Genomic DNA, 112,839 nt, shown 5'->3' with positions numbered 1-112,839 from the left:
ACGTCGAACGTGCTGGCGTAGCTGGGGATGAAGGTGTCGCTGCCGGGCAATCCGTCGATATACCTGACCAGCGCGCTCGGACTCTGCCGTGGCCAGTGGCGCATGTCGTCGCTGACCGACAGCCCGTCCAGGTAGTCGCTTGGCGTAGTGCCGCCGTACAGAGCGCTCAGCGTGGTCGCGGGGTCGGCGGGGAAACTGTCGTAGTAGGAGGTCTGCGCGGTGCGGTGCCGCGTTGCTTTCACTCCGGTACGTAGTTTGGTGATCGGTCCCCAATCCACGTCGTGGTCGAAGTCCAGCTGTGCGTAGCGTTCTTTGTCCAGGTTCGGATAGCGGTTGACCGTGCCGCCGATCACCGACATTGCCTGAAGGTCCGAGGGCGGCACCGCATAGTTGACGCTGACGTGGCGGTGGTCGATGGCATAGTCGTAGCCGCCTTTGCCGCGCAAGGTCAGCCCATAGATGCGGTCCGCGCCGCCGGTCGAGCGCGTCGCGCCGGCCTGGCTCGACAGATTCCAGCCGTCGCCGTGCCAGTCGCCGCGCAAGGTGTTGCTGCTGGTCTTGACCGAGGTATTGCGCACATACGAGTCCAGGATGGTGTCGGTGTTGTCGCCGTAGGCGCCCGAGGTGGCCACGCCATCGACCACGTTCAGGGCGGTGGCGCTGGACGGAACGACATTGGCGAAGCGGCTTTGGTTGATGTTGTTGAAAACTTCATCGACGTACAGGCCGGTGTAGCTCAGTTCGAACCTGTCGCTGGGCTTCCATTGCACGGCGCCGGTGACGCCATCGCGCTTGCGCGTCTGCGTGAACAATGCGCTGTTGATCGCACTCGGATACACGCCTTGCTTGCCGTTGGCGACCGCATCGGGAAAACCGGCGCCTTGAATGTTGCTGTAGCCGAAGATCTCCACGCCATCGCGACGCAGCATGCGCTCGGAATGCATCACCGAACCGAGCACGCCGAATGTGTCATCGGCGCTCTTCCAGTTGTACAGCAACGAAGCGTTCGGTTTGCCCTTTTCGGAGCGGTCGTTGTAGCCGTAGCTGACGTTGCCGGTCAGCAGGTTCCGTTCTAGTTCCAGCGGCTTGCGTGTGTGCACGATCACGGTGCCGCCGAGGCTGCCCTCGTCGATGCTGGCTTGCGGGCTCTTGTACACCTCGGCGTTGCCGATGACTTCCGGCGCCAGCAGCGAGTAGTTGAACGAGCGGCTGTCGGGGTTGTTCGGGTCGCCGCCCCAACTGGTGGAGGCGATGCTCTGGCCGTTGAGCAGGATACGGTTCAGGGCCGGATCTGTGCCGAGGATCGAGACCTTCTCGCCTTCGCCGAACTGGCGGTCGACGCTGACGCCGGGTAGATGCGATAACGATTCGGCGACGTTGGCCGCGGGGAACTTGCCGACGTCCTCGGCCGAGATCGCGTCCACGATCGCATCGGCGTTGCGCTTGATGTTGAGCGATTTTTGCAAGCTGGCGCGATAGCCGGTCACCTTGATCGCATCCAGTTCCTTGGTTGGTGGCGCGGCGGTGGCGTCGCCGCTGTTGGCCGGTGGTGCAGAGACATCCTGGGCGAGCGCAGCGGGAACGGCGAGCAGGGTGGCAAGGGCAAGGGCCAAGGGAGCGGGGTGAACATGGTTCAAAGCGGCGTTCTCCGAATAGTGCAATAGGACGCATGAGATGCGCCGGGACGGCGGACGAATCGACAGCGCGGGCAGCGTCATGTGCAGGGGCGTGACCGACGGTGGCGGCCGCGATGCGGTCAGCGGCGAGTCGCGTGTGCGACCGCTGCATGATGATGTGCAGCAGCGCGTACGTCGGTGTGCAGCGAGGCGCCGTTGTTGCGGTCGATTCCTTGGCCTGTTCCACCCGCGTGAACCGGATGCATCCCGCGTGTTGGTTCAGATGGCAGTGACTGTGTCGCGCCTGTTCTTGGTTGTCAACGCATGCGCGGCGCAGTGGGGCGAAATGAAAAATCGTTGATTCCACCAGTGAATCTGCGGTTTTTCTCCGTCGTGCGGGATATGTCGATGGTGCGCCGGATTAGCGATGTCTACAAGATTGCATGCGCCGCCTCACAAATCGCCGCCGTGTGCTTGCAAGGCCGCGATCGCCGCCAGGCTGGCGGTTTCGGTGCGCAGGATGCGCGGGCCCAGGCGCAGGCCGAGGAAACCGGCGCTTTCCAGCGTGGTGCGATCGCGTGGCGACCAACCGCCTTCCGGGCCGATCGCGATGGTGATCGCGTTGCCGATGAAATCCAGTGTGCGCAGGCGCTGTTCGCCCTGTGGATCCAAGATAAGGCGACATGGACTGTCCGCTGCGGCGCGCGCGGCATCGGCCAGCGCCAGCGGTGCGCTGAGCGATGGCACTCGGGCGCGGCCGGATTGTTCGCAGGCCGACACCACCACGCTGCGCCAGTGCGCGACGCGTTTGTCCGTCCGCTGCGCATCCAACTTCACTTCGGTGCGTTCGGCCCAGATTGGCACGATCGCGGACACGCCGAGTTCGGTTGCCTTTTGCAGGATCAGATCCATCTTCTCACCACGTGCCACGCCTTGCAGTAGCGTGATCGCCAGTGACGATTCGTTGTCGACCGGACGTGCCACGCCGATGCGTGCGCTGGCGCCACGCTTGCCGGTCGGCAGCAGTTCGGCGTCGTAGTCGCAGCCATTGCCGTTGAACAGCACGCAGCGGTCACCTTCTCGTAGCCGCAGTACTCGCAGCAGATGCCCCGCGACCTCTTCCGGCAGGGCCACTTCGGCCCCGGTGTGCAGTGGCAGATCCACATGGCAGCGGGTCAGGCGCATGCCACGGCCTCCTCGATCGCCGCCAGCGTGGTTTCGGCCAGAAGCGCTAGTTGCGTCGCGTCCACACAATACGGCGGCATCCAGTACAGCACGTCGCCCAGCGGGCGCAGCACCACGCCACGCCGCAACGCGGCGCGGTAGGCGTGCAGGCCCACGCGCGCGGATGGGTCGAATGGGCTGTGCTTGTTGCCGTTGCGGGTGAGTTCGAACGCGACCACCATCCCCGCCTGGCGCACATCGGCCACATGCGGGTGCTCGGCGAACGGCGCCGACAATACGCGCATGGTGTCGGCGGTGCTGCGATTGCGCGCGATCACATCGTCCTCGTGCAGGATTCGCAGCGACGCCAGCGCCGCTGCGCAGGCCAGCGGGTTGCCGGTGTAGCTGTGCGAATGCAGGAAGGCGCGTTCGCGGCTGTCGTCGAGGAACGCATCGTATAGATGCTGGGTCGCCAGGACCGCCGACAACGGCAGGAAGCCGCCGGTCAGGCCCTTGGAGAGGCACAGCAGATCCGGCATCACGCCGGCCTGTTCGCAGGCGAACAGGGTGCCGGTGCGGCCGAAGCCGGTGGCGATTTCGTCGGCGATCAGGAACGCGCCATGCGCATCGCACAGCGCGCGCGCGCGGCGCAGGTACGCCGGGTCGTGCATGCGCATGCCACCGGCGCATTGCAGTCGCGGTTCCAGAATCACCGCGCAGATTTCGCCTGGATGGCGCTCGAATAGATCGGCCAGTGCATCGGCGGCGACATCGGCGCGTTCGCGCGCGGTCTGTCCCGGCGTGGCGAGGTAGGCATCGGGCGAGGGGGCGAACAGCGCTTCGACGAGTAGCGGGGCGTACACCCGCCGGTATAGCGGGATGTCGCCGACCGCCAGGGCCCCGATGGTCTCGCCGTGGTAGCCGTTCTCCAGGGCGACGAAGCGGGTGCGCTTGGGTTCGCCGCGGTTCTGGAAATAGTGAAACGCCATCTTCAGCGCCACTTCCACGCCGGCCGAGCCATTGTCGGCATAGAACACCTTGGCCAGCGGTGCGCGGCCATCCTGGCGCGGGGCCATCGCCAGCAGTTGTTCGGCCAGCAGCACCGCCGGTTCATGGCTGAAACCGGCCAGCATCACGTGTTCCAACTGCGTGGCCTGGGCGGCGATCGCGGCGGCGATACGTGGTTCGCTGTGGCCGAACAGGTTGGTCCACCAACTGCTCACCGCATCCAGGTAGTGGCGGCCGCCGTGGTCGATCAACCAGGCGCCTTCGCCGCGTGCGATCGGGAGCAGCGGTAACGTGTCGGGATGCTCGCGCATCTGTGTGCATGGGTGCCAGAGGACCGACAGGTCGCGCTTGCGCCACGCGTCGGTCGTCTGTGCTGCGGTCAGGTCTGTTAGCATCTCGCGCTCATGAACAGGTTCTTCGCTCTGCGCATTCTATCGATCGACGCCCTGGTACGTCGCAGGGTGCCGGCATGACCCGGCCGTTGCCGATCATTCACGCGCGCCGCGAACGCAGCGCGTCCGACGTGGAGCGTCGGGTCGAGGAACTGGATCTGGAGTTCAGTAACGGCGAACGCCGGGTGTTCCACCGGCTCCAGGCTCCCGGCCATGGTGCGGTGGTGGTGGTGCCGATGCTGGACCCGCAGACCGTGTTGCTCGTGCGCGAATATGCCGCTGGCGTGCACCGTTACGAACTTGGCTTGGTCAAGGGCCGCATTGATGCCGGCGAAACGCCGTTGCAGGCGGCCGACCGCGAGCTCAAGGAAGAAGCCGGCTACGGCGCGCGGCAGTTGCGCGTGTTGCGCGCGATGACGCTTGCGCCGACCTACATGACTCACCAATCGTGGTTGGTGCTGGCCCAAGAGCTCTATCCCGAGAAATTGGCTGGCGACGAGCCGGAAGAATTGGAAGTGGTGCCGTGGAAGCTGGCTGAACTGGATCGTTTGATGCTGCGCGAGGATTTTTCCGAAGGGCGTTCGCTGGCGGCGTTGTTCATCGCCCGCGAGTGGCTGGGGCGTGCCGAATGATCCCTCTGACCAGCAATCTGCGCGAGAGCGTCATTGCCATCGCCCGTGATGCCGCCGCGGCAATCATGCAAATCTACGTCACCGGTTTCGAGGTCGAGCACAAGGCCGACGCCAGTCCCCTGACCCAGGCCGATCTGACGGCGCATCAACTCATTGTCCAAGGCCTGGAGCGGTTGACCCCGGACTTGCCGGTGCTATCGGAGGAATCGGCGCAGATCCCGTGGGACGTGCGCCAGCAATGGACGACATATTGGTTGGTGGATCCGCTCGATGGCACCCGCGAATTCGTCAAGCGCAACGGCGAGTTCAGCGTCAACATCGCCCTGATCCATCGGGGGGTGCCGGTGTTCGGTGTGATCCAGGCGCCGGTGGATGGTCGCCTCTGGCATGCGGTGCATGGTGAGCAGGCGTACCGCCGCGATGGCCTGCGCGACACCGCACTGAACACGCGGCGGCCGGCGGCAGCTCCGCTGCGGGTGGCGGCGAGCCGTTCGCACCGCGATCCGCGCACCGACGCGCTGCTGCAACGGATGGGCGAGATCGAACTGGTCGGGCAGGGTTCCTCGCTGAAATTCTGCCGCCTTGCCGATGGCGAATTGGATGTGTACCCGCGTTTCGGGCCGACCTCGGAATGGGATACCGCAGCCGGTCAATGTGTGCTGCAAGCTGCCGGCGGAGTGCTGTTGGCTGCCGACACCGGCAAACCGTTCCGTTACAACCGGCGCGATTGCCTGCTCAATGGCGACTTTATTGCGCTTGGCGATCCCGCCCTGTCTTGGCGCGAATGGCAGGGCTGAGCGGGACGCGATGCGACGCGAGGCCATAAAACATCCGCCACACGCCGGATATGGCGCTCTGCCATATCTGCCAAACTAGACGCTAGACGGCAGCGGTGCCGTCGCATCGGATTCCACCCGTGCCCCCTGCCCGTGACGACCTTTCCGCTCTGCTCGACATCATGGCGCGCCTGCGCGATCCGGCGCAGGGCTGTCCGTGGGATCTGCAGCAGGATTTCGCCAGTATCGCTGCCTACACCATCGAAGAGGCCTACGAAGTTGCCGACGCGATCGATCGCCAGGACCTGGCGGGGCTGAAGGACGAACTCGGCGACCTCTTATTGCAGGTGGTCTTCCATGCACAGATGGCGCACGAGCAGGGAGCGTTCGGCTTCGACGCGGTGGTCGCGGCGATCTGCGACAAGATGGTGCGCCGTCACCCGCATGTGTTCGGCGACAGTCCGGTGGCCAATGCGGCGGAGCAGACGCGACGTTGGGAGCAGATCAAGCGCGCCGAGCGCGCGGCCGCCGGCGAACCCGACACCTCGGCGCTGGCCGGGATCGCCCGTGGCCTGCCCGAATGGCAGCGCGCGTTGAAACTGCAGACGCGTGCGGCACGCATCGGTTTCGATTGGCCGGGGCCGGAGGCGGTTCTGGACAAGGTGCGCGAGGAAATGGAAGAAGTACGTGCGGAACTGGCGCACGCCGCGACCGAGGATCATCAGGCGCGCCTGCAGGACGAGATCGGCGACTTGCTGTTCGTCTGTGTCCACCTGGCGCGGCACGCGCAGATCGATCCCGGTGCGGCGCTGCGTCATGCCAACCTCAAGTTCGAGCGCCGTTTTCGCGCGATGGAGCGGTTGGCGCAGCAGGATGGCACCGTGCTCGACGGCCTGTCCCCGCAGCGACAGGAGGCGTATTGGCAGGCGGCAAAGCGCGAGGAGCGCGACGCGGCGCAATAGCACGATTGCGCTGCGCCGCGGCGAATGCAGTTGACCTGCGGCGCTTGCCGAGCAGAGCGTATGCATTGCTTCGGTGGTGTTCGCGGGTTCTACCGGTGGTCGGTGTGCGGACACGGCGGCCGGTGGTTGCCGCGCTTGCATGGCGCGGGCGGTCTGGCGGTGTCGCTGACAGTCCTGCCGTGGATCTGCGCTGGTCAGTCGGGTTGATTGTGCGCGGGGGCTGCTATGCGTCGATGGCGATGCCCGGGTCGATCACGGCATTCTTTAACCCGTCGGTGACATGGCCTCATCCGCTGGGCTCGCTCGCCAGCGACGCCGGGATGTGCGAGTACATCCCGGCGAAGCGTTGCGCTGCGCGGCCGGCGGGCATGCGCTCTGGCGCTCGCTATACTGAGGCATCGATCCTCTCTGGTTAATGGAGCAACCGATGTCGTCCACGTATTTTTTTGCCTTTCTCCTTCTGTTCGTCGGTGTGATCGCGGTGTTCAAGACCGTGCGTATGGTGCCGCAGGGGTTTCAATGGACGGTGGAGCGCTTCGGTCGCTATACCCACACTCTGTCGCCGGGTCTGCATTTTCTGTTTCCGTTGGTCTATGGCGTGGGGCGCAAGGTCAACATGATGGAGCAAGTGCTGGACGTGCCCAGCCAGGACGTCATCACCAAGGACAACGCAGTCGTGTGCGTGGACGGTGTGGTGTTCTTCCAAGTGCTGGACGCCGCCAAGGCCGCCTATGAGGTGGCCAATCTGGAAATCGCCACCATCGCGCTGGTGCAGACCAATATCCGCACGGTGATCGGCTCGATGGACCTGGACGAGTCGCTGAGTCAGCGCGAGACGATCAACGCGCAACTGTTGAACGTGGTCGATCACGCCACCAACCCGTGGGGGATCAAGGTCACCCGTATCGAGATCCGCGATATCCAGCCGCCGCGCGATCTGGTCGATGCGATGGCGCGGCAGATGAAGGCCGAGCGCGAGAAGCGCGCGCAGATTTTGGAGGCCGAGGGCTCGCGGCAGTCGGAGATCCTGCGTGCCGATGGACAAAAGCAGGCCGCGGTACTGGAGGCCGAAGGTCGCAAGGAGTCGGCGTTCCGCGACGCGGAGGCGCGCGAACGGCTGGCCGAGGCCGAGGCGCGCGCGACCGAAATGGTGTCCAAGGCGATCGCCGAGGGCGACGTGCAGGCGATCAACTACTTCATCGCGCAGAAATATGTGGAAGCATTCAAGGAACTGGCCACCGCTCCGAACCAGAAGTTCGTGCTGATGCCGATGGAGTCCAGTGGCATCATCGGCTCCATTGCGGGCATCGCCGAACTGGCGCGCGAGGCGTTGAACAAGCAGGTGGCCTCGCCAACAACGGTACCGCATGCGCCACCGCGCAGCGGAGGCTGAGTCATGCGTCTGGAGTGCATGGCCTGGGGAGCGTTGACCTTGCTGCTGTTCGGAGTCGAGGCGTTGGTGCCCGGCGCCTTCATGTTGTGGATGGGGTTGGCCGCGGCCGTCGTGTTCCTTGCCGTACTGGTCGTGCCCGGCATGCCGTTGCTGCTGCAGATCGGTGCGTTCGTGGTGCTGAGCTTTGCCGCGATGCAGGTGTACCGCACCTGGTTTCGTGCGCGTGGTCGCGGCAGCGACCGGCCGCTGCTCAATCGTCGCGCCGAGCAATTGATCGGCCGGTGGGTGACGTTGGATCAGCCGATCCAGGGCGGTCGCGGTCGTGCCAAGGTCGACGATGCCTTCTGGGTCGTCGGCGGTCCCGACCTGCCGGCGGGCAGTGCGGTGCGCATCGTCGGCGTGGATGGGATGACGTTGCTGGTGCGGGCGGAGTGAGGTCTGCGACCGGCGATTTTCGTAAAGGCGTGATGCGTCCACTTTCACTTTTGTTGGAGGAGCGAGCGGCGTTCGCGCTGACGCATTACTAATAAGGAGTCATGGTGGAATCGCTCCTGTGCGCAGTGCCATGTCAGGCCGAGGCACGGCAGCTCCGAACGGTTGCCACGTTCACTGTCGCATCGCTTCTGCTTCGGTCACCGGTGGCGCGTCCCGCGCCCCTCCCCATTTCGCGATAATGGGGCACTTTTCTCACGGACCCATGCCATGACCCAGAAGACCATCCTCAACGACAGCCATCGCGCCCTCGGCGCCAAGATGGTCGACTTCGGCGGCTGGGACATGCCGATCCATTACGGTTCGCAGATCGACGAGCACCATCAGGTCCGCCGCGACGCCGGCATGTTTGACGTCAGCCACATGACGGTGGTCGATTTGCATGGTGAGCAGGTCCGCGCGTTCTTGCGCCATCTGCTGGCCAACTCGGTGGACAAGCTGAAGGTGCCGGGCAAGGCGCTGTACACCTGCATGCTCAATCCACAGGGGGGGGTGATCGACGACTTGATCGTGTATTACATGTCCGATGCCTTCTTCCGCCTTGTGGTCAACGCGGCCACGCGGGTCAATGACCTGGCCTGGATCGGCGCTCAGGCGCAGGCGTTCGGGGTACAGGTGCGCGAGCGCGACGACTTTGCGATGGTCGCGGTGCAGGGGCCGAACGCACGTGCCAAGGTGATCGGCCTGTTGCGCGAAGGCGACCGCGCCGCGGCCGAGAAATTGACCCGTTTCGCTGCGGTCGAGGTGGTCTCGCGCGAAGGTGTGCCGTTGTTCGTGGCGCGCACCGGCTACACCGGCGAGGATGGTTTCGAGATCGTGTTGCCGCAGCAACAGGCGCCGGCGTTCTGGGCGGCGCTGCTCAGTGCAGGTGTCGCACCGGCGGGCCTGGGCGCGCGCGACACGCTGCGTCTGGAAGCCGGAATGAATCTGTATGGTCAGGACATGGACGAGCGCGTCTCGCCATACGAAGCGGGATTAGCCTGGACCGTTGCGCTCGACGAGGGCCGCGCTTTCGTCGGTCGCGAGGTGCTGGAGGCGCAGAAGGCCGGCGGTGCGCCGCGACAGATGATCGGCGTGGTGATGGACGAAAAGGGCGTGTTGCGCCACGGGCAGAAAGTGCTGACCGCGCAGGGCGAGGGCGAAATCCTGTCTGGTACCTTCTCGCCCACGCTGGGCAAGGCGATCGCATTCGCGCGGGTGCCGGCGGGCGAGCCGGGTGCGGTGCGGGTGGATATCCGTGGCAAGGGCGTGCCGGTGCGGGTGGTTAAGTTCCCGTTCGTGCGGGAAGGCCAGGTCCAGCCCGGCGTACTGGGTTGAGGTGCGCTTGCCGCCGTGTGTTGTACGACTTCTTCCCAACCTGCGCGGTTCGCTACACTAGCCTTCCACCCTTGATACCGTCTTCTTCCGGAGCAGCTTTATGAGCGAGATCCCTGGCGACCTCAAATTCCTCAAGTCCCATGAATGGGCGCGCGTCGAAGGTAATGGTCGCGTCACCATCGGCATCTCCGACCATGCGCAGAGCCTGCTCGGCGATTTGGTCTACGTCGAACTGCCTAACGTCGGCGATCAGATTGAGGCCGGTAACGGCGTGGCCGTGGTCGAGTCGGTCAAGGCCGCCTCGGATGTTTACAGTCCGTTGAGCGGTCGGGTGGTCGAGGTCAACACTGCACTTAGCGACAAGCCGGAGACGATCAACGAGGATGCTTATGGCGAGGGCTGGATCTTGGTGTTGGAGTTGGACGACGCGGAGCAGTTGAACGACCTGCTGTCACCGGACGAATACGCCGAGCTGCTTGAGGAAGACGGCCACTGAGCTTTCCGCTGTCTCGCGACACCCGAACCGGCCGCCCAGTGCGGCCGGTTTTTTTTTGGTGTTGGCCTGCTTGCATCCTGCCTGTGCCCTGTCCATTCATCGTCGCAGCCGTAGTGCGAAGCGTGCATCCGGGCGATGTCGTTCTCAGGATGGCGCGTGCGATTGAACGGTGTGCCGGTTTCGGTGTGCGCATAGTGTCGGTGGCGTCAGTTTATTGGCGTTAGTTCCGTCGCCCACGACGATGTCAGGTAGATGGCTTGCGCGTGTGATCGCCGATATCGGTCGAGACTGGATGTGGACTGTTGAACGTGCGGAACATTGCTCGATTGGCGCGCTGCAGACAGCGGCGATGCGTTCGACGTCAGTGCATGGCGTGCGTTGTTCTGGCCAATTGAGTGGTGACGGATGGTGTCGTCGTGACCTAATGCGTGCATGCCATCGGTCTTGCCGGATACCACCACGACCGACCTCGTCGATGTCTGCAGGAGACCGACAGACGGCAAGAAAGTTCGCGCAATTTTGCGCATTTGGGCGTGTTGGATCCAAAAATTGCATGTGGCGTCGAAATTTTTTTCAGCTGGCGGACAGGCTCGGGTGTGCGCATCGCATCCTCGCTTCCGGGTCTCGCATGCGTGCCGATGATCAGCCTGCGATGATGCGATTTTGCAAAAAACCTCGGAAATTTTCGGGTTTTTCTTCAGGCCTAGAGTCGAGTGGATGCGCCGCCCATGGCGCCGACGGCGATGTCATCGCGATCGATGTGGCGTGCCTCCGCGCCGCACGGCACATCTTTTTGAAAAAAATTTGCGCGGAAGTGTTGACAGTAAAAAAAACCGTGATTAGGTTTCGCTCAGCAGACGTTGCTGTGTAACCGAGTGAATCGGATCGACATCAAAGCGCAAAGCACAACTTGGACATCCGCCACAGAACCGACGATGGTGGAGTTGGGGTCGCTTCCCCCCGAGAAATGCAACGTCTTCCCTGGCAAAGCACCCGTATCGACATTCGGTACGGGTGTTTCTGTATCCGGTCCGGCTCGTAGCGCGAGCCGGTGGGTCATGCAGGCAGATCATCGCCGCGTGTTTGCTTTAACTGGGCGTTTTCAATCCATAGTTCACTGACGAGGAGCCATCTCATGGCCACGAAGAAAGCTGCGAAAAAACCGGCCGCCAAGAAAGCGGTCAAAAAGACTGCTGCCAAGAAACCGGCAGCGAAGAAGGTTGCGGTAAAGAAGGCGGTCAAGAAGGCCGCCAAAAAGGTGGCAAAGAAGGTCGCCAAGGTAAAGAAGGCAGTCAAGAAGGTTGCCGCCAAGAAGACGGTGAAGAAGGCCGCCAAGAAGAAGACCGCTCCTAAGAAGGCAGTGAAGAAGGCCGCAAAGAAGGCAGTCAAGAAGACCGCCAAGAAGGGTGCTGCCAAGAAGACGGTGAAGAAGGCCGCGAAGAAGGTTGGCGCCAAGAAGACCGCTGCCAAGAAGACGGTGAAGAAGTCGGCAGCCAAGAAGCCGGCCGCGAAGAAGGCCACCGCCAAGAAGACTGTGGCGAAGAAGAAGCCGGTCGTCCGCAAGAAGAAGGCCGCTCCGGTCGCGCTGCCGGCGACGCCTGCACCGCTGATCTGATTTATCCCGATAGCCGTTCCTAAGCTCTCTCCCCGGTGCCCAGCGGGGAGGGAGCTTTTTTATTGTGGTAACCCTCTGTTCTGTTGCGATCGGCTCAACGTACTGCGCCCATGGCGTGGCATCGGCTGTCGGCGCAACGATGCTCTCGCCTGCGAAGGGAATGTCGGTTGGCGAATGCGCTCAGTGCGCGGTTGTTAGCTGCTGATCGCAGCGCAATGTTTCCATCGGATCCCGCCTCTTGTGCCCACAGCCTCTTGCCCATCGGTCACGGCGTTTGTTGTAGCGTGTCCACGCATCAGTAATCTTTTCCAAGCCAGTGGCTCGGTGTCATGCCGGCGCCCTCGCATGCGTGGCGCGAGCGGTTGGCGCGCGCGCGAATGGCGGGTGTCCCGCTTCGGGATCTTGCGGGGCAATGTGTGGCCGCCGCCATTGGGTGTATAGGCGTTGGATAGCAAGAAGGCGGCTTGCGCCGCCTTCCGCGATAACTCAATCGTGTTTTCGGTCAGTGCGGCGAAGCAACCGAGGTGGACGAAGACACGCCCTTCTTCTCCTTCGGGTCTGCATGCTCGGTCAGCAGATTGTCGCTGCCGAAGTCGGTGTCTATATCCAACCAGCGCTGCGCCGGTAGCCCGATTGCCCGATCAATGACGGTCGGCAGCAGGCCCGAGGGGAGGCCGCTTTCGCCGTTCCATAGGATCACGACGCCCAGGTCGCGTTCCGGCAACAGCGCGATCAGGCCGCGATAACCCTGCACCGCACCGGCATGGAACATCACCTGGTGTCCGGAATAATCCAGCACGCGCCAGCCCAGCGCATAGCTGGCCGAGTTGACACGGGCGTGGCGCCAACCCGAGCGCATTTCGCCGGGGGTGGGGATGAGCGGGGCATGCAGCGTTGCCAGGAGCGGCGCAGGCAATACGTCAGGACGGTGTCCGGTCTGGGCGATCAGCCACTGCGCCATGTCGCTGATGCTGGCATTGACGCCTGCCGCCGGTGCCAGCCGGTAGTAATTAGGCTTGGGCATCAGCGACACCCAGCCGTTACGATTGCGCACGTGCGGGTGCGCCCAGCGCGGGCTGGATTGGATGCCGGCCAAGCCCAGGCTGGCGTCGTTCATGCCCAGCGGTTTGAAGATGCGGCGCTCCACTAACTGTTCGTAGAAGGTGCCGGATGCGGCGAACACCACGTCGCCGATCAGACTGAAGGCGACGTTCTGGTACGCATAGCATGCGCCCGGTGCGCACTTGAGTGGCGCATAGGCCAGCTTGTGGCTGAGCGTGTAGTAATCGACATTGGATTCGACATCGCCGTCGTAGGCGTTGAAGGTCAGGCCGACACGGTGGCTGAGCAGGTCGGCCACGTTCAACTGGTGCGTGGCGGCCGGATCGCTGAGCTGGAAACCTGGGACATAGTCGACGACCTTGCTATCCCAGCGCAGGATGCCGTCGTTGACGAGCAAGCCGGTCATGGTGCCGGCGAAGGCCTTGGATAGCGAGGCGAGCCGAAACACGGTGTGTGCATCGACCGGTTGGGGGTGGTTGACGTCGGTGACGCCGTAACCGCGTGCGCTGAGGACTTCGCCGTTATGCACGATCGCCATTGCCAGGCCCGGGACGCGTTCGCCATAGGTCAACTGCTCGGCGATTTTTTCCAGGCTCGCGACATCGAAATCCTTGGCCAATGGCAGAGCATGACTCTGCGCCAGCGAGTCGCGATTGGACAGTGGCGCTGTCGGCGAAGAAGGTTGGTGAGCCTGGGGAGAAAGGGGCGGCGGTAACGGTTGCGCGGGTGCCGGAGTTTGTGCGGTGGAGGACATCGCAAGGGGCAACAAGGCCCCGAGCAAACCGATTGCCACCGGTCGAATAAACCGGCGTCTGCTGTTCTGTGTCATTGCGCCTGATGCCTGTGAGGTGCTGCCCGGGTCGATTCTAGCGCTGCTTTTCGCTATTGCACAAACTGAGAGAAGATGAATAGGCATGAGGTTGATCCTGAAGAAAATTTCCCCGCCAAAATGGCGCCTGTGCAGTGTCCCCCGAGCGCTCAGTCAGCGGCCGCGCTGGAAGTGTTGTGCATGCAAGCGTCATGCCGTTCGTCGGTGGCGGCAGGTACCCGTCCTTCTCGGTGAGGCGTGGGCTCGGCTGGGTGATGGCGTGTCGTTGACTGCGATCGCAGGCAGGCTCGCGATCGCCTGTCGCGCTTGGTCCTGGCCGGTGTTGCGCTTGGTTGTGTTGCGGTGCTCTTGACCGCTCAGGCGTCGCGTAGCAGGGGGCGACCGCGGATCATGTCGGCGGCGCGCTCGGCGATCATCATGGTCGGACCGTTGGTGTTGCCGCCGATCAGGTGCGGCATGATCGACGCATCGACCACGCGCAGACCATCGAGTCCGCGCAGGCGCAGTTGCGGATCGACCACCGCTTGCGCGTCGTTGCCCATCCGGCAGGTGCCGATCGGGTGGTAGATGGTTTCTGCCTTGGCGCGGATGAAGGCGATCAGGCCTGCCTCGTCCAGATCGTCGCGTGCGGGCAACAGTGGTGCGCCACGCATGCTATCGAACGCCGGCTGTTGCAGGATCTGTCGGGATAGACGCGCGCATTCCACCAGCATGCGCAGGTCGAAGCCATCCGGGTCGCTGAGATAGTTCGCCTGTATTCGTGCCGGTGTGCGTGGGTCGGCGTCGTTGAGCATGATGCGGCCGCGGCTACGCGGCTGCAGATGGCAGGCGTGCAGAGTGAAGCCGTCGCCGGGCAGGCGCTTGCGACCGTGGTCCTCGAGCATTGCCGGGACGAAATGCAGTTGGATGTCGGCGCGTGCATCCGTTGCCAAAGGCGAGCGCACGAAGCCGCCAGCTTCGGCGATGTTGCTGCTGCCGACGCCGCGGTGGCCGCGCAGGAAGTAATCGAAAGCGACCTTGAGTTGGTTGCGGCGGTCGTAGCTGATCCCTGGGCGGGTGCGGTACAGCGTGCACACGTCCAGGTGGTCCTGCAGGTTGGCACCGACCTGCGGCTGATCCAGACGTACCGCGATGCCATGACGTTGCAGTGCATCGGCTGGGCCGATGCCCGAGAGCATCAGCAGCTGAGGGGAATTCACTGCTCCGGCGCTGAGCAGCACCTCGCGCTCGGCGCGCGCATGCACTTCGCGGCCGTGCTGCGCGTAGGCGACACCGACCACGCGCGTGCCCTCGATCAGTAACCGTAACACCAGTGCCTCGGTGATCACGTGCATGTTTCGCCGTGTACGCGCCGGCGCCAGGTAGGCGACCGCGGCCGAGCAGCGTGCGCCATCCTTCTGTGTCACTTGGTATAGCCCAACGCCCTGTTGCTGCGGTCCGTTGAAGTCGCTATTGCGCGGGAAGCCGGCTTGCTCGCCAGCTGCGATGAACAGATCCGACAGCCGGTTGTGATAGCGCAGGTCGGACACATGCAGCGGGCCGTCACCGCCGTGCAGCGCATCGCCGCCACGGCTATTGCATTCGCTGCGCCGAAAGTAGGGCAGTACGCCGTGCCAGTCCCAACCCTCGGCGCCCTCGGCGGCCCAGTTGTCGTAGTCGGCAGGTATGCCGCGCACGTAGCACATCGCATTGATCGAACTGGAGCCACCCAACACCTTGCCGCGTGGCCACCACAGGCGGCGACCGTTCAAGTTCGGCTCGGCCTCGGTGAGATAGTTCCAGTTGAAGCGAGGATCGCGGGCCAGACGCGCCAAGCCCGCCGGCATGTGGATAAAAGGATTGCGATCGCGTGGTCCTGCTTCGATCAGTAGCACTGTGCAGTTGGGGTCTTCGCTGAGACGATTGGCGAGGACGCAACCGGCCGAACCCGCGCCAATGATGATGTAGTCGTACACCCACAATGCCCCATGTTCAAGAGTACCGACGCTAGTCGCCAAGGATAGAGCATATGCTCGGCGAACAGGTTCTGCGTGTCGTGCAGGGCCGGTATGGTGCATTTGCACCAATAAGGCTGTCGTCTCGTCGCCGTTGCCGTGCGCGCTTCCGCTCGGGGAGCGGTAATTCCGCGACTGGCTGCTTGCCTTAATTGGAGGCTATGCTGGATATTATTTCCGCTGTCTCGGAGCGTGCGATGACCCTGTTGGCGACTGTCTTGGTGGGCGCGGTCTCGTTGTTGCACCTGTACATTCTGGTGCTGGAGATGTTTCTGTGGACGCGCCCGTTGGGGATGAAGGTGTTTCGCAATACGCCTGAAAAAGCCCAGGCGACTCGCGTGCTGGCTGCCAATCAGGGGCTCTACAACGGTTTTCTGGCCGCTGGTTTGGGCTGGGGTGCGGTTGCGCAGCGGGTCGATGTGATGCTGTTCTTCCTCGCTTGCGTGGTGGTGGCCGGTTTTTATGCCGCGTGGAGCGTCAATCGTCGGATTCTGTTCGTGCAGGCGCTGCCTGCGCTGGTGGCCATGGCGATGTTGTTGCTGGCGTCATGAGCGCGGTTGTTGTATCGCGTGCGCGGCGCAGGCTGTGGCTGCCTATTCTTCTGCGGGCACATGTTCCTGTCATCGACCATGCGCGAGTGTTCCCGATGTTGGCGCTCGCGAGACGGACGGTGGACCGAGGTCCACCGTCTTGAGGTTGTCTGCTGCGCAGGATCAGGCCGCTTCGCGCGAGTGGTCGTTACCGCTGCTCATCCGGTTGGAATAACTAGCCGAGCGGAGTTCGTTGGTGTCGAAGTCGTCGACGCTGATCGTATCCATGGTGATGTCGCGCAGTTCCTCTAGCTGATGGCGCTCGTCGAGCGTGAGCATGCCTTCGCGGACTGCTTCGTCCAGTTGCGAGGTAAAGTCCAGGGCCTGGATTTTCTTGCTCTTGAGTGCTTTCAGGAACTTGCGTTCCACCGGCTCGGCTAGCACGGCCTTGGTCAGGTAGCTGGCGATGCGGCCACCGGGGTTGTTCTCGCAGGGGGTCAGGAACACGTCTTGGCCCAGGCGATCGCGTGCTTCGTTCGGGGTCATCAGCAGCGCGGCGACGCGGTGGCCCAGGCGGTCGCCCGGCGCTTCGGCGCGACGGCCCCAGGGGAAGATCAACGCCCACATCAGCCAGCCGACCGGACGAATCGGGAAGTTGCGCAGTGCCGCCGACAGGGCCAGTTCGATCTTGTGCACGCTGTCGTGGAAGGCCCACGCCAGCAGCGGCTGGTCGCTCGCCGGCGCGCCATCGTCGTGATAGCGCTTGAGCATGGCGCTGGTCATGTAGATGTGGCTGAGGACGTCGCCGAGGCGTCCGGACAGCGATTCCTTGAATTTCAACTTGCCGCCGAGCATCAGCATCGACACGTCGGCCATCAGTGCCAGGTTTGCCGAATACCGGTCCAGTTTGCGGAAAAAACGCCGGGTGTAGGCGTCGCCGGGGGCGGCGCCGATGCGCGCAGCGGTCAGGCCGAACCACAGCGAACGTACCGCATTGGAGAGGGCGAAGCCGATATGGCCGAACAGGCTGCGGTCGAACGCGTCGATGCCTGCGTTGTGGTCGGGATTGCTTGCGGCCTTCATCTCCTTCATCACCCATGGATGGCAAAGGATTGCGCCCTGACCGAAGATCAGCAGGCTGCGGGTCATGATGTTGGCGCCCTCCACGGTGATCGCGATCGGCGCGCCCTGCCAGGCGCGCCCGGCGAAGTTGCGCGGGCCGAGGATGATGCCCTTGCCGCCAATCACATCCATCACGTCGCTGATTACCTCGCGGCTCATCGTGGTGCAGTGGTACTTGGCGATCGCCGACGGCACCGACGGTACGTCGCCGCGATCCACCGCCGCCGCGGTGGCCTGTGCCAATGCGCTGATCGCGTAGGCTTTGCCGCCGATCCGCGCCAGCGCCTCTTCCACGCCCTCGAAGCGGCCGACCGACAAGCCGAACTGCTTACGGATGCGCGCATACGTGCCGGTGACCACCGCGCCGAATTTGACCCCGCCGCTGGCAGTGGAGGGCAGGGTGATCGAGCGGCCCACGGCTAGACACTCGTTGAGCATGTTCCAGCCCTTGCCGACCATGTCCACGCCGCCGATCAGTTGGCTCAGCGGAATGAAGACCTCGCGGCCGTGGATCGGGCCGTTCTGGAACGGTGAGTTCAGTGGGAAATGGCGGCGTCCGATCTCCACTCCCGGGGTCTCGCGCGGCAACAACGCCAAGGTGATGCCGACGTCCTGGGTATCGCCGATCAGGCCATCCGGGTCGTACAGGCGGAACGCCAGACCGATCAGTGTCGCGACCGGTGCCAGAGTGATGTAGCGCTTGTCGAAGGTCAGCTTGACGCCGAGCACATTGGCGCCGCTCCACTCGCCCTTGCAGACGATGCCGTAGTCGGGAATCGACGTGGCGTCCGAGCCGGCGAATGGGCCGGTGAGGCCGAAACACGGTACTTCCTGGCCTACCGCCAGGCGTGGCAGGTAATAGTCCTTCTGTTCCTTGGAACCGTAATGCACCAGCAATTCGCCTGGGCCCAGCGAATTGGGCACGCCGACGGTCGAACTGACCACGCTTGATGCGGAAGTAATCTTCTGGATCACCTTGTGGTGGGCGAGTGCGGAGAAACCCAGGCCGCCGTAAGCCTTGGGAATGATCATGCCGAAGAACTTGTGTTCTTTGATGAAGTTCCACAACTCCGGTGGCAAATCGGCATGGACGTGGGTGATCTCCCAGTCGTTGATCATCCGGCACAGTTCTTCCACCGGGCCATCTAGGAACGCTTGCTCTTCTGCGCTGAGCTGCGGCTTGGGATAGTTGAGCAGCTTCTGCCAGTCCGGATCGCCGGTGAACAGTTCGCCTTCGAAACCGACCGAGCCGGTTTCCAGGGCGATGCGTTCGGTCTGCGACAGCGGCGGCAACACCTTGCGGAATACATTCAACAAGGGCGCGGTCAGCAGCGGTTTGCGTACGAACGGCAGCAGCAGCGGAACCGCCACCAGCCCCAGCAATACCGCCGCGACGATGGTGGCGACGTGACTGGCGACGAGTAGCCAACAGGCGACCAGTAAGGTCGCGCTCGATGCGGCCCAGAGCGCGAGCCGCATGCGGTGATAGGCGGCAAAGGCGCCTGCCAGCAACAACACGAGAAAGGGAATGGCGATGCTCATGGATGTGCTCCGGTAATGGACTCGGTAACGGCGGACGGTGCGCCGGCGCTGGCTGGTGACAGGGCGTGGAGAAAGTGCAGCACAGCCGTGATCAAGCTGGTGTTGGTGGCCCGGCCATGGAGGGGCAGGTTGCGGCCGTGCGCAGACAGAGAGCTGCCCGCCTTGCCTGCGACCATGGTGATCGTGGTCAGTCCCCCGGACCTGGCGTCATCAAGCCTGCTGTGAGCGCGGTGCGGGAACGTGGCCGTCGATGAGTCCATACTTAATCGTATGGATTTCCCGTCGGTGATGTCAATACCCGCTGGTATGGGGGCGAAAAGCCAGCGCCGCTGGGCATGTGTGTGCTGCTTGTTCAAGCGACATCCTGCAACTAACCCGCCCGTATGGTTAAATCCGCTGATGAATACTGTGCCTGCCCCTTCTTCCGACGATGGCCCTGTACCACCCAGCGGTAGCCGCAATAGCCGGCTCAGCGCTGAAGACTGGGCCCAGGCCGCGCTGGACTTGATCGCCGAGCAGGGCGTGAATGCGGTGGCGGTTGAGCCGCTGGCACGACGTCTGGGGGTGACCAAGGGCAGCTTCTACTGGCATTTCCCCTCGCGTGATGCGCTGTTGCAAGCGGCGCTGGAGCGCTGGGAGCTGGTCGAGCAGCAACAGGTTTTCGGTAGCCTGGAGGAGGTGACAGATCCGCGCACGCGTTTGCGTGCCCTGTTCCAGCTGGTGGCGCACGAGGTCAAGCCGCACATTATCTACAGCGAGTTGCTTAAAGTGCTCGATCACCCTGCGGTGCGGCCGATCATCGACCGGGTTTCGCAGCGGCGCATGGACTACCTGATCGCCTCGTTCCGCCAAGCCGGACTCAGTCGCACCGATGCCCAGCACCGTGCGCGGCTTGCTTATGCCGCCTATGTCGGCTTTCTACAACTTTCCTTGCAATTGCATCAGCCCAAGCAGGCGCGTGATGAATTCGAGGCCTACGTCGAGCACGTCATCGTGACGCTGATTCCTGGCTGATTCCTGGCTGATTCGTGGTGAGCGGCAAGCGAGTGTTCGGGCCTTGTCCGCAACAAGGCTGAGTCGTGTCTGCTGTGGAAAACCGCAAGAACACGCTTTGGACCGATAAGCGTCGAGACCGGCGCGTTCGTGTATACGCCTAGGGCCATTCTGGCCGTGCGTGTTTGCACAAGGCCAATTCGTTTCATGTTTGCGACGAAGCGCGATCATGGGGTAATGCGTCGCGTATCGATCGCACCCTATCGCTTCTGCTGTGTCCATTCTGAAGAACTGGACACAGGCGGGGGGCGTAGCTGTGCCGCGTCTCTCGTAACGTGCGGGATTTCTGCCGCGCGCAGATACAAAAAACAACGGCCCCTTGCGGAGCCGTTGTGGTGACGCATCGGTGATCGCGAGGCGATCAGAAGCGCTGCTGGTACTTCATGTAGATGAAACGACCGATGTCGTAGCCGCCGTAGTACGAGTAGCCGGAACTCGGCGCCGAGTACGATGGGGCGGCATAGTGATCGAACACGTTGTTGGCACCGACCGCGACGGTGGCATTCCACGGGGTGTTGTAGCTGACCTGCAGGTCGTGGAAGGTGTTGGCACCGATGCGGTTGACCGGGTAGGTCGCGCCCTGGTACTCCGGAGCGGTGAAGTTCGGATTGCTGCAACGATCATCGAAGAAGCAGCGTTCCTTGGCGCTGGAGTAGTAACGCGTGCTCCAGGTGACCGCCCAGTCGTTCATCTGCCAGGTCAGGCTCAAGTTCGAACGCACCCGGAAGTAGCTGCCGCCCGAGTTCTGGTAGCCGTTCTGCTGGCTCGGCGGATTGCCCGAGTTATCCTGCTTCAGCTCGTTCTTGGACACGTAGGTACTCTGCCACATGGTGGTGAAGTTGCCGAATGCGGTGTCGAAATGGTAGCTGAGGTCAAGATCGTAACCCTCGGTGTCTTGGTAGCCGGCATTGCGCAGGCCGAAGGACAGTGAGGTGATGTTGCCGGCTGCATTGCGCGTGAAGCCCGTGCAACGCGAGGCAATGCCACGCAGGTAGCAGTCTTCCAGCAAGGTGCTCGGGTCATCACTGACGATGGTGTGATCGATGCGGATCTTCCACCAGTCCAGCGAGGCGTTCAGGCCGCTGACGAACTCTGGGCTCCATACCAGACCCAGGGTCTTGGCGGTCGAAGTCTCCGGTTTCAGTGTCGGCGTGGAGCCGGACAGGAACGGAACGTTGCTCTGCTCGCCGGGGCCCGGCGCCGGGGCCGTACCGGAGGCGTTGAGCTGACGGAAGCCCGCCGGCACCGCCGCCGCGCAGCGCGCATTGCCCGCCGCCGTGCCGAACTTGGTATCGCAGGGGTCGGTGTAGTTCTCGAAGCTCTGCGACAGGCCACCGTACAAGTCGGCGATGGTCGGCGCGCGGAAGCCCTGCGACCAGGTACCGCGGAACATCAGCGAATCGATCGGCTTCCACTTGAAGCCGAATTTGCTGTTCACGGTATTGCCGAAATTGTTGTAGTCGGAGTAACGGCTAGCCAGCGACAGGCTCAGCTCCTTGGCGAACGCTATGTCGGCCAGCAACGGTACCTGGAACTCGGCATAGACTTCGTTCAGGCTGTACTTGCCGCGGGTTGGGCCGCTTGCTAGGTTGGTGGAGATGCCCGCTTGCGCCATCGCATCCGGAGAGAAGTAGCCGCTTTCCTGGCGATGTTCGGCACCCAGCGCCATGGCCAGATCGCCCGCCGGCAGGCTGAAGAGGCTGCCGCTGATGTTGGCGAAGAAGTTCTTCGTCTCGGTCTTCGACACGGCCTGACCGTTTTGGTACAGGAATTTCTGTACGTTCGGGTCGCCAAGGCTGTTAGGCGAGTTGTAGCCGAGCGGAATCAACGGATTCCACGGCGTGCAGTTGCCTGCGGAGCTGCCCAGGGAGATGGGATTGCTCGCGCTTCCGCACTGAGCCACGCCATTGGCATTGATGAAAGACGGACCGGTTGCCTGGCTCACCGCAAGGGTGTTCAAGTTGCCCGTGGTGATTTGCACGCCCTTGTTCTGGTTGTACAGATAGCCTGCGTCCCAATCCCAGAACTTGCTTTCGCCCAGCTCGAAGGTGCCGCTGAAGGCGCCGGTGAAGCGGTAGGTGGAGAGGTTGTTGCGCACTTCGCGCGGCACTTCCCAGCCACGGCGCACGTATTGGATGGCTTGCGGGGCGGCGCCCGGGGGCAAGCCGCCGGTGGCATCGTTGCCGACCGGATTGAACACGCTATTGGCCGACAGACCGCCTTGGGTGAGGGCGAAATCGGTACTCTTGAACGGATAGCCTGCGTTCTGCGCGAACGAATCGCGATCGGTGTAGAGGAGGCTGGTGTCGAAGCGAACGTTCTCGGAGAAGTTGAACGTGCCGTTCATGAACGCCGATTTGCGCTTGATGCCGCTGTAAACGGTCGAGGCCAGCGCCGGATTGGAGACATCGGAGCTGTTCAGTGCCCGGTAGCTGTTGATGTTTGCCGGATCCAGGCCGGGGGTGTCGCGGCGCAGGGTGCGGGTTTCCTTGCCGGCGCTGTCCGTGTAGGTGAAACGGCCATACTGCGTGGTGCCGGACAGGCCTCCCTGGCGCGGGGCGGACTTCTCGCCGGTCGGGAAGCGGTCGCGGCTGAACCAGCGGTTGCGCGCCCATACCGGATCTTCCTGGGTGTATTCGACGCCGGCGGTCAGCGAGCCACGATCGCTGCTGCTGCCCATCATGAAGTCGTAGACTTGGCGCTGGCCGTCGCCCTTGCCGTACTGACCAATGTAGGCACCGGCTTCGGCGCCGTCGAAATGCTTGCGGGTGATGATGTTGATCACGCCGGCGATGGCGTCTGAACCGTAGATCGAGGAGGCGCCGTCCTTCAGCACTTCGATGCGCTCGACGGCCACAGCGGGAATCGAAGACACGTCCTGCAGGCCGCCGTTGGTGGTGCCCAGGCGCTTGCCATCGACCAGCACCAGCGTGCGTGCGGCGCCGAGGTTGCGTAGATCGATGTAGTAACCGCCGACGTTCTCACCGTTGGCGAGGGGTGAGGTGCGGCTGATTGTTGGAGAACCGGCGGTGGGAATGTTCTGCAGGATGTCGGCGACGGACTTGAAGCCTTGCTTCTCGATCTGGTCGCGACTGATCAGCATCACCGGTTGCGCGGTCTCGGTGTCGACCTGACGGATGCGCGAGCCGGTGATTTCAATGCGATCCAGGGTGGTGGCGCCGGCACTGCCCGCGTCTTGAGCGATGGCCGCACCTGCCGTGCCGCCAGCTCCCACGACCAGTGCGAGCACGACTGCGTCGCGCAGTTGGTTGGTCTTGCAATTCATTTATCTCTCTCCAAATGAGAATTGGGGCATAGCCCGAGGTATGCCTGTCGGCCGAATCGAAACGGCGACCCCAAAGAGCCGTCAGGGTGCCGGGATGGTAGCCCGGTTGGAGGAAGAATTAAAGTACCGTTAAAAAATCACTTATTTAAAGTGAATTCGTACTTTGTCCGCTCGCTGTGCAATAGATCAGGTGCGACCGCTTGACCCATGTGTCGCGGATGGTGGTGTGCTACAGATCCTGCTCGTAGCGCACGTAGGGGATGGTGCCCTCTTCGGTGCTGATGTTGTTCGGCGCGAAGGGGTTCTTGCCGCGGGTGATGACGTTCTCTGCGCCAACGGTGAGCTGTCCACTCCACGGAGTGCGCCAGGTCAGTCCGACCCCCAGGCCCGACCACTTGCCCGGCTGGCCCGGGGCGTCGACGACGCGACCGATGATGTTGGCGCTGAAGGAGCGGTAGCCACCACCTATGCTCAGGCTCTTGCTGTCCCACTGATCGACCAGGGCGGGCGAAGCGTCGGCGATCGGCACCAGACGCGCGCGGGCATAGGTGCCGCCAATGGAGACGAAGCCTTCGCGGCCGATGTTCTGCTGGGCGAACACGGTCAGATCGTTTTGCTCCATGCGCATCGACGGCGTTTTGTTGGCGCCTGCCAGCCATGCCGGGAGGTTCTCGCGTCCGCTGCCGGCGGACAGCGACAGGCGCCCACCGGGACGATTGAAAGAGGTGGTGGCGGCAACGTGGTGGCCGATTGCGCCATCCTCGTCGCCCAGGCTGGCGAGCATGCAGTGGCTGGCCAGTCCGCTGATGCTGCTGCCGCTGGCGCTATTGCACAGTAGGCCGAGTGAGTCGCCGGAGGACAGCCCAAACGCCGCATCCAGCGAGTTGCCACCGAAGTGCCAGCGCGCGCCGACGGCTTGTTCGCCGGTTGGCTCAAGGTATAACAGCGCCTCGACCTTGCCGCTGCCCTTGTTCCAGATCGGCAGCACGGTGTGATCGTTGGGGTTGCCGGGTTTACTCTGCGCGTGCGCGCCCGTCATCGCCGAGAAGGCGATCAGTAGGGCTAGCGGCAGGCGCAAGAATGCTCGCATCAGATCTTTGATACTCATGGAGGGAACGAAAGTTCCCGCCTAGCGGGTGGATAATGGTAGTTGATTTATGTTTATTTAACAAGTTGGGTGCCCGGTTCCCGGCGTGCCTTCCAGTTATTGCATGCGCTCCGATGACGGCGGTTCAGCCTCCGTTATAGCAAACAATACGCCGAATTCTGCCAGTGGGAAATCGTAGCGTTGTCCGCAGAATTCGCAGCGGATCTCGACCTGCCCCGTCGCCTCGGCTGCGGCACGCGCCTCTGCTTCGCCCAGTGAGCGGAGCATTGCCGCGACCCGCTCGCGCGAGCAGGAGCAGCCGAAGCGCAGTGGGCGGGTTCCGAGCAATTGCGGTGTCTCTTCGTGGAAGAGTCGATGCAGCAGGATGTCCGCCGGGGTGATGAGCAGTTCTGCTGCGGCGAGGGTCTCGAACAGGGCGCCGACGCGGTTCCAGCCGTCGGCGTCGCCGGCATCGCCGGGCAGTTTCTGTAGCAGCAGACCTGCCGCCTGGGGGCCGTCGGCGGCCAGAATCAGCCGGGTCGGCAATTGCTCCGACTGGCGGAAGTAGTCCTCTAGCGCTTCGTCCAGTTCGGCCGACGACAAGGCTACCAAGCTCTGGTAACGCTGCGGTTCGCGCGGGTCCAGGCCGGGGTTCTCGATGGTGATCGCCAGCAGGGCATCGTCCCCGAGCGTGCGCAGGTCGCGCGGGGCATCCAGTCCCTCGTCCAACTGGGCAATGCCGCGTAGGGTGCCGGCGGCGGTGCATTCGGCGAACAGAGTGCGTAGCGCGCCTTGGCTGCGGAGTTGCACCGATAGGCGCCCATCGACCTTGGTGTGGCCGGTGAACAGGGCGGCGGCCACACAGGCTTCGCCGAGCAGTTCGGTCGCAGCAGCCGGGTAGTGCGCCGGTGCCTGGATCTCGCGCCAAGTGTCCTGCAAGCGCACATGTACGCCGCGCACGCCGGCATGGGGCAGCAGGAAGCGGGTCAGGCGATCGTCGGAAGAATGCATTGTGGCCTCGCTGGGCATGGGAAGATGGTGATCGCTAGAGAATGGATCATCGCGTGTGGACCAGATCGAAGAACGCATTGCAATGGGGGCGACACGGCATGAAGCAAGTGCCATGCCGGCGCGCAGATCGCTTGCACGACGCTCGCTGCGCGGGTTGTTGTTGCTGCCGTTGATTTTCGGATTGGTGAGTGTCTCGCAAGTGCTGGCACTGCGGTTCGTGGATCCGCCGCTCTCGGCGATGATGCTGGAGCGTCAGGTCGGCGGCTGGGTCAGCGGTGAGTGGTCGTTCCGTATCGCCTATCGCTGGCGCGATAGCGCGCAGATCGCGCCCAGCCTGCCGATCTCGCTGGTGGCGGCGGAGGATCAGCGCTTTCCCCACCACCATGGCTTCGACCTGGAGGCGATCGAGAAGGCGCGCGACCACAATGCGCGCGGCGGGCGCCTGCGCGGCGCCAGCACGATCAGTCAGCAGGTGGCCAAGAATCTGTTCCTTTGGTCTGGCCGCAGTTGGCTGCGCAAAGGGCTGGAGGCCTGGTATACGGTGCTGATCGAAGCGCTGTGGTCGAAGCAGCGGATTTTGGAGGTCTACGCCAATGTCGCCGAGTTCGGCGACGGGGTATACGGCGCGCAGGCGGCGGCCAGTCGCTTCTGGGGCAAGGACGCGGCGCAACTGACACCGACGCAGAGTGCGTTGTTGGCTGCAGTGTTGCCTGCACCGCAGCGCTATGACGCCGCGCGACCTGGGGCGTATGTGCAGCGCCGCGCCGACTGGATCGAACGCCAAGCTCGACAACTGGGTGGCCCAGGTTACCTCCAGCAGGCGCCTTAGAGTGGCCAACAAAACGTCGCGAGTTGCTGTCGGGTAGGCGCGGACAGCGCGCAGGAACCGCAGTATGTAGTTTGCAGATGAGGATCTCGAGCACTGTCTGCACCCGCCGGGCGGCGCTGTAGTCGTTTGGGTGGTTGTTAGCGACTCATCTCGCGTGTGATGCGGGTGGCTTAAGGGCGTTTGATGTCGGCGCTGCGGCGCTGATGTTGGATTCTGCGCTCATCGTCCGAAGCGCGCGGGATCGCTGGTGCAGTCATGCCATCCTTCGTACCATTCGCCGATGGAACCCGAACGTCTCACCGTTGTCGTCACTGCGTTCAACGAGGCGCAGACTCTACCGCTGTTGCAGCCGCGCATCCTCGCCGCGCTCGATGGACTGGAGGGATTGCAAGGCCGCGTGCTGTATGTGGACGACGGTAGCCGCGATGCGACCTGGGACACGATCCTGGCGCTGACCGAGTCCGATCCGCGGATCGGGGCGCTGCGCTTGTCGCGCAATTTTGGCAAGGAATTGGCCTTGACCGCTGGGTTGGATTTCGTCGAGCGTGGCGCGGCGGTGTTGCTGGATGCCGATGGACAGGATCCGCCGGAATTGATCGGGCAGTTCGTCGCGCACTGGCGTGCCGGCTATGACGACATCTACGGCACGCGCATCCTGCGCGAGGGCGAAAGCTGGCTCAAACGCGGCACTGCTGCGTTGTTCTATCGGGTGATCGGGCGCCTGTCGAAGACGCCGATCCCCGCCGACACCGGCGATTTCCGCCTGCTGTCGCCGCGTGCGCTGGCTGCGCTGCGGCAGTTGCGCGAGCGCCACCGTTTCATGAAGGGGCTGTTCGGCTGGGTCGGCTTCCGCCGTCTAGCGGTGCCGTACCGGCGCGCGCCGCGTCTGGCCGGGCGCAGCAAATTCAGCCTGTGGCGGTTATGGAATTTCGCCCTGGACGGCATCACCGGTTTCTCCACTGCGCCATTGCGGGTGGCAACGTATCTGGGTCTGGTGACTGCCGTCGCCGCATTTGCGTATGGAGCGGTGGTGGTGTGTAAGGCCGCGCTATGGGGCGATCGGGTTGCCGGCTGGCCGACGATGATGGCGGTGATTCTGTTCCTTGGCGGTGTGCAATTGATCGCCTTGGGGCTGATCGGCGAGTATCTCGGTCGTTTGTACGAGGAGTCCAAGCAACGTCCGCTGTATCTGGTCGATACATGGCGTGCGCCCGGTAAAGGAGTATGCTCGGACCCGCGATCCAGCGAACCGGGAGGCAGCGATGCGTACGGTACGGCATGTGTTGAGCGAGAAGGGCGGTGAGATCCACGCGATTGCACCGGATGCGGCGGTGATCGAGGCGTTGCGCTTGATGGCCGACAAGGGCATCGGTGCGGTGCTGGTGATGCAGGACGGGCATCTGGCCGGGATCCTGTCCGAGCGCGACTACGCGCGCAAGGTGGTGTTGCAGGAGCGCTCTTCGGCGACCACGCCGGTGCGCGACATCATGAGCGACAAGGTCCACACCGTGGATCCGGCGCAGAGCGTGCAGCAGTGTATGGAACTGATGACCGGGCGCCGGATCCGCCACTTGCCGGTGGTGGAGGCAGGTACGGTGGTCGGGTTGATCTCGATCGGCGATCTGGTCAAGGCGGTGATTGAAGAACAACGCCAGGAACTGGATCAGTTGCAGCGCTATATCGCCAGTTGAGGTGCCTGTCTGTTGGGAATTCGTGATTCGGAAAGGCAACTGTGCGGTCTCGCGCAGGTGTTTCAGGTTTTTGTCTTTCCGCGTTCCTGAGCTATGTGCAGCGGCTATGCGCAGCATGGATCCCGGTAAAGTGTCGCGCTATCCGTGAAGCGCGGTCGCTTGGGCGGTGCCATGTGCAGAGCGCGAAATGCCGTCGCGGCGACCTCAGAGCACTTGTCCGGTCACCGCGACGAAATGGCAGACGCTGCCTGCGAGGACGAACAGGTGCCAGATCGCGTGGAAGTAACGCACGGTGTCGCGTTGATAGAAATAGGTGCCCAGGGTGTAGAACAGGCCGCCGGCCACTAGCCAGCACACTGTCCGGGTATCGATCGCGCGCAACAGCGGCTCGATCGCGACCACGATCAGCCAGCCCATGGCGATGTACAGGAAGGTCGAGAGCAGACGGAAACGCCCGGTGAAGAACAGCTTGAAGATCACTCCGGCCACGGCGATGCTCCAGATCGCCGCGAACAAGCCCCAACCCCATGGGCCGCGTAGTCCGATCAGGGTGAACGGGGTGTAGGTGCCGGCAATCAACAGGTAGATCGCGCAATGGTCGAAGATCTGCAGGCGCGCCTTGGCGCCGGGATGCGAGATGGCGTGGTACAGAGTGGATGCCACGTACAGCAACAGCAACGTCACGCTGAACACGATGGCAGTGGCCAGTTGCCAGCCATCGCCGTAGATTGCCGCGAGGGTGATCAGTACCGAGCCGCCGGCCAGCGCCGCGATTGCGCCCAATCCGTGAGTCAGCGTGCTGGCGAGTTCGTCGCGCCAGTCTGTTGAGGGGGACGCATCTGCGTGTGTGGAGGCGGGCGAGTGATCTGCGTCCATGGCAACTACGTTAACGCAATTGCGAGTGGCTCGCATCCATCGTGGTGCAACATGGCGCCGCTGGTTGTGCGTGCGCTCAGTTGTCGTCATGTTTCGCCGCGTTTGAGCGGTTTAGAGTAGCTGATGAAACGACTGCGTCACCGCCGGACGGGCGCGGGCAGTGTTCGGAATCCTCATGATGTGCCCCTGTAGACTGCGGTTCCTGCGCGCCGTCCGCGCTCTTCCGACAGCGACTCGCAACGTGTTGTTAGCCACTCTTAGTCCAGCACCACGCTGTGCGCGTGTTCGCGGGTGGCGGCGAAGCGCACGTCCGGCGCGCGTTCCTGCGCCAGTTGCAGATTGACTCTGGTCGGGGCCAGGTAGACCAATTCGCCAGCGGCGTCGATGCCGAGGTTCATCGCGTTCTTCTCGCGGAATTCCTCCAGTTTCTTGGCATTGTCGCAATGCACCCAGCGCGCGGTGACCACGCCGACCGGCTCGAAGCTGGCGTCCACACCGTATTCGTCCTTGAGCCGGTAGGCGACCACATCGAATTGCAGGGTGCCGACCGCGCCGAGGATCAGGTCGTTGCTCATCAGGGGGCGGAAGAACTGCGTGGCACCTTCCTCGGATAACTGTGCCAACCCTTTCTGCAATTGTTTGAGTTTGAGCGGATCGCGCAGCCGCGCGCGGCGGAACAGTTCCGGCGCGAAATTGGGAATGCCGGTGAACGATAGGGCCTCGCCCTCGGTGAAGGTGTCGCCGATGGAAATGGTGCCATGGTTGTGAATGCCGATAACGTCGCCGGGATAGGCTTCGGCGGCGATCTCGCGGTCGCTGGCCATGAAGGTCAGCGCATTGGCCAGTTTCACTTCCTTGCCGGTGCGCACGTGCAGGGTTTTCATCCCGGCGCCGAAACGGCCAGAACAGATGCGCATGAATGCGACCCGGTCGCGGTGTTGCGGGTCCATGTTGGCCTGGATCTTGAACACGAAGCCGCTCAGCTTGTCTTCGTCGGCCCGCACCTGGCGGCCGGTGGTGGCGCGTGGCTGCGGCGGCGGCGCATGTTCGGCGAAGAAGTCCAGCAGCGGCTGCACGCCGAAGTTGTTGACACCCGAGCCGAAGAACACTGGGGTCTGCTTGCCGGCGCGATAGGCGTCCAGGTCGAACGCATGGCTGGCGCCTTGCACCAGTTCCAGTTCCTCGCGCAGTTCGGCCAGCATCTGTTCGCCGATTGTCTCGGCCAAGCCGGGCGCGTCCAGCGACGGGAAGATGGTCGAATCCTGGCGGGTGAAATTGCGGCCCTGCTCGTACAGATGCACTTCGCCGCTGATCAGGTGCACGACGCCCTTGAGCCGTTGACCCATGCCGATCGGCCAGGTCACCGGCGCGCACTGGATGCCGAGCACGGTCTCTACTTCATCGAGCAGGTCGATCGGGTCTTTGCCCTCACGGTCGAGCTTGTTGATGAAGGTCATGATCGGCGTGTCGCGCAGCCGGCACACTTCCATTAGCTTGATAGTGCGTTCTTCCACGCCCTTGGCCACGTCGATCACCATCAGCGCCGAATCCACCGCGGTGAGCACGCGGTAGGTGTCCTCGCCGAAGTCGGCGTGGCCGGGCGTGTCGAGCAGGTTGATGATCTTGCCTTCGTAGGGGAACTGCATCACCGATGAGGTCACCGAGATGCCGCGTTCCTTTTCCAGCGCCATCCAGTCCGAGGTGGCGTGGCGTGCGGCTTTGCGGCCCTTGACCGAGCCGGCCATCTGGATCGCCCCGCCGAACAGCAACAGTTTTTCGGTCAGCGTTGTCTTGCCGGCGTCGGGATGGGAAATGATGGCGAAGGTGCGGCGACGCGCGGCTTCGGTGGCGACTTCGGACATGGGTAGCACGCCCGACGGGCGTCATCGGAAACTGGAAAGCTGGCAATTATAGCGGGCTTGTCTGCCGGTCCGTTCAGTTGTCGTGCCGGACTCTGTGCGGATCGGGATGGGCGAAGTGCAGTTCGCCGAGCAGACCCGCCATGCGGAACAGTACCGATTCCAGGCGCAGGCCACGATTGAGCTGCACCGCGAAGTGCAGGTGCGGCGCGGTCGTCAGGCCGGTGTTGCCGGACAGGCCGAGCCGCTCGCCGCGCTGTACGCTCTGTCCAACCCGAACCTGCACGCCGCCGGCGGCCAGGTGGGCGTAGAGCGCCATACTCCCGTCCGCATGCACGATACGCACCAAGTTGGCTGCGTGCCCCAGGCGTGCGACATCGGTGCCGGACTCGCGAAAGTCGTCGCGGATTTCCATCACCACGCCCTCGCGCGCGGCCAGGATCGGGGTGCTTTCGGGCAGCGCGAAGTCCAGTGCGTAGGCGTTGGCCGGATCGTGGTGGCTGAAGGTGCCGCCAAAGCCCTGATCGATGCGGACTGGCACGTCCTTGAAAGGCAATTGGTAGAGGACAGGCTCGGCGTGAGCGTGCGGCGAACCGGGGATCGCCTCGATGCGCAGGTCCGCGCTGGAACCGCTGGCGTCGGTATCGCCGTCGAGCGGATACAGGCAGCTCGCCAGGCGGCGTTCGCCCGCCGCCAGTTCGATGTCGCGCGGCATTGCCGGGACGGCCTTGAATCCGGTGACGTCGCCGTATAGCCGGATCTGCACGGGCCCACCCAGCGGATTGCCCAGCCAGATCTCACGCAGGCCGTTGCGGCGAGGGGTGACCGTCAGCCAGGTTGGGGCCGCGTGCGCGACCGGGTGGGGCACGTTCCAACGCAGTAGTGTTTGCCCGCACGTGCTGGACGCAAGCGCCAGCAGCCAGACCATTGCAAGCCAGCGGTGTGAGTGGTGTCGGCGCACGTGGAGCGGTGCTTGGTCAGGAATTCGGAGTGATGGTCGATACGGGGAATTGGAGCATTCATTATCGCTTCATCCGAATAAAGCGATTGACATTACCCAAGGGCGCTGGCATTGTAGCCTCACCATCGAGACCGGCGGAGGGACAGGCCCTTTGATGCCGGGGCAGCCAGCGGGCGCGTAAGCGCTCGTGTCGGTGCCAAATCCTGCGGGGATCCACGCGTCCGCCGAAAGATGGTTCGATCCATGCCCTCTGCATGGCGAACGCGAGCTCCGCGAAGCTCGATGGCCGTTCCTCACTGGATACAGCCGTGCAACTCGTGAATACGTCCCATCGCTCTACCCCCGTCGCCGCGCCTCACGACCGCTACCCTGCATCGGCGGCGCCGGTCGATGGTGTGCGCGTCATGCGTGGCGAGATCGCGGTGGCGCTGCCGCTGCGCCATGCGGGTGTGCAATTGTTGCGCTTGCGCTATGAGTTGAGCGGCCCGGCCAGCGCGCCGGTGGTGTTCGTGGCCGGCGGCATTTCCGCGCATCGGCATCTCGCCGCCAATGCCACGTTTCCCGAGAAGGGGTGGGCGGAGGATTTGGTCGCGCCGGGACGCGCGCTGGACCCAAGCCAGTTGCGGTTGCTGGCGTTCGATTTCGTCGGCGCCGACGGTAGCCTGGACGCACCGATCGACAGCGCCGACCAGGCCGACGCGATCGCCGCATTGTTGGATGCCTTGGACATCGTCCAACTGCATGGCTTCGTCGGTTATTCCTACGGTGCCCTGGTCGGCCTGCAATTGGCGGTGCGCCATCCGCAGCGCCTGCGCAAGCTGGTTGCGGTCAGTGGCGCACATCGCGCGCATCCGTATGCCGCTGCATGGCGTGCGTTGCAGCGCCGCGCGGTAGCCCTGGGCCAGTTGCAGTGCGCCGAACACCATGGACTGTCGTTGGCGCGGCAGTTCGCGATGCTCAGCTATCGCACGCCCGAAGAATTCGGCGAACGCTTCGATGCGGCGCCGGAAGTGATCAATGGCCGCGTACGCGTCGCCGCCGAGGATTACCTGGATGCCGCTGGCGCGCAGTACGTGGCGCGCACCCAGGTCAACGCCTATCTGCGCCTGTCCGAATCGATCGACCTGCATCGCATTGATCCGAGCGCCGTTGCCGTGCCCACCGTGGTGGTCGCGGTCGAGGGCGACCGCCTGGTGCCGTTGTCCGATCTGGTGACCCTGGTCGAAGGGTTGGGGCCGCGCGGCAGTCTGCGCGTGCTGCGTTCGCCTTACGGACACGACGCCTTCCTGAAAGAAACCGATCGCATCGACGCGATCCTCGCCACCGCCCTTCGCCCCACCGGAGCTGCCGCATGAGTACCGCCCACGACACCGACCTGCCTTGTAGCACCGCCACCGCCGCGGTGCGTGCTGGCATCGACCGCGACACTGCTTATGGTGCCGTGACCCCGCCCATCGTGTTGTCGTCGAATTTCAGCTTCGATGGCTTTGGCAACAAGCGCCAGTACGATTACACGCGCAGCGGCAACCCAACCCGCGACCTGCTCGGCGAAGCGTTGGCGGAGCTGGAAGGCGGTGCCGGCGGCGTGGTCACCGCCACCGGCATGGGCGCGATCAATTTGGTGCTCAACGCGCTGCTGCAGCCGGGCGACACGTTGGTGGTGCCGCACGATGCCTACGGCGGCAGTTGGCGGCTGTTCGATGCGCTGGCGAAGAAGGGCCACTTCGTTCTGATTACCGTCGATTTGACCGATCCGCGCGCCTTGGCCGAGGCGTTGGCGCAATCGCCACGGCTGGTGATGATCGAGACCCCGTCCAATCCGCTGCTGCGCATCACCGATCTGCGTTTCGTCATCGACGCCGCGCACAAGGCTGGTGCGTTGGTGGTGGTCGACAACACCTTCCTGTCCCCGGCGCTGCAGAAGCCGATCGCTTTCGGTGCCGACCTGGTGGTTCATTCCACCACCAAGTACGTCAATGGCCATAGCGATGTGGTCGGTGGTGCGGTGATCGCCGCCGATGCCGAATTGCATAAGCAACTGGCATGGTGGGCGAACGCACTGGGCCTGACCGGTTCGCCGTTCGATGCGTTCTTGACCCTGCGCGGCCTGCGCACGTTGGATGCGCGCTTGCGCGTGCACCAGGAGAATGCGCAGGCGGTGGTGGAACTGCTGCAGACGCACCCGGCGGTGCGGCAGGTGTACTACCCAGGCATTCCCACGCATCCCGGCCATGCCATCGCGGCGCGTCAGCAACAGGGCTTCGGTGCGATGATCAGCTTCGAGTTAGCTGGCGCTGAGCCCGAGGTTCGCGCCTTCGTCGACGGACTGCGTTATTTCACCCTGGCCGAATCGCTGGGCGGGGTGGAAAGCCTAATTGCCCATCCAGCGTCGATGACGCATGCGGCGATGACGCCGGAAGCGCGGACCAACGCCGGTATTTCCGATGGCCTGTTGCGTTTGTCGGTGGGCATCGAGTCCAGCGCCGACCTGCTGGCCGACCTGCAAGCGGGTCTGGAGCGTGCGCAGCATGCCAGCGAGGCGGTGTCGCGCAAACGGATTGACGCGTGAGCAACGCGCTGGCCGATGCGTGTCCGTTGCCGGTGGCGCACGCCGCGGTGGCGCCACCGCGGCTGGGCTTGCTAGGGACTGGCACCGTCGGTCGCGCCTTCGTCGCGCGCTATCAGGTGCTGCAGCCGCGTCGTGCCGATCTGCCTGCGTTGGCCTGGTTGGCCAATTCGCGCACAGTGATCGAATGCGCGCACGCGCCGGCGCAGGCCCTTGCCCGCGCCAATGCCGCCACACGCGGTGTGGCGGCGGTGGTCTTGCCGGAGGATCTGCGCCACGGCGATATCGTGGTCGATGCCACGGCCAGCGAGGCAGTGGCGCAGCGCCATCCCGAATGGTTGCAGCGCGGCGTGCATGTCGTCACCGCCAACAAGCTTGGGCAAGGTGCGGCGCTGGCCCGTGCCGAGCAGATCCATGCCGCAAGGCACGCCACAGGCGCGCACTACGGCGACAGCGCCACGGTCGGCGCTGGGTTGCCGCTGCTCAATAGCCTGCGTGCGCTGGCCGCTGGCGGCGATCACATCCATGCTGTGGAAGGTGTGTTGTCCGGTTCACTGGCGTGGTTACTGAACCACTACGACGGTAGTCGCGCGTTTTCCGAATGTGTGCGCGAGGCGATGGCCGCCGGCTATACCGAACCGGACCCACGCGATGACCTGTCCGGTGAGGACGTGCGGCGCAAACTGCTGATCCTGGCGCGGGTTGCCGGAGTGCCGCTGTGCGTCGATCAGGTGCAGGTTGAATCGCTGCTGCCGGCCGCGTTGGCGGTTGCGCCGCGCGCGAACCTGGATGCCGCACTGGCGGTCCTGGACGCACCGTTGGCGACGCGTCTAGCGCAAGCGCGGTCGCGTCGCGCCTGTCTGCGTTTCGTTGGTCGTTTCGATGCGCATGGTGCGTCGGTGGGGCTGCGTGAACTGCCGTTGTCGCATCCACTGGCCAGCGGCACCGGCACCGACAATCGCGTTGCTATACACAGCGATCGTTATCGGCAACAGCCTTTGCTGATCCAGGGGCCGGGCGCGGGCGCCGAGGTGACCGCGGCGGCATTGCTCGACGATGTGCTGCGGATTGTGATGTCCGAAAGGTGGCGCTGACCAGTCGCAGCGCCACCGCAGGCTTCAGCCTCAGTGCAATCCTTCGTACAACGCATTGAGGAGGCCGCCTTGTTCGTCGTCTCCGCTCAACTCCCAGAAGAATGCCCCGCCTAGCCCTAACGCTTTGACGTAGCCGCCCTTGATGTTAGCCATTGCCGGGTCGTCGTAGCTCCAGAAGGTGGAATTGACTTTATCGTATTTCCAGTGGGCGAAGGCGTGGTGGTCGTAATAATCGTTGCCGGCGTGTGTTTTCAACACGTTGTATTTTGATACGCCGGCATTGTTGCCCGCCTGATAGAGGCCATTGTTGATATTGGCGACGTCTTTCCAGCCCTGCCCGTAGAAACCGATGCCAAGATTGAGCTTATGCGCAGGAACCCCGCGCTTGAGGAATGCCAATATCGCGTCGGTGCTGTTGTAGTAGCGCTTATCGCCGGTTGAGGGGTCGAACGGCGAGTGGAACAGCGCGGAGTGATGGTTGGTGATCGTGTCTGATGATCCACCGTGGAAGTCGTAGGTCATCACGTCGATGTAGTCCAGGTAGCGTTGATACACGCCTGGATCGGTGACTCGGATCTTGTCGATGCCAGCGCCTGCATCCACGGCCAACAACAGCCCAGGACGCACCGCGTCAAGCTGGCGGCGGAATTCTGCGATCAGCCCGGTGTAGTTCGCCCGATCTTCGGGGGTGCCGCAGGTCAGTCCGCATACGACCGGGAATTCCCAGTCGAGGACAAAGCCGTCGAACACGCCAAGCGCCGCGCCCGGCCCACCTGCGCCATCAACGACGGGCAGGTTGCCGCGGATGTAGGCATCAATGCATGAAGCGACGAAGGCTTGACGGTTTTCCGGACGCGCCGCGCTGGCGAAGCCGCTTGACCAACTCCAGCCGCCAAGTGCCATTACCACTTTGAGATGGGGATACATTGCCTTGAGTTTTCGCAACTGGTTCCAATTGCCGCGCAGCGGCTGTGTATCGGTGTCGGCGACACCATCCACGCTTTGCGCTGCATTGACGTTGCGAGTGTAGTCGGCATAGGCGTCGCCGCCTGCACCTGTGCTCGGATCGCTGGCTTGGTTGACGCCGACTTCGCAAAGATTGTTGCGCACGTTGCCGAATGCGTAGTGCAGATGGGTCAGGCGCTGTGCCGCGCCGCTGGTCGCGATGTCGCGGACCTGATAGTTGCTACCGTAGATGCTCCACTGGGTGAAGTAGCCAACCAGCCGCGGGCTTTGGGCGTTGGCCGTTGAGGCATGCGTACAGGTAGTGAAGAGAACGAGCAGAACGAGGCTGTAATGCAGGTATCTCAGGGGGGCGCGTATGAAAGAGTGCATGAGAGATTTCCTTACTCGATTGATATGGCGAGGTTGGTGCATGCTCTGGATATAATCATGAAGTGTCACTCTGGTTGCTGGAATCGAGAATTTCCATGCGGGGCGCATTTAATTGTGATTCGAATCACGCCCATTTTTTAATTGTCTACATAAATTTCTTTATGTGCGCTGTTAAATTCTTCAGGTACGTGTTAATTCGCCTTTTCCCGTAGGAGTGAGGATCTGCGAGTGGTTGCCTTCAATCACGTGTGTGTAATGAACCACCAGTTTCTACTCAGGTCATGCGATTAATGTAGCGGCATAGACTGCATTCTGGTTCATCTCTTCAGCGACTGATGCGGGTGCTGCTGGTTGTAGAATTGATTGGCTGTAATATGCGGTGCGGCGTGCCACGCCGAACCAGCGGCACAGCTTGGTCATCGGCACACTCCCCCCTTCTGCCTGTAGCCCTGCTGGACCCAGCGCATCAACTCTCGTCCTTCACTAGCAGGGAAGCCATTTTTTCGCGGCGGATCTCCAGTATGGCCTCGCTGTGGGCCTCCTGCTGGTCCTTCAGTTGCCACTTGTACTGCTCGCCCACGTCCTCGGGTTTGGCGCGTAAGGCATTCTCATGACGCGTTTACCGTCCTCGAACCGACTCTCGATCTCCACTGGCGTCAGATCAAAGTGGCGGTTGGCGGCCACCATGCTCGTCTTGCCCTGGATGATCTCAAGGACCAGCGCCGACTTGCGTCGGGCTGTCCACTGCTTGATCTCTTCTTCCATCATTTCGCTCATCGGTGTCTCCTTCGAGAAAGTCACACCTGAGCAGGTTTCAGTTGGCCATTACAGACCTGTGCAGGTGCGATGGCTCGGTGCGCAACGTATCGTGCATCCGTGTAACTTCAAGGGGTGTCGCTGCAGTTGTTGTGGACGAGGGTCAGGCAGGTGTGATGCGACATGCGTTCTGATGGCTCCTGCAGCGCCGCCAGGACCTGTTCGGCTTGGGTGCCGGGCAGCGGTCGGTACGCTGCCCAGCCGTTGCGGCCTCTGGCTTTGGCTTGGTATAGCGCGCGATCGGCTAAAACCAGCAGTTGTTCCCAGCCGAGTTGATTGTCCGGATCGTGCACGAACGGGAATTCGGCCATCCCGATCGAACAGGTGACCCGCCCCTGATTGCCGTGGTCGAACACGAACGGATGCGCGGCGATCGCATTGCACAATCGCTCGGCCGCAACGGTCAGGTTCTCGTGTGGGGCCGAGCGCATGACCAGCAGAAATTCCTCGCCGCCCCAGCGCACCACGTGGTCGCTCTTGCGGGTCAGCTTTATCAGTAACTGCGCCATCTGTTGCAGGATGGCGTCGCCAGTGTGGTGCCCGCTGTTGTCGTTGATTGCCTTGAAATGGTCGATGTCGATCAACGCGAACAGCATGCCTGGGCATGCCGGGGACGATGCCATGTCTTGATCGTCGTCGGCCATGCGTCGGTACAGGGCGATGTCGCTGGAAATGTGCAGGGACAGGTAGCGGCGGTTGCGCAATTGGGTCAGTTCGTCGGTGAAGCTGGCTTCCTGCAGGCGCTGATTGGCTTCCTGAAGCGCTTTTGTGCGCTCGCGCATCTGTTGTTCCAGTGTCTCGCGCTGACGTCGATTGTGCAGCCGCGCCAACTGTATGGTGAGCAAGACCAGCCCAAGCTCGCCCAGTCCCAGTAACAGCTTGAAATACGCTGTTTCCTGCAAACGTGGCTGAATCCGCAACGGCAATCGCGCCGGTGCCACCGCCCACACGCCGCTATTGTTGCGGGCGGTGACTTCGAAAAGGTAATTGCCGCCGGGTAAATTAGTATAGGTTGCCACGCGCTGGCGGATGTCGTCGGGCGAATGCCAGCGGGTGTCGTAGCCGAGTAGCCGGTAGCGCAATTCGATGCTTTCCGGGACCTGAAACGAGGCGGCGGTGAATTCGAAATCCAGATCGCGCGCCTGTTTCGGCAGGGGTGTGGGCAGTGCCTGCGGGTTCAACCACTGTCCTAGTACGCGCAATCGCTCCACCACCGGCAGTGGCGCTACCGGATTTTTGACGATGCCGGTGGTGTTCATGGCCACCACGCCATCGCGGCTGGGCAGCCACAGCGTGCCGCCTTCGATGAACCCCTTGCCATTACCGATACCATTGCAGCACATCCCGCGCATGCCGCCATGGCGCTGCGCGCGTTCGGTGATCATCCATTCGGCTTGTAATGCTACGGATGGTGTGGCGGCGTGTTGCAGCAGATTGTTCAGGTACAGGCGGTAGATGCCGCGCAGCCCGGCAACCCAGACATTGCCTTGAGGGTCGTCGGTGATGAAGAACGGGGCATTCGCCGGCAGTCCATCGGTTTCGTCGAGCATGCTCCAACGCTTGCCGTCGAATAGCCACAATTCCTCGGACAGTGTGCCGACCAGCCATTGCCCGCCAGGTAACTCGTGGATCGCGGTGATGTCGGCGTTGGCGAGCGCGGTGTCGGGCGTGGCGAGTGCGACCAGGCGTTCGCCGCGCAATTCGTACAACCCGGCTTGCGAGCCCACCAGCAAGCGTCCGTCGCGGGTTTCGTGAAGCAGGCGGATGCGGGCGTCGCGCAGGCCGTCGCCGATCCCGTAGCGGCGCAGATGCTTGCCATCACTGCGGAACAAACCATCGTCGCTGGCGAACCATAGACGTTGCGCGTGATCGCGCACGATGCCGCTGATCTGCAGTTCGTGCAGGGGCGCCAGCAGCCGCGGTTGACTGAGTTGTCCGTTGCGGTAAAGGGCGATCCCGCGACGTGTACCGATCCACAGTTGGCCTGGTTCGGCGAGTAAGGTATAGGGCGCGTCGGTCGGCAACTGATCCATGCGCAGAACCTGTTGGTAGTGCCCATCGCGCAATCGTGATAGGCCACTGCCGGTCCCGACCCACATCGATCCATCGGAATCGCGCGCCAGGGTCCACACCAGTGGGTCATTCAAGCCTTGGGGCACGCTGTAGCGCCGGGTCAAACCGTTCCACAGGCGGCTGATGCCGTTCCAGTTGCTGCCCAGCCACAGGTTGCGTTCGCGATCTTCGAAGATTGCGCTGGTGGCGGCGTTCTGACTGGTTTCGTTATTGCGCTCGACGACCTTGCCATTGCGCACGCGTAACAGCGAGCCAGACAGACCAACCCAAAGATTGCCGTCGCTGTCCTCGAACAGGGCATGCACCGCACGTCGGGTCAGACTGGCGTCGTCAGCCAGCCGCTGCCAGCTTCCGGCGTGGAGATACAGCAGGCCGTTGCGGGTACCGACCCACACTCGCCCTTGCGCTTCCAGCAGTTGCTGCACTGGCGCATCGCGCATGTCCTGCGGCAGCGGCAGCGGCGTTGCGCTGTCCGCGCCGAGGCGAAGGACCGCGCCGCGCGTGCCGACCCAGAGTTGGTGTCCATGTGGCAGTAGCGCATACGCGCCGCTAGCGATGTGATAACGCAGGCGCAGGCGTTCGCCTTCGACCGCGTAAACGCCGTTCTGCGCGGCGACCAGCACCGTACCGTCGGTATCCACGGTGATCGCTTCGATGTTGAGCAGCGGCGCCTGCGGGTCTTGCGGCAACACATTGGAGAAATGACCATCGCGATACCGTGCCAGCCCGCGGTAGGTGCCGATCCACAGTGTGCCGCTGGCGTCCATGCGTAAGGCCTGGATCAATGTGCCTGGCAGGTGGGCCGGCGCTTTGTCGTTGAACGAGGTCATGCGCACGCCGTCGAAACGCGTCAGCCCGCTCATCGTGCCGATCCACAGATAGCGTTGTCGATCCTGTGCAAATGCCTGGATGCTCACTTGCGGCAGCCCCTGGTCCAGACCCCAGGTGTCGCGTGCGTAGTGATTGAACTGCTTGTCCGCTTCCAACGCTGTGGCGTCTGGGGCGTAGCCATTGCACGCTCCCAGGAGCATGACCAGCCCTAGCGCGCGGCTGTGCCAGCGAGCATGGTGGAAAGGCCGCAACATTCCACTGCCCCAGTGACGTCGCGTGCTCGTACCGATCTGCCGTACCGCATGACGCGTGATTTGTCCGGCGACAACACGGATGGTGGTATAGGCGATGGCCATCGTCGGCAGCATCGGCTCAGCACTCAATGACGTTGACCGCGAGCCCGCCGCGGCTGGTTTCCTTGTACTTGTCCTGCATGTCGCGGCCGGTGTCGCGCATGGTCCGGATCACTTTATCCAGCGAAACCTTGTGCTTGCCGTCACCGCGCATGGCCATCCGGCTGGCATTGATCGCTTTCACCGCGCCCATCGCGTTGCGTTCGATGCATGGGATCTGCACCAGCCCGCCGATCGGATCGCAGGTCAGGCCGAGGTTGTGTTCCATGCCGATCTCGGCGGCGTTCTCGATTTGACCGGGATTGCCGCCGAGTGCGGCGACCAGGCCGCCCGCGGCCATCGAGCAGGCCACACCGACCTCGCCCTGGCAGCCTACTTCGGCGCCGGAGATTGAGGCGTTTTCCTTGTACAGGATCCCGATCGCTGCCGCGGTGAGCAGGAAGTCGAATACGTGTTGTTCGTCGCTGCCTGGGCAGAACCGGTCGAAGTAGTGCAGGACCGCCGGGATGATTCCGGCCGCGCCATTGGTCGGTGCGGTGACGACGCGGCTACCTGCGGCATTTTCCTCGTTCACCGCCAGCGCATAGAGATTGACCCAATCCAGTGTGGTCAAGGGATCGCGCATCGCCGCTTCCGGTTTGGAGGACAGCTCGCGATACAGTATGGGTGCGCGTCGCATGACCTGCAGGCCACCGGGCAGTGCGCCCTCTTCGCTGATGCCGCGTGCCACGCATGCTTGCATCGCGTTCCAAATTTGGCGCAAACCCGAGCGGATCTGTTCTTCGCTGCGCCAGCATTTTTCGTTTTCGAACATCAGTGCGGCGATACTCAGGCCGCTGCGTGCGGCCTGAGCTAGCAATTCGTCGCCGCTTTTGAACGGGTAGGGCAGTGGCGTCTGGTCGGCGACGATGCGGTCGTCGGCGGCATCGTCCTGATTGACCACAAAGCCGCCGCCGATCGAGTAATAGTCGCGGGTGGCGACTATCTCGTCGTTGGCAGCATAGGCGGTAAAACGCATGCCGTTGCTGTGATGGGGCAGCTTCTGGCGTTTGTTGACAGCTAGGTCGCGCTTTTCGTCGAAGGCGATGCTGTGCTGGCCGAGCAGTTGGATGCGCTTGCTGCTGCGGATGCGTTCCAGTGTGCTGGGAATGATGTCCGGGTCGATCAGTTCTGGACGCTGGCCTTCCAGGCCGAGCAGCAAGGCCTTGTCGGTGCCGTGGCCGCGTCCGGTCAGCGCGAGTGAGCCGAACACCTCGACGCGCACGCGCACCACGTTCTGCAGCGTCCCCTGATCCAGCAGCCAGCGATGCACGAAGCGCTCGGCGGCGCGCATCGGTCCGACGGTATGGGAAGAACTCGGCCCGATGCCGATCTTGAACAGGTCGAAGATGCTGACAGCCATGTGTGCCGGTGAGGGGGGGGCCAAAAGGACGGTTATTCTATGCCCCCGTGTGTCGTATTGGTTCGCTAATTCGTATCCAATCCAACGTATGTCTCTGATCCTCTACCAGCGCGACGATTGCCACCTGTGCGACCAAGCGTTGCGGGTTCTGGCACAGGCCCGTACAGCCGAGCCCGACAGTGTGTTCATCGACGGCGATGTGGCGCTGGAGGCCCGCTATGGCATGCGTGTGCCGGTGTTACGTGCCGCCGATGGTCGCGAGTTGGATTGGCCGTTCGATGCGAATGGTGTGCGGTGTTGGCTGAGCGGACTGGACTGAACATCACGGTCGAGCCACCCGTGTAAAAAAGCGGCGGACCCGACGAGGAAATCCGCCGCTCAGCGGCCGTGCGTCACGGCTTGTGGCGAATCACTTCGCCTTGAACACCACTTTGGCGCTAATCGCGGTTTCGTTGGGGATGGTTTTGGTATCGGCCCAGTCGCCGGCCCCCACGCCGAAATCTAGACGCTTGACCGTGGCCTTGCCAGTCAGCACCGGCTGCGCGCCGGCACTCCAAGTGAAGGTAAGGGTTACCGGTTTGGACACGCCGCGCAACTCCAGCATACCATCGGCCGCGTATGTGTTGCTGCCGAGCCCGCGGAATTTGTCTGCTCGGTAGTGCGCGGTGGCGAACCTGGCCACTTCGAAGAAGTCTGCGCTCTTCAGCGTGGAATCGCGGTCGACGTTGCCGCTCTTGGTGCCGGCCAACGGGATCGTCACCTCAAGTTTAGCGCTGGCCAGATTGGCAGGGTCGAAGCTGAGCTTGGTGTCGAAGCCAGGAAACTGCCCGGTGAAAACTTCGCCATCGTACTTGCTGGCGAAGACCAGGGTCGAGCCGGGTGCTTGCACGTAATCGGCGGCGAACCCGGGGGCGGCAACGAACATGGCCACCAGGTTGGCGGCGACAGCGGCTGGGGAAGCGAAACGAAACGACATGGGACAACTCCTCAGAATCTGGACGAGGACAGCCAACCGCGCGGGAGCATCCGCGTCAGGGTGGCATCGCGTTGAAACAGGTGGTGGTACAACGCGGCGCTAGCATGCACCAGGACCACCGCGATCAAGGCCCAGAAGCCCCATTCGTGCACGCCGTGCGACATTGCGTTCAACTGTGCGTCCGGCGCGCTGAGCTTGGGCACATCGATCAGCCCAAACCAGCGGAACGGGCGCAGACCGCTACTTGAATCGTACAGCCAACCGGACAGCGGTATCGCGAAGATCATCAGATACAGCAGCGCGTGTGTGGCGCTGGCGATGCGGGCCTGCCAGCCGGGGGTTCCCGCTATCGGCGCGGGTGTGCCGGCGTACACGCGCCAGCCCAGCCTGAAGACGACCAGTGCCAGCACGGTCAGGCCCAGCGACTTGTGCGCGGTATACACCCAGAAGTATCTGGGGGTCCTCGGCAACTCGCCCATGGTCAGGCCGACCACCCCCAGCAGCAAGATCAGCACAGCGATCAGCCAGTGCAGAGTCTGGCTGACACTGCCCCAGCGGTCTTTGGTGTTCTTTGCGGTCATGGCGTGCGGTCCTGTTCGGCTGGGCTGGTCGCTTTGTCGGACGACGGTGCCGTGGCTGGTGTCGGCGTAGTGTCGGTGTCGGCGCGGCCTTCGCGGGTCGCTTCGGCCTCGATGTGCAATTCGACCGTCGCACCGATCACCGATGGCCAGGAACTGATGCCGAAGTCGGCACGTTTCAAGGTAGTGGTGGCCGAGAAGCCGACAGTGCGACGGAACGGCGGCAGCGGGTGCCGCTTGATCGCGTTCATGGTCACGTCCAGTGTCACCTCGCGGGTGACGCCGTGGAGGGTCAGCTGTCCGATCACCTTGGCGTGGCGGGCATCCACCGGTTCGATTCGGGTGGAGACGAACAGCGCTTCGGGATAGCGTTTGCCGTCGAGCAGATTGTGCGCGAGTGCGGCGCGGTTCCAGGTGTCATCGCCCAGTTCCAGTCGCTGCAAGGGCACCCGTGCTTGCAGGCGTGCGTTGCGCCAGTCGTCCGGATCGAACACCAGGGTGCCGGTGCTGCCGGACACCGTGCCCAAAGCCTTGGAGAAACCCGCGTGATCGATTGCGAACAGTAACCGCGTATGCACCGGGTCCAGCGCGTATTGCGCCGGGGCGGCCAGAACCGTGCCCGGCAAGGCCAGCAAAACGGCAACGAGGCCGTGTCTGAACATGAAAGCACCTGTGCTGTAAGGGTCGTCCGATTCTAGAGCCTGCGATGTGGTTTGAGGTGAGATGCGTTGCCGTGCGTGCCGCGCAGACGCGGTCTGTGGCGTATGACGCGGGGTCAGCACGGGCAGCCGATGGTTGCCATGGCGAGTGTTTATCGTCGACGATGATGACTGCGCAGCGGGGACCGACGCCAGCCGGGAGAGTGACACGCGATGTGGTCGAGATGGATCTTGGGATGGCTACTGTTGGCGTGGTCTGCGGTTGCAGGCGCGGCCGTGCCGCTGACGCCGCAACCGCGTCAGTTGACGGTGGCCGATGGCCTGCCGTCCAACACCATCAATGATCTTACCGAAGACAAACTCGGCTATTTGTGGATGGCGAGCAGCGATGGCCTGGCGCGGTTCGATGGGCATGGTTATCGCATCTGGCGGTTCGAGGACGGGCTGCGCGACAACAACATCTTCAGCGTTCATGCCGATGCGCAGAACCGGATCTGGTTCGGTACCGGCACTGCGGGCCTAGGCATGCTCTCGGCGGACCGACGCACGTTCCGCTACTACGACCACAGCATCTACTCGCAAATCGGCTCCAGCGCGGTGTTGGCCATCATTTCCACTTCCGACGGCAGTATCTGGTTCGGAACAAGCAATGCCGGCCTGTACAGGTTGCAACCAAATGGCCGCCTGACCCGCTTCATGCCCAAGCCTGGCGACGAGCGCAGTTTGCCATCGATCAATGTGAGCAGATTGGCGATGGCGCCCGATGGCACCCTTTGGATCGGTACCCGCAATGGTGCCGCGCGCTGGAACGGGCACGGTTTCGAACGCCTGTCCCTTTCTGGGGTTGATCACTATGTCCTTGGACTGAAGCCCGAACACGACGGCGTTTTCTGGGTGGGTAATCAAGCTGGAGTGCGCCTGTTTCGTGCCGACGGCACGGCAATTACACCTTACTGGCGTAACCTGCCGAGCCGGAGCGTGATGGCGATGCTGGCCCACGATCGCAGTGGTAATCGCTGGTTCGACACCATGCAGGGCCTGGGTCTGGAGAGCGAGACGGGCCTGATCCGTAACGTGCCTCTATACAGCAACTCCGCGCACGGGTTGGTCAAGCCGAACTTCGTGTTGGGGTTCGAGGATCGCGAGGGCGATCTATGGTTTGCCACTGCCAATGCTGGGCTGTGGTATCTGCCGGCCAAGTGGCGGCAGTTCTCGGTGTTGTCTTACCGGGTGGATGATCCGGAATCGATGTACAACCCCTACGTGGTGGCTACTGCGGCTTCGCGGGATGGCGAGGTCTGGTTGGCAGGTACCCGTGGCGTACTCGACAAGCTCGACCCGGCCACGGGTGCGGTTCGCCACCACATGCTGGCGATGTTCGGAATCGATTGGCCGCAAGCCATCGTCGAAGATACACAGGGACGCGTGTGGGGTGCAGGTCCCAAGGGTTTGCTGCGCTACGATCCTGTCAGTGGCGAAGTCATGCGCTGGGGCATGAACGACGGGGTCGATGCATTGACCCTGAATAACACCAATTTTGCCACGATCAGCGGGGATGCACACCTGTGGTTGTTCAGTGATCTTGGCGGTGCACAGATCCGCGATCTCGATGGTCACGTACTGCGCAACATCGCGCTGGGCACCGACGGTTTGCCTGCGGAATTCGTTGCCAATGCACTCAAGCCTGGGCCGCAGGGCCAGCCCTGGTTGCTGGGCTCGTATGGCGTGCTGGCCTGGAACCCGGTGCGCGCGCGTTTCGAGCCGGTGCCGGGCGCGCCGCGGCGGCTATTGAGTGCTTTCGCGATCAGTGACGGCAATGTGGTCTGGTTGGCCGGTGTTGGTTGCCTGGAGCGTTATCTGTGGGACGGTACCCGACTGAGCCTGCTCGACCGCATTGACGATGGCCATGAGCTCCCAGGGCTTGCACCGAATGGCCTGGTGGTCGATGGCAAAGGTGTAGCCTGGTTGAGCAGCGTGCGTGGGTTGATTCGGGTCGATCCGGCAAGCAAGGCGATTCGCTCCTACGGCGTACACGATGGCTTGCCCAATCAGGAGTTTGCAGGACAGACGCTGACTCAGGCGCGTGGCGGGCAGATTCTCGGCGGCACCACGGATGGCGTGGTGTTATTCGAGCCGTCTCAGGTGATACCGTCGCGGCGGCAGCCACCGCTGGTGATCGAGCGGGTCAGCGTACGGCGTGGCGATGCCTTGATGGAGCTGTCGCACGCCGGTATGGTCGTTCTGCGGGAAGGCGATCGAGATCTGAACGTGGTCGCGCGGCTGCTGTCGTTTTACGACACCGAGTCCAATACCTACCGCTTCCGTCTGAGCGGCTACGACACGGACTGGATCGATGTCGGTGCCAATGGCGAACGGTTGTTCTCGCGCTTGCCATCGGGCTATTACACCTTGGAGGTGCAGGCGCGTACCGCCGATAAGGTGTGGTCGAGAGTGGTCGCCATGCGCTTTCACGTGTTGCCGCCGTGGTGGCGCAGCACGTGGGGGCTGGTCGGGTGGGCATTGCTGGCGTTGTTGATTGTGTGGCGGTTGTCCTATCTTTACCGTCGGCGTTTGCGTCGGCGCAACTCATGGCAACTGGCGCTGCACAAACAGGAGGTGGCTGAGCAGGCCTCGCTGGCCAAGACCCGCTTCCTGGCCACGCTGGGACATGAGGTGCGCACGCCAATGACCGGCGTGCTGGGGATGAGTGAACTGCTGCTGGCCACGCCGCTGGATCCAAAACAACGCGGCTACACCGAATCGATCCGTGGCGCCGGTACGCATTTGCTGCGCCTGGTCAACGATGCGCTGGATCTGGCGCGCATCGAGGCCGGGCGTCTGGAGCTGGATCAGCAGCCATTCGATCTGGGGCAACTGATCGCTGAACTGGCGGCGATGATGGAGCCGATGGCGCAGGGGCACGGCCTGACGTTCGTATTGGACAATGCGATGCCGGAGCAGGTCACCGCCACCGGCGATGCCACGCGGGTGCGGCAGATCCTGTTGAACTTGCTCAACAATGCGATCAAGTTCACCGAGCGCGGCAGCGTGCAGTTGCGGGTGGCGCCGTTGCAGGAGTTTCAAGGTGTGCGCTTCGAGGTTGTCGACACCGGCCCTGGCATCAACGCCGAACAACAGGCGCGGTTGTTCCAGCGTTTCGAACAGGCCGATGGTCCGCGCACCGCCGCGCGTTACGGCGGCAGCGGTTTGGGGCTGGCGATCTGTCAGGAATTGGCGGTGGCGATGGGAGGACGCATCGACCTGCAGAGCCGGCTTGGTGCTGGCACTCGCTTTGTCGTCGATCTGCCGCTGCCGTGGGTGCCGTCGTCGCTACCGCGTCCCACCTCTGGCGTGCGTGAGGTCACGTCCGTATTGGCACCGCAACGGGTGCTACTGGTCGAGGACGACCCGACCGTCGCCGAGGTGGTCAGTGGTCTGCTCGCCGCTCGTGGTCATCGGGTGATCCACGCCGCGCATGCCCTGGCGGCGCTGACCGAGGTCGCGGCCAATGTCTTCGACGTCGCCTTGCTCGACCTCGATCTGCCTGGCATGGATGGCCTGGCGTTGGCGCGGCAGCTGCGCGCCTTCGGTCACACGATGCCGCTGATCGCGGTGACTGCCCGCGCTGATGCCGACGCTGAACCCCAGGCGCGTGCGGCCGGTTTCGATGGTTTTCTGCGCAAGCCGGTGACGGGAGACATGCTGGCTGAAGCGCTGGAAACGCCAGCACGTTCAATGCGCAATTCGGAACTGGCGAACAGCCATGTCGATGGCGCATAAGCGTCGTGCTCAGCTGGGCGGGTTCCGTGCCTTGCGTTTTTGCAGCGTTGGATCACCTGTCCATACAAGCCGCAGTTTGCTGCAACTCCTGATCGCGTTTACTCGGCCACCGCCACGTCCTCGACTTGCCTCGCATGCGATGGCGTATCCGGCAACTGCCAGAAAATCAAGGTGGAGGTCAGCGTCATGGCGCCGACGCAAACGAAGGTCGCATGCAAGGCGGTGACGGCACCGTGGCTGTCGCCGAAATAGTCGCCGAAGGCCGTCAGCAGACTGCCAGAGGCCGCAGCGCCGAAGCCAGTGGTCAGCATCATCACCATCGACAAAAGACTGTTGCCGGCGCTGGCTTGTTCGCGTTCCAGATCGCGCAGTGTCACCGTGTTCATCACGGTGAACTGCAACGCATTGACTGCGCCGAACATGGTGAGTTGCAGAAGCTGCCAGCCCAAGGCATTGCCCGGATCCAGTAGCACGAAGCTGGCCATCGCGGTGCCGACCAGCACTGTATTGGTCATCAGCACACGTCGGTAGCCAAAGCGCTCGACCAGCTTCACCGCTGCGCGCTTGGATACCATCCCGGCCAGTGCCACCGGCGTCATCATCAGGCCAGCGTACATCGGACTGATGTCCAGGCCGACCTGCAGCAGCAACGGGATCAGCAATGGCATGCTGCCGCTGCCCATGCGCGAGAACAAATTGCCGAGGATGCCGATGCGGAAGCTGACCACCTTGAACAGATGTAGCGGGAACAACGGGGCTGGCGTGTTGGCTGCATGCAGCCAGTAGCCGATGAGCGCCGCTAGTCCGGCGACTGCCAGCAGCATCACAAATGCGTGGCGCAGGCCCAGCTCGGAGATGCCGTCCAGTGCCAGCGACAATGCGATCATGCCGAAGGCCAGCATGGCGTAGCCGATCAGGTCGAAGTGGGTGCGCTGCTCGCCATAGAGGTCGGGCATGATCTTCAGTGCGGCGGCGAAGCCGGCCACGCCGATCGGCAGATTGATCAGAAACACCCAGTGCCACGAGGCAATCTGCACCAGCCAGCCGCCCAGTGCCGGTCCGACCAGCGGTCCGATCAGCGACGGGATGGCGATGAAGCTCATCGCGCTGAGAAACTTCGCGCGCGATACCGAACGCATCACTGTCAGTCGTCCGACAGGCAGCAACATCGCCCCGCCGACGCCCTGCAGCACCCGCGCGGCGACCAGATAGTGCAGGCGCGGTGCCGCCGCGCACAGCAGCGAGCCCAGGGTGAACAACACGATCGCCACCAGGAAGACCCGGCGGGTGCCATAACGGTCGGCGATCCAGCCGGAGGCGGGGATGAACATTGCCACGGCCAGTGCATAACTGAACACCACCGACTGCATCTGCAGCGGACTCTGCGCCAGGCTGCGTGCCATTGCCGGCAGCGCGGTGTTGACGATGGTCGCATCCAGCATCTGCATGAAGATCGCCAGCGATACCAACCATAGCAGCGGTCGGAAATTCTGCTGAGCGGAGATGGTCAGCGGATCGGGTGATGGTGCAGACATCGACCTGCATGCTGTGGCTGGAAGGACAATGATGGCGCAGTTCGGGTCGCCATGGTGTCGTGTTGGCATAGACGGCAGCCATCTGCGTCCTGCGTTTTCAGCCCGCCGCGCGAGGCGCTTGCCCGCATGCGATGCAATGGAGGTGGTCGATGGTGACGTGCGATGCGCAGCGTCGCCGTCGCGCTGAGCTTGGCAATGCAGCGAGGCTTGTCGCCGACGGTTCATGGCCGGGGCTAGTAACGCGGAATTGCGTCATTTTCAGGGCGTTGCACCGCCGCGTTAGTCGGCCGGGGGGCCGGGTTATCGCGGTTGGTCGAGCGTGGCATAGACCGCATCGCGAAGCGCGGTGACGAAATGGCCGCACATGCCTTCGTGAATGGTGTTGCTGAAGGCGACCACGCTCAGCCGGCGGTCCCGATCCACGAACCAACTGTGTCCATAGGCACTGCACCAGCGCCAGGTGCCGACCGATTCCGGTGTCGCGGCGAGTTGCCGGTCGCGTAGCACCATATAACCCAGGCCATAGCCGAAACCCGGCGCACTGGACATCTTCCATCCCCCGCTGTGATCGCGCTCCATGTCCGCGATCAGTGCGCTGGGCAATAGCGTGCCACCGTCCTGGCGCAAGGTTTCGAGCAACTGCAGGAAGTCCATCGCGCTTCCGGCCATGCCAGCTCCGCCCGAAAGAAACATCCGTGCATCGAAGATCCGGCCTGGGCTGAAGGTCAGGCGGAGTTTGCCCTCGAAGGCCGGCACGACTTCGCCCTCGGTCAGCAGGTGCGGCTGCGGCGTGTCGTTGACATAGACTTTTTCCATGCGCTGTGGATCACCCACGACGAAGCCGGTGTCGTCCATGGCCAGCGGACCAGTGACCAGTTGCCGCACGCTTTCGTCCAGCGGCGCGCCGTACACGCGCTCGATCAACGCACCCAGGACATCGGTTGCCAGCGAATAGCCCCAGGCCGTGCCCGGTTCGTACAGCAGTGGGGCGCTGGCGATGCGGCGCAGGTTCTCCTCCAGGCTGATGGTCTGCAAGTCCATGCCATCGGATACCCCGGCTCGCGTGTATGGGCCATCGGCATCGGTTTCGAGGAAGCGATAGCCCAGCCCGGCGGTGTGGCTGAGCAATTGCCTGGCGCTGATCCGGGCGATACGGCCATCGGCCAGATGCGGCTGGAACTTGGGTAGCCAGGGGACGATATCCGCGTCCAGGTCCAGCTTGCCTTGTGCCGCCAGCACCAAGGCAGCGGCCGAGACGATGAGCTTGCTCACCGATCCCAGTCGGCACAGCGTGTTCAGGGTCATCGGTTGCTGGCGTTCGCGGTCCGCCCAGCCGGCGGCCTGCTGGTGGATCAAGGCGCCGTTGTGGACGACCAGCACGCGGACACCGACCAAGCGCCGTTGTTCCAGCGCCTCCTGGACGACGGCGTCGATGCCGGGCGACAGGAGGGTGCCGACCGGGGAAGCATCTCGTGCAAATGGCAGGGCGGTCATCTGCAATCCAATCGCAGGGGACGATGTCTCCGATTCTAGTTACTGTTGTCGGTACGGCAAACGCAGGGCCGCGCGGCGATCCGGCGCATCAGCCGCGCCGACTGTGCCGCTGCACCGCCGCGATCAGCGCGCCGACGTGCTCAGGCTGCATGTCCGGCGATAGCCCATGGCCGAGGTTGAACACATGGCCGTCCGGCGAACCGTTGCCCTCGGCGTAGCTGTGCAGCACGCGCTGCACCTGGCGCTCGATTGCCTCGGGCGCGCCATACAGCACCGCTGGATCCAGGTTGCCTTGCAGGGCGACGCGGCCACCGGTGCGGCGCGCCGCATCGGCCAGATCGATGGTCCAGTCCACGCCCACGCCTTCGGCGCCTGAAGCAGCCAGTTCCTCCAGGTATGGCGCGTTGCCCTTGCCGAACAGGATCAGCGGGGTGCGCTCGGCGCCGTCGCCGCGGGCCAGCTCGCCGGCGATGCGCTGCAGGTAGGGCAGCGAGAATTCGCGGTACATCGCCGGGCTGAGCACGCCGCCCCAGGTGTCGAAGACCTGTAGCGCCTGCGCGCCGGCCGCGCGCTGCGCCGCCAGATAGGCGATCACCGCGTCGGTATTGACCGACAACAGCTTGTGCAAGGCGGTCGGATCGTTCAACGCCATCGCCTTGATCCGTGCGTAGTTGTCGCTGCCGCCGCCTTCGACCATGTAGCAGGCCAGCGTCCACGGACTGCCGGAAAACCCGATCAGCGGCACGCTGCCGTCCAGTTCGCGGCGGATCACCCGTACTGCATCCATGACGTAGCGCAGTTCGGTTTCCATATCCGGCACGCCGAGCTGGGCGATGGCCGCAGCATCGCGCACCGGATGGCGGAATTTGGGGCCTTCGCCTTCGACGAAGTACAACTCCAGGCCCATCGCATCGGGAATGGTGAGGATGTCGGAGAACAGGATCGCCGCGTCCAGGGGGAAACGCGCCAGTGGCTGTAGGGTGACCTCGCAGGCCAGTTCCGGGGTTTTGGCCATCGCCAGGAAGCTACCGGCGCGGGCGCGCGTGGCGCGGTACTCGGGGAGGTAGCGCCCGGCTTGGCGCATCAGCCACACGGGGGTCTGGTCCACGGGCTCGCGGCGCAGCGCGCGCAGCAGGCGGTCGTTCTTGAGCATGGGGGGATTCCTCAGTGCGGCGCGTCGGCGCCACGGGTGGAAATGACCTGGAAGCCGCGCTTGAGTTGTGCATCGCGGGCTTTCTCGAAGGCGGCATGGGCGTCGTGCTGATGCAGGTATTGCGCGCGCTTGAGTTGCGCGCGCCCGCCGATCTGGCCGCTTTCGCGCAATAACTCCCAGCCGCCGAACAGGTCCGGTTGCAGGGTTAGCTGGATGTAGCGCGGCGGCTGGTTGCCGTCGGAGTTTTGTCGCAGGAAGACATGCATGCATGGATTGTAGCCGTTGCCCGTGCGCGTGGCTCATTGGGGTATGTTGAGCGTTCGCTCAACGTCGCTCGTGCGTCTTGGCTGGCGCATAACTTGAGACAACACGGCAGAAGGCGATCACGGCGATGCGATGCGGCACGATGGCCGGATGTTGGCGAAAACCCGATTTTAGGCCTTGGCATGCCACCCGATGCTCGCGGCAGACGGGCCAGCAGGCGTTCGCCGAGGTGTCGTGCCCGGTCGTCTTGCCTTCGTCGTCGTTGTGACGTCGCCGGGATTGGCATTGCCGCCCCGTTCGCACACAATGCCGGAACCTATGCTGTCACGCATCGCCATTCACTACCATTGCGGACCCGGCCAGCATGCAAGCCAGAGTAATGCATCTTTATCCCGAGCAAAACGGCGATCTCAGTGCGGGACTTAGCGCCTTGAATCGCGCCGCCAACGACGATGCCGGTGTGGCGATGCACGCCAAGGCTCGGGGAGACAGCGTGCGTGCCTAAAATACGTGCCGATCGCGGTGTGGGGCGGGGCGGGATCGTTGCGGGGCTGATGGCGTTGTGCCTGCTGGTGATCGTCGGCCTTTGGTACTGGGTCGTGCATCGCCGCCAGCCGACGCCGGCTCCTGCGCCATTGCGCGTGGAGACGATGACGGTCGCACCGCATAGGGTGCCTGACATCATCGAAACCTCGGGTACGATCATCTCGCCGCACACCGTCGCCGTCCGGCCGCAGACCGATGGTGTCCTGCAATCGGTGCTGATCCATGATGGCGAGCAAGTCCACAAGGGACAACTGCTCTTTACGATTGACCCCCGGCCGTTGCGCGCGGCACTTGCCCAGGCGCGCGCCACCCTTGCGCGCGATCAAGCGCTCGCCGCCGATGCCGCTGATACGGAAGCGCGTTACAGCAAGCTTTCCAAGACTGGAGCGGTCGATCCGAAGACCTACGTCACCGCAGCCGACACGTTGCGGTCCTTGCGTGCAACCGTCGCTTCCGATCAGGCCCAGGTTGAGCAGACCCAGCTATTGCTGGCCTATACCCAGATTCGCGCTCCCATCGACGGGCGGGCGGGCGCCATCGCGGTCAAGCCGGGCAATCTCGTGTCCAATGGCGCGACGACTGCCTTGGTCACCATCAATGTGAACGCGCCGATCGAGGCGAGCTTCGCGCTTGCGCACGTGCAAGTTGATGCCGTGCGCGCGGCACGCGCAGGGCGCGATGGCATCGGATTGCCTGTCCAGGCGTTGGATTCGGTGAGTGGCAAACTGCTCGACCGTGGTCAGTTGTATTTTCTCGATAATGCATTCGACACCAGTAGCGGGACGCTGGCACTCCGAGCGCGTTTCGCCAATGCCGGCGGGACGCTCTGGCCAGGCCAGTTCGTCACCGTTCGGGTGATCCTTGCGGAAGATCCGCAGGTCCTGTCCGTTCCCGAGGGCGCGTTGCAGCAGGGGCAACACGGTGCGTATGTCTACTGCGTGGTCAACGGGCGTGCGGTCTCGCGTCCGCTGAGCGTGGCCCGGTTGATCGATGGACAGGCGGTGATCGCTAAGGGCTTGCGCACGGGCGATACCGTCATCCTGACCGTGCCGAACGAACTGCGCGATGGCACCGCCGTGCAATCGAGCAACCAACGCACCAGGCAGGATGCGGTGGCGACGGGACGGCATGCGTGAATCTATCGGCCGTCTTCATCCGTCGCGCGGTGATGACATCGGTCGTGATGATCGCGCTCGTGCTGGCAGGTGGCATGGCGTTCTTTGCACTGCCGGTGAGCGAACTGCCCGATGTCAGTTTTCCCACGATCACCGTCAACATGTCGCTTCCGGGTGCCAATCCGGAGACGATGGCAGCGGCCGTGGCGACACCGCTGGAACGTCAGTTCAGTGGCCTCCAGGGGCTGGATACGATGAGTTCGACGAGCAGCGTCGGTGCCACGCGGATCGTCCTGCAATTTTCGTTGAGCCGGAATGTCGATGCGGCGGCGCAGGATGTGCAGAATGCGGTCTCGCAGGCGGCCGGGCTGCTGCCGCGTGAAATCAATCCGGCGCAGATCCAGAAGGAGGATCCCAGCGCCGCGCCGATCATGCATCTGATCCTGCGCTCGAAGACAATCGCGCTGCCACTGCTCAACCAATTCGCCAAGGACCGTGTCGCGTTGCGCTTGGCCTCGGTACCGGGCGCCGGTCAAATCGACGTCAACGGCGCGCAGAAGTATGCCGTGCGTCTGTTCGTCAATCCGCACCTGCTCGCCGCGCGGCATCTGGGATTCGACCAGATCGTCTCCGCCGTGCAGGCGGGCAACAGCAACGCGCCGGCAGGGACGCTGATGGGCCGTGCCCGTTCCTACACCGTCAAGGCCGATGGGCAGCTCAAGACGGCGGCCGATTTCGACAAACTGGTATTGACCTACGCGGACGGTGCGCCGTTGCGTTTCCAGGATGTCGGACATGCCGAAGACAGTGTCGAAAATCTGCAGACCGCGGCGTCTCTCAACGGCCAGCGTGCGATCGAAATCAACATCCATCGCCAGCCGGGCGCCAATACGTTGTCGGTGACGAAAGGCATCCAGGCGGCGCTGCCCGGAATCCGCGCGCAACTGCCCAGTGATGCCGAACTCGACGTGCTCTACGACCGTGGCGATTACATCGGTGCGTCGGTGGAGGACGTGGAATGGACGCTGATCGGATCGCTGGTGCTGGTGATCATCGTGATCCTGCTCTTTCTCAGGAGCTGGATCGCGACGCTGATCGTCGCCCTGGCGCTGCCGACGTCGTTGATCGGCACCTTTGCGGTGATGCGCCTGTTGCACTATAGCCTCGACAACATTTCGATGCTGGCGCTGACGCTTTCGGTCGGCTTCGTCGTCGACGATGCGATTGTCGTGATCGAGAATATCGTCCGCCATGCCGAACAGGGTGCCAGCCGGATAGAGGCGGCGATGAAGGCCTCGAAGGAAATCGGTTTCACGGTGTTGTCGATGACGCTTTCGTTGTCGGCGGTGTTTTTGCCGATCGTGTTCATGGGTGGCTTGGTCGGACGGCTGTTCTCCGAGTTCGGCATGGTGATCGCGATCGCGGTCATCCTTTCGGGGATCATCTCGCTGACGCTCACGCCGATGTTGGCCAGTCGCTGGCTCGATCCGAAGAAGAGTTCGGGCTGGGTGTTCGAACGCTTCGACCGGCTGGTCGAGGCATCCGAGCGGGGTTACGCACGCTCCCTCGAGTGGGCGACGTGCCATATCGGCTTGATGTTCGCGATCGGCATCGCGACGTTGTTGGGGACGGCAGGCGTCTACGCCATCGTCGATAAGGGCTTCATTCCCCAGGTCGATTCGGGAAAGATCGATGGCGAGACCCGCGTGCCCGAAGGCACTGCCTTCGCCGATTTCGTTGCCAAGCAGAACGCGGTGGTCAAGATCATTCAAGCCGACCCGAACGTCGCCAATGTCGAATCGGTGATCGGTTCGAACGGCACGCTCAACAACAGCGGACGCTTGCTGATCGGGCTCAAGCCGCTCTCCGAACGCAAGGGCACGGCGGACGATGTGATCCAGGCGGTCCGCACGCAGGTGGCCAAGATCGAGGGTATCACGCTCAATATGCGTAATCCGCCCGCCATCGACATGGGGCCGACGGCGTCGAACGGATCCTTGCAATACGTGTTGCAGTCCACCGACCAGAAGGCGTTGTACGCCCAGTCGGACGTGATCCTGCAACGCATCCAACGTCTTCACGAGGTCCAGGATCCGAAAAGCGACCTGCAGATCAAAAATCCCGAAATCGATGTCATCCTGCATCGCGAGCAGGCCGCGTCGCTGGGCGTCACCGCTGCCGGTGTGCAGGACACCCTGCAGAGCGCCTACGGCGGACGCAAGATCAGTACCATTTATGGCGACACCGACCAGTACGAGGTGCTGCTGCAGGTCGCGCCATCGGCACAGGCCGATCTCAACGCGCTGGATGCCCTGTCGTTCAATGGCAACCAGAACCCGGGCATCACGGCGATCGGCACGCAGACTTCCAACAGCAGTTCGGGCACCAGCGCGGTGTTGACCGCGGCAGGCGGCCCGATGGTGCCGCTTCGCGCGGTGGCGGACGTGCGCATGGGCGTCGGTCCCGTGGCGATCAACCACTACGCTGGCTTGCCGGCGGTGACGCTCTCGATGAATCTGGCGCCCGGTGTCGCGTTGGGCGATGCCGCTGCCGCAATCGGCAGCCTGATGGCGCAGACGCTCGGCAAGGGCGATGCACGCGCCATCAGTGGCCAGTTCGCCGGCTCGGCGCAGGCGTTCGAAAATTCGTTGAAGACGCTGCCGATGCTGCTGCTCATCACCGTGCTGCTCATCTACGGCGTGCTTGCGATTCTTTACGAGGATGCATTGCACCCGATCACGATCCTGACATCGCTGCCGCTCGCCGGATTCGGCGCCATTTTCATGTTGGTACTTTTCAGGCAGGAATTGAATCTTTTCAGCTTCGTCGGTCTCATCCTGCTAGTCGGCCTAGTCAAGAAGAACGGCATTATGATGGTGGATTACGCGCTGGAATTGGAGCGTTCTGGCGAAGAACAATGGAAAAGCCCACGTGCGGCGATGATCGAAGCGGCGAAGGTGCGGTTCCGTCCGATCATGATGACGACTCTCGCGGCAGTCCTTGGGTCGTTGCCGATCGCGCTGGGCTTCGGTGCGGGCGCGGAAGCGCGCCGCCCGCTCGGCATCGCGGTCGTGGGCGGCTTGCTTTTTTCGCAGGCGTTGACGCTCTATCTGACCCCGGCGTTCCATATCGCGATGGCGGAATGGATGCTGCGCCGCCGCGCGCGTCGCGGGGGGACCACGCCGCCGCATTCTCCATCGATGGCAGCGTCGGTCTGATGCGTCATGTCGCCCTCATTGCGGTATGCCTGCTGTCGGCCTGTAGCCTGGCGCCTGACTATGTACGTCCTGCACCGCCGATACCGCCGTCGTGGCCGGCAGGCGATGCCTACCTGGCGCGGAACGAAGCGGCGCTGCCTTCGCTCACGTATCGGCAGATGTTTCGCGATCCCCGGCTGCAGCGTCTGATTGCGCAAGCCTTGGACAATAACCGGGATTTGCGGATTGCGATTGCCAACATCGCCCAGGCGCGTGCGCAATACCGCATCCAGCGCGCCGAACTGTTGCCTGAGGTAAGTGGGACAGCGAACGGCGTGCGTTCTTATCGAGGCAAAGGTGCTGCAGCGGCGCCGGCGACGGCAAACGCGTCGGACGTAACGGCGGCGGTCGCGCCATCGCAAGGCGATACCCGCGAATACAGCCTCGGTGTCGGCATCACCGCGTTCGAGATCGATCTGTTCGGACGGGTCCGTTCGTTGACCACTGCCGCGCAACAGCGTTACCTGGAACAAGAGGCTGCCGCGCGCGCCACGCGCCTGACGCTGGTCGGTGACATCGCCACGGCGTGGCTGACCTACGCCAGCGACAGGAGCCTGATGAAAATTGCGCAGGAAACTGTGCAAAGCGCGAGCATGAGCGTTGCGCTGACCCGGCAGCGGTTCGAGGGCGGAATCGCGCCGCATTCGGATCTTTATCAGGCCAACCAGGTGCTGCATACGGCGCAATCGGACCTGGCCGAGCAGACCACCGCGATGGCCCAGGACGTCAATGCGCTGCGTCTGCTGGTGGGCGGCCCGGTCGATCCCGAACTTTTGCCGGGCTCGATCCAGGAAGCGACGCCGACCATCGGCGAACTTCCGGCTGGACTGGATTCGAGCATTCTGCTGCGCCGGCCTGATGTGGTGGAGGCGGAGTACGCATTGCGCGCGGTCAATGCCCAGATCGGCGCCGCTCGCGCAGCGTTGTTCCCCCGCATCACCCTGACCGGCATGCTGGGGTTGAGCAGTACGGCACTGTCGGACCTGTTCACGCACGCTGCATTCAACAGGACGGTGGGGGCCAGCGCGAGCGCTGCCATTTTCGATGCCGGTGCGGCGCGCGCCAATGTGAAATACACCCAGGCACAGCGCGATGCCGCATTGGCAACATACGAAAAGACCCTTCAAACCGCCTTCAGCGAAGTGTCCGATGCGCTGGCCAGACGCGGCACCATTGATGCGCAGTTGCTTGCGCAACAAAATCTCGTGGCCGATTCCGCCAGCAACTATCAATTCAGCGATCAGCGCTATCGCGGCGGTGTCGAGCCGTTCCTGTCCAATCTCGATGCGCAGCGCAGTTACTATTCGGCACAGCGCGGCTTGGTCGCGACGGAGCTGATCAAGGCGACCAATTTGGTGACGCTGTATCGAACCCTGGGCGGCGATGCGACGCTGGAGACCGTCCAGAACTGAGTCGCCCAGGCGTTTGTCTGCTGGGCAATACGCGCCGCTGCATTGCGCCAGACACCGAGGCAGATGCCAATGCGTGAGTGTCGTGGGGTGTTGCCGCTCAGCCAGTGGACAGCACCGCCAGCACCTCGGCTTCGTCCACGTCGGGGACGATTTCGGCGTGGCCGATGCCACGCCACAGCACCAGGCGCAGGCGGCCAGCCAGGTTCTTCTTGTCCAGGCGCATGCGTGCCAGCAAGGCCTGCGGCGCCAGTCCGCTTGGCAGTGCAGTGGGCAGGCCGAAATCGACAAGCTGTGCGCGCAGCCGCGCGGCGTCCTGCGCCGAGGCCAGTCCCAGCCGTGCCGATAGCTCGGCGGCCAGCACCATGCCCACCGCGATCGCTTCGCCGTGGTTGAGATTGCTGTTGTCCGGTGCGCCGTAGCCCTGCTCGGTCTCGATGGCGTGGCCGAAGGTGTGGCCGAGGTTGAGCAGGGCGCGCTCGCCTTTTTCCAGCGGATCGCGGGCGACGATGTCGGCCTTGTGTTCGCAACTGCGCGCGATCGCCTGGGCCAGTGCGGCAGGTTCTGCCGCCAGCAGCGCGTGGCGTTCGGCGTGCAGCCATTCGAAGAACAACGGGTCGCCGATGGCGCCGTACTTGATCACCTCGGCCAATCCGGCGCGCAATTCCCGTGGCGGCAGGGTGCGCAGTGTGGTGGTGTCGGCCAGGACGGCGCGCGGCGGATGGAATGCGCCGACGAGGTTCTTGCCTTGCGGGATGTCCACCGCGGTCTTGCCGCCGACTGAGGAATCGACCATCGCCAGCAGCGTGGTCGGCAACTGCACGCAGTCCACTCCACGCATCCAGCACGCGGCGGCGAAGCCGGCCAGGTCGCCGACCACACCACCGCCCAGGGCCAGCACGCAGGCGTCGCGGGTGGCGCCGAGTTCGGCCAGGGCGGCGATCGCCCCACTGAAACTGTCCAGGGTCTTGGATGCCTCGCCGGCGGCGATCACGAACGCACCGATCTGCAGCTCCGGGCGCGCGGCCAGCAATGCCTCACGGACCTGCTGCGCATACAGCGGCGCGACGTGGCTGTCGCTGAGCAGTAGCACATGGTGGCCACGTACGTGTGCGGCCAGGCAGGTGCCGTTGTCGAGCAGTCCCGGCCCGATGCGGATGGTGTAGGCCGGGTCGCCAGCGACCTCGACCGTGCGCGATGCGGCGGTCATGCAGTGTGTTCCGGAAGTTTCCACGACGCGATCAGGCGCACGACCAGTTGTGCGGTGGCCTCGGCGGGAGTGAGGTGGTCGGTGTCCATGATCAGATCGGCGACCTCGCGGTACAGCGGCTCGCGCACCGCTTGCAGGTCGCGCAGCACCTGCTCGCGGTCGCCGTCTTGCAACAGGGGGCGGTTGCGGTCGCGTTGCAGGCGCTGCACCTGCTCGCCGACGCCGACACGCAGGTACACCACGAAGCCGTGTTCGCGCATCTCGCGGCGGCTGTCGGCGTTGAGTACGGATCCGCCGCCGGTAGAAATGAGGTGGCCGGGCGTGTCCAACACGCTTTGTAGGAAGGCGCGCTCGTGTTCGCGGAAGCCGGCTTCGCCGTTTTGCTCGAACAGCGCAGGGATGCTGGCGCCGGTGCGTTCGACGATGGCTTGGTCGCTGTCGACGAAGATCAGACCGAAGCGCTCGGCCAGGCGGCGGCCGATGACACTCTTGCCGGCGCCCATCGGGCCGACCAGCACCAAATTGGGGGCGGGATTCATCCGCCGATGCTAGCAGAGACCAGCCTCGCCCCGCGCGTTGCCGCATCGCTGCGGTGCGTGCGCGTGCGTCGGCCAGCGCTTGGGGCGACAATGTCGCTTCGTCCGCCGAGTGCTTGTCGCCATGCCCGATCTCTACCAGGAAGCCTTGTCCACCTTCGCCGACCTATTCGCCGAGGCGCGCAGCAGCGACGAGGCCGAATACAACGCCATGGTGGTGTCCTCGGCGACGCTGGAAGCACGTCCATCCTCGCGGGTGGTGCTGCTGAAGGCCTACGACGCGCGCGGTTTTGTGTTCTATAGCCACCTCGATAGCCAGAAGGGACGCGAGTTGCAGGCCAATCCGCAGGCATCGCTGTTGTTCCTGTGGCGACGCATGCGCGAAGACGGCGTGCAGGTGCGCATCGACGGCGAGGTACACCTTGTGGCTGCTGCCGAGGCCGATGCGTATTTCGCCTCGCGTCCGCGCATGAGCCAGATCGGTGCGTGGGCCTCGGCGCAATCGCATACGCTGCACTCGCGCGAAGAGTTCGAGGAGCGCGTGGCCAAGGCCGAGGCCAACTTCGAGGGCCGCGAGGTGCCGCGCCCGGAAGGTTGGGGCGGCTTTCGTGTGATTCCGCGCAGTTTCGAATTCTGGTACGGCGCCAAGTACCGTCTGCACGAGCGCTGGCGCTACGAGGCCGATCTCGCCGGTCACTGGAGTAAACGCATGCTGTTCCCGTGAGCGAACGTTCTCGGCCCATGCTGCGGTTGTGCAGCCGGCTTGCGTGTGTGCGTGTTCGCCGAGACCGGGCGCGTGGAGTAGTTCTGCATGTCGCCTGATGGAGCCTGGCATGGGGCCGGATTGGAATCGTTTGTCCGGCCGATGATGTCCCGAAACCCTGAAACTCTGCATGCGCTTGGCGAGCGGCGGCGCCGTGTCGGTTCCGGTTCAGTCGTTGGCGGCCGACAGGGCGCGACCGCGCGCGGCCGCTGCGGCGATCGCGGCGGCGGTCAGCGCCTCGAAGCCGCCGGCTTGAAAGGTCTCGATCGCAGCCTGGGTGGTGCCATTAGGCGAGGTCACCCGCTGCCGCAGTGTGTTCGGCGCTTCGCCGGACTCGGTGAGCATGCGCGCGGCGCCGAGCAGAGTCTGCTGGACCAGTGCGCGCGCGGTGTCGGTGGGCAAGCCTTGCGCGATGCCGGCGGCCTCCATCGCTTCGGCAAGCAGAAACACGTAGGCCGGGCCGCTGCCGGACACTGCGGTGACCGCGTCGATCAAGGCCTCGTCCTCGACCCACACGGTGACTCCGGCCGCGGCCAGGAGCTGCTCGGCGTGTGTGCGCTGGGGAGCGCTGGTGCGGGCATTGGCGAACAGACCGCTGACGCCGGCACCGAGTAGGGCGGGGGTGTTCGGCATCGCCCGGATCAGGGCGTGCCCGCCGCCCAGCCAGCGGTCGAGTTGGTCGGTGGTGATGCCGGCGGCGATCGACACCAACAGTGGCCGCTGCGCCAACGCCAGCGCGGCCAGTGCGGTGCAGACGCTGCGCAGCACCTGCGGTTTGACCGCGAAGATCCACACGCCTGCGCCGTCGACCGCGGCGGCGGCGGTGTCGACTGCCTGGACGGCGTAGTCCGCGACCAGCGCCTCGCGCAACGCGGCGACCGGTTCGGCGACACGGATGCGCTGCGGATCGACGCCTTGGCGGATCAGCCCGGCGATCAGGCTGCGCGCCATGTTGCCGCCGCCGACGAAGGCAATGTCGGCCGTGCGTGAGGTTTGGGTAGCGGAAGACATCGCACAGTACCGTGGTCGCGAGAAGGAACACCATGGTAGCGGCTGTGCCGTGCGGCGATTGCGTGGTCAGTGCGGCCTTATCTGTCTGCTGTGCTGCTGTGCTGCTGTGTAATGCGCCGGCGACGGTTTGCCGCGCCGGCGCGGAAGGGTCAGTTCGCCTCGGTGAACGTGATCGAGGGCATCTTGCCGCCGGAGGCGTAGCAATCGCCCAGATACAGGCTGTTGGTCTCGGCGGTGGTGCCGCCCGCGGCGCAGGTCGGGGCGGCGGTGTCGCCATTGAGCACGGCCACCTTCACCGTGATCGACGAACCCCGGTTGAAATTCGCTCGCGATGAATTCGAATTGCCGAACACGTTGAATTCCGAATCCGTCCATACCGTGGCGATCTCGAGCGCGTTGTCACTGGCGCTGACGCTGTGGGCAGTGCTGCCGTTGGTGAGGGTCACGGTATCCATGCCGTTGGCGGTCGCCGAGCCGGTCAGCTTGAGGTTGGCCAGTTGGGTGGCTGGTACGTTGGGTAAAATGAGGGCATCGCTGTTGCGATAGCAACTGACATCGCCGTCGCTGATCCAGCCACTGGGGCAGTCGGAGCCGTAGTTTTGCAGCCAGTACTGCATGAATAGTGCGCTCTGCTCCTGGGAACCGCCGTTGTTGTAGATGAACTGTTGCCACACTGTGCAGTCTGATCGGTCTGCGCATGCGCTGGTGGTGGCATCGAAGTTTGAATTGATCTGCAACGCGTATTCGTTGGGGCCGAGGCCCTGGCCGCTGCCGTTGCCGCCGATGCCGCGTTCGGAGGTGACGCCGCTGACCTTGGGGAAGCTGCCGACGGTCTGGCTGATGAGCGTATCGGAGCTGAGCACGTAGTCGTCGCTGTCGCCGACGGCTTGGATGGCGTGCATGCGGGTGTTGCGCGGGTGCGGATTGGAGTACCCGTGAGGAGGTCGGGTTGTGCAGGTATCGGCTTGCCAAGTGGTGCTGGGGTAGTTGGCGTGGAAGCAGCCTTTTGCCGGCGTGGGCTGATGTGCCATGGTGTCGCGCCAGTCCGCGTGCGCCCGGACTTCGTCGGGTGTCATCTGTGCCTCGTCAGCCTCCCTTGTCGATGTCGCTGCGGGTGCGGCGATCGCGGCGGACAGATGCAGCAGGACGATCAAGCAGGAGCCAAACAACAATTTGATGGATGCTTCCATCTTTGGACCTCAGTTGTGGGGCCGAGCGCATTCGGCGAGATGGGTGGCGGAGGACCCGCCGCCAGTGCCGATCGAAACCGAACATCTCTGTCAATACTGTGATTTGTGTAGTGGATCCTGACTTCGCAAGCCATCTCTTGCCGCTGTCTTCGGGTCAGTCTTTGACTTCATCGATAAAGTTCAAATCTCTCAATGAATTTGTAAATGATTCTGTAATGCATTTTGAACATCACTGAATCGGGATTGCAGGGAGACAATTCAGTGGCTATGCACGCGGCGAGGCATCCCCGCGTGCACCGAACAGTGCGGTGCCGATACGGACCAGGGTTGCGCCCGCGGCGATCGCCTGGGCGAAGTCGCCGCTCATGCCCATCGACAGCGTGTCTACCCGCGGGTAGGCGTCACGCAGGTGTTCGAACAGCGTGCGCATGCGGATGAAGGCGGCTTCGCGGCGTTCTGCTTCGGGCCATGGCGCGGGAATGGCCATCAGCCCACGCAGGGCCAATGCCGGCTGCGCGGCGATGGCGATGGCCAGGGGCTCTATCTGATCGGGGTGACAGCCGTGTTTACTGGCCTCGTCGTCGATGTTGACCTGGATCAACACATTCAGCGGTCCCCGCGTGCTGGGCCGTCCCTTGGCCAGTGGGGCGATCAATTTGGGCCGGTCCACGCTCTGTACCCAGTCGAACAGGGTGGCCGCCAGTTCGGCTTTGTTCGATTGCAGGTGGCCGATCAGGTGCCACTCCAGGCCCGCCTCCGCCAACGCGGCGACCTTGTCCGCTGCCTCCTGCACGTAGTTCTCGCCGAACGCGCGTTGCCCTTGTGCGGCCAGCGCTGCGACCGCCGCCGCCGTCTGGGTCTTGGACACCGCGAGCAGCTGCGCCGGCGGACGCCCTGCGGCGTCGGCGGCGCGCTCCATATCAAGGCGGATTTGTTGCAGCGTGAGGTGGCTCAAGGCTGGCGATTCCTGTAAAGGGAAGGGCGCTATACTGCCGGTCGGGGAATCATCCTTCCAGTCGCAGCCCAAGGGGGAAAGCAGCGTATGGATATTGCGGAACTATTGGCGTTTTCGGTCAAGAACAAGGCGTCCGACCTGCACCTGTCCGCGGGTTTGCCGCCGATGATCCGGGTCGACGGCGACGTGCGCCGCATCAACATCCCGGCGCTGGACCACAAGCAAGTCCATGCGTTGGTCTACGACATCATGTCCGACCGGCAACGCCGCGATTACGAGGAATTCCTCGAGGTCGACTTTTCGTTCGAGATCCCCAGTCTGGCGCGCTTTCGCGTTAATGCGTTCAACCAGAACCGTGGTGCTGGCGCGGTGTTTCGTACCATTCCTTCGGAAGTGCTGACCCTGGAAGACCTGGGCTGCCCGCCGATCTTTCGCCAATTGATCGACCAGCCGCAGGGGCTGATCCTAGTGACCGGGCCGACCGGTTCGGGCAAGTCGACCACCCTGGCGGGCATGATCGATTACATCAACAAGAACGAATACGGCCACATCCTCACCGTCGAGGACCCGATCGAATTCGTGCACACCTCGCAGAAGTGCCTGATCAATCAGCGCGAGGTGCACCGCGATACTCTTGGGTTCAACGAAGCGCTGCGTTCGGCCTTGCGCGAAGATCCCGATATCATTCTAGTCGGCGAGTTGCGCGACCTGGAGACCATCCGTCTGGCGCTGACCGCCGCCGAAACCGGCCATCTGGTGTTCGGCACGTTGCATACCAGTTCAGCGGCCAAGACCATCGATCGCATCATCGACGTCTTTCCCGCTGGCGAAAAGCCGATGGTGCGTTCGATGCTGTCCGAATCGCTGCGTGCGGTGATTTCCCAGGCGCTGCTGAAGAAGGTCGGCGGCGGCCGCGCCGCCGCCTGGGAAATCATGGTCGGCACCCCGGCGATTCGTAACCTGATCCGCGAGGACAAGGTGGCGCAGATGTACTCGGCGATCCAGACTGGCCAGCAGAGCGGCATGCAGACCTTGGATCAGCATCTGCAAGACCTGGTCAAGCGTAGTCTGATCACCCGCAACCAAGCGCGCGAGTACGCCAAGGACAAGCGGATCTTCGAATGAGATCGAACCACAGAAGCGTTCACCCGGTCTAACGTAATTTGATATTCCATCAGATGGGCCGGACAGGATCGGGATCAGCCGCGTGTGCTGTTCGCGTCCTGAGTCCGAGTCCCGGAGCCACAGCATGAGTACCACCGACTTCACCTCGTTCCTGAAACTGATGGCGCACCAAAAAGCGTCGGATCTGTTCATCACCTCGGGCATGCCGCCGGCGATCAAGGTGCACGGCAAGATCAGCCCGATCACGCAGACGCCGCTGACCCCGCAGCAGAGCCGCGACATGGTGTTGAACGTGATGACGCCTGGGCAGCGCGAGGAGTTCGAGAAGACCCACGAGTGCAATTTCGCCATCGGCGTGTCCGGGGTTGGCCGCTTCCGCGTCAGTTGCTTCTACCAGCGTAACCAGGTCGGCATGGTGCTGCGCCGGATCGAAACGCGCATTCCCAGCGTGGACGAACTGAGCTTGCCGCCGGTGATTAAGACCCTGGCGATGACCAAGCGCGGCATCATCATCTTCGTTGGTGCGACCGGGGCCGGTAAATCGACCTCACTGGCGGCGATGATCGGTTATCGCAACCAGAACTCCACCGGACACATCATCACCATCGAAGATCCGATTGAGTTCGTGCACAAGCACGAGGGCTGCATCATCACCCAGCGCGAGGTCGGGATCGACACCGACAGCTGGGAAAACGCATTGAAAAATACCCTGCGTCAGGCGCCGGACGTGATCATGATCGGCGAGGTGCGCACCCGCGAGGGCATGGACCACGCCATTTCCTTCGCCGAAACCGGCCACCTGGTGCTGTGTACTTTGCATGCCAACAACGCCAACCAGGCGATGGATCGCGTCATCAACTTCTTCCCTGAAGACCGTCGCAGTCAATTGTTGATGGAACTATCGCTGAACCTGCGGGGCGTGGTCGCCCAGCAATTGATCCCGACTCCGGATGGCAAGAGCCGTCGGGTGGCGATGGAAATCATGCTCGGGACTCCGTTGATCCAGGATTACATCCGCGAAGGCGAGATCCACAAGCTCAAGGACGTGATGAAGGAGTCCATCAATCTGGGCATGCGAACCTTCGATCAGAGCTTGTTCGAGTTGTATCAGGCTGGCGAGATCAGCTACGAGGACGCGCTGCGTCACGCCGATTCGCAGAACGAAGTGCGCTTGCGCATCAAGTTGGCCCAGGGCGGCGACGCCAGAACCCTGGCGCAGGGCTTGGACGGGGTCGAGATCGCCGAAGTGCGCTGAGCCTGGTCGCAGCTTGCATCTGCTGCCCGGGGGGGGCGTCAGCCATCGCGCATCCATGGCGGATTCAATCGTGCGATGCGCGCGTATGCGGGACAGTCGGCCCGGTGCGCGCCTGGCAGATAGCCCAGGCTCATCAGGAATTCGCCGGTGATCTCGCCGCCAGTGAAGCGGAACGTGCGCTTGAATAGTGCGACCCACTCGGGTTTGCTGCGCGGATGCTGTGCATCCAGCCAGGCGGCGAAGCTGCCATGAGCGGCGCGTAGGCCCTGGATCACTTGTGCGTTGTGGATCGCCGCTTGCACCTTGAGACGGTTGCGGATGATGCCGGGATCGGCGAGCAGGCGCACTACATCGGCCTCGCCGTAGGCCGCGACCGTATCCACGTCGAACCCGGCGTAGGCGGCGCGAAAGCCTTCGCGCTTTTTTAACATCAATTCCCAGCTCAGCCCGGCTTGATTGATCTCCAGGACAAGCCGTTCGAACAGGACGGTGTCGGCACGCTGCGGAACACCGTATTCGTCGTCGTGATAGGGACCATGCAAGGGATGGCCGGGGGCGATGTCGCAATAGCTGCTCATGCGGGAAGTATCCGTTAATCGTCTTGATCGTCGTGCGCGGGGCGCACCTCGGCGCGATGTACTCCCTGCATTCGCAGAGCGGGCCAGCGTTGCCGGGCCAGTTCCAGCTTGCCGACACGCAGGGCCATGTGGAGTGCAACCGCGTGTTCGCCGCGCTGTGGGAGGAACGATACGTTGGCTACGTCGTGTCAGCCAGCGGCGTCATTGGCATTGGCGTGGATCTGGCAATTGACGGCATAACGGCCGTTGGCATTGCAGCACATTGCGATCAGCCGATTATGGCAGCGCGCATGGCAGGGACGATAGAATGGGCGCATGTCCGCTTTGCCCACGCCCCTTGCCAACCAACTGCTGATCGCGCTGCCGGCGCTGTCCGATCCGAACTTCGCGCGCAGCGTGGCGCTGATCTGTCAGCACGACGAGAACGGCGCGATGGGCGTGGTGGTCAACCGCGCTTCCGAATACACACTGGGCGAAGTGCTGGCCCAGATGGGCATCGCGACCATCGATGCGGCGTTGCGCGAGCAGGTGGTACTCAATGGCGGGCCGGTGCATCCGGAACGCGGCTTCGTGATTCACGATGGCGAGCACCCCTGGGATTCGAGCCTGGCATTTGCCGAGGGCCTGTACCTCACCACCTCGCGCGACGTGCTCGAAGCGATGGCGCGTGGCGAGGGGCCGCGTAATGCGGTGGTCGCGCTGGGCTGCGCGGGCTGGGGGGCCGGCCAACTCGAGTACGAACTGGGCGAGAACAGTTGGCTGACCGCGCCGGCCGATGCCGAATTGCTGTTCGCGCTGCCGTTGGAGCGGCGTTGGCAGAGCGCGGCCGGGCGCATCGGCGTGGATCTGTTCCGCCTTACCGACTACAGCGGGCATGCCTGAGGCTGTCACGCCCGCCTCCGGCACCGATGGGGCCGCGACGCTCCGCCACGATGGGACCGTGCTAGGTTTCGATGTCGGCCATCGCCGTATCGGCGTGGCGGTCGGCAGCCGTTTCGGCAGCGGCGCACGCGCACTGGCGGTGATCGACGTGCATGCGCAAGGGCCGGATTGGCCTGCGTTGGACCGCCTGCATGCCCAATGGCGCCCGCACGGGTTGGTGGTCGGCGACCCGCTCACCCTCGACGGCGCCGATCAACCCAACCGCAAGCGCGCCCATGCCTTTGCCCGCGAACTCGGTGCGCGCTATTGCCTGCCGGTGGTGCTGGTCGACGAACGTTCCAGTTCGGTCGAGGCGGCCCAGCGTTTCGCCGTGGACCGCGCCGCCGGTCGCAAGCGCCGCCGCGACGCCGACGCGCTGGACGCGCTGGCGGCCGCCGTGATCGTCGAGCGTTGGTTGGCCGCGCCCGACGACGCGATTTCCCTTCCCTGATGTTTGCCCGGATTCGCCATGACCCATCCGCAACTCGATTTTCATGGACGCCTGCGTCACTTGCTCACGTTGGAAGGACTGCCGCGTGCGACCCTGTTGCAACTGCTGGACCGCGCCGGTCAGATCCGCGACGCAGCGGTGGGACGGGTCGGCAAGCGCAGCGTGCTGGCCGGGAGCGCAGTGTGTACGCTGTTCTTCGAGCCGTCCACGCGCACCCGTAGTTCGTTTCAACTGGCCGCGCAGCGGCTGGGCGCGGACGTGCTGAACTTCGATGCCTCCACCTCGTCAACGCGCAAGGGCGAGACCGCGCGCGACACGTTGAAAAATCTGGAAGCCATGGGCGTGCGCGGCTTCATCGTGCGCCATCCGGAGGACGGCGCAGTCGCGCGGCTTGCCGAAGCGGCGGGCGAGGGGACTGCGCTGATCAACGCCGGCGATGGCCTCAGTGCGCATCCGACCCAGGGCCTGCTCGACATGCTGACCCTGCGCCATGCCAAGGGCGGCGATTTCTCCAAGCTCAAGTTGATCATCGTCGGCGACGTCAAACACTCGCGAGTGGCGCGCTCTGACTTGCATGCCCTACGCACTCTGGGTGCCGGCGAGGTGCGCGTGTGCGGCCCGCGTGCGCTGCTGCCGGACGACGACACCCTGGATGGCTGCGTGGTCGGCGATGACCTCGACGCCATGATCGAGGGCGTGGACGCGGTGATGATGCTGCGTCTACAGCGCGAACGCATGGAGGAAGGCCTGGTGGCCTCGCTGGAGCAGTATCACACTCAGTACGGCCTCAACGCCGAACGTCTGCGTCGCGCGGCCAAGGACGCTGTTGTGCTGCATCCGGGCCCGATCAACCGCGGCGTGGAGATCACCGACGAGGTCGCCGACGGCGCGCAATCGTGCGTGCTGCGCCAGGTCGCCAACGGTGTGGCGGTGCGTATGGCCGTGTTGGAGACATTGTTGGGCTGAGCGGCGTGGGTTGTGCTGGTCGCGGCCGGTCGCTGCGACCAGCCCTTCCGGCATACCCGTCTCGGGCCGATTCGGCTTAGCATGGATGCTGATCCTGCCCACGGACGCCCCCATGAATCACGCTCTGCGCCGCGCGACTTTCGTCGCGGCTTGTGTTTCCTGCCTTGCCTTCGCCCCAGCCCGTGCCGCGGCGCCAGCGCCGGCACCGACCAGCGCCTACGATCCGCTCGCCCTGTTCGCCCCGCTGCAATTGCCGCAGCCGGCCACGGCCTACCGCAGCGGTGGCGGCGTTCCTGGACCACTGTATTGGCAGAACCGTGCCGACTACGCATTGCAAGCGACGCTGGACCCGGCCACGCATACGCTCCGAGGCCAGGAAACCATCACCTACAGCAATCGCAGCCCGGATACGCTGGATGTGCTCTGGCTGCAGCTTGACCAGAACTTCTATCGTGCCGACGCGCGTACCCGCAGCCTGCATGCCGCGCGCGCCGACCGACCGACCACCGATGGCGACCGTATTGCCAGAGTAGAACTGGAACAGGACGGCAAGCGCGTGCCGGCGACCTTCCTGATCGACGACACCCGTATGCGCGTGGACTTGCCGCAACCGCTCGGTAGCGGTAAGGCGCTCAAACTCCACATCGACTATGCCTATACCGTGCCCGGCATCTGGGGTGGTCGTACCGCAGTCACCTCGACGAGCGACGGGGACATGTACGAGATCGCACAGTGGTATCCGCGCATGGCGGTGTACGACGACCTGCGCGGCTGGGACACGCAACCCTACCTGGGTGCGGAGTTTTACTTGGAATACGGCGATTTCGACTACGCGGTGACGGTGCCGTGGAATTATCTGGTTGCCGGCTCCGGCGAGCTGGTGAATCCCACGCAGGTATTGACTGCCACGCAGCGCCGGCGCTTGGCGCAAGCCGCTGCCAGCGATCGTACCGTGACCATCCGCGGCGTCGACGAAGTCGGCGACCCGGCCAGTCGACCCAGCGCCAGCGGTACCCAGACCTGGCGCTTCCATATGGACCACACCCGCGACGTCGCGTTTGCCGCCTCGCCGGCGTTCGTCTGGGACGCCGCGCGCATCAACCTGCCGCAGGGTCGGCATGCGCTGGCGATGTCGTTGTACCCGCGGCAGGGGATGGGTGCCGACAAGTGGGGCCGATCCACCGAATTCGTGAAGGCGTCGATCGAACATTTTTCGCAGTGGTATCCGTATCCGTGGCCGGTTGCGGTCAATCTCGGCGGTCATGGCGCCGACATGGAATATCCCGGCATCGTCTTCGAGGACATGCACGACGGTGGCAAGCAACTGTTCTGGATCACCGCACATGAACTGGGACATGGCTGGTTCCCGATGATCGTCGGCTCCAACGAGCGTCGCCATGCGTTCATGGACGAAGGTTTCAACACTTTCATCGACGTCTATGCTTCCGACGCGTTCAATCATGGCGAATACGCGCCCAAGCGCGACGGCGAATATGCGCCCAATGGCGGTAACCCGGTGGACGAGATCCTGCCGCTGCTGGCCGATGCGCAGGCACCGACGTTATTCGCCCATGCCGATGCCACCAGCGAGGCTTATCGCCATCCATTGATCTATTTCAAGGCCGCCCTGGGGCTGGTGCTGCTGCGCGAACAAATCCTGGGGCCGGCGCGTTTTGATCCGGCATTTCGCAAGTACATTGCCACCTGGGCCTACAAGCACCCGACGCCGTCGGATTTCTTCCGGCTGATGGAAAGCGAATCCGGCGAGGATCTGGCCTGGTGGTGGCGCGGTTGGTATTTCAACAACTGGCAACTGGATATGGGCGTGCAGGCTGCCACCTATGTCGATCACGATCCGGCCAAGGGCTTGCTGGTGACCTTGCGCAGCCGGCAGAAGCTGGTGATGCCGGCGACCTTGCGCATCGATTTCGCCGACGGCAGCCATCTGGATCAGCGCGTGCCGGTCGAAACCTGGCTGCAACAGACCGAGCCGCAGATTCGCGTGCCGAGCACGCAGAAGGTGCTGCATGTGACGCTCGATCCCGACCACGTGTTGCCTGATGCCGACCGTCGCGACAACCGTGTCGACAGCGTGAGCTGAGTCGATGGGAGGGGCTCCTGTGCTGGGTCGGAGTCTGAGGCAGCATTGCGCCACCGCGCAAGCGCGGTAACTCTGCCCTAAAGACGAATAGTGCGCATTTGGACTGGCTAAAAAACGTCGCGAGTCGCTGTTGGGTGGGCGGAGACGGCACATGCGAGGGGCGCACCGTAAAGGTGATGCATGACGATTCCGAGCACTCCCTGCTCCCGCCATGAGAGCGAGGCAGCAGTTTTGTTGGCGGCTCTTACCCGATGGGCATCGTCGGGTACGGCATCGATGTGCTTGTCATCTGAGTTCTGCGCGTTTTTTCGTCGGTGTCGCCGGCATTACGGACGCGGCACAAAGTGCGCGAAGGTGTGTCCTGAGTTGTCGTTGCCCGTCTTCTGAGCATGGTATGTATCTTCTTGTTTCCTCCTGGGAGGCGAACGTTGGGATGGGGACAGTTTTTCCGTAGTCACGATGGCGTGCGCGATTACTGGGTCTGGCCCGTGTTGCTTGCCGATCACCTGGCATCGACTCCAAGTCGATGCCATAGGTATTCACTATGGAAATTTAATTTTCTGATTTAATTGTGAATTCAATCACAAGTCTTTACATGCATCCTCATTTGTGTGAGTGGTGGCAAAACATATGCTCGATTGCGCATAAAGAAGCGACTGGATGTGCCGTTACAGCCAACGATGACAAGCGCAGCATGCCGCCGATGCGGTGGGCATGAGGCGTGTTCGTGTTTTCGCTCTCCACCCTGCCTGGCCGGTAAGTCAGGCAATGTGCTGCGCGATCTTCGAGCGTTGTCAGGACTCCTGCCATTCTTTTTAGTTGGTAACATCCTCATGATCCGGTTCCTGCAACGTTATAACGTCGGTACGCGGCTTTCTTCGGCTTTCGGTGTTCTCATCCTGCTGTCCTGCGCACTCGTCGTGGCAGGCTTGATGACGTTGAGTCAAGCACGTGGAATGATGGATACCATCGTCAATCGCAGAATGCAGATTCTCGATTACATGAGCGAAATGCGTAATGCCAGTGCGCTGATCGCGATCAATCTGCGCAACATCGTGCTGCCCACTACCGATGAAGAGAATCGCCAATTCGCCGATGTCATCGAACAGCAGCGCCGTTACTACACTGAAATCCACGACAAGCTCTACGCGATTCCGGTGACCGAACAGGTCGCGGCGGATATGCGCAAACGGATCGACGACACCTACGCAAGCACCCGTGAGGTCAATCAGCAGGTGATGGACCTGGGTCTGGCCAATAAAAGCGCCGAGGCGCTTAAAGTGCTGATGACGCGTGCGGATCCAGCGACCAAGCAGTGGCAGGAAGCGATCAATGTGTATGCGAATCGGCAACGTCAACGTGGTGCCGCCGCTTACGCGGCCGCGAAAGTGTCGATGGACCTTGGGCGCAACCTGCTCATTGCCGGTGGTGCTCTCGTGGTACTGATCAGCAGTCTGCTGGCCTGGTTGATCACGCGGAGCCTGACTGTGCCGTTGAATCGCGCGACCCGCGCCGCTGAGGCGATTGCATCGGGCAAGCTGGATAACGACGTGCGGACCGATGCCAAGGACGAAACCGGCCGGCTGTTGATCGCGATGGATGGCATGCAGCAGCAATTACGCAGCCTGATCGGTGCGCAGTTGGAAATGGCCAAGCGCCACGATGCTGGCGAGGTCAGTCACCGTATCGATGCGCAGACGTTCCCCGGCGATTACGGGCGGATGGCGGCCGAGACCAATGCGCTGGTGTCCTCGCATCTGGCGGTCAAGACCAAGCTGGCGCAGATCATGGGGCGCTATGCGATCGGCGATCTGAGTCAGGACATGGATCGCCTGCCGGGCGAGGAAGCGGTGTTGAGCAAGACCATGGACGAAGTGAAGACAAACCTGTCGGCGATGAACGGGCAGATCAAGCAACTGGCTTACTCGGCGGCGCATGGCGACTTCGCCGCGCGCGGGGATGCCGAGCGCTTCCAGTACGACTTCCGGGTGATGGTGGAGAGCCTCAATCAACTGATGTCCACCGCAGATGGCAATCTGCAGTCGTTGTCGGCGTTGCTGCAGGCGATTGCGGCGGGGGATCTGACCGCGCGCATGCGTGGCGATTTCCATGGTGTGTTCGCGCAGATGCGCGACGATGCCAATGCCACGGCCGAGCAACTGGCCAGTATCGTCGGGCGCATCAAGCAGTCGGCCGGTTCGATCAACGCCGCCGCCAGCGAAATCGCCACAGGCAACGATGACTTGTCGCAGCGCACCGAGCAGCAGGCGGCGAGCCTGGAGGAAACGGCCGCTTCGATGGAAGAGTTGACCTCCACGGTGAAACAGAACGCGGAGAATGCACGCCAAGCCAACCAGCTCGCTATCAGCGCCGCGTCGGTGGCCTCGCAGGGCGGTGCGGTGGTCGATCAGGTGGTGCAGACCATGAGCGGCATCGATACGGCCTCGAAGAAGATTGCCGACATCATCAGCGTGATCGATGGCATCGCGTTCCAGACTAATATTCTGGCGCTCAACGCGGCGGTGGAAGCGGCACGCGCGGGCGAGCAGGGGCGTGGGTTTGCGGTGGTGGCGACCGAAGTGCGGACGTTGGCGCAGCGCTCGGCGAATGCGGCCAAGGAGATCAAGGGGTTGATCGACGACTCGGTCACGCGTGTGGCGGAAGGGTCGTTGCTGGTGGATCAGGCAGGCAAGACGATGCAGGAGATCGTGTCCTCGGTGCAGCGGGTGACCGACATCATGGGCGAGATTTCGGCGGCCTCGCAGGAGCAGTCGGCGGGCATCGAGCAGGTGAACCAGACGGTGACGCAGATGGACGAGAGCACGCAGCAGAATGCGGCGTTGGTGGAAGAAGCCACGGCTGCGGCGCGTTCGATGGAGCAGCAGGCGGTGGAGTTGAGTCAGGCGGTGGCGTTGTTCAAGCTCGATGCCTCTGCGGCGATGCCGCCGCGGCAGGGCAGGGCGTCGGTGGCGTCTGTGGTCAAGCCGGTGGCGGTAGCCCTGCGGCGCGAGCGACCGGCGGCGGCAGTGGAGAAGGATTGGCAGGAGTTCTAAGCATGCCTTGGCATGCAGGGATGGCGCCGCACGCGGTGCCATCCCGCACGTTGTAACGGATGCCGCATGCGCTGTGCCTGCGGCCTTGCGTGTCGTGCCGATGCCAACGCGATACCTGGATGTTTCCGGAGCAGGCATACACCCGGATTTCACGAAAATCGACCGATTCGGTTCGGCGCCTTCGCTGATATAAATTTTTTATATTTGTGAATGAAGTAAAAATGACCATGCTGTGGCCTATTAAGTCTGCCTGAGAAGCGCCGATATCTCGGTCAAGCATCGTGAGTTGGCTTGCCTATAGTTGGTAGATATAAAAATTTTTGGCCCATTATTTTTGCATTTACGTATAGATGCGGGTCCAGTTCACTCAGGCGCTGGAATTTCACGCGATTCCTGGGCGATGAATTGCGTACTTCCCCTTATCAGTGAGAGTCCTTCATGGTCGCCTTCCTTCAACGCTATAACGTCGGTACACGTCTCTCCACGGCGTTCGGCATCCTGATTCTACTTTCCTGCACGCTTGTCGTCGCCGGACTTATCACCCTCATTCAGGCGCGTGGGCGGTTGGATAGTATTGTCAATCGCAACATTGCGGCAATACGTGCATCCAGCGAGATGCTCGACTCGAGTTCGGCCGTCGCCATCAATATCCGCAATATCGTGTTGCCGACCTCTCAGGAGGACAATATCCGTTTCTCCAAAGTGATCGTCCAGCAGCGCGCGCGCTATCTCGCAGCGCGCAAGCGGTTGAGTGAAATTCCCAGTGACGCGCAAAGCCGTGCCAAGTTGGAGGAGATCGACCGCACGCGGGCGATGTCAGTCGAGGTCAATAACCGCGTCATCGATCTGGGTATGAACTACAAACCGGAGGCGGCGCTGGATTTGATGATGGCCAAGTCCGTTCCGGTGGTGCAGAAGTGGCAGGATGCCATTGCCGCCTATGCGGATTTGCAGGCCAAACTTAGCAGCGATGCCTATGCCTCGGCGAGCGAGTCGATGGACCGTGGTCGCAATTTACTCATTGCCGGTGGTGCTCTCGTGGTGCTGGTCAGCAGTCTGCTGGCCTGGTTGATCACGCGCAGTCTGACCATGCCGTTGAATCGCGCGACCCGTGCCGCCGAGGCGATTGCATCGGGCAAGCTGGATAACGACGTGCGGACCGAGGCCAAGGACGAAACTGGCCGGCTGTTGATCGCGATGGATGGCATGCAGCAGCAATTGCGCAGCCTGATCGGTGCGCAGTTGGAAATGGCCAAGCGCCACGATGCCGGCGAGGTCAGTCACCGTATCGATGCGCAGACGTTCCCCGGCGATTACGGGCGGATGGCGGCCGAGACCAATGCGCTGGTGTCCTCGCATCTGGCGGTCAAGACCAAGCTGGCGCAGATCATGGGGCGCTATGCGATCGGCGATCTGAGTCAGGACATGGATCGCCTGCCGGGCGAGGAAGCGGTGTTGAGCAAGACCATGGACGAAGTGAAGACAAACCTGTCGGCGATGAACGGGCAGATCAAGCAACTGGCTTACTCGGCGGCGCATGGCGACTTCGCTGCGCGCGGGGATGCCGAGCGCTTCCAGTACGACTTCCGGGTGATGGTGGAGAGCCTCAATCAACTGATGTCCACCGCAGATGGCAATCTGCAGTCGTTGTCGGCGTTGCTGCAGGCGATTGCGGCGGGGGATCTGACCGCGCGTATGCGTGGCGATTTCCATGGTGTGTTCGCGCAGATGCGCGACGATGCCAATGCCACGGCCGAGCAACTGGCCAGTATCGTCGGGCGCATCAAGCAGTCGGCCGGTTCGATCAACGCCGCCGCCAGCGAAATCGCCACAGGCAACGATGACTTGTCGCAGCGCACCGAGCAGCAGGCGGCGAGCCTGGAGGAAACGGCCGCTTCGATGGAAGAGCTGACCTCCACGGTGAAACAGAACGCGGAGAATGCACGCCAAGCCAACCAACTCGCTGTCGGTGCCGCGTCGGTGGCCTCGCAGGGCGGTGCGGTGGTCAGTCAGGTGGTGCAGACCATGAGCGGCATCGATACGGCCTCGAAGAAGATCGCCGACATCATCAGCGTGATCGATGGCATCGCGTTCCAGACCAATATTCTGGCGCTCAACGCGGCGGTGGAAGCGGCACGCGCGGGCGAACAGGGGCGTGGGTTTGCGGTGGTGGCGACCGAAGTGCGGACGTTGGCGCAGCGCTCGGCGAATGCGGCCAAGGAGATCAAGGGGTTGATCGACGACTCGGTCACGCGTGTGGCGGAAGGGTCGTTGCTGGTGGATCAGGCAGGCAAGACGATGCAGGAGATCGTGTCCTCGGTGCAGCGGGTGACCGACATCATGGGCGAGATTTCGGCGGCCTCGCAGGAGCAGTCGGCGGGCATCGAGCAGGTGAACCAGACGGTGACGCAGATGGACGAGAGCACGCAGCAGAATGCGGCGTTGGTGGAAGAAGCCACGGCTGCGGCGCGTTCGATGGAGCAGCAGGCGGTGGAGTTGAGTCAGGCGGTGGCGTTGTTCAAGCTCGATGCCTCTGCGGCGATGCCGCCGCGGCAGGGTAGGGTGTCGGTGGTCAAGCCGGTGGCGGTAGCCCTGCGGCGCGAGCGACCGGTCGCGGCGGCGGTGCTGGAGAAGAATTGGCAGGAGTTCTAAGCATGCCTTGGCATGCAGGGATGGCGCCGCACGCGGTGCCATCCCGCACGTTGTAACGCACACCGCATGCGCTGTGCTTGCGGCGTGGCGGCGGTAGCCACTGCCCGTGCCGTGCGTGGCTGGCGGCGGCTGCAATCCGCATGACAGCGCGGTTTGCTTTGCGGGCCTTGAGTCGTCGCTGACAACGCAGGGCTCGATTGCCAGTGTCGGCAGTCTGATTCACTTGGCAATCCAGGCCAGATGCGCACGTCGCCGCGACGACGTTGTATCGTGTTGGGTCTTCGCCTGTCGATTGCACCGATGCCGCATCCATCCGCGCCTGTCCGTCCTGCCGCCGCCGTGCCCTTGCGCCATGCGCTGAGGCCGCGGCAATTGATCATGATGGGATTGGGCAGCGCGATCGGCGCCGGTCTGTTCCTCGGCTCCGGCGTCGGCGTGCATGTCGCCGGGCCGGCGGTGTTGATCTCCTATCTGGTCGCCGGTGCGCTGGTGATCATCGTGATGAATGCGCTCGGCGAAATGGCCGCAGCCAAGCCGGCCAGCGGTGCGTTTTCGGTGTATGCCGCCGACGCGATGGGCCCGACCATCGGTGCGACCTTGGGTTGGTTGTGGTGGCTGCAGTTGGTGATCGTGATCGCCGCCGAGGCGGTGGGCGCGTCTGGGTTGCTCGCGACGGTCTGGCCGGTGTCGGTCCCACTGGTCGCACTCGGGTTCATGGTCGTGCTCACTGCGATCAATTTGCTGGGTGTGCGCAGCTTCGGCGAGTGCGAGTTCTGGTTTGCCATTCTCAAGGTGGCGGCGATCCTTGGCTTCATTCTGGTTGGCGTGATGTTGCTCGCCGGTTGCTTGCCGGGAGTGGTCGCGCCGGGTTTGTCCAATCTCATCGGCAACGGCGGGTTCGCGCCCAGAGGCATCGCCGGCATCGCTGCGGCGCTGCTGGTCGTGGTATTCGCCTTCGGCGGCACCGAGATCGTGGCGGTGGCGGCGGCCGAAACCGCCGACCCGGAGCGCAGTATCGCGCGTGCGATCCGGACCGTGGCCTGGCGGATCCTGGTGTTTTACATCGGTTCGCTGAGCGTCATCGTCGCGGTGGTGCCTTGGCAGAGCGGGGCGCTGGCATCGCCATTTGCCGCGGTGCTGCAGGCGGCCAGGATTCCCGGCGCGGCGACTGGCATGACCTTGATCGCCGTGATCGCGCTGTTGTCGGCGCTCAATGCCAATCTGTACGGGGCCTCGCGGATGATCTTCTCGTTGGCGCAACGCGGGGAGGCACCGCGTCTGCTGGCGCTCGCCAGCCGTCAGCAGGTGCCGTGGCTGGCGGTGCTGGTCAGTGTGTCGTTCGGGTTCGTCGCTGCGATGCTGGAGCTGCTGTATCCCAACCGCGTATTGCCGGTGCTGCTCAATATCGTCGGCGCGACCTGCCTGCTGGTGTGGACGATTTCGCTGGTATCGCAGTTGATCCTGCGCGCGCGTGCCGATCGCATCGGCACGCGGCTGCCATTTCGCATGCGTGGCTATCCGCTGCTCACCGTATTGGCGTTGGCGATTCTGGCGCTGATTTTCGTTCTGTTGGTGGTGTCGCCGGATACGCGCGGACAGTTTCTGTCGATGGCGGCGCTGACCGCGGCAATCGCCTTGGTCAGTGGTGTGGCGCGACGGTGGCGTGCCCGCTAGGGCCGCGGCTCAGCTTAGGAGCAAGCGCGCACCCAACGCGCACAGCAGTGCTGGGGGCATCACCAGTACGCCGACTTTGAGAAAGCGCCAGAAGCCGACGTCCTCGCCTTCGCGGCGGATCGCGGTCAGCCACAGGATGGTCGCCAACGAGCCGGTGATCGACAGGTTCGGGCCCAGGTCCACGCCGATCAACAGCGCATCCACCACCAGTTGCGGCGGCTGCGCCTGGGCCACGGTGGTGCTGGCGATCAGCCCGGCGGGCAGGTTGTTCATCAGGTTGGAGCCGAATGCCAGTAACGTTCCGGCGATGCCGGCGGTGGCGTGCGGCGCGTGCGCGGCGGCGGCGGTCAGGCGCTGTGCGAGCAGGCCGATCACGCCGGTACGCGACAGCGCTTCGACCAGGACGAACAGGCCCGCGACCAGTGGCAACACCGACCACGACACCGCCCTGGCTATCGGCAGCGGCGATTGCCGCCCGCCCAGGCAGACCACGCCCAACGTGGCCAGGCCGGCCAGGCAGGTGGGCAGCCCCAGGTCCAGGCCCACGGCGGAGACACCCACCAGCAGCGCGGCGGTGGCGAGAATGCCGACCAGTGCGAACGTGCCGCCACGGGGCAATGGCAGGGTGTCCACACGCTCGGCACAGCGTCCGGTCAGATCCTTGCGTTCGGCCCAGCGCAGCATGCAGAAAGTCACCCCGATCGCCAGCACCGACGGCAGCGCGAACGCGGCCATCCAGGCGCGCAGGGTCGGCATCTGGCCGCCGTACAGCACCAGATTGGCGGGGTTGGAGATCGGCAACACGAAGCTGCCCGCGTTGGCGATCAGCGCGCAGGCGAACAGCAGCGGCAGCGGCTTGGCCCCGGACTTGCGGGCGGCGGCGTACACCGCTGGGGTCAGCACCACCGCAGTGGCATCGTTGGACAGAAATGCCGTGACCACGATGCCGACGCCGAACACTAGCGCGAACAGCCGCCGGGTCGAGCCGCCAGCCAGGTTCACCGCGTGCATCGCAACCCAGTCGAACAGGCCCTCGGTGCGTGCGGTTTCCGATAGCAGCATCATGCCGATCAGGAACAGATACACGTCCAGTCCCTTAAGCACCGCCTGCCACGCTTCACCGCCCGGCATCAGCCCCAGTGCCATCAGCAGCAGCGCGCCACCGATCGCCCAGCACGCCTCGGGCAATTTGAACGGTCGCGCGATCACCCCGGCGGTGGCCAGTGCGCAGATGCCCCAGGTGGCGAGATGGGCGGTGTGTCCGCCGAGCATGCTCATGCCGTTGCCGCCGGATGCGATATGCGCACGGCGTGGGTCGGCTGCACGCTGGTGCGGGCGAAGCGGGGAAGGACGGGGCGGCGGGCGACAGGCATGAGGGCGGTTGGTGCAGACAGCAATGGGGGGCAAGGATAACAGTGGTGATGTCGGAGCTCGCGCTGTGGAAACGCCGATGCTGCCTGTATCGTAGAGAGGCCGTTTGCGCACGATCACATCGCCGCGTTTGCATCGCTACCGATGCTGTGCGGCTCAGTCGCTCGCTGCGCTCTCACCGCTGGTGTCGGTGCGTTTCTGCGCGAATAGCCATTGCCACAGTTTGGGATCGCGGTAGGTGGCATCCCACGCGTTGTGATTGCCGTGCGGATATTCGGTGTAGCGCACGTCGGCGTTGAGGTTATTGAACGCGCGAAAAATCTTGCGGTCGTCGTGCGGCAGCACCTGATCGTCCTGAGCGCCGTGGAAAATCCACACCGGGATGTGCTGCAAGCGTTCCGCCAGGGCCGTGTAGGGATCGGACAGATAGGCCACAGGTGTTACCACTATGTACTCGCGATCTTCGTGCGGGGACAGAATCGCTCCGCAGATCGGCACCAGCGCGGCGAAACGCTGGGGCTGCTGCAGCGCGATCTCCCAGGTGCCGTAACCGCCCATCGACATGCCGGTCAGGTAGGTGCGTTGCGGGTCGCCGTTGAACTCCGCGATGGCCTGGTCCAATGCCTGCAACGCCATGGTCGCATTGATGCCGTTCCACTCTTCGCCGTCGGGAACTTGCGGTAGCACCACCAACGCAGGGAAGTCGCCCAGATGGTTGCGCAGGTAAGGCCCCAAGCCGGTTTTGACCTGATCGTGGCCATCGTTGCCGCGGTCGCCCGAGCCATGCAGGAACAACACGATCGGCACCAGGCCTTGACGATGTGCCGGCGCCGGTACGAACACCAGGTAGCGGTACACGCGCCCATCGAGGTTGAGCTGGCGGCTGACGAAATGGCCGGTGGCCGGATCGCTGGGCAGGCTGCTGCATCCCACTATCGATAGACACAGCACAAGCAGCAGCGCACGCACGGACATGACGGGATCTCGGGTCGTTAGGCCGCAGTATCGTGGTCCCGGTGTCCCGGCGACAACCCGCGCGCGGGCAGCGGACATGCGCCAGTCAGGCGTAGCTTATAGCAACATCAGCGTGGCCAGACCGAGGAAACTGAGAAATCCCATCACGTCGGTCAGTGTGGTCAAGATCACGCCACCGGCCAGCGCCGGATCGAACCCCAGGCGTTTGAGCGTCAACGGTACCAGGACGCCGCCGAGCGCGGCGGTGAGCAGATTGATGGTCAGTGCCGAGCCGATCACCAGCGACAGCAGAGGTTGTCCGAACCACAGCAGTACGATCAGGCCCAGGCCGATGCCCAGTGCCAGGCCGTTGATCAGTGCCACCGAGAGTTCCTTGCGCAGCAGCACGATCACGTTGGATGAGCCGATCTGGCCCAATGCCAGGCCGCGGACCATCAGTGCCAGCACCTGGGTGCCGGCATTGCCGCCCATGCCTGCCACGATCGGCATCAATGCAGCCAGCGCCACCAGTTTGGCGATGGTGTTCTCGAACTGGCCGACCACGCTGGAGGCGATGAAGGCAGTGCCGAGATTGATGGTCAGCCACAGCAAGCGCCGCCGGAACGCGCGTCGTACTGGGCTGAACAGATCCTCGTCTTCGTCCAGGCCGGCGGCGCTCATCGCCTGGTGGTCGGCCTGGTCGCGGATGATATCGACCACGTCGTCGATGGTGATGCGGCCGAGCAGGATGTTGTTGTCGTCCACGACGGGTGCGGAGATCCAGTCGTGGTCGGAGAACTGTCGTGCGACTTCGTTGGCGCTTTCGCCGACGGCGATGGCCGGTTGCTCGTCATCGATCAGCCGGTTGATCGGGGTGGAGTCCTCGTGGGTGACCAGTGCCGCGAGCGATACCCGTCCCAGGTACTGGTGACGGCGGCTCACCACGAACAAATGGTCGGTGTGGTCGGGCAGTTCGCCACGCAGGCGCAGATAGCGCAGCACCACGTCCAGGTTGACGTCGGCGCGCACCGTGACGACGTCCGGATTCATCAGACGGCCGGCACTGTTCTCGGGATAGGACAGCACCTGCTCCAGCCGCTCGCGGTTCTCGCGATCCATCGACTTGAGTACTTCGTCGATGACGGTGTCCGGCAGATCCTCGACCAGATTAGCCAGGTCGTCGATGTCGAGGTCTTCGACCGCAGCGACGATTTCGTCTGGATCCATCTGTGCGAGCAGATTTTCGCGCACTTCCTCGCCGACGTGCAGCAACACCTCGCCATCGTCTTCTGGATCGACCAGGCCCCACACCACCTCGCGCTTGCCTGGCGGCAGCGATTCCAACAGATTGCCGATCTCCGCCGGCGTTAGCGTATTGACCAGCCTGCGTACCGGGCCCAGACGCCGGCTGTCCAGCGCATCGGACAGCAGGCGCAGTTGCCGCGCGGTCTTCTCGTGGCGGACGGCATCGGCCATGCGCTGCTTCCTCGGGTCGTGGTCGCGTGCCGAAGCAGCGCGGGTTGTCAGGCGTTCATGGCGACATTATCGCCTGCATCGTGCGGTGATGCGCAGCGCAAAGTGGCCGCGGCAGTCATTGGCTCGAGATTTTCGCGCGTGCGCGCCAGTGAGGCAGGCAGGCGGGTCTGTGTCGCGAACGGCTCAGCCCAACCAGCGCTCTATGCCGCGCCGATCGCGGGCCGCCAGCAGTTTCGCTGCACGGGCGCGCAGCGTTTCCAGGTCGCTGTCGCGGATCACCCGACGCACTTCCAGCAACGTCGCCGGATGCAGGCTGAACTCGCGCAGGCCCAGCGCCAGCAGCATCGGGGTCAGGGCCGGGTCGCCGGCAATTTCGCCGCACACGGCCACCGGCTTGCCATGGGCCTGGCCGGTGCTGATGACCTGCGCGATCAGCCGTAGGACTGCCGGGTGCAGCGGTGAGTAAAGCTCGCCCAGTGCCTCGTTGTTGCGGTCGGCGGCGAGCAGGTACTGCACCAGATCGTTGGTGCCGATCGACAGGAAGTCGACGGCATCGATAAAGGTGTCCAGCGCAATTGCCGCCGCTGGTACCTCGATCATCGCGCCGAGTTGGACATGTTCGGCAATCGCGTGGCCGTCGCGGCGCAACTGCGTGGTGATGCGCTTGAGGTGCCGACGCATCGCCATGATTTCCTCGCGCGCGCCGATCATTGGGAGCAGCACCCGCATCGGCCCGTATGCGGAGGCGCGCAGGATCGCGCGCAACTGGGTGTCCGATATCCTGGGTCTGGCTAGCGACAGGCGCACGCCGCGCAGTCCCAACGCCGGGTTTTGTTCGTTGCTCAGGGTCAGGCCGGTGCGGTCGGCCTTGTCCGCCCCCAGGTCCAGGGTGCGGATCGTCACCGGCCGTCCGCTCATGCCCAGCACCGCATCGCGGTAGGTGTGGAACTGCTCTTCTTCGTCCGGCAGCACCTCGCGTTGCAAGAACAGGAACTCGGTGCGGTACAGGCCCAGGCCGTCGACGCCGAGCGCATGCGCGCGGGCGACGTCCTCGCGCGATTCGGCGTTGGCCAGCAGGGTGATGTCCACGCCGTCGCGGGTGCGGCTTGGCTTGGAGCGCAGTTTGCCCAGGCCGCGTTGCAACTTGGCCTGCTCGCGCACGCGCAGGCGGTAGTCGTGCAGGTCCTGCGGAGTCGGATCCAGTAGCAGCACACCCTGGTTGCCGTCGATGATCAGGACGTCGCCGTCGTTGATTTTCTGTAGTGCGTCGGCGACGCCCACCACCAGTGGCAGGTGCAGGCTGCGCGCCAGAATCGCGCTGTGCGACAGGGTGCTGCCGGCGCTGGTGACGATGCCGACCACACCCTGCGTCTGCAACTGCGCCAGTTCCGAAGGGGCCACGTTTTCACAGACCAGGATCTCGCCGGCCAGGCCTTCGTTGTCCGGCTGGCGTTTGTGCAAGAATGCATGGATTCGCCCGATCACATGGTCCAGATCGTCCATGCGGCTTTTCAGATAGGCGTCTTCCATGTTGTCGAACACGGTCGCCAGGCGGTCGCGTTGTAAGCGCAGTGCATAGTCGGCGCTATAGCGGCCGGTGCGGATCAACTCGTCCAGACCGAACAACAGTTCGGGGTCGTCGAGCAGTAGCGCGTGCAGGTCGAGGAACTCGCCGACTTCCTTGGCGAGCGCGCCATGCAGGCGCAGGCGCAGGCCATGCATTTCTGCGCGTGCCGCATCTACGGCACGGTGCAAGCGGAGGAGTTCGTCGGGAATTTGCGCCGCGCTGATACGCTGCTCGGCGACATCCAGCGCGTGCGGCAGGCGCACCCGTGCGCGGCCCAATGCATTGCCGCGCGACGCGCCGTGACCGGCGATACGCACACTCACAGCACGCGCCCGTTGCGGCGGCACCGCGTCGTTCTCTGCGGCCGCCTGCGGCGCATGCTCAGCTATCCTCGTCGAAGCGTCGCGCGAACAGGTCGATCGTGGCCTGGAGCGCCTCGGCTTCATCAACGCCGTCCACCCTGACCGTCACCGTTGTGCCTTTTGCAGCGGCCAGCAGCATCACCCCCATAATGCTCTTTGCGTTCACTTCGCGTCCTTTGGCCGCCAGCGTGGCGTTGCAGCGGAACGACGATAGCGTCTGCACCAGTTTGGCGGTTGCTCGGGCATGTAGGCCCAGGCGGTTGGTCACCATGAGTTCGCGTTCAAGCATCGTCGATTACCACGCCATTGCGCGAGCCGGCGGCTGCGGTCGCCGGTAGTTGGTCCAGGCTCTGTTCTGGATAGTTCATGATCCGCAGCAGCATCGGCAGACTGAGTGCGGAGACGCGTCGCACCGGGGTGCCCAGCCGCGCCAAGCGCATCGCCAGGTTGCTCGGGCTGGCACCGTATACGTCGGTGAGCACCAGGACGCCATCGCCATCGTCGACCCGGCGTAGCGCTGAGGATGCCTTCGGTAACAGTGCGTCGAGGTCGGCATCCAATGGTACTTCGAAGGCTTCGGTCTTCAGCGGTAATTGCTGCAACAGTCCGGTGGCCACGCTCAACAGCGCCGCGCCGATGCCGGGATGAGTGATGAGGAGAATGCCACAGGCCATGGAGGAACGTTAACAGGTCGGGTAGGTCGCAGGGAATGGGCGCGTGGCGCCTGTTTGATGGTGGACTTGGTCTCGCCATTGCCTCAACCGACTGGTCGCGATGCTGTCAAGGCGATGCAGCGCTCGCGGTCAGGTGGATAGGTCGAGGCGCTGCGTTGTGTGATGGAAGGGACGACGTGCGTTGCGGGTGCGCATTCCCACGCTTGTCGGGGGCGGGCACTGGCGATTCACGCGTTCCCGTTCTGCGTTTCAGCGGTCAATCCTGCTCGCGGTGAAAGGTCGCCACTTCCGGCCAGCCCTGCTCGCGGGCGTGTCGGGCCAGGCGTTCTGCCATGTAGACCGAGCGGTGTTTGCCGCCGGTGCAGCCAAAGGCGATGGTGACGTAGCTGCGGGTGTCGTTGCGCAGCCGCGGCAGCCAGGTGTCGAGGAAGTCGATCAGTTGCGTGGTGTAGCGCTGTACTTCCGGCTGGGCGTCCAGGTAGTCGCGCACAGCGCCGTCGCGGCCGCCCAGCGGGCGCAGTTCGGGGTCCCAGTGCGGATTGGGTAGCATGCGCGCGTCGAAGACGAAGTCGGCCTCGACCGGCACGCCACGCTTGTAGGCAAAGGATTCGAACAGCAGCGATAGGGTGTTCTCGGCGGCAAGTGCGAATTCGGTGGTTACCCGCCTGCGCAATTGATGTACGTTGAGCGTGCTGGTGTCGATCACCGCATCGGCTTCGTGGCGCAACGGCATGGTCAGCCCGCGCTCGCGCTCGATCGCTTCCGGTAGCGACAGGCCCTGGTGCGAGAGCGGATGACGCCGGCGTGTGTCGGCATAGCGCTTGATCAGCGCGTCGTCGTTGGCATCGAAAAACAGCAGCCGCGCGTCCAGGCCGAACTGCGCCACCACTTCGCGCCAGCGCGGGAATTGGGTGAGGTCGCTGTGGCGGTTGCGCACGTCGATGCCGACCGCGAGCTTGCTGGGGCCGCCATCCTCGCGCACCAGACTCTTGACGAAAGCCGGTAGCAATTGCACCGGCAGGTTGTCCACGCAGTAGTAGTCCAGGTCCTCGAAGGTTTTCAGCGCAACCGATTTGCCGGAGCCGGACAGGCCGCTGACGATCACCAAGGTGGAGGTGTTCGCCACGGTATTCATGGGCCGCGCCGCTCGAGCATGTTGCTGTGGCGGGCGATGAACATTGCCGCGGGGTCGATGCCCTTGGTCCGTAGGATGTGCAGGCGCGTGGCGGCTTCGGTCAGGACCGCCAGGTTGCGGCCTGGCATCACCGGCAAGGTGATCAGCGGTACGTCCAGGTCCAGGACGTGGCGGGTCCCCGAATCGCCGGTAAGGCGTTCGTAGCCATGGGGCGTGGGTTCGGTCATAGGGCGGGTCAGGTGCACGATCAAGCGAAGATACTTGTTCTTCTTGACAGCCGTGTCGCCGAACATGTCGCGTACATTCAGCACGCCCAGGCCGCGTACTTCCAGCAGATCTTTCAGTAGTTCCGGGCAGGTGCCGTCGAGTACATCGGGGGCGATCTGGGTGAATTCGGGGGCATCGTCGGCGACCAGGCGGTGGCCGCGGCTGAGTAACTCCAGCGCCAGTTCGCTCTTGCCCGAGCCTGCATCGCCGGTGATCAACACGCCGATCGAGTAGATCTCCATGAACACGCCGTGCAGGATGATGCGTGGTGCCAGCGTGCGCGCCAGGTGGTAGGACAGGTGATTGAGTAGCTCGTGGCCACGTTTGGGCGAAACCCACAGGGGGGTGTCGGACTCGTCGGCGGCCGCGCGCAGATCTTCCGGACACGATTGGTTCTTGCTGATGACCAGGGCCAGTGGCCGGACCTGCACGATTTTCTCGATCGTCTCCCAGCGCTGTCGCGCGTCCAACGAATCCAGCCAAGCCAGTTCTTCGGTGCCGAGAATCTGGACCTTGTTGGGATAGATTGTGTTGAGATAGCCAGCCAGGGACGGGCGTCGGGAGACCGTGTTACCCGCCTCCAGGATGCGGTGTTCGCCCTTGTGGCCTGCCAGCCAGCGCAGGCCTAGTCGGTCGCGCTGTTGGTCGAAGAGTTCGCGGGCGTCGATGCTGGTGTTCATGCGGCGCTGGCTTGGGTTACGTCACCCTGCCACGTGTAACGTGCGGTGGTATTGGATGCGTGGTGAAGTGTCTGGTTGACATGATCGACACCGCACAGTTGGACCCGCTGCGATGGTGGCATCAGTTGGTGGGTGTCGTGCGTTTGCGCCGTCATGGTGAAGGCCGGATCGACCTGGGTATGGTGACCATCGCAATTGATCGGTTGCCGCCACTGCGCGAGGCGTCCAGGTGCCGAGCATGGCCGTGTGGGAAGGCGAAGCCATGGGTGCTGGCGGTGCCGCCGTGCTGTGTTCCCTCGCCCAGGCGGGCGGCGGTGTGCAGCAAGGTGGCGTGAAAAGCGACCGACAGCGTTTGGGTGCTGTCGGTCGCAATCAGATCGGTCAAAGGGCATGGCGGCGCAATCTGCGAAGAGTCACGCTAAATTGTCGCGCACCTCGGCCGCATGGTGGTCCTGTTTCTTTTCCTTGTGCTTGATGATCAACCGGTCGAGCTTGTCGGCGAGCAGGTCGATCGCCGCGTACATGGTCTGTGCGCTGGCGTCGGCGTGCAGGGTGCGACCGGGGACGTTGATCGTGGCTTCGACGTGATGGTCTGGCTTGCGTAGCGCCAATTGTGCGCGGACCTCGATGGTTTCTTCGTAGTGCCGCTTCAGCCGTTGCAGCTTGGTCTCCACGTATTCGCGCAGGGCAGGGGTGACTTCAATCTGGTGGCCGTAGGTCTCGATACGCATCGGATACTCCTTGGTTCGGGATTCACCTATGAACCATTGCCCGCCGTTAGCCGATACGCACGCGTTCGTGGGAGGCGGGAATGTTCATGGCCTCACGATACTTCGCCACGGTGCGGCGCGCTACCGGTACGCCGGTATTTTTCAGCAGGTCGGCCAGCTTGGCGTCAGAAAGCGGCTTGCGTGGATTCTCCGTCTCGATCAGGCGCCGGATCATTGCCTGAATGGCGGTGCTCGATGCCTCGCCGCCACTGTCGGTGTCGATGCCGGAGGCGAAGAAGGCGCGTAGCGGGATGGTGCCGCGCGGTGTGCGCACGTATTTGCGGGCAATGGCACGGGAGATGGTGCTTTCGTGCAGACCCAGTTCACCGGCGATCTCGCGCAGGGTCAGGGGGCGCAGGGCCTGTTCGCCGAATTCCAGGAAACCGGCTTGCTGTCGCAGTAAGCAGCGCGTCACCTTGAGCAGGGTCTCGCCACGGGCTTCCACGCTCTTGAGCAGCCAGCGCGCTTCCTGCAACTGCCCGCGCAGATAGCCGGCGTCGCTTTCGCCGCATTGGCGGATCAGCCGTTCGTAGCCGCGATGGATGGTGACCTTGGGTTGGGCGTGTGCGGACAAGGCCGCGTGCCAGACGCCGCGTTGGCGCCAGACGACACAGTCCGGCACGACATAGGTGTCGCTACCGAGTTCGCCGATCTGTTTGCCTGGGCGCGGGTCCAGCGAGCGCAGCAGCGCGACCGCGGTGTCCACGTCCGCCACCGGGCGTTTGAGGGCGTGAGCCAGGCCGGCGATGCCGCTGCGCGGGAGTTTTTCCAGCGATCCGTTGACGATCGTGTGCGCCAGTTCCAGTCCCGGAGTGGACTCGGGTAGCATGCCCAGTTGCAGGGTCAGGCATTCCTCCAGGCTGCGCGCGGCGATGCCGGTCGGGTCGAAGCGCTGGATTTGGTGCAGTACGGTGAGGATTTCGTCCTCGCCGGCGGCGATGTTCGGGCGCAGTGTTTCGGCGATCGCAGTCAGCGGCTCACGCAGGTAGCCGTCGCCATCGAGGGCGTCGATCAACGCGACACCGATACTGCGGTCGCGTGCGGACAGGGGCGACAGGTGCAATTGCCACAGCAGGTGACCGATCAGCGTCTCCGGCTCGGCCACGCGTTCGGCGAGGCTGCTCGTGTCGTCGTCGTCGAACGCACCGCCGCTGCCGCCACTCCAGGCCGGGTCGGTTGTTGTCCAGTCCTCGCCGCTGTCGGCCGGCGACGCTTCGGCATGGTCGTCGGCGACAGGAGTGAGGGTGTCGCCATCGGCAGCGGCGCCGCTCGCCTCCTGACTATCGGTGTGCTCGAACGTGAGGGCGGCGTCCTCGGACCATTCCAACAACGGGTTGCTTTCCACTGCCGCGGCGAGTTCCACCTCCAGCTCGGCGCTGGACATCTGCAACAGCTTGATTGCCTGACGCAATTGCGGCGTCATGACCAGATGCTGTCCAAGTGATGTCTGCAGCCGTGCTTTCATGCGTGTGCTCAGCGCGGAAAGAGCGTAAAAGGAGGCGCGCTCAGAGCCTGAAGGTTTCTCCGAGGTACACGCGGCGCACGTCGCTGTTGGCCAGCAGTGCCTCCGGGGCCCCCTGCGCCAGCACGCCGCCTTCGTTGAGAATATAAGCCCGGTCGCAAATTCCCAGGGTTTCGCGCACGTTGTGATCGGTAATCAGCACGCCGATGCCGCGTTGTTTGAGGTGAGTCACGATGCGCTGAATCTCGCCGACCGAGATCGGATCGACGCCTGCAAAGGGTTCGTCGAGCAGCATCAGTCGCGGCTTGGCCGCCAGCGCGCGGGCGATCTCGCAGCGGCGGCGTTCGCCACCGGACAGGCTGGCACCGAGCTGCTCGGCGACGTGGCCGATCTGTAGTTCGTCCAGCAGCGAGAGCAGTTCGCGTTCCTGTCCGGCTTCGTCGAGATCTTCGCGTAGTTCCAGCACCAGCCGGATGTTGTCGGCGACGCTGAGTTTGCGGAACACCGATGGTTCCTGCGGCAAGTAGCCGACGCCGAGCTTGGCACGTTTGTACATCGGTAGCGCCGTGATGTCGTTGCCGTCGAGCACGATACGCCCGGCATCGGCTTCGACCAGGCCGACGATCATGTAGAAACAGGTGGTTTTGCCGGCACCGTTGGGGCCGAGCAGGCCGACCACTTCGCCTGCGTCCAGGGTCAGGCCGAAATCGCGTACCACTTCACGCTGCTTGTAACGCTTGCGCAGGCCCTCGGCGAGTAGCATCACTGTCCTCCTTGCTTGGCGGGCTTGGTCGCGGGCTTGGCTGGTGTCGTGGCGGGTTTGGTCGCGGCAGGGGGTTTGGCGCCGTTTGCCGGCTGGCTGGCCGCAGCGGCATTCTTCGGCTGGATCACAGTATGCACGCGGGTGCCGTCGCCGCCGCCTTGCATGTCGCCGGTCTTGGTGTTGTAGACCATACGCTGGCCGGCGTTGGTGCCTTTCGCCGATGTCATTTTGTAGTTGCCGGTCAGGATCACAATGTCGTTGGGGACGCTGTAGTCGATGGTGTCGGCCATACCATCGACGATGGAGCCATCGTCCATCTCCTGCTTGAACGTCGCCTGCTTGCCGTTGAGCAGCACGCGATCGATTTGGCCGTTCTTGCGGAAGATGTCGGCGGTGTCGGCGTGCGCTTCCAGCGTGCCCTGGACAATGACCACATGGCCGGAAAAGCGGCACTTGCCGTTGTCGTCGGTCAGATTGCAGTTGTTGGCGTCGGAGTTGACGTCTACTAGCTGATTGCGGTCGGTCGACTTGGCCAGCGCCATGGCGGGAAATAGCAGGGCGAGCAATGCAAGCTTAGCGGGCAGCATTCGGTTCATAACGGGTCTTGACCTGTGAAAGGAGCTTGTACTGCTGGGATTTCAAGTCGACTTCCAGGCCAACGCCGGTTTGCATCATACCGGGCCGGGTCATGGTGACGGGGGCAGTGGTGCGAGCGCTGTTGGTTTGCGGGAAGACGTCCAGACTCTGGGTGCGGAAGGTGGTGGGCGGAATGCTGGGGACCTTGGGGCTGTCGCCGGCGACGTCGCCGCGCAGGCGCAATTCCTTTCCGTCGGCGCTGACCCAGCCGGTCTTGCTGCGCATTTCCCAATGCTGGTCGTTGGCGTCGGGGAGTAGGAACAGCGGGGTGACGATCGACAGGGTTTGGTCGGCTCGGCTGCGTTCCATCTCCGGTGCGCGCAGGGTCATCGCTTCCTTGCCTTGTTTGTTTAGGCTGACGACCTCGAAATCGCGTGCGACGTAGTCCGAGCGCGCTTCGGCAGTCGTGGCTCGCGCTGGCTTGCTGCGCTGGTTCCAGGCCGACCAGCCACTGATGACCGCAGCGACCAGGAGGATGCTGCCGAGGGTGTTGCGCCAGTTCATGCGCCATGCTCCTGCAGCAGGAAGGGTAGGTGGCCTTGTGCGGCCAGTAGCACGTCGCACAGTTCGCGTGCGGCGCCTTCGCCGCCGCGGGCTTGGGTGATCCAGTGCGCGTGTTCGGCGGTCCACGGGTGCGCATTGGCCGGGGCCACCGCCAGGCCGACCGCGCGCAGCGCGGTCACGTCGGGCAAGTCATCGCCCATGAAGCAGACCTGCTCCAGGCGCAGCCCGCGCTCGTCGCACAGGGCCTGCACACCGGCACGCTTGTCCTGGACTCCGATCTGTACCAGCAGGCCAAGTTCCTGGCCGCGCTTCTCCGCGGCCAAGCTGTGGCGGGCGGTGATCAGCGCGACCTCGATCCCGTGCTTGCGCAACTGCACCAGACCCTGGCCGTCCTGCACATGGAAGGCTTTGCTTTCGTTGCCGTCGCGGTCGTAGTACAGGCGACCGTCGGTCAGTGTGCCATCCACATCGAAGCAGGCCAGACGAATGCGTGTGGCGCGGTCGATCAGCTCGGCGGGAAGGTCGGCCAGCGGGGAATAGGACATGGTGGGCGATATCGGGGCAGGGAGGCCGGGTTTCCAGTGGCCAGAACTCAAGGCGCCGGGCGCCGGCAGGAGGTAACCGTATTCAGTGTGTTAAACCACTCGGGCGCGCAACAGGTCGTGAATGTTGAGCGCGCCGACTGCCCGGCCGGCCGCATCGACCACGATCAGGCCGTTGATCTGGTGCGTTTCCATCAGTCGGGCGGCCTCGGCGGCGAGCTGGTCGGCGCCGATGGTGCGCGGCTGCCGGGTCATCACCTCGGCGATGCGGGTCTGGCGCACGTTCAGCGCGCTGTCTAGCGTGCGGCGCAGGTCGCCATCGGTGAATAGCCCCAGTAGACGGTCGTCGGCATCCACCACGGCGGTCATGCCCAGACGCTTGCGGCTCATCTCCACCAGCGCTTCGCTGACGCTGGCATCTTCGCGCACTTTCGGCAGTTCTTCGCCGCTGTGCATCACGTCGGTGATGTGCAGCAATAAGCGCCTGCCGAGGCTGCCGGCCGGGTGCGAGCGGGCGAAGTCGTCGGCGGTGAAGCCGCGCGCATCCAGCAGTGCCACCGCCAACGCATCGCCCAAGGCCAGCGAGGCTGTGGTGCTGGAGGTCGGGGCCAGGTCGAGCGGGCAGGCCTCGGCCGGCACGCTGATATCCAGATGCAGATCCGCTTCGCGGGCCAGCGTGGACTGGGCGCGGCCGGTCATCGCGATCACCGCATTGCCCTGGCGCTTGAGCACAGGCAACAGCATCAGGATCTCGTCCGATTCGCCGGAATAGGACAAAGCCAGGACGACGTCGGCGTCGGTGATCATGCCCAGGTCGCCATGCCCGGCTTCCCCAGGGTGAACGAAGAATGCGGGGGTTCCGGTCGAAGCGAGGGTGGCGGCGATCTTGCGCGCCACGTGTCCGGACTTGCCCATGCCGGTGGCGACCACGCGCCCACGCGAGGCCAGGATCAGCCGGCACGCGGCCGCGAACGCTGCGCCGATGCGGGCGCCGACCGCCGCCAGGGCGGCTTGTTCGATCTCGACCACGCGGCGGCCGCTGGCGATCAGGGCAGCGTCGCTGTGCACAGGATGAGACAGGGTCGATACATCCATGCGGGTGCCGGCCGGAGGGTAGAATGAACGCCCATTTTAGGAGGAAAGCCCGGTGGAAGCCGAAACCATCCGTAAACTGATCCAGGCAGGCCTACCAGATGCGCACGTGCAGGTGCAGGGCGAGGACGGCGTGCACTTCGAGGCTACCGTGGTCAGCGCGGCTTTCGTCGGCAAGCTGCCGTTGGCGCGCCACCGCATGGTCTATGCCACCTTGGGCGAGTTGATGGGCGGCGCCATCCATGCGCTTGCGCTGACCACGCTGACCCCCGAGCAGGCCGACCGTCCAGCCGGTTGAACGGTCGCCGCCTATCGCGTTTTCATCTTCTTCATTCTTTACGAGAATCATGGCCAAAATCGTAGTGACCGGCGGCAATGCGCTGCACGGTGAAGTGAACATCTCCGGCGCCAAGAACGCCGTGCTGCCGATCCTGTGCGCGACCCTGCTGGCCGATGCGCCAGTGGAGATCACCAACGTGCCGCAACTGCACGACGTGATCACCACGGTGAAGTTGCTCGGCGAACTGGGTGCGGAAGTCACCATCGATGAAGGCACGCTGGCGCGCGGCAGCGCGATCACCGTGGATCCGCGCAAGGTCGACCAGCACATCGCGCCCTATGAACTGGTACGGACCATGCGCGCCTCGATTCTGGTGCTGGGTCCGTTGCTGGCCAAGTTCGGCGAGGCGGAAGTCTCCCTGCCCGGCGGCTGTGCGATCGGTTCGCGGCCGGTGGATCAACATATCAAGGGGTTGCAGGCGCTGGGCGCGGAAATCAGCGTCGAGAACGGTTACATCAAGGCCAGCAGCAATGGTCGGCTCAAGGGAGGGCGCTATGTGTTCGACATGGTCAGCGTCACCGGCACCGAGAACGTGCTGATGGCGGCGACCCTGGCCGAGGGCATCACGGTGCTGGAGAACGCGGCGATGGAGCCGGAGGTCGGCGATCTGGCCGACTGCCTCATCGCGCTTGGCGCAAGGATCGAGGGGGCTGGTACCTCGCGGATCGTGGTGCAGGGCGTGGAGCGCTTGTCCGGCGGTCGTCACGCGGTGCTGCCCGATCGCATCGAAACCGGCACCTTCCTGGTCGCCGCGGCGATGACCGGTGGCAGCGTCACCGTGCGCCGTGCGCGTGCCGACACGCTCGATGCGGTGCTCGACAAGCTCACCGAGGCCGGCGCCAGCATCGAGACCGGCGTAGACTTCATCCGCCTGGACATGCAAGGCAAGCGTCCGCGTGCGGTCAACCTCACCACTGCCCCGTATCCAGCCTTCCCGACAGACATGCAAGCGCAGTTCATGGCGCTCAACTGCGTGGCAGACGGTGTCGGCGTGATCAATGAGACGATCTTCGAGAACCGTTTCATGCACGTCAACGAACTGCTGCGCCTGGGCGCGGATATTCAGATCGAAGGGCATACCGCGATCGTGCGCGGCAGCGAACGTCTCAGTGGCGCGCCGGTGATGGCTACCGATCTGCGTGCATCGGCCTCGCTGATTCTGGCTGGCCTGGTCGCCGACGGCGACACCACCATCGATCGGATCTACCACCTGGATCGTGGGTACGAAAACATCGAGGAAAAGCTGGGGGCGCTGGGCGCGTCTATCCGGCGGGTCGCGTGATCCTCAGCGGTCGCTTCAGCCGTCGTCGCAAGTTGTTGCTGACGATCATGGCGCTGCTGCTGGCATGGGTCGGCTATGCCTGGTATGCAGGGATCGCCATCACCCAGGGCATCGAAGAGCGCGACATGGATTGGAATGGCGATGGACAGGTCAGTCGCGAGGAAATCTGGCAGGCGTTCTACGCCGTTGGCGTGACCAGAACCCAGCAGGGCGCACGCGAGTGTCGCACGTTCTATTGGCGCAGCAGCGGGGCGCAGATCCGGGTGGATTGCCGCACTAGCTTTGCGCCGGCGGGGAATGGGGTGCAGGACGCAAAGAAACCATAAGCGATGCCATCATCGCGTTGGCGTATGCCTGCGCATGGTGGTGGCGCTAGTGGATTTGGTGTGGTCTTGTCGCTGCAGCGAGTAAGAGTCGCTAACAAAACGACTGCGTCGCCGTCGGACGGTCGCGGGCCGTGCTCGGAATCCTCATGTGCCCCTTTCCCGTGCGGTTCCTATGCGCTGTCCACACACGGCTCACAGCGAATCTTGACGTTTTGTTAGCCACTCTAAGGAACAAGGCGGACCATGTGGTCCGGCTTGTTCTTGACGCCTGCTGTTCAGTTCAGTGACTTCATGACCAGAAGCACCGTTTGTTTGCCGTTGTCGGTTTGCTGGATGCGTACCGGCGCAGGTGCGTCGGGCACGATCCACGCCAGGGTCTGCTTCGTGCCGTTTGTGTAGCTGATTTTGGTTGCCTGCTCGGTTTTGCCGTTGAAGCTGACATTTTCAGTGTCGACCACCTGATAGGTCGTCTGTGAGGCTTGGCCCAGGTCCACGATGTGGTAGCTCAGAGGATTGCCGGCGTTGACGTCGCTGACGATTGCCAAATTCACCAGTAGCGGGCTCAGGTCGCCAGCCGTCAGCGCCACTGGGCCGCTTTGATCGGAGCTGACGTCGCCAGACCAGGTTGCTTGCAAATTGGTCCAGTCGTAGTCGCCAAGCACTTCGGTCTTCTTGAGCAAGGTCTTCAACACATTGTCGCTGGTGAGCGGGCGCAAAGAGCCAGTTGTTGTATCGAATACAGTGGTCTGGTTGAGTTCGGCGAGCAAACTTTTGACATCTAAGTTGTAGGCCCACTGATTAGCGCCATCTTTGCTCAGGGTCATTGTGGCAGTGGCTTGCGTACCCATGTAATTGGCTTGATATTTAGCTTGGAAGGGTTGGATTGCCATAGCCGACAAGCTTGCCATGCTCAATGCCGTTGCGGCGATGACGGAGAGGGAACGTGAGATGCGTGTCATGTTTAGATTCCTCTGTGCATTGGTTAAGGCAGATCGATACGGTGCTCGACCATCTTCAATATTTGCAGTTGGCCCATGTATTTCGATACGCCATTGGCGATCTGCAGGTGGTTTGTTTCCGCCGTCAACCATTCCGTGAGACGCACGGCACATCGTGCTTGAAATATTAAATCATTAATATTGGGCTAATGAGGCGCCATTTGTGACGGCAGCATCAACATGCTACCGAGCTAGGTTGGTGTCAACTTAAGTTTTGGTTAATGTGTCGTCCATTATTGCGAACAGTGATAGCGCGCATTTTTATTGTCTGATGGAGATGCGACGTTCTTTCAGTAATTACGCGTGGTGCCTCATCTGCATGCTTTTCAGCATGTATTGACGACTGGCGATAGACGCAGTGCATGACGCTCAATGGCGTTGCCGATGCGGTCGGTGTAATTAAGAAAATGAAACGCTCTTCGATACGCGTCCCATGTGCCTCGATGAACCGCCGAGCCTGCGTGCGGAGATTCAGATCGAAGACCATGCAGCGATCATGCGTGGCAGCGCGGGGGGCTGTGCAGTGTTGCGATTGACGACCACCGACCTGTACGGGTCGGTGGCCGATGCAAGGCGGGCGAGCGTGCCGGCTTTAATTCGTGCTATGTCGCTGCTCAGTGCAGCGACTTGATCGTCAGGTCCAGCGCGTCCTGGCCGTTTTCGCGTTGCAGAATGCGTGCCGGTACCGGCATGTCCGGCACGATCCAAGCCACGATTTCCTTGGAGCCGTCGCTGCGGCTGACTTTGGTCGCCTGTTCAGTCTTGCCGTTGATAGTGATCGCCTCCTTGCCTGCGACGTGGTATGCCATCGGTTTTGCGCGACCCTCTTCGACCATACGGTAGCTCGGGGTCTTGCCGGCGTTGACATCACGCGCGATCGCCAGGTTGATCAGCAGCGCATCCATATCGCCGGGTTGCAGCTTCACTGGGCCCTGCCGATCGGGCTTGAGGTCGCCGGCCCAGGTGGCCTGTCCGCTGCTCCAATCGTACTTGGCAGTCACCGCCTTCTTTTTGATCAGGAACATCGAGCGGTCGTCGCTACTGAGCGGGCGCAACTGGCCGCTCTTGTCTTCGAAGACGGTAACCTGGCTCAGGTCGGCAATCTGATTCTTGATCGTCAAACTGTAGCGCCAGCGATTACCGCTTTCTTTGCTCAGGGTCATCACGCCGTTGGCCTGCATGCCCATGTAGCTGGCTTGGTAGTCCGCAGTGAAAGGTTCTAGCGCCAACGCGGGCAGGCTGACTATTGCCAGTAGAGTGGCGGCGAGCGCGGACAGTGGGCGGGCGGTACGTTTCATATTCAGGCTCCTTGATATTCGGTCAGGCGCAGATCGATACGATCTTCGCCGTCTTCGCGTTGCAGGATGCGCACTGGCGTTGGCACGCCGTTGGCGATCCACAGGATGGTCTCATTTTTGCCGCCATTGGTTCGCCAAACCCGCAGCGCGTCGTAGCTGAGGTCGCCGACCTGCACGGTTTCGGTGTGGTCGGCAGCACGGTAGATGTGCTCGCGGACGCGGCCCACGTCGACTAAGCGGTAGCGCATGGTCTTGCCCGGCTGTGCATCGCGCATCAGCGACAGATTGATCAGCAGCGCGCTCTGGTCGCCGGGTTCTAGCCGGATCGGTGCCCGGCGGTCTTCCTTCAGGTCGCCGTCCCAACGCGCCACGCCTTGATTCCAATCGTAGACGCCGGTGGCTTTCTTGCCGAAGAAGAGTGCCTTCTTGATTGTGCTCTGGCTTTGCGGGACGTAGTGGTCGTCGTGGACGGTGAACACCGTGCTCTGTTCGATGTTCAAGCCGAGGATGCTGGCGAAGCCACTGCGCCCATGCACGTCCAGATCCACACGCCACTGTTGACCATCGGTATGCGCCACATCCATCCGCGCATCGCCGGCTGAGCGGCCCTTGTAGCGCGCTTCGTAGGTGGCGACGAAGGGCTGTAGCGGCGGCGGCGTCCACGCCTCTGGCGCTGGCGTTTGTCCCGCAGTCGGGGCTGGCGCGACGGGTGGAACCTGGATTGGCGTATTCGGTGCTGGTGCCGCCTGGGTGGAAAGCGTTTGTGCGGCGACGATGGGCAGCACCAACAGACACAGGCCGGATGCGACGAAGAGAGCGAACGGACGCGAAGCGAGCTTCATTGGGTCGGCTGGCCTGGTCGGGGGGGAGGGGGATGGATGAGCGACATCATGGGGGCGCGACAGCACACTCTCACGGACGCAGGATGTCCTGGCAATCTAGGCGCAGCGGACTAAACTGGCCCTGACCGTCGAGCCAGACCCTGCCATCGCGTTCAGCCAGACGCCCGGCAGCGGCCAGTTGCAGAACTGCGCATAGCAGCCGGTGTTCGCGTGGCAGTAACCGTTGCGCGAGGTCGTCCGGTTGGTCGCCGGGTTGCACTGGCACCCGCACCTGCGCGATCACCGCGCCGGCATCCAGTTCCGGGATCACGAAATGCACGCTGGCACCGTGTTCCGTGTCGCCGGCAGCCAGTGCTTGCGCATGCGTATCCAGGCCACGGTACTTAGGCAGCAGCGAGGGATGGATATTGAGCAGACGTCCCGCGAAGCGGTGCACGACGCTAGCGCCGAGGATGCGCATGTAACCGGCGCAGACGATCCAGTCCGGGCGTGTCGCGGCGATTGCCTCGCCCAAGGTGTGATCGAACGCGGCACGCTCGGCGAAGGCTTTGGGCGTGGCAGACCAGCGCTGCGCCGCTGCCACCTTGGTCAGGGCCGGCGCCTTGGGCCGGTCGCTGAACACACCGACGACGTCGGCGTCCAGGGTGCCGATCGCGATCGCGTCGAGAATGGCTTGCAGATTGGAGCCACGGCCCGACACTAGGACGGCAAGGCGGATGGTCATCGTCCCGGCTCCCGCAACAACGCGAGTGCGGTGGTCATGTTCGCCATGAGGATGCTCATGCCGGCTGGGCGAACAGCTGCTTGACCGAGGGCCGTGTCAGGACCAGCAGGGTGAACACGCCGAGCACAGTGCCGAACGGCATCATCACGCAGGACAGGCCCGCGACGATCACGCAGTAGGTGTGGCGGCGGCGCGCGCCGAGACAGCGCCCGGCATAGAGCATTGCAGCGGCCAAGCTAAGCCCGGTCGCGATGATCAGGCTGGCGATCACCACGAATATCCAGGCGAACAGATGCGCCTGCACCGCCAGATGCGCCTGCGCCGCGTTGGTGGCAGGCAGAGGTAGGCGACCGTTGAGCATCATCAGGCCGATGCTCAGATGCAGCACCGGAATCAGTGCGAATATGCCGGTCAACCCGCCGACCACGTAATGGCCGATACCGAGCATTCGCAGATGCTCGGCGTCCTGGTTCGGTGCGCTGGCGATGGCTTCAGCCGATGTGGACACGTGCGTCCCCGCTGGCCGCCACCACTGCGCCGATTTGCCAGTGGGCCAGGCCATGGCTGTCCAGGCTGCGTTCCAGCGCGGCGACCTGGTCGGGCGCGGCCACTAAGACGAAGCCGATGCCGCAGTTGAAGGTGCGCCACATTTCGCTATCGGCCACCGCGCCTTCGCGCTGCAGCCACTCGAATACCGGCGGCAGGCGCCATGCGCTGGCGCGGATGTCCAGGCCCAGGCCGTCGGGAATCACCCGGATGATGTTCTCGCTCAGGCCGCCCCCGGTGATGTGCGCCATCGCATGGATCGCCTCGCTGTGCGTGCGCAGCAGCGCCAGGATCGGTTTGACGTACAACGCAGTCGGCAGCATCAGTGCCTCGGCCAGGGCGACGCCGCCGACCTGCAGATCGGCCGGGCGTCCGGCGCGGTCGTAGATGCGCCGGATCAACGAATAACCATTCGAATGCGGGCCGGACGACGCGATGCCGATCAATACATCGCCCTGGCGCACCTTGGCGCCGTCGAGTAACTGCGACTTTTCCACCGCGCCCACGGTGAAGCCGGCCAGGTCGTATTCGCCGGGCGGGTACATGTCGGGCATTTCCGCGGTCTCCCCGCCGATCAGCGCGCAGCCGGCCAGTTCGCAGCCGCGGGCAATGCCGCCCACCACTGCCACGGTGGTCTCCACGTCGAGCTTGCCGGTGGCGAAATAATCCAGAAAGAATAGCGGTTCGGCGCCCTGCACCAGCACATCGTTGACGCACATGCCGACCAGGTCGATGCCGATGCTGTCGTGCCGTCCCAACTGCTGCGCCAGCTTCAGTTTGGTGCCGACGCCATCGGTGCCGGATACCAGGACCGGTTCGCGGTACTTGCCTGACAGGTCGAACAGCGCGCCGAAGCCGCCCAATCCCCCCATCACTTCGGGCCGGAAGCTGCGTTTGACCAGGGGTTTGATGCGTTCGACGACGGCATTGCCGGCATCGATATCGACACCGGCGTCGCGGTAGGTCAACGGGGCGGTGGCGGAAGGTGGGGGAGTGGTCACGGGCGGTGGGTTCGGCGGAAAGGCGGCGATTTTAACAGGCCACGTTGGCGCTACGGCCGCATTCGCGCAACAATTCGCCCCGGATACGCCGAGCACTGGAACCCTTCGATGCGCCGCAGCCTTGTTTTTCTCCTGTCTTTCGCGCTGTGCCTGCCTGCCGTGACCGCTCTGGCCCAGGCCGATTTGCGCACCGAGGGCGATGTCGCCAGCGCACACAGTCCTTACGAAGCCGAGGTGCCGGTCAACAGCCAGAGCGATGCCGATCGCAGCGGGGCGCTGGCGCGCGCGCTGGGCGTCGTGCTGGGCAAGATCTCCGGCGACCGGGCGGTGATGTCGCGGCCCGGGGTGATCCAGGCGCTGCGTAATGCCAAGAACGTCGTGGACAGCTTCGACTATCGCCAGGATCAGGGCACTTCGCCCAGTGGCGCCCCGAGCTTCCGCACCATGCTGGTCGCGCGCTTCCGTCCCGAAGAGGTGGACAGCCTGGCCGAGGCGCTGGGTCTGCCGATCTGGCCGCAGCCGCGGCCCAAGCCGGTGGTGTGGCTGGCGATCGACGATGGCAGTGGCCCGCGTCTGGTCGGCGTGCAGCAGGCCAACGCCGCGCGCAGTTTGCTCGACCGGGCCATCGAGCGCGGCTACCGGCTTGGTTTGCCCACCGGTACCGCTGCCGAACAGGCGCTGGCCGGCGCGATCTGGCGCCAGGACACCGCCGCCGTGGCCAACGCGTCCGCGCGCTACAGCCCACCGATGCAACTGATCGGCAAGCTTTACCGCGGCAAGGCCGGTGGTTGGACCGCGGACTGGACCTTCGTGGATGGCGGCAAGGTGCTGGCGACGTGGTCCACCAGCGACGCCGACGCCCGCCGCGCCATGGCCAGTGGCGCCGATGGCGCTGCCGACGTGCTGGTCAAGCACTATGCCAGGGCCGTCAGCACCGGCCCGGCCGGGATTTATCGTGTGGTGATCACCGGCATTCGCAACGCCGACGATTACCTGCGTGCGTCCGCAGCGCTGCAGAACGTCTCGGTGGTCCGGCGCATCGTGCCGATCCACGCCGAAGGCGACCGCCTGGACCTGGACCTGGATCTGCTCAGCGGCATTCCCGGATTGAACCGCATGCTCGGCGCCGACAGCGACCTGCAACCGATCACGGCTCCGGTCGAGGGGCCGGTCGGACTCAATACCGAGCCGACCGAGTACCGTCTGAAATGACGTTGTCTGCGCAAGCTGAGGTCGCGTTGTTTCTACGCGGGTTGAAATGGCTGGCAGGCGTTGTCGGGGTCCTGTGGGGAGGATGGTGGCTGGCGCCGATTCTGACGCCAATGACTCTGGCATTGCCGAGCCTGTGCGGGATATTGCTGGCGCTGCCGGCGGTGGGCAACGCGCGGTTGCACGATCTGCATGCGCCGTATCGGCAGAGCGCGTTGTACGCTGGCGAGAAGTCGACGCTCCTCGAGTTGCCCTCGCACAGCCCAGCGCAGCCGTGAGCGTGCCGCAACTGCCGTTGGCCTTGCGCTATCCACCGGAACAGCGCCTGGACCGCTATCTCGGTGCACCGGCGGGGATGCTGGCGCACCTGCAGGCGGTCGCTGCCGGTGTCGCTTCCGACTGGGTGTACCTGTCAGGCTCCACCGGTACCGGCAAGACCCATCTGGCGTTGGCGCTGTGCGCCGCCGCCGAGCAGGCCGGACGCAGCGCCGCCTACCTGCCGTTGCAGGCCGCCACAGGCCGTTTGCCCGATGCACTGGAAGCGCTGGAAGGGCGTCACCTGGTCGCACTGGACGGATTGGAGGCTGTCGCCGGCCAGCGCGAGGACGAAGTAGCGCTGTTCGATTTCCACAACCGCGCGCGCAGCGCTGGCGTGACCCTGCTGTACACCGCGCATGCGATGCCCGACGGTTTGGCCTTGTGCCTGCCCGATCTGCATTCGCGGCTGGCGCAGTGCACGCGCATCGTGTTGCCGCCGTTGGAGGATGCAGATCGGGCAGCGGTGCTGCGCGAGCGTGCGCAGCGGCGCGGTCTGGTGCTGGAGGATGCGGCGATCGACTGGTTGCTGACCCATGTCGGACGCGACCTGACTGGTTTGATCGGCTTGCTGGAGCGTCTGGATCGCGAATCGCTGGCGGCGCAGCGCAGGGTGACGTTGCCGTTCCTACGGCGGGTGTTACAGCGCTCTGCATCCGGGGGGAGGCTGGGGTCTGAACACGCAAACGGGTAAATGCCGTGCTGGCCTTGTGGTGGCCTTGATAGCGAGGCCCGGTACGCGGTGTTTCAGCCGCTCTGATTGCCGAGTTTCAACAGTTTCAACGCTTCATTCAGCTCCGCCAACCGTTGTGGCGTGCCCACATCGGTCCAACGGCCGCGATGACGCAACCCGTGGATGCGGTCCGCATGCATGTGCGCGCGCAGGATCGGCGCCAGTGGGAAGCGTGGTGGCGTACCGTGGTCGCTAGGTGTATCGAAAGCCGCCTGCCAGTCGCGCAGCAGGTTGGGTCGATAGACGCCGATGCCGGCGTAGGTCAACAGTGGTGCGCCGTCGCTGCGCACGCGTGCATCCGGCAATAGCGCGAAGTCGCCGTGCGCGGCATAAACCGGTGGATCGACCAGGACCAGTTGCGCCAGACCACGCGGCTCTGGCGCCAGTTGCGCGAAATCGAAATCGGTCCAGATGTCGCCATTCACCAGCAGAAATGGCGCCTCGCCGAGCAACGGCAAGGCATGCAGCATGCCACCACCGGTTTCCAGCGGCGTAGCGCCTTCGTGGGAATAGACGATGCGCAGCCCGAATGCGCTGCCATCGCCGAGCGTCTGCGGGAATTGTTCTGCCAGCCAGGAGGTGTTGATGATTGCCTCGCGGATGCCCAGGGCGGCGAGCTTGCGCAGGTGCCAGACGATCAATGGCGTGTCGCCGACGCATAGCAGTGGCTTGGGCGTGCGTTCGGTGAGCGGGCGCATGCGTTCGCCGAAGCCGGCGGCGAAGATCAGCGCTTTCATACGCCGGACTTCGCGCGCTGTGCCAGGGCGGGCTTGATCCGCGTCTGCAACAACTGCTGTAGTGGTTGCAGCGCGGGATGTCGCGTCAGCACTTCGTCGAGATAGCCGATGAAGCGTGGCACGTTGTCCAGGTACCAGGCTTTGCCGTCGCGGTAGTTCAATCGCGCGAAGATGCCAAGATTTTTCAAATGACGCTGCACGCCCATCCAGTCCGCGTCGCGCAGGAACTGCGCCAGCGGCGGCAGCGGAATTCCAGCGTGCAATGCGCGTGCGTGATAGCGCGTCAGCCATGCGTCTACCTGCGCCAGTGGCCAACTCACCGTGGTGTCCTTGAACAGACTGACCGGGTCGTAGGCCACAGGTCCAAGGACACAGTCCTGGAAATCCAGCACCGCCGGGCCATCAATCGCCGGCATCAGGTTGCGCGGCATGAAATCGCGATGTACCAGGACCTGCGGTTGCGCCAGCGCGTTGTCCATCAGCTGGCGTTGCACGCCGCGCAACGCTGCGCTGTCGGCGGGGTCCAGGGTGAGTTGCAGGTGACGTTGCAAGAACCACTCTTCGAACAGGCCCGCGTCGCGCTGCAACAGCGCGATGCCGAACACGCCCAGATCCGCCGGTGGCGCGATTGCCTGCAAGCGTAGCAACTGGCCCAGCGCGGCATCGAATTGCGCATCGGCGGTGGTCGCGTCGAGGATCTGCGCCAGTGTCGGCTGGCCCAGGTCTTCCAGCAGCAGGAAGCCGGCATCGATATTCTGCGCCAGGATCGCGGGCACGCGGACGCCGCCGCTGTGCAACAGGGTGTGCATCCGCAACCAAGGCCGCACGTCTTCCAGATCCGGCGGCGAGTCCATCACGATGCGGTTTTCCATCGCGCCGTGGCTGCGCCAGTAGCTACGCTGGCCGGCATCGACCGAAGCGCGTTGCAGCGTCGCCTGCGGGTCGCACAGCATCGCCCGCGCCCAGGTCAGGCGGTGCGCGGCACGCGCGGCACTGGCGTCGGAAACAGCGGAGTTGGCGCTCATCGGCAGGCTGCGGTGGACATCGGTGGCACAGCGTAAACGCGCGGCGCCGGCCTGGCGAGTGGCGCCCGCCGTCAGCGTTTGCTCGAAAACAGCCGCAGCAGCGCGAGCAGGGCGATGGCACCGAGTACCGCGCCAAGGAAACCCGCCGGCTGGCCGCGTCTGTACCAGCCCATGTAGTGCCCGAACCAGCCCGCCGACAAGGCGCCGGCAATGCCGAGCAGTACGGTGAACAGACAGCCGGAGCGGCCGCTGCTGGGGCCGAGGATGCGCGCCAGCAGGCCGACCACGAAGCCGAGCAGGATGATGTAGAGCCAGCTATCGCTGTCGAACAACGTGTGCATGGAAGCATTCCGGGCATGGGAGGTGAGGCCGGATCCTGCCAGATCGGGTGCGTTGACAGCGTCGATGCCGGTGGCCGGGCGTTAGGCCTTTCAGGAACGGTGCAGTTGCGCTGCTGCTCGCCGCGCCTTGCCGGTGGGCTTCAACAGCAACCGTGTCCGCCGTGTTGTTCGCCACCGGCTATCGCCGCGCTGCCGGTGCTCTGGCCGCCCAGGCTGGCGGCGTGATGGGCGGCGATCACCTGCGAGACGCAGGCGATCACCCGCTTGTCCATCGGAATATCCAGAAACTCGTTCGGCGCGTGCGCGTTGGAATGCGGGCCGAGCACGCCAGCGATCATGAACTGCGCGCCGGGAAACTTCTCGCCGAGCATGCCCATGAATGGGATCGAGCCGCCTTCGCCCATGTACATCGCCGGCTTGCCGAATGCCGCCTGCGAGGCGGATTCGATCGTCTCGCTCAGCCACGGCGACTGCGCCGGCGCGCTCCAGCCGGATGAGGATTTTTCTAGCGCCATTTTGACCGCTGTCTGCCGGCGCAGCACAGCCATTTTACGCTCGGGCTGCGTGTAGGGTTTTTCCTACACGATGACGCGCCGTTTACCTGCTTTTTTCTGGGTGTTATGGCGATAGGATGGGCCCATGTGGAGAGCGATGCTGATCACGCCGGCAGGGAGTGCGCCGGCGAAGTCCTCATCTAAGTCACAAGGAGTGTTGCCATGCAGTCTTTTATCGTAGTGCTGAAGTCTCTGGTCGTTGCCTTGCTGTTGTCTGGTTCCGCGCTTGCTGCGGAAAAAGTCAACATCAACTCCGCTGGTGCGGCGGAAATCGACCGGGTGTTGATGAACGTTGGGGCTTCCAAGGCCCAGGCGATCGTCGATTACCGACAGGCACACGGACCCTTCAAAAGTGCCGAGGAACTGGCGCATGTGAAGGGGATCGGTCTCAAAACGGTCGAACGGAACCACGACCGGATTGATGTGGGGGCCATGAAGGCCACTACGCCGACGGCCGCCAAGACGGCAGCCGCCAAGCCGGTGAAAAGGCGCTAAAAGGATTTGCAACGAGAGGATAGGGCTGGCGCTGGATGCGCGGCCAAGACCTCGCTGAGTAGGATGCTTGGGGGATGGCAGGACGCCGACATGGAAGTACGTCATCGCCCGGTGTTGCACATTGACGTGCAGCCGGGCGATGTTTTTGTGCGGGTGGCCTGCCGGCGTTGTGCATCCATATTTCCCAAACGATGGATGTGCTGCGATGGAAACAGGTGTGGTGTAAATCCGTGCATGCTCGGCACGATGCAGGTATCGCCGTCGGGATCGTGCAGAATGCACTCATGGATTGGCGCAACCTCCCTGCGCGGGTGATCCCCGCCAACGTCTATCGCCGCGAACGCTGGCGCAACGGACTCGGCTGGACCCGGGAAATCTTCCGCTTGCCGATGTCCGGCGAGGAGTGGGTGTTGCGCCTGTCGATCGCCGAGATCGAGCAGGACGCGGCGTTTTCGGTCTTTCCTGGAGTCGATCGCGAACTGGTCCTGCTGCACGGCGAGGGTGTGCGCCTGTGTTTCGAGGATGGTGTCGAGCACGTGTTGCAGGAACCTTGCGCGCGCTTGCGCTTTGCTGGCGAACGCCCACTGCGCGGCGAACTGCTCGCAGGGCCGACTCATGATTTCAATGTGATGTGGCGCCGTGACCGCGTGCGCACGCAGGTACTGCACCGGCCCCTGGTCGGGTCGATGCTGTTTTTCGCAGAACCCGCAGTCGCCTGGGCCGTTTACCTGCTGGCAGGGCAGGCGCACTTCGACGACGCCAGTGGATTGACGCCGCTTTCAGCTGGCGACAGCGCATGGTTGGCTGCCGATGCACGGCAGCGCTTTGCTTTGAGCGGCGGTGGGGAAGTCTTGGCGATCCGGATCGAGCTGCTCACCGCGTCTGCGGATTGAAGCCAGGCAGGGTTGTGTTTCCGGCGCTGACGCTGACCTCGTTCAATGCGTGGAGTTGTCTATCCCGGCGTTGTGCATCGGAATATGGCAGGTGGCCAAGGACAATAGGTGGTGAGTGGTGGTGTGCGTGGACAGCACGGCGGTCCATGGAGGACGTGGTATCGATCTGAGCGTGTAGCGGCTACGGCCGCGACGACCCGTTGGTGCTGCGGTGCATTCGCACTCTACGCGCCAAGCGGTGTTTATTCGAACCGTAACGTCTCGGCGCTTCGGTCGCGCCTTGAGTCAAATGGCGATGCTTCCCTCGAAGCAGATCTTGTCGAAGCACGTGCCGTAAATTCGCGAGCGAGCGATGTAGACGCGGTTAAAGTGCAGACAGGAGCATGCGTTCCAGTCGGGCGTGTCGAGTCGTTTGCGGGCAAGCACGGCGGTGGCGCGACGCAGAAGCGATGCAATGGGAGACACGATGCCATTGCGGCGGCTGATTATTGATAGACTCGCGCTGAATCTGGCACATAAAGGAGTGGGAAATGAGCAAGCCGTTGTATGGAAGTCTGCTGATGGTGGCGGTCGCGTTGTGCGGTTGCACGGGGGCTGGTTCGGGGGCTGGCGCTGCGGCGCAGACATCGACTGGGCAGACGCAGGGGCCGTTGGCGATTCGGCAGATCCTGCTGGGTGGGGAAAGCGGCACGCTCAACGCGGGTCAGCCGCCCAAGCCGGTCACGCCGCAGACCATGGTGGTCGCCACTGTCGCGTTGAATGCTGCTGCGCGCGAGCCGCAGCCCCTCTCACTGCGCTTGATCGATGTGTCGAACGGCAAGACGGTTGGCGAACAGCATTCCGTCATCGCGGCAGGGGCGGAGTCGGCGCGTTTCGAGTTCAAGCCAGCGCAATCCTGGACGTCGGGCCGGCATCTGCTGGAGGCCCGCCTGGGTCAGGCAGGCAAAGTCTTTCAACGCGAATTCGATGTCGTGCCGGAGACCGCGGGCGGTCACTCCGCGCCGGGTGCTTGAGCATTTCGCAGCGGAGCGTCTTCAAGCGCATACAGGAAGGCATGCAGGTCGCCCTGCTCCTGCGTCGTTAGCGTGATCGGGGTGCCGCGCGTCAGGCTGCGGTAATAGATTTCCCGTTGTATTGCCGCATCCAGCGACGGCACACTGCCGTCGTGCATATAAGGCGCGGTGCGGGTGACATTGCGCAGCGTTGGGGTGCGGTATGCCGATAGGTTGTCGCCATGGCCGTCCACGGCGAAACGCCCCAGCGCTGCCATCTCCGGATCCGAGAGCACCAATTCGGCAAGCGGAACTCCCTGCTGCCGTTTGGCTTGAAAGGCCGCGATGGTGGTTTTCACGTGGCCGGCCAACTGTTCCAAGCCGACATTGGAGTGATGGAAGCGATTATCGGTGAAGGTTGCCGGCGTGCCGTCGAGCCGATGGCACGCGGCGCAGTCGGCTTTCCCTTGGAAGATCGCCAGGCCGCGACGTTCTGATTCTGTCAGCGCGCTGGTGTCGCCGGCGGCATAGGCATCGTAACGGCTATGCCCGTTGGCGACAGAATGGAGATAGGCCAGGATCGCGCGCGAAATCCGCGCCTCATCGATGTTGTCATCGCCGAAGGATGCCTGGAAGCGTTGCCGATAGGCCGGTTGCCTGCGCAGCAGGTCGACCACTGCCGCCATGTTTGGTTGCGCCATTTCCGCCCGGTTGGTGAAGGCGGCGACGGCGACGCGCTCAATGTGGTCTTCTCGCCCATCCCAGAAATAATGCTGAAAATATGGCAAGTCCAGCAAACTGGGCGCATTGCGCGTGCCGACACGGCCGCCGTCCAGATGCGGGACCGCCTCGGGCTGGGTGAAAGCGTAATCCGCGCGATGGCAGGTGGCGCATGCCAAGGTGCCGGTCGCACTCAACGAGGTGTCATGGAACAGCGCACTGCCCAGCGCGGAGGTGGCCAGAGCAGCCTGATGTTTTTCCCGCTGCTGCAGGGATGTCAGTGCATAGGCCGCAGCCCCGATGGAGAGTGCGGTGCCTGCAAGCAGACTGAGCCAGACGATCCTTCGCATATTGAGGTGGAAATGTTGTTGGGGTTTCTAGTATAAAGGCGCGGGGGGACCAGAATCATTCCGCTTACGGGCGGCTGCCAATTGATGGGTCATAGGGGAATGTCGCTATGGAAAAGCGATTGAGGGAGCGTGTTCTATTGGTTGGCAAGACGACGCAACGCATCCGTTGGCGGGCCGTCGGCCCGCTCGGTGTGTTGATCGGCCTCTTGCTGTGTTCGCTGTGCGCGTTGGCGACGTCCTACGTCTACGACGCGGGCGGGCGGCTGGTCGCGGTCAGCAACGACACTGGCGGCAGTGCGCGCTATACCTACGACAATATCGGCAACTTGGTTGCGGTCGATCGTATCGCCGGCCAACTGGCGATCTTCGCGTTCAGTCCAGGGCGTGGCGCGCCAGGCACGCCGGTCACGATCAAGGGCCAAGGCTTCAGCGCGACCGCCAGCCAGAACGCGGTCCAGTTCAACGGTGTAGCGGCGACGGTATCGACTGCCAGCAGCACCGAACTGACGGTGGTCGTGCCTTCCGGCGCCACCACCGGCCCCATCGCGATCACCGTCGGCAGCGCCACGGCCAGCAGCGCCATGAACTTCGTCGTGGACCCCGCCGCGATGGCTCCGGCCATCGACACGGTTTCGCCCACCTTGCTGGCGATTGGCGAATCGGTCACCACCACGGGTAAGGGATTTTTGCCTGCGCAGGGGCAGACCTCGATGTTGCTCAATGCACGCGCGGTATCGCCGACGACATTATCGAACACCACGATTGTCTTCCCGGCGCCGGCCAACGTTGGCAGCGGCAAGGTCACCGTGACCACGCCATATGGTTCTGCGACAAGCGCGCAGGATGTGGTGGTCGTTCCACCATTAATCGATAAGACGCAGATCGAATCGATCAAGCGCCTGACCATTGGTGCTGCGCCGCAACCGCTGAGCGTCAATGCATCGGGAAATTCGCTGGCGGTGCTCTACGATCTGTCGGCTGGCGATTATCCAAGCCTACAGTTCAGCGGGCTCGGTGCGGTGTCGGTCAGCTACAGCGTCTATGGCCCGACGAACGCCAAACTGGCCTCTGGCTCGGTGAGCGTCGCCAGCACTGCGAGCGCGCATCTACCCAGAGCAGCTACCAGCGGCACTTATCTGGTGCTTTTGAAGCCGTCTCAGGCACCTGCGACGTGGCAGCTTGCGGTCGAGAAGGCAACGCCCTTGAATGTAAACGGCCCTGCGTTGACCCAGCCGATCATTGCCACCGCACAAAGCAAACGATTTGTCTTCAATGCAGTCAAAGGTCAGAATCTTGGCTTCGGCCTGAGCGATATCGTTACGCCTAACACGACATCTTACGTGTTGCTGCAACTCTTCGAACCTGCCGGTAGTGTTTTACAAAGCCAGTATTGTAATGCGCTCGAGAGCGGCTGCCAGATGAACCTATCCAATCTGGTGGGGGGCACGTATACCTTGGTGGCGACACCGTCGCCGGACGGCGACCAGACGATGCAGTTCACGGCCACGCTTTCGGCCGATCTTGCCGACAGCTTGCCGTTGAACACGGCCAAGGCGATGAGCCTGACACGGCGCGGGCAGAACGCCCGTTTGAGTTTCATCGGCAAGTCAGGACAGCAAGGACTAGCGTTACAAGTTTCTGGGCAGAGCACAGCACCGGCTAATGCGTATGTCTACTACACCGTGTATGCGCCGGATGGTTCGCAGGTGAACAGCACGGGGGTGACGGGGAGCAGGAGCGGAACCTTGAACCTGTCCAAGTTGCCTGCGGATGGGGCATATACGGTCTTCGTCGATCCGTCTTACGGTGAGACGGCCAGCGCGACCGTATTAATCTCTTCGCCGATCACCGGCACCACGCCGATCGACGGCACGCCGGGGAGTTACGCCACCACCGAGCCTGGGCAGAACGTCTATCTGAGTTTCGCCGCCACGGCGGGGCAGAACCTAGGCTTGGCGCTGAGCGACATCGTGACGCCGAATGCGACGTCGTATTTGTCTTTGCAAGTGCGCGATTCCAATGGCGCTGCGGTGGCCTATCAGTATTGCTACGCGTCCAGTCACGGCTGTCAGGTGAACCTGTCCAATCTGGCGGGAGGCACGTATACCGTGGTGGTGTCGCCGCCATCGGATGGCGACCAGACGATGCAGTTCACGACCACGCTCTCGGCCGATCTTGCCGACAGTTTGCCGTTGAACACGGCCAAGGCGATGAGCCTGACACGGCGTGGGCAGAACGCCCGATTGAGTTTTAGTGGCAAAGCGGGCCAGCAGGGACTGGCGTTGCAAGTTTCGGGGCAGAGCACAGCGCCGGCTAATGCGTATGTCTACTACACCGTGTATGCACCGGATGGGGCGCAGTTGAACAGCATGGGGGTGACGGGCAGTGGTGGGGGAACCTTGAACCTGTCCAACCTGCCAGCGGATGGGACGTATACGGTCTTCGTTGATCCGTCTTACGGTGAGAGGGCCAATGCGACGCTATTGCTATCGACGCCGATCACCGGCACCACGCCGATCGACGGGACGCCGGGCAGCTATGCGACGACCGCGCCTGGGCAGAACGTGTATCTGAGTTTCGCCGCCACGGCGGGGCAGAACCTAGGCTTGGCGCTGAGCGGCATCGTCACCCCGAATGCGACGTCGTATCTGTATTTGCGTGTGCGCGATTCCAGCGGCACTGCGGTGGCCTCTCAGTATTGCTACGCATCCACTAATGGCTGTCAGTTGAACCTGTCCAACCTGGTGGGCGGGACGTATACCGTGGTGGTGTCGCCGCCATCGGACGGCGACCAGACGATGCAGTTCACGACCACGCTCTCGGCCGATCTTGCCGATAGCCTGCCGTTGAACACGGCCAAGGCGATGAGCCTGACGCGGCGTGGGCAGAACGCGCGTCTGAGCTTCAACGGCACGGCGGGACAGCAGGGACTGGCGCTGCAAGTTTCGGGGCAGAGCACGGCGCCGGCCAATGCGTATGTCTACTACACCGTCTATGCACCGGATGGGTCGCAGGTGACCAGCATGGAAGTGACGGGAAGCGGAAGCGGGACCATGAACCTGCCCGCGCTGCCAGCGGACGGGACGTACACGGTGTTCGTCGATCCGTCATACGGCGAGACGGCCAATGCGACGGTGTTGCTCTCTGCGCCGATCACCGGCACCACGCCGGTTGACGGAACGCCGGGCAGCTATGCGACGACCGCGCCTGGGCAGAACGTGTATCTGAGCTTCACGGCGACGGCGGGGCAGAACCTTGGATTTGCGCTGAGCGACATCGTGACGCCGAATGCGACGTCGTATCTGTATTTGCTTGTGCGCGATTCCAGCGGCACTGCGGTGGCCTCTCAGTATTGCTACGCATCCACTAATGGCTGTCAGTTGAACCTGTCCAACCTGGTGGGCGGGACGTATACCGTGGTGGTGTCGCCGCCATCGGACGGCGACCAGACGATGCAGTTCACGACCACGCTCTCGGCCGATCTTGCCGATAGCCTGCCGTTGAACACGGCCAAGGCGATGAGCCTGACGCGGCGTGGGCAGAACGCGCGCCTGAGCTTCAACGGCACGGCGGGACAGCAGGGACTGGCGC

100 protein-coding genes, 2 other RNA genes, 2 pseudogenes and 1 riboswitch (2 of these 105 cut by a window edge) are annotated in these 112,839 nt (G+C 63.5%); of the genes and pseudogenes, 44 read left to right on the top strand and 60 right to left on the bottom strand.

All coding sequences use genetic code 11. The features are described from left to right. From XaFJ1_RS10740 to bioA, 3 genes are all read right to left on the bottom strand, one after another. Positions 1-1,613 carry the 5' portion of a TonB-dependent receptor gene (locus XaFJ1_RS10740; protein ID WP_425509556.1) on the bottom strand. 943 nt of this gene lie to the left of the window's left edge, so only the first 1,613 of its 2,556 coding nucleotides appear in the window; its start codon is at positions 1,611-1,613; its stop codon lies off the left edge, out of view. A 456-nt stretch (positions 1,614-2,069) separates the two neighbouring features. After that, positions 2,070-2,801: a 16S rRNA (uracil(1498)-N(3))-methyltransferase gene (locus XaFJ1_RS10735; RefSeq protein WP_012916695.1), complete on the bottom strand. Its 732-nt coding sequence runs from the start codon at positions 2,799-2,801 to the stop codon at positions 2,070-2,072. Next, on the bottom strand, positions 2,792-4,183 hold the full coding sequence (gene bioA / locus XaFJ1_RS10730; RefSeq protein WP_012916694.1) for an adenosylmethionine--8-amino-7-oxononanoate transaminase: 1,392 nt from the start codon (positions 4,181-4,183) through the stop codon (positions 2,792-2,794). The genes XaFJ1_RS10735 and bioA overlap by 10 nt, the downstream gene beginning before the upstream one ends. 74 nt (positions 4,184-4,257) lie before the next feature. Between bioA and nudE the strand changes: the two genes are divergently transcribed. The 9 genes from nudE to XaFJ1_RS10685 all read left to right on the top strand — a co-directional run bounded on the left by nudE (position 4,258) and on the right by XaFJ1_RS10685 (position 11,863). Further along, on the top strand, positions 4,258-4,812 hold the full coding sequence (nudE, locus tag XaFJ1_RS10725; protein ID WP_012916693.1) for an ADP compounds hydrolase NudE: 555 nt from the start codon (positions 4,258-4,260) through the stop codon (positions 4,810-4,812). After that, positions 4,809-5,609, top strand: a complete 801-nt coding sequence (gene cysQ, locus XaFJ1_RS10720; RefSeq protein WP_012916692.1) for a 3'(2'),5'-bisphosphate nucleotidase CysQ — start codon at positions 4,809-4,811, stop codon at positions 5,607-5,609. The genes nudE and cysQ overlap by 4 nt, the downstream gene beginning before the upstream one ends. A gap of 161 nt (positions 5,610-5,770) precedes the next feature. After that, positions 5,771-6,550, top strand: coding sequence for a nucleoside triphosphate pyrophosphohydrolase (gene mazG / locus XaFJ1_RS10715; protein WP_045756941.1), 780 nt, complete (start codon positions 5,771-5,773; stop codon positions 6,548-6,550). Positions 6,551-6,977: 427 nt separating this feature from the next. Further along, positions 6,978-7,943, top strand: a complete 966-nt coding sequence (locus tag XaFJ1_RS10710; RefSeq protein ID WP_012916690.1) for an SPFH domain-containing protein — start codon at positions 6,978-6,980, stop codon at positions 7,941-7,943. Between the two features lie 3 nt (positions 7,944-7,946). After that, the gene (locus tag XaFJ1_RS10705) at positions 7,947-8,378 is read left to right on the top strand and encodes an NfeD family protein (protein WP_012916689.1); all 432 of its coding nucleotides are present in this window, start codon (positions 7,947-7,949) and stop codon (positions 8,376-8,378) included. Between the two features lie 267 nt (positions 8,379-8,645). Next, positions 8,646-9,752: a glycine cleavage system aminomethyltransferase GcvT gene (gene gcvT / locus XaFJ1_RS10700; protein WP_012916688.1), complete on the top strand. Its 1,107-nt coding sequence runs from the start codon at positions 8,646-8,648 to the stop codon at positions 9,750-9,752. Positions 9,753-9,852: 100 nt separating this feature from the next. Next, a complete protein-coding gene (gene gcvH, locus XaFJ1_RS10695; RefSeq protein WP_012916687.1) occupies positions 9,853-10,248 on the top strand; it encodes a glycine cleavage system protein GcvH in 396 nt (131 codons plus the stop codon). Between the two features lie 628 nt (positions 10,249-10,876). Further along, a complete protein-coding gene (locus XaFJ1_RS10690; protein WP_155393558.1) occupies positions 10,877-11,119 on the top strand; it encodes a hypothetical protein in 243 nt (80 codons plus the stop codon). A gap of 264 nt (positions 11,120-11,383) precedes the next feature. Then, complete coding sequence (locus tag XaFJ1_RS10685; RefSeq protein WP_012916684.1) at positions 11,384-11,863, top strand: hypothetical protein; 480 nt, start codon at positions 11,384-11,386, stop codon at positions 11,861-11,863. Positions 11,864-12,365: 502 nt separating this feature from the next. Here XaFJ1_RS10685 and XaFJ1_RS10680 read toward each other — a convergent pair. Both XaFJ1_RS10680 and XaFJ1_RS10675 read right to left on the bottom strand, forming a co-directional pair. Next, entirely contained in the window at positions 12,366-13,754 is a 1,389-nt protein-coding gene (locus tag XaFJ1_RS10680; RefSeq protein ID WP_012916683.1) for a serine hydrolase domain-containing protein, read from the bottom strand. A 356-nt stretch (positions 13,755-14,110) separates the two neighbouring features. Next, positions 14,111-15,709, bottom strand: a complete 1,599-nt coding sequence (locus XaFJ1_RS10675) for a GMC family oxidoreductase (protein ID WP_012916682.1) — start codon at positions 15,707-15,709, stop codon at positions 14,111-14,113. A 236-nt stretch (positions 15,710-15,945) separates the two neighbouring features. On the opposite strand from XaFJ1_RS10675, the gene XaFJ1_RS10670 reads away from it, so the two are divergent. Then, positions 15,946-16,299 (top strand): DUF1304 domain-containing protein, encoded by a 354-nt coding sequence (locus XaFJ1_RS10670; protein ID WP_012916681.1) that lies wholly within the window; start codon positions 15,946-15,948, stop codon positions 16,297-16,299. Positions 16,300-16,461: 162 nt separating this feature from the next. Here the strand turns inward: XaFJ1_RS10670 and XaFJ1_RS10665 are convergent, their stop codons facing one another. Continuing rightward, entirely contained in the window at positions 16,462-18,942 is a 2,481-nt protein-coding gene (locus XaFJ1_RS10665) for an acyl-CoA dehydrogenase (RefSeq protein WP_012916680.1), read from the bottom strand. Positions 18,943-19,341: 399 nt separating this feature from the next. On the opposite strand from XaFJ1_RS10665, the gene XaFJ1_RS10660 reads away from it, so the two are divergent. After that, positions 19,342-19,956 (top strand): TetR/AcrR family transcriptional regulator, encoded by a 615-nt coding sequence (locus XaFJ1_RS10660; protein WP_012916679.1) that lies wholly within the window; start codon positions 19,342-19,344, stop codon positions 19,954-19,956. Positions 19,957-20,356: 400 nt separating this feature from the next. Here XaFJ1_RS10660 and XaFJ1_RS10655 read toward each other — a convergent pair whose 3' ends face one another. From XaFJ1_RS10655 to hslO, 3 genes are all read right to left on the bottom strand, one after another. Continuing rightward, the gene (locus tag XaFJ1_RS10655) at positions 20,357-23,281 is read right to left on the bottom strand and encodes a TonB-dependent receptor domain-containing protein (RefSeq protein ID WP_012916678.1); all 2,925 of its coding nucleotides are present in this window, start codon (positions 23,279-23,281) and stop codon (positions 20,357-20,359) included. Between the two features lie 229 nt (positions 23,282-23,510). Beyond that, positions 23,511-24,371 carry an XOO1806 family protein gene (locus tag XaFJ1_RS10650; RefSeq protein WP_012916677.1) on the bottom strand — a complete coding sequence of 287 codons (861 nt, stop codon included), beginning with the start codon at positions 24,369-24,371 and terminating at the stop codon, positions 23,511-23,513. Between the two features lie 114 nt (positions 24,372-24,485). After that, complete coding sequence (hslO, locus tag XaFJ1_RS10645) at positions 24,486-25,379, bottom strand: Hsp33 family molecular chaperone HslO (protein ID WP_012916676.1); 894 nt, start codon at positions 25,377-25,379, stop codon at positions 24,486-24,488. Between the two features lie 82 nt (positions 25,380-25,461). On the opposite strand from hslO, the gene mtgA reads away from it, so the two are divergent. Further along, on the top strand, positions 25,462-26,208 hold the full coding sequence (gene mtgA, locus XaFJ1_RS10640) for a monofunctional biosynthetic peptidoglycan transglycosylase (RefSeq protein ID WP_012916675.1): 747 nt from the start codon (positions 25,462-25,464) through the stop codon (positions 26,206-26,208). Positions 26,209-26,211: 3 nt separating this feature from the next. Here mtgA and XaFJ1_RS10635 read toward each other — a convergent pair. Continuing rightward, a non-coding RNA gene (locus XaFJ1_RS10635) (sX9 sRNA) lies at positions 26,212-26,287 on the bottom strand. 201 nt (positions 26,288-26,488) lie between these two features. On the opposite strand from XaFJ1_RS10635, the gene XaFJ1_RS10630 reads away from it, so the two are divergent. Further along, positions 26,489-27,511, top strand: a complete 1,023-nt coding sequence (locus XaFJ1_RS10630) for a glycosyltransferase family 2 protein (protein WP_045756938.1) — start codon at positions 26,489-26,491, stop codon at positions 27,509-27,511. Then, positions 27,471-27,899: a CBS domain-containing protein gene (locus XaFJ1_RS10625; protein WP_012916673.1), complete on the top strand. Its 429-nt coding sequence runs from the start codon at positions 27,471-27,473 to the stop codon at positions 27,897-27,899. The genes XaFJ1_RS10630 and XaFJ1_RS10625 overlap by 41 nt, the downstream gene beginning before the upstream one ends. 204 nt (positions 27,900-28,103) lie before the next feature. Here the strand turns inward: XaFJ1_RS10625 and trhA are convergent, their stop codons facing one another. Beyond that, the gene (trhA, locus tag XaFJ1_RS10620; RefSeq protein WP_012916672.1) at positions 28,104-28,775 is read right to left on the bottom strand and encodes a PAQR family membrane homeostasis protein TrhA; all 672 of its coding nucleotides are present in this window, start codon (positions 28,773-28,775) and stop codon (positions 28,104-28,106) included. Positions 28,776-28,953: 178 nt separating this feature from the next. Here trhA and XaFJ1_RS10615 point away from each other — a divergent pair. Beyond that, positions 28,954-29,028: non-coding RNA, sX9 sRNA (locus XaFJ1_RS10615), on the top strand. A gap of 4 nt (positions 29,029-29,032) precedes the next feature. Here XaFJ1_RS10615 and XaFJ1_RS10610 read toward each other — a convergent pair. Further along, on the bottom strand, positions 29,033-30,637 hold the full coding sequence (locus XaFJ1_RS10610; RefSeq protein ID WP_012916671.1) for a peptide chain release factor 3: 1,605 nt from the start codon (positions 30,635-30,637) through the stop codon (positions 29,033-29,035). A gap of 73 nt (positions 30,638-30,710) precedes the next feature. Continuing rightward, positions 30,711-31,502, bottom strand: a complete 792-nt coding sequence (locus tag XaFJ1_RS10605; protein WP_230598081.1) for a M23 family metallopeptidase — start codon at positions 31,500-31,502, stop codon at positions 30,711-30,713. Between the two features lie 212 nt (positions 31,503-31,714). Continuing rightward, positions 31,715-31,833, top strand: a riboswitch (SAM riboswitch). A gap of 16 nt (positions 31,834-31,849) precedes the next feature. Here XaFJ1_RS10605 and metX point away from each other — a divergent pair. Genes metX through XaFJ1_RS10590 form a run of 3 tightly spaced genes read left to right on the top strand, consistent with a single transcriptional unit; the run spans position 31,850 to position 35,255 of the window. After that, positions 31,850-32,950 carry a homoserine O-succinyltransferase MetX gene (gene metX / locus XaFJ1_RS10600; RefSeq protein WP_187388409.1) on the top strand — a complete coding sequence of 367 codons (1,101 nt, stop codon included), beginning with the start codon at positions 31,850-31,852 and terminating at the stop codon, positions 32,948-32,950. Next, positions 32,947-34,164 carry an O-succinylhomoserine (thiol)-lyase gene (locus tag XaFJ1_RS10595; protein ID WP_012916668.1) on the top strand — a complete coding sequence of 406 codons (1,218 nt, stop codon included), beginning with the start codon at positions 32,947-32,949 and terminating at the stop codon, positions 34,162-34,164. Before metX ends, XaFJ1_RS10595 begins: the two co-directional genes overlap by 4 nt. Then, positions 34,161-35,255: a homoserine dehydrogenase family protein gene (locus XaFJ1_RS10590; protein WP_012916667.1), complete on the top strand. Its 1,095-nt coding sequence runs from the start codon at positions 34,161-34,163 to the stop codon at positions 35,253-35,255. Before XaFJ1_RS10595 ends, XaFJ1_RS10590 begins: the two co-directional genes overlap by 4 nt. Positions 35,256-35,285: 30 nt before the next feature. Here XaFJ1_RS10590 and XaFJ1_RS10585 read toward each other — a convergent pair whose 3' ends face one another. From XaFJ1_RS10585 to XaFJ1_RS10565, 5 genes are all read right to left on the bottom strand, one after another. After that, positions 35,286-36,698: a glycoside hydrolase family 18 protein gene (locus tag XaFJ1_RS10585; RefSeq protein ID WP_080929729.1), complete on the bottom strand. Its 1,413-nt coding sequence runs from the start codon at positions 36,696-36,698 to the stop codon at positions 35,286-35,288. Positions 36,699-36,869: 171 nt separating this feature from the next. Further along, on the bottom strand, positions 36,870-37,010 hold the full coding sequence (locus tag XaFJ1_RS10580; RefSeq protein WP_160296048.1) for a hypothetical protein: 141 nt from the start codon (positions 37,008-37,010) through the stop codon (positions 36,870-36,872). Positions 37,011-37,142: 132 nt separating this feature from the next. Next, entirely contained in the window at positions 37,143-37,367 is a 225-nt protein-coding gene (locus XaFJ1_RS10575) for a hypothetical protein (protein WP_012916664.1), read from the bottom strand. 107 nt (positions 37,368-37,474) lie between these two features. Next, a complete protein-coding gene (locus tag XaFJ1_RS10570; protein WP_080931594.1) occupies positions 37,475-40,666 on the bottom strand; it encodes a ligand-binding sensor domain-containing diguanylate cyclase in 3,192 nt (1,063 codons plus the stop codon). 16 nt (positions 40,667-40,682) lie between these two features. Beyond that, on the bottom strand, positions 40,683-42,065 hold the full coding sequence (locus XaFJ1_RS10565; RefSeq protein ID WP_012916662.1) for an L-serine ammonia-lyase: 1,383 nt from the start codon (positions 42,063-42,065) through the stop codon (positions 40,683-40,685). Positions 42,066-42,153: 88 nt separating this feature from the next. Here XaFJ1_RS10565 and XaFJ1_RS10560 point away from each other — a divergent pair, with 88 nt between their 5' ends. Then, positions 42,154-42,384: a glutaredoxin family protein gene (locus tag XaFJ1_RS10560; protein WP_045756937.1), complete on the top strand. Its 231-nt coding sequence runs from the start codon at positions 42,154-42,156 to the stop codon at positions 42,382-42,384. A gap of 90 nt (positions 42,385-42,474) precedes the next feature. Here XaFJ1_RS10560 and XaFJ1_RS10555 read toward each other — a convergent pair whose 3' ends face one another. Genes XaFJ1_RS10555 through XaFJ1_RS10545 form a run of 3 tightly spaced genes read right to left on the bottom strand, consistent with a single transcriptional unit; the run spans position 42,475 to position 44,281 of the window. Continuing rightward, entirely contained in the window at positions 42,475-43,041 is a 567-nt protein-coding gene (locus tag XaFJ1_RS10555; RefSeq protein WP_012916660.1) for a YceI family protein, read from the bottom strand. An 11-nt stretch (positions 43,042-43,052) separates the two neighbouring features. After that, entirely contained in the window at positions 43,053-43,622 is a 570-nt protein-coding gene (locus XaFJ1_RS10550) for a cytochrome b (protein ID WP_012916659.1), read from the bottom strand. After that, complete coding sequence (locus tag XaFJ1_RS10545) at positions 43,619-44,281, bottom strand: YceI family protein (RefSeq protein WP_012916658.1); 663 nt, start codon at positions 44,279-44,281, stop codon at positions 43,619-43,621. The genes XaFJ1_RS10550 and XaFJ1_RS10545 overlap by 4 nt, the downstream gene beginning before the upstream one ends. 273 nt (positions 44,282-44,554) lie before the next feature. Between XaFJ1_RS10545 and XaFJ1_RS10540 the strand changes: the two genes are divergently transcribed. After that, positions 44,555-48,058, top strand: coding sequence for a sensor histidine kinase (locus XaFJ1_RS10540; protein WP_425509555.1), 3,504 nt, complete (start codon positions 44,555-44,557; stop codon positions 48,056-48,058). Positions 48,059-48,156: 98 nt separating this feature from the next. Here the strand turns inward: XaFJ1_RS10540 and mdtD are convergent, their stop codons facing one another. The 4 genes from mdtD to XaFJ1_RS10520 all read right to left on the bottom strand — a co-directional run bounded on the left by mdtD (position 48,157) and on the right by XaFJ1_RS10520 (position 52,506). After that, entirely contained in the window at positions 48,157-49,593 is a 1,437-nt protein-coding gene (gene mdtD / locus XaFJ1_RS10535; protein WP_012916656.1) for a multidrug transporter subunit MdtD, read from the bottom strand. 300 nt (positions 49,594-49,893) lie between these two features. Then, positions 49,894-51,087 (bottom strand): serine hydrolase domain-containing protein, encoded by a 1,194-nt coding sequence (locus tag XaFJ1_RS10530; RefSeq protein WP_012916655.1) that lies wholly within the window; start codon positions 51,085-51,087, stop codon positions 49,894-49,896. Positions 51,088-51,175: 88 nt separating this feature from the next. Continuing rightward, on the bottom strand, positions 51,176-52,240 hold the full coding sequence (hemE, locus tag XaFJ1_RS10525) for a uroporphyrinogen decarboxylase (RefSeq protein WP_012916654.1): 1,065 nt from the start codon (positions 52,238-52,240) through the stop codon (positions 51,176-51,178). A gap of 11 nt (positions 52,241-52,251) precedes the next feature. After that, positions 52,252-52,506 carry a WGR domain-containing protein gene (locus XaFJ1_RS10520; RefSeq protein WP_012916653.1) on the bottom strand — a complete coding sequence of 85 codons (255 nt, stop codon included), beginning with the start codon at positions 52,504-52,506 and terminating at the stop codon, positions 52,252-52,254. 377 nt (positions 52,507-52,883) lie between these two features. On the opposite strand from XaFJ1_RS10520, the gene XaFJ1_RS16385 reads away from it, so the two are divergent. The 4 genes from XaFJ1_RS16385 to XaFJ1_RS10505 are packed head-to-tail and all read left to right on the top strand — an operon-like array spanning position 52,884 to position 58,834. Next, positions 52,884-53,009: a hypothetical protein gene (locus XaFJ1_RS16385; RefSeq protein WP_268988874.1), complete on the top strand. Its 126-nt coding sequence runs from the start codon at positions 52,884-52,886 to the stop codon at positions 53,007-53,009. Further along, positions 53,002-54,186 carry an efflux RND transporter periplasmic adaptor subunit gene (locus tag XaFJ1_RS10515; protein WP_230596793.1) on the top strand — a complete coding sequence of 395 codons (1,185 nt, stop codon included), beginning with the start codon at positions 53,002-53,004 and terminating at the stop codon, positions 54,184-54,186. Before XaFJ1_RS16385 ends, XaFJ1_RS10515 begins: the two co-directional genes overlap by 8 nt. Then, complete coding sequence (locus XaFJ1_RS10510) at positions 54,183-57,383, top strand: efflux RND transporter permease subunit (protein WP_012916651.1); 3,201 nt, start codon at positions 54,183-54,185, stop codon at positions 57,381-57,383. The genes XaFJ1_RS10515 and XaFJ1_RS10510 overlap by 4 nt, the downstream gene beginning before the upstream one ends. Beyond that, a complete protein-coding gene (locus tag XaFJ1_RS10505) occupies positions 57,383-58,834 on the top strand; it encodes an efflux transporter outer membrane subunit (protein ID WP_012916650.1) in 1,452 nt (483 codons plus the stop codon). Before XaFJ1_RS10510 ends, XaFJ1_RS10505 begins: the two co-directional genes overlap by 1 nt. A 97-nt stretch (positions 58,835-58,931) precedes the next feature. Here XaFJ1_RS10505 and aroB read toward each other — a convergent pair whose 3' ends face one another. Then, positions 58,932-60,041: a 3-dehydroquinate synthase gene (aroB, locus tag XaFJ1_RS10500; RefSeq protein ID WP_012916649.1), complete on the bottom strand. Its 1,110-nt coding sequence runs from the start codon at positions 60,039-60,041 to the stop codon at positions 58,932-58,934. Further along, on the bottom strand, positions 60,038-60,580 hold the full coding sequence (locus tag XaFJ1_RS10495; protein ID WP_012916648.1) for a shikimate kinase: 543 nt from the start codon (positions 60,578-60,580) through the stop codon (positions 60,038-60,040). The genes aroB and XaFJ1_RS10495 overlap by 4 nt, the downstream gene beginning before the upstream one ends. Before the next feature lie 121 nt (positions 60,581-60,701). Between XaFJ1_RS10495 and pdxH the strand changes: the two genes are divergently transcribed. Continuing rightward, on the top strand, positions 60,702-61,301 hold the full coding sequence (pdxH, locus tag XaFJ1_RS10490) for a pyridoxamine 5'-phosphate oxidase (RefSeq protein WP_012916647.1): 600 nt from the start codon (positions 60,702-60,704) through the stop codon (positions 61,299-61,301). A 207-nt stretch (positions 61,302-61,508) separates the two neighbouring features. Here the strand turns inward: pdxH and proC are convergent, their stop codons facing one another. The 3 genes from proC to XaFJ1_RS10475 all read right to left on the bottom strand — a co-directional run bounded on the left by proC (position 61,509) and on the right by XaFJ1_RS10475 (position 64,460). Beyond that, positions 61,509-62,351: a pyrroline-5-carboxylate reductase gene (gene proC, locus XaFJ1_RS10485; protein WP_012916646.1), complete on the bottom strand. Its 843-nt coding sequence runs from the start codon at positions 62,349-62,351 to the stop codon at positions 61,509-61,511. A 149-nt stretch (positions 62,352-62,500) separates the two neighbouring features. Beyond that, a complete protein-coding gene (locus XaFJ1_RS10480) occupies positions 62,501-63,541 on the bottom strand; it encodes a hypothetical protein (RefSeq protein ID WP_230598079.1) in 1,041 nt (346 codons plus the stop codon). 265 nt (positions 63,542-63,806) lie between these two features. Next, a complete protein-coding gene (locus XaFJ1_RS10475) occupies positions 63,807-64,460 on the bottom strand; it encodes a YggS family pyridoxal phosphate-dependent enzyme (RefSeq protein ID WP_045756936.1) in 654 nt (217 codons plus the stop codon). A 123-nt stretch (positions 64,461-64,583) separates the two neighbouring features. On the opposite strand from XaFJ1_RS10475, the gene XaFJ1_RS10470 reads away from it, so the two are divergent. Together XaFJ1_RS10470 and XaFJ1_RS10465 are read left to right on the top strand one after the other, a co-directional pair. Beyond that, a complete protein-coding gene (locus XaFJ1_RS10470) occupies positions 64,584-65,621 on the top strand; it encodes a type IV pilus twitching motility protein PilT (RefSeq protein ID WP_012916643.1) in 1,038 nt (345 codons plus the stop codon). A gap of 124 nt (positions 65,622-65,745) precedes the next feature. Beyond that, complete coding sequence (locus tag XaFJ1_RS10465; protein ID WP_012916642.1) at positions 65,746-66,876, top strand: PilT/PilU family type 4a pilus ATPase; 1,131 nt, start codon at positions 65,746-65,748, stop codon at positions 66,874-66,876. A 38-nt stretch (positions 66,877-66,914) separates the two neighbouring features. Here XaFJ1_RS10465 and XaFJ1_RS10460 read toward each other — a convergent pair whose 3' ends face one another. Next, positions 66,915-67,454, bottom strand: a complete 540-nt coding sequence (locus XaFJ1_RS10460) for a DNA-3-methyladenine glycosylase I (protein WP_012916641.1) — start codon at positions 67,452-67,454, stop codon at positions 66,915-66,917. 315 nt (positions 67,455-67,769) lie between these two features. On the opposite strand from XaFJ1_RS10460, the gene XaFJ1_RS10455 reads away from it, so the two are divergent. The 7 genes from XaFJ1_RS10455 (at position 67,770) to XaFJ1_RS10425 (ending at position 79,272) form a co-directional block, all read left to right on the top strand. Then, positions 67,770-68,336 carry a YqgE/AlgH family protein gene (locus XaFJ1_RS10455; RefSeq protein ID WP_012916640.1) on the top strand — a complete coding sequence of 189 codons (567 nt, stop codon included), beginning with the start codon at positions 67,770-67,772 and terminating at the stop codon, positions 68,334-68,336. After that, positions 68,329-68,826, top strand: coding sequence for a Holliday junction resolvase RuvX (ruvX, locus tag XaFJ1_RS10450; RefSeq protein ID WP_012916639.1), 498 nt, complete (start codon positions 68,329-68,331; stop codon positions 68,824-68,826). Before XaFJ1_RS10455 ends, ruvX begins: the two co-directional genes overlap by 8 nt. Positions 68,827-68,844: 18 nt before the next feature. Continuing rightward, a complete protein-coding gene (locus XaFJ1_RS10445) occupies positions 68,845-69,792 on the top strand; it encodes an aspartate carbamoyltransferase catalytic subunit (protein ID WP_012916638.1) in 948 nt (315 codons plus the stop codon). Positions 69,793-69,904: 112 nt separating this feature from the next. After that, on the top strand, positions 69,905-71,893 hold the full coding sequence (locus XaFJ1_RS10440; RefSeq protein WP_045757347.1) for a M1 family metallopeptidase: 1,989 nt from the start codon (positions 69,905-69,907) through the stop codon (positions 71,891-71,893). A gap of 833 nt (positions 71,894-72,726) precedes the next feature. Next, a complete protein-coding gene (locus tag XaFJ1_RS10435) occupies positions 72,727-74,946 on the top strand; it encodes a methyl-accepting chemotaxis protein (RefSeq protein ID WP_012916636.1) in 2,220 nt (739 codons plus the stop codon). A 438-nt stretch (positions 74,947-75,384) separates the two neighbouring features. Further along, positions 75,385-77,598, top strand: coding sequence for a methyl-accepting chemotaxis protein (locus XaFJ1_RS10430; protein WP_161525181.1), 2,214 nt, complete (start codon positions 75,385-75,387; stop codon positions 77,596-77,598). Positions 77,599-77,898: 300 nt separating this feature from the next. After that, entirely contained in the window at positions 77,899-79,272 is a 1,374-nt protein-coding gene (locus tag XaFJ1_RS10425) for an amino acid permease (RefSeq protein WP_012916633.1), read from the top strand. A 9-nt stretch (positions 79,273-79,281) separates the two neighbouring features. On the opposite strand, the gene XaFJ1_RS10420 is transcribed toward XaFJ1_RS10425, so the two are convergent. The 16 genes from XaFJ1_RS10420 to XaFJ1_RS10345 form a co-directional block, all read right to left on the bottom strand. Further along, complete coding sequence (locus tag XaFJ1_RS10420) at positions 79,282-80,550, bottom strand: arsenic transporter (protein ID WP_012916632.1); 1,269 nt, start codon at positions 80,548-80,550, stop codon at positions 79,282-79,284. A 249-nt stretch (positions 80,551-80,799) separates the two neighbouring features. After that, a complete protein-coding gene (locus XaFJ1_RS10415) occupies positions 80,800-81,618 on the bottom strand; it encodes a carboxylesterase family protein (RefSeq protein WP_012916631.1) in 819 nt (272 codons plus the stop codon). A gap of 96 nt (positions 81,619-81,714) precedes the next feature. Then, positions 81,715-83,073: a magnesium transporter gene (gene mgtE, locus XaFJ1_RS10410; RefSeq protein ID WP_012916630.1), complete on the bottom strand. Its 1,359-nt coding sequence runs from the start codon at positions 83,071-83,073 to the stop codon at positions 81,715-81,717. 183 nt (positions 83,074-83,256) lie between these two features. Continuing rightward, positions 83,257-84,963, bottom strand: a complete 1,707-nt coding sequence (ptsP, locus tag XaFJ1_RS10405) for a phosphoenolpyruvate--protein phosphotransferase (protein ID WP_012916629.1) — start codon at positions 84,961-84,963, stop codon at positions 83,257-83,259. Between the two features lie 58 nt (positions 84,964-85,021). Further along, the gene (locus XaFJ1_RS10400; RefSeq protein WP_012916628.1) at positions 85,022-85,291 is read right to left on the bottom strand and encodes an HPr family phosphocarrier protein; all 270 of its coding nucleotides are present in this window, start codon (positions 85,289-85,291) and stop codon (positions 85,022-85,024) included. Further along, positions 85,284-85,676, bottom strand: a complete 393-nt coding sequence (locus XaFJ1_RS10395) for a PTS sugar transporter subunit IIA (protein WP_012916627.1) — start codon at positions 85,674-85,676, stop codon at positions 85,284-85,286. Before XaFJ1_RS10395 ends, XaFJ1_RS10400 begins: the two co-directional genes overlap by 8 nt. A gap of 256 nt (positions 85,677-85,932) precedes the next feature. After that, positions 85,933-86,811 carry an RNase adapter RapZ gene (gene rapZ, locus XaFJ1_RS10390; protein ID WP_012916626.1) on the bottom strand — a complete coding sequence of 293 codons (879 nt, stop codon included), beginning with the start codon at positions 86,809-86,811 and terminating at the stop codon, positions 85,933-85,935. Then, positions 86,808-87,758, bottom strand: coding sequence for an HPr(Ser) kinase/phosphatase (gene hprK / locus XaFJ1_RS10385; protein WP_012916625.1), 951 nt, complete (start codon positions 87,756-87,758; stop codon positions 86,808-86,810). Before hprK ends, rapZ begins: the two co-directional genes overlap by 4 nt. Positions 87,759-87,909: 151 nt before the next feature. Continuing rightward, positions 87,910-88,143, bottom strand: a complete 234-nt coding sequence (locus XaFJ1_RS10380; RefSeq protein WP_049887184.1) for a nucleotidyl transferase family protein — start codon at positions 88,141-88,143, stop codon at positions 87,910-87,912. 28 nt (positions 88,144-88,171) lie between these two features. After that, positions 88,172-88,489 (bottom strand): ribosome hibernation-promoting factor, HPF/YfiA family, encoded by a 318-nt coding sequence (gene hpf / locus XaFJ1_RS10375; protein WP_012916624.1) that lies wholly within the window; start codon positions 88,487-88,489, stop codon positions 88,172-88,174. A gap of 46 nt (positions 88,490-88,535) precedes the next feature. After that, complete coding sequence (locus XaFJ1_RS10370; protein WP_012916623.1) at positions 88,536-89,993, bottom strand: RNA polymerase factor sigma-54; 1,458 nt, start codon at positions 89,991-89,993, stop codon at positions 88,536-88,538. A 40-nt stretch (positions 89,994-90,033) separates the two neighbouring features. Continuing rightward, complete coding sequence (gene lptB / locus XaFJ1_RS10365; RefSeq protein WP_012916622.1) at positions 90,034-90,753, bottom strand: LPS export ABC transporter ATP-binding protein; 720 nt, start codon at positions 90,751-90,753, stop codon at positions 90,034-90,036. Then, entirely contained in the window at positions 90,753-91,349 is a 597-nt protein-coding gene (gene lptA, locus XaFJ1_RS10360) for a lipopolysaccharide transport periplasmic protein LptA (protein ID WP_012916621.1), read from the bottom strand. The genes lptB and lptA overlap by 1 nt, the downstream gene beginning before the upstream one ends. Next, entirely contained in the window at positions 91,327-91,893 is a 567-nt protein-coding gene (gene lptC, locus XaFJ1_RS10355; protein WP_012916620.1) for an LPS export ABC transporter periplasmic protein LptC, read from the bottom strand. The genes lptA and lptC overlap by 23 nt, the downstream gene beginning before the upstream one ends. Then, a complete protein-coding gene (locus XaFJ1_RS10350) occupies positions 91,890-92,438 on the bottom strand; it encodes a KdsC family phosphatase (RefSeq protein ID WP_012916619.1) in 549 nt (182 codons plus the stop codon). Before XaFJ1_RS10350 ends, lptC begins: the two co-directional genes overlap by 4 nt. Before the next feature lie 90 nt (positions 92,439-92,528). Further along, positions 92,529-93,530 carry a KpsF/GutQ family sugar-phosphate isomerase gene (locus XaFJ1_RS10345; RefSeq protein ID WP_012916618.1) on the bottom strand — a complete coding sequence of 334 codons (1,002 nt, stop codon included), beginning with the start codon at positions 93,528-93,530 and terminating at the stop codon, positions 92,529-92,531. Between the two features lie 52 nt (positions 93,531-93,582). Here XaFJ1_RS10345 and XaFJ1_RS10340 point away from each other — a divergent pair, with 52 nt between their 5' ends. The 3 genes from XaFJ1_RS10340 to XaFJ1_RS10330 are packed head-to-tail and all read left to right on the top strand — an operon-like array spanning position 93,583 to position 95,475. Further along, positions 93,583-93,825 carry a BolA family protein gene (locus tag XaFJ1_RS10340; protein ID WP_012916617.1) on the top strand — a complete coding sequence of 81 codons (243 nt, stop codon included), beginning with the start codon at positions 93,583-93,585 and terminating at the stop codon, positions 93,823-93,825. 49 nt (positions 93,826-93,874) lie between these two features. Further along, a complete protein-coding gene (gene murA / locus XaFJ1_RS10335; RefSeq protein ID WP_012916616.1) occupies positions 93,875-95,149 on the top strand; it encodes a UDP-N-acetylglucosamine 1-carboxyvinyltransferase in 1,275 nt (424 codons plus the stop codon). After that, positions 95,146-95,475: a hypothetical protein gene (locus XaFJ1_RS10330; RefSeq protein ID WP_012916615.1), complete on the top strand. Its 330-nt coding sequence runs from the start codon at positions 95,146-95,148 to the stop codon at positions 95,473-95,475. The genes murA and XaFJ1_RS10330 overlap by 4 nt, the downstream gene beginning before the upstream one ends. 275 nt (positions 95,476-95,750) lie before the next feature. Here the strand turns inward: XaFJ1_RS10330 and XaFJ1_RS10325 are convergent, their stop codons facing one another. From XaFJ1_RS10325 to purM, 7 genes are all read right to left on the bottom strand, one after another. Beyond that, the gene (locus tag XaFJ1_RS10325; RefSeq protein WP_012916614.1) at positions 95,751-96,434 is read right to left on the bottom strand and encodes a DUF3108 domain-containing protein; all 684 of its coding nucleotides are present in this window, start codon (positions 96,432-96,434) and stop codon (positions 95,751-95,753) included. Between the two features lie 241 nt (positions 96,435-96,675). Next, complete coding sequence (locus XaFJ1_RS15915; RefSeq protein ID WP_155393684.1) at positions 96,676-96,960, bottom strand: hypothetical protein; 285 nt, start codon at positions 96,958-96,960, stop codon at positions 96,676-96,678. Positions 96,961-97,087: 127 nt separating this feature from the next. Further along, positions 97,088-97,771: a DUF3108 domain-containing protein gene (locus XaFJ1_RS10320; protein ID WP_012916613.1), complete on the bottom strand. Its 684-nt coding sequence runs from the start codon at positions 97,769-97,771 to the stop codon at positions 97,088-97,090. 2 nt (positions 97,772-97,773) lie between these two features. Beyond that, positions 97,774-98,562 (bottom strand): DUF3108 domain-containing protein, encoded by a 789-nt coding sequence (locus XaFJ1_RS10315; protein ID WP_045757344.1) that lies wholly within the window; start codon positions 98,560-98,562, stop codon positions 97,774-97,776. Between the two features lie 121 nt (positions 98,563-98,683). Then, positions 98,684-99,337, bottom strand: a complete 654-nt coding sequence (gene purN / locus XaFJ1_RS10310; protein ID WP_012916611.1) for a phosphoribosylglycinamide formyltransferase — start codon at positions 99,335-99,337, stop codon at positions 98,684-98,686. A gap of 55 nt (positions 99,338-99,392) precedes the next feature. Then, on the bottom strand, positions 99,393-99,845 hold the full coding sequence (locus tag XaFJ1_RS10305) for a hypothetical protein (protein WP_012916610.1): 453 nt from the start codon (positions 99,843-99,845) through the stop codon (positions 99,393-99,395). Continuing rightward, positions 99,829-100,851: a phosphoribosylformylglycinamidine cyclo-ligase gene (purM, locus tag XaFJ1_RS10300; protein ID WP_012916609.1), complete on the bottom strand. Its 1,023-nt coding sequence runs from the start codon at positions 100,849-100,851 to the stop codon at positions 99,829-99,831. Before purM ends, XaFJ1_RS10305 begins: the two co-directional genes overlap by 17 nt. Positions 100,852-100,992: 141 nt before the next feature. Here purM and XaFJ1_RS10295 point away from each other — a divergent pair, with 141 nt between their 5' ends. The 3 genes and pseudogenes from XaFJ1_RS10295 (at position 100,993) to hda (ending at position 103,102) form a co-directional block, all read left to right on the top strand. Then, positions 100,993-102,096, top strand: coding sequence for a DUF2066 domain-containing protein (locus XaFJ1_RS10295; protein ID WP_012916608.1), 1,104 nt, complete (start codon positions 100,993-100,995; stop codon positions 102,094-102,096). Continuing rightward, a pseudogene (locus tag XaFJ1_RS10290) lies at positions 102,093-102,221 on the top strand (AI-2E family transporter); the annotation flags it as partial. The gene XaFJ1_RS10295 and the pseudogene XaFJ1_RS10290, both read left to right, overlap by 4 nt. Before the next feature lie 146 nt (positions 102,222-102,367). Continuing rightward, positions 102,368-103,102, top strand: coding sequence for a DnaA regulatory inactivator Hda (gene hda / locus XaFJ1_RS10285; RefSeq protein WP_012916606.1), 735 nt, complete (start codon positions 102,368-102,370; stop codon positions 103,100-103,102). A gap of 53 nt (positions 103,103-103,155) precedes the next feature. Here hda and murU read toward each other — a convergent pair whose 3' ends face one another. From murU to XaFJ1_RS10265, 4 genes and pseudogenes are all read right to left on the bottom strand, one after another. Further along, positions 103,156-103,878: an N-acetylmuramate alpha-1-phosphate uridylyltransferase MurU gene (gene murU, locus XaFJ1_RS10280; protein ID WP_012916605.1), complete on the bottom strand. Its 723-nt coding sequence runs from the start codon at positions 103,876-103,878 to the stop codon at positions 103,156-103,158. Beyond that, on the bottom strand, positions 103,875-104,903 hold the full coding sequence (locus tag XaFJ1_RS10275; RefSeq protein ID WP_012916604.1) for an aminoglycoside phosphotransferase family protein: 1,029 nt from the start codon (positions 104,901-104,903) through the stop codon (positions 103,875-103,877). Before XaFJ1_RS10275 ends, murU begins: the two co-directional genes overlap by 4 nt. A 71-nt stretch (positions 104,904-104,974) precedes the next feature. Then, positions 104,975-105,244, bottom strand: a complete 270-nt coding sequence (locus XaFJ1_RS10270; RefSeq protein ID WP_012916603.1) for a GlsB/YeaQ/YmgE family stress response membrane protein — start codon at positions 105,242-105,244, stop codon at positions 104,975-104,977. Between the two features lie 140 nt (positions 105,245-105,384). After that, a pseudogene (locus XaFJ1_RS10265) lies at positions 105,385-105,765 on the bottom strand (peptidase M20); the annotation flags it as partial. Between the two features lie 195 nt (positions 105,766-105,960). Here XaFJ1_RS10265 and XaFJ1_RS10260 point away from each other — a divergent pair. After that, positions 105,961-106,293 (top strand): ComEA family DNA-binding protein, encoded by a 333-nt coding sequence (locus XaFJ1_RS10260; protein WP_012916601.1) that lies wholly within the window; start codon positions 105,961-105,963, stop codon positions 106,291-106,293. Positions 106,294-106,577: 284 nt separating this feature from the next. Then, a complete protein-coding gene (locus XaFJ1_RS10255; RefSeq protein WP_045757343.1) occupies positions 106,578-107,186 on the top strand; it encodes a HutD family protein in 609 nt (202 codons plus the stop codon). Between the two features lie 285 nt (positions 107,187-107,471). Here XaFJ1_RS10255 and XaFJ1_RS15910 read toward each other — a convergent pair whose 3' ends face one another. After that, positions 107,472-107,651, bottom strand: a complete 180-nt coding sequence (locus XaFJ1_RS15910) for a hypothetical protein (protein ID WP_155394440.1) — start codon at positions 107,649-107,651, stop codon at positions 107,472-107,474. A gap of 65 nt (positions 107,652-107,716) precedes the next feature. Between XaFJ1_RS15910 and XaFJ1_RS10250 the strand changes: the two genes are divergently transcribed. Beyond that, a complete protein-coding gene (locus XaFJ1_RS10250; protein ID WP_012916599.1) occupies positions 107,717-108,199 on the top strand; it encodes a hypothetical protein in 483 nt (160 codons plus the stop codon). Here XaFJ1_RS10250 and XaFJ1_RS10245 read toward each other — a convergent pair. Continuing rightward, entirely contained in the window at positions 108,178-109,248 is a 1,071-nt protein-coding gene (locus XaFJ1_RS10245; RefSeq protein WP_012916598.1) for a cytochrome-c peroxidase, read from the bottom strand. The genes XaFJ1_RS10250 and XaFJ1_RS10245 overlap by 22 nt on opposite strands. Before the next feature lie 107 nt (positions 109,249-109,355). On the opposite strand from XaFJ1_RS10245, the gene XaFJ1_RS10240 reads away from it, so the two are divergent. After that, on the top strand, positions 109,356-112,839 hold the 5' portion of the coding sequence (locus tag XaFJ1_RS10240) for an IPT/TIG domain-containing protein (protein ID WP_012916597.1). The gene runs 176 nt beyond the window's last position; the window shows 3,484 of its 3,660 coding nt (coding positions 1-3,484); the start codon lies at positions 109,356-109,358; the stop codon falls past the right edge of the window.

This window comes from Xanthomonas albilineans (genome assembly GCF_009931595.1).
GTDB classification, from domain to species: Bacteria; Pseudomonadota; Gammaproteobacteria; order Xanthomonadales; family Xanthomonadaceae; genus Xanthomonas_A; species Xanthomonas_A albilineans.
The sequence above is the reverse complement of the archived record's forward strand: the minus strand, read 5'-3'. Positions and strand labels throughout refer to the sequence as shown.

What these genes read in the sequence shown, in the direction of transcription:
- XaFJ1_RS10655 (WP_012916678.1), bottom strand. Translation starts at nt 23,281, where the DNA reads ATGAATTGCAAGACCAACCAACTGCGCGACGCAGTCGTGCTCGCACTG.
- XaFJ1_RS10650 (WP_012916677.1), bottom strand. Translation starts at nt 24,371, where the DNA reads ATGCGAGCATTCTTGCGCCTGCCGCTAGCCCTACTGATCGCCTTCTCG.
- XaFJ1_RS10270 (WP_012916603.1), bottom strand. Translation starts at nt 105,244, where the DNA reads ATGCACACGTTGTTCGACAGCGATAGCTGGCTCTACATCATCCTGCTC.
- XaFJ1_RS10440 (WP_045757347.1), top strand. Translation starts at nt 69,905, where the DNA reads ATGAATCACGCTCTGCGCCGCGCGACTTTCGTCGCGGCTTGTGTTTCC.
- XaFJ1_RS10455 (WP_012916640.1), top strand. Translation starts at nt 67,770, where the DNA reads ATGTCCGCTTTGCCCACGCCCCTTGCCAACCAACTGCTGATCGCGCTG.
- metX (WP_187388409.1), top strand. Translation starts at nt 31,850, where the DNA reads ATGGCGAACGCGAGCTCCGCGAAGCTCGATGGCCGTTCCTCACTGGAT.
- XaFJ1_RS10625 (WP_012916673.1), top strand. Translation starts at nt 27,471, where the DNA reads ATGCGTACGGTACGGCATGTGTTGAGCGAGAAGGGCGGTGAGATCCAC.
- XaFJ1_RS16385 (WP_268988874.1), top strand. Translation starts at nt 52,884, where the DNA reads ATGCATCTTTATCCCGAGCAAAACGGCGATCTCAGTGCGGGACTTAGC.
- gcvH (WP_012916687.1), top strand. Translation starts at nt 9,853, where the DNA reads ATGAGCGAGATCCCTGGCGACCTCAAATTCCTCAAGTCCCATGAATGG.
- XaFJ1_RS10395 (WP_012916627.1), bottom strand. Translation starts at nt 85,676, where the DNA reads ATGGCCTGTGGCATTCTCCTCATCACTCATCCCGGCATCGGCGCGGCG.
- XaFJ1_RS10705 (WP_012916689.1), top strand. Translation starts at nt 7,947, where the DNA reads ATGCGTCTGGAGTGCATGGCCTGGGGAGCGTTGACCTTGCTGCTGTTC.
- XaFJ1_RS10415 (WP_012916631.1), bottom strand. Translation starts at nt 81,618, where the DNA reads ATGTCCGTGCGTGCGCTGCTGCTTGTGCTGTGTCTATCGATAGTGGGA.
- XaFJ1_RS10420 (WP_012916632.1), bottom strand. Translation starts at nt 80,550, where the DNA reads ATGAGCATGCTCGGCGGACACACCGCCCATCTCGCCACCTGGGGCATC.
- XaFJ1_RS10690 (WP_155393558.1), top strand. Translation starts at nt 10,877, where the DNA reads ATGCGTGCCGATGATCAGCCTGCGATGATGCGATTTTGCAAAAAACCT.
- XaFJ1_RS10570 (WP_080931594.1), bottom strand. Translation starts at nt 40,666, where the DNA reads ATGGCCATCGCCTATACCACCATCCGTGTTGTCGCCGGACAAATCACG.
- XaFJ1_RS10470 (WP_012916643.1), top strand. Translation starts at nt 64,584, where the DNA reads ATGGATATTGCGGAACTATTGGCGTTTTCGGTCAAGAACAAGGCGTCC.
- XaFJ1_RS10735 (WP_012916695.1), bottom strand. Translation starts at nt 2,801, where the DNA reads ATGCGCCTGACCCGCTGCCATGTGGATCTGCCACTGCACACCGGGGCC.
- pdxH (WP_012916647.1), top strand. Translation starts at nt 60,702, where the DNA reads ATGCCCGATCTCTACCAGGAAGCCTTGTCCACCTTCGCCGACCTATTC.
- XaFJ1_RS15915 (WP_155393684.1), bottom strand. Translation starts at nt 96,960, where the DNA reads ATGGTCTTCGATCTGAATCTCCGCACGCAGGCTCGGCGGTTCATCGAG.
- XaFJ1_RS10505 (WP_012916650.1), top strand. Translation starts at nt 57,383, where the DNA reads ATGCGTCATGTCGCCCTCATTGCGGTATGCCTGCTGTCGGCCTGTAGC.
- XaFJ1_RS10710 (WP_012916690.1), top strand. Translation starts at nt 6,978, where the DNA reads ATGTCGTCCACGTATTTTTTTGCCTTTCTCCTTCTGTTCGTCGGTGTG.
- XaFJ1_RS10565 (WP_012916662.1), bottom strand. Translation starts at nt 42,065, where the DNA reads ATGGCTGTCAGCATCTTCGACCTGTTCAAGATCGGCATCGGGCCGAGT.
- XaFJ1_RS10250 (WP_012916599.1), top strand. Translation starts at nt 107,717, where the DNA reads ATGAGCAAGCCGTTGTATGGAAGTCTGCTGATGGTGGCGGTCGCGTTG.
- hpf (WP_012916624.1), bottom strand. Translation starts at nt 88,489, where the DNA reads ATGCGTATCGAGACCTACGGCCACCAGATTGAAGTCACCCCTGCCCTG.
- hprK (WP_012916625.1), bottom strand. Translation starts at nt 87,758, where the DNA reads ATGAACACCAGCATCGACGCCCGCGAACTCTTCGACCAACAGCGCGAC.
- XaFJ1_RS10435 (WP_012916636.1), top strand. Translation starts at nt 72,727, where the DNA reads ATGATCCGGTTCCTGCAACGTTATAACGTCGGTACGCGGCTTTCTTCG.
- lptA (WP_012916621.1), bottom strand. Translation starts at nt 91,349, where the DNA reads ATGAACCGAATGCTGCCCGCTAAGCTTGCATTGCTCGCCCTGCTATTT.
- XaFJ1_RS10320 (WP_012916613.1), bottom strand. Translation starts at nt 97,771, where the DNA reads ATGAAACGTACCGCCCGCCCACTGTCCGCGCTCGCCGCCACTCTACTG.
- gcvT (WP_012916688.1), top strand. Translation starts at nt 8,646, where the DNA reads ATGACCCAGAAGACCATCCTCAACGACAGCCATCGCGCCCTCGGCGCC.
- purN (WP_012916611.1), bottom strand. Translation starts at nt 99,337, where the DNA reads ATGACCATCCGCCTTGCCGTCCTAGTGTCGGGCCGTGGCTCCAATCTG.
- XaFJ1_RS10665 (WP_012916680.1), bottom strand. Translation starts at nt 18,942, where the DNA reads ATGAGCATCGCCATTCCCTTTCTCGTGTTGTTGCTGGCAGGCGCCTTT.
- hslO (WP_012916676.1), bottom strand. Translation starts at nt 25,379, where the DNA reads ATGCATTCTTCCGACGATCGCCTGACCCGCTTCCTGCTGCCCCATGCC.
- aroB (WP_012916649.1), bottom strand. Translation starts at nt 60,041, where the DNA reads ATGACCGCCGCATCGCGCACGGTCGAGGTCGCTGGCGACCCGGCCTAC.
- XaFJ1_RS10575 (WP_012916664.1), bottom strand. Translation starts at nt 37,367, where the DNA reads ATGAGCGAAATGATGGAAGAAGAGATCAAGCAGTGGACAGCCCGACGC.
- XaFJ1_RS10295 (WP_012916608.1), top strand. Translation starts at nt 100,993, where the DNA reads ATGCGCCGCAGCCTTGTTTTTCTCCTGTCTTTCGCGCTGTGCCTGCCT.
- XaFJ1_RS10400 (WP_012916628.1), bottom strand. Translation starts at nt 85,291, where the DNA reads ATGCTTGAACGCGAACTCATGGTGACCAACCGCCTGGGCCTACATGCC.
- lptC (WP_012916620.1), bottom strand. Translation starts at nt 91,893, where the DNA reads ATGAACTGGCGCAACACCCTCGGCAGCATCCTCCTGGTCGCTGCGGTC.
- XaFJ1_RS10560 (WP_045756937.1), top strand. Translation starts at nt 42,154, where the DNA reads ATGTCTCTGATCCTCTACCAGCGCGACGATTGCCACCTGTGCGACCAA.
- murU (WP_012916605.1), bottom strand. Translation starts at nt 103,878, where the DNA reads ATGAAAGCGCTGATCTTCGCCGCCGGCTTCGGCGAACGCATGCGCCCG.
- bioA (WP_012916694.1), bottom strand. Translation starts at nt 4,183, where the DNA reads ATGCTAACAGACCTGACCGCAGCACAGACGACCGACGCGTGGCGCAAG.
- XaFJ1_RS10465 (WP_012916642.1), top strand. Translation starts at nt 65,746, where the DNA reads ATGAGTACCACCGACTTCACCTCGTTCCTGAAACTGATGGCGCACCAA.
- XaFJ1_RS10545 (WP_012916658.1), bottom strand. Translation starts at nt 44,281, where the DNA reads ATGTTCAGACACGGCCTCGTTGCCGTTTTGCTGGCCTTGCCGGGCACG.
- mazG (WP_045756941.1), top strand. Translation starts at nt 5,771, where the DNA reads ATGGCGCGCCTGCGCGATCCGGCGCAGGGCTGTCCGTGGGATCTGCAG.
- XaFJ1_RS10685 (WP_012916684.1), top strand. Translation starts at nt 11,384, where the DNA reads ATGGCCACGAAGAAAGCTGCGAAAAAACCGGCCGCCAAGAAAGCGGTC.
- XaFJ1_RS10595 (WP_012916668.1), top strand. Translation starts at nt 32,947, where the DNA reads ATGAGTACCGCCCACGACACCGACCTGCCTTGTAGCACCGCCACCGCC.
- XaFJ1_RS10325 (WP_012916614.1), bottom strand. Translation starts at nt 96,434, where the DNA reads ATGACACGCATCTCACGTTCCCTCTCCGTCATCGCCGCAACGGCATTG.
- mdtD (WP_012916656.1), bottom strand. Translation starts at nt 49,593, where the DNA reads ATGTCTGCACCATCACCCGATCCGCTGACCATCTCCGCTCAGCAGAAT.
- XaFJ1_RS10350 (WP_012916619.1), bottom strand. Translation starts at nt 92,438, where the DNA reads ATGTCCTATTCCCCGCTGGCCGACCTTCCCGCCGAGCTGATCGACCGC.
- XaFJ1_RS10245 (WP_012916598.1), bottom strand. Translation starts at nt 109,248, where the DNA reads ATGCGAAGGATCGTCTGGCTCAGTCTGCTTGCAGGCACCGCACTCTCC.
- lptB (WP_012916622.1), bottom strand. Translation starts at nt 90,753, where the DNA reads ATGCTACTCGCCGAGGGCCTGCGCAAGCGTTACAAGCAGCGTGAAGTG.
- XaFJ1_RS10610 (WP_012916671.1), bottom strand. Translation starts at nt 30,637, where the DNA reads ATGTCCGAAGTCGCCACCGAAGCCGCGCGTCGCCGCACCTTCGCCATC.
- rapZ (WP_012916626.1), bottom strand. Translation starts at nt 86,811, where the DNA reads ATGAATACCGTGGCGAACACCTCCACCTTGGTGATCGTCAGCGGCCTG.
- ruvX (WP_012916639.1), top strand. Translation starts at nt 68,329, where the DNA reads ATGCCTGAGGCTGTCACGCCCGCCTCCGGCACCGATGGGGCCGCGACG.
- nudE (WP_012916693.1), top strand. Translation starts at nt 4,258, where the DNA reads ATGACCCGGCCGTTGCCGATCATTCACGCGCGCCGCGAACGCAGCGCG.
- XaFJ1_RS10430 (WP_161525181.1), top strand. Translation starts at nt 75,385, where the DNA reads ATGGTCGCCTTCCTTCAACGCTATAACGTCGGTACACGTCTCTCCACG.
- XaFJ1_RS10580 (WP_160296048.1), bottom strand. Translation starts at nt 37,010, where the DNA reads ATGACCAAGCTGTGCCGCTGGTTCGGCGTGGCACGCCGCACCGCATAT.
- XaFJ1_RS10425 (WP_012916633.1), top strand. Translation starts at nt 77,899, where the DNA reads ATGCCGCATCCATCCGCGCCTGTCCGTCCTGCCGCCGCCGTGCCCTTG.
- XaFJ1_RS10670 (WP_012916681.1), top strand. Translation starts at nt 15,946, where the DNA reads ATGACCCTGTTGGCGACTGTCTTGGTGGGCGCGGTCTCGTTGTTGCAC.
- XaFJ1_RS10275 (WP_012916604.1), bottom strand. Translation starts at nt 104,903, where the DNA reads ATGAGCGCCAACTCCGCTGTTTCCGACGCCAGTGCCGCGCGTGCCGCG.
- XaFJ1_RS10255 (WP_045757343.1), top strand. Translation starts at nt 106,578, where the DNA reads ATGGATTGGCGCAACCTCCCTGCGCGGGTGATCCCCGCCAACGTCTAT.
- XaFJ1_RS10550 (WP_012916659.1), bottom strand. Translation starts at nt 43,622, where the DNA reads ATGACCGCAAAGAACACCAAAGACCGCTGGGGCAGTGTCAGCCAGACT.
- XaFJ1_RS10555 (WP_012916660.1), bottom strand. Translation starts at nt 43,041, where the DNA reads ATGTCGTTTCGTTTCGCTTCCCCAGCCGCTGTCGCCGCCAACCTGGTG.
- XaFJ1_RS10445 (WP_012916638.1), top strand. Translation starts at nt 68,845, where the DNA reads ATGACCCATCCGCAACTCGATTTTCATGGACGCCTGCGTCACTTGCTC.
- XaFJ1_RS10495 (WP_012916648.1), bottom strand. Translation starts at nt 60,580, where the DNA reads ATGAATCCCGCCCCCAATTTGGTGCTGGTCGGCCCGATGGGCGCCGGC.
- XaFJ1_RS10260 (WP_012916601.1), top strand. Translation starts at nt 105,961, where the DNA reads ATGCAGTCTTTTATCGTAGTGCTGAAGTCTCTGGTCGTTGCCTTGCTG.
- murA (WP_012916616.1), top strand. Translation starts at nt 93,875, where the DNA reads ATGGCCAAAATCGTAGTGACCGGCGGCAATGCGCTGCACGGTGAAGTG.
- XaFJ1_RS10585 (WP_080929729.1), bottom strand. Translation starts at nt 36,698, where the DNA reads ATGCGCCCCGCATGGAAATTCTCGATTCCAGCAACCAGAGTGACACTT.
- hemE (WP_012916654.1), bottom strand. Translation starts at nt 52,240, where the DNA reads ATGCTCAAGAACGACCGCCTGCTGCGCGCGCTGCGCCGCGAGCCCGTG.
- XaFJ1_RS10460 (WP_012916641.1), bottom strand. Translation starts at nt 67,454, where the DNA reads ATGAGCAGCTATTGCGACATCGCCCCCGGCCATCCCTTGCATGGTCCC.
- XaFJ1_RS10370 (WP_012916623.1), bottom strand. Translation starts at nt 89,993, where the DNA reads ATGAAAGCACGGCTGCAGACATCACTTGGACAGCATCTGGTCATGACG.
- proC (WP_012916646.1), bottom strand. Translation starts at nt 62,351, where the DNA reads ATGTCTTCCGCTACCCAAACCTCACGCACGGCCGACATTGCCTTCGTC.
- XaFJ1_RS10630 (WP_045756938.1), top strand. Translation starts at nt 26,489, where the DNA reads ATGGAACCCGAACGTCTCACCGTTGTCGTCACTGCGTTCAACGAGGCG.
- trhA (WP_012916672.1), bottom strand. Translation starts at nt 28,775, where the DNA reads ATGGACGCAGATCACTCGCCCGCCTCCACACACGCAGATGCGTCCCCC.
- XaFJ1_RS10480 (WP_230598079.1), bottom strand. Translation starts at nt 63,541, where the DNA reads ATGGAAGCATCCATCAAATTGTTGTTTGGCTCCTGCTTGATCGTCCTG.
- XaFJ1_RS10520 (WP_012916653.1), bottom strand. Translation starts at nt 52,506, where the DNA reads ATGCATGTCTTCCTGCGACAAAACTCCGACGGCAACCAGCCGCCGCGC.
- cysQ (WP_012916692.1), top strand. Translation starts at nt 4,809, where the DNA reads ATGATCCCTCTGACCAGCAATCTGCGCGAGAGCGTCATTGCCATCGCC.
- XaFJ1_RS10680 (WP_012916683.1), bottom strand. Translation starts at nt 13,754, where the DNA reads ATGACACAGAACAGCAGACGCCGGTTTATTCGACCGGTGGCAATCGGT.
- XaFJ1_RS10660 (WP_012916679.1), top strand. Translation starts at nt 19,342, where the DNA reads ATGAATACTGTGCCTGCCCCTTCTTCCGACGATGGCCCTGTACCACCC.
- XaFJ1_RS10530 (WP_012916655.1), bottom strand. Translation starts at nt 51,087, where the DNA reads ATGACCGCCCTGCCATTTGCACGAGATGCTTCCCCGGTCGGCACCCTC.
- mtgA (WP_012916675.1), top strand. Translation starts at nt 25,462, where the DNA reads ATGGGGGCGACACGGCATGAAGCAAGTGCCATGCCGGCGCGCAGATCG.
- XaFJ1_RS10475 (WP_045756936.1), bottom strand. Translation starts at nt 64,460, where the DNA reads ATGGAGCGCGCCGCCGACGCCGCAGGGCGTCCGCCGGCGCAGCTGCTC.
- mgtE (WP_012916630.1), bottom strand. Translation starts at nt 83,073, where the DNA reads ATGGCCGATGCCGTCCGCCACGAGAAGACCGCGCGGCAACTGCGCCTG.
- XaFJ1_RS10345 (WP_012916618.1), bottom strand. Translation starts at nt 93,530, where the DNA reads ATGGATGTATCGACCCTGTCTCATCCTGTGCACAGCGACGCTGCCCTG.